Origin of the sequence: Halomicrobium urmianum (assembly GCF_020217425.1) — an archaeon.
GTDB lineage: Archaea > Halobacteriota > Halobacteria > Halobacteriales > Haloarculaceae > Halomicrobium > Halomicrobium urmianum.
Genome location: NZ_CP084090.1, coordinates 557,849 through 668,273 on the forward strand (window position 1 = coordinate 557,849; position 110,425 = coordinate 668,273).

Annotated in this window: 118 protein-coding genes and 3 tRNA genes (2 of these 121 cut by a window edge); 76 read left to right on the forward strand and 45 right to left on the reverse strand. The window is 67.8% G+C overall.

All coding sequences use genetic code 11. The features are described from left to right. Both LCY71_RS02735 and phoU read left to right on the forward strand, forming a co-directional pair. On the forward strand, positions 1 to 56 hold the 3' portion of the coding sequence (locus LCY71_RS02735) for an HAD family hydrolase (RefSeq protein WP_225334832.1). Its footprint begins 613 nt before the window's first position; only the last 56 of its 669 coding nucleotides appear in the window; its start codon lies off the left edge, out of view; the stop codon is at positions 54 to 56. Positions 57 to 187: 131 nt separating this feature from the next. Continuing rightward, complete coding sequence (gene phoU / locus LCY71_RS02740; RefSeq protein WP_225334833.1) at positions 188 to 868, forward strand: phosphate signaling complex protein PhoU; 681 nt, start codon at positions 188 to 190, stop codon at positions 866 to 868. A gap of 40 nt (positions 869 to 908) precedes the next feature. Here the strand turns inward: phoU and radB are convergent, their stop codons facing one another. Together radB and LCY71_RS02750 are read right to left on the reverse strand one after the other, a co-directional pair. Continuing rightward, positions 909 to 1,607: a DNA repair and recombination protein RadB gene (gene radB / locus LCY71_RS02745; protein ID WP_225334834.1), complete on the reverse strand. Its 699-nt coding sequence runs from the start codon at positions 1,605 to 1,607 to the stop codon at positions 909 to 911. A 24-nt stretch (positions 1,608 to 1,631) separates the two neighbouring features. Then, positions 1,632 to 2,486 carry a hypothetical protein gene (locus LCY71_RS02750; protein ID WP_225334835.1) on the reverse strand — a complete coding sequence of 285 codons (855 nt, stop codon included), beginning with the start codon at positions 2,484 to 2,486 and terminating at the stop codon, positions 1,632 to 1,634. 96 nt (positions 2,487 to 2,582) lie between these two features. Between LCY71_RS02750 and LCY71_RS02755 the strand changes: the two genes are divergently transcribed. Continuing rightward, complete coding sequence (locus LCY71_RS02755) at positions 2,583 to 3,317, forward strand: hypothetical protein (protein WP_225334836.1); 735 nt, start codon at positions 2,583 to 2,585, stop codon at positions 3,315 to 3,317. 54 nt (positions 3,318 to 3,371) lie between these two features. Here the strand turns inward: LCY71_RS02755 and LCY71_RS02760 are convergent, their stop codons facing one another. The 3 genes from LCY71_RS02760 to LCY71_RS02770 all read right to left on the reverse strand — a co-directional run bounded on the left by LCY71_RS02760 (position 3,372) and on the right by LCY71_RS02770 (position 5,716). Continuing rightward, on the reverse strand, positions 3,372 to 3,521 hold the full coding sequence (locus LCY71_RS02760; protein ID WP_225334837.1) for a hypothetical protein: 150 nt from the start codon (positions 3,519 to 3,521) through the stop codon (positions 3,372 to 3,374). Between the two features lie 69 nt (positions 3,522 to 3,590). Then, positions 3,591 to 4,982 carry a nickel pincer cofactor biosynthesis protein LarC gene (gene larC / locus LCY71_RS02765; protein ID WP_225334838.1) on the reverse strand — a complete coding sequence of 464 codons (1,392 nt, stop codon included), beginning with the start codon at positions 4,980 to 4,982 and terminating at the stop codon, positions 3,591 to 3,593. Positions 4,983 to 5,302: 320 nt separating this feature from the next. Then, complete coding sequence (locus tag LCY71_RS02770; RefSeq protein WP_225334839.1) at positions 5,303 to 5,716, reverse strand: universal stress protein; 414 nt, start codon at positions 5,714 to 5,716, stop codon at positions 5,303 to 5,305. Between the two features lie 205 nt (positions 5,717 to 5,921). On the opposite strand from LCY71_RS02770, the gene LCY71_RS02775 reads away from it, so the two are divergent. Next, positions 5,922 to 8,147 carry a CDC48 family AAA ATPase gene (locus tag LCY71_RS02775; protein ID WP_225334840.1) on the forward strand — a complete coding sequence of 742 codons (2,226 nt, stop codon included), beginning with the start codon at positions 5,922 to 5,924 and terminating at the stop codon, positions 8,145 to 8,147. Positions 8,148 to 8,602: 455 nt separating this feature from the next. On the opposite strand, the gene LCY71_RS02780 is transcribed toward LCY71_RS02775, so the two are convergent. Continuing rightward, positions 8,603 to 9,745, reverse strand: a complete 1,143-nt coding sequence (locus LCY71_RS02780) for a CBS domain-containing protein (protein WP_225334841.1) — start codon at positions 9,743 to 9,745, stop codon at positions 8,603 to 8,605. A 135-nt stretch (positions 9,746 to 9,880) separates the two neighbouring features. Here LCY71_RS02780 and LCY71_RS02785 point away from each other — a divergent pair, with 135 nt between their 5' ends. Both LCY71_RS02785 and LCY71_RS02790 read left to right on the forward strand, forming a co-directional pair. After that, a complete protein-coding gene (locus tag LCY71_RS02785) occupies positions 9,881 to 10,210 on the forward strand; it encodes a lycopene cyclase domain-containing protein (RefSeq protein ID WP_225334842.1) in 330 nt (109 codons plus the stop codon). A gap of 304 nt (positions 10,211 to 10,514) precedes the next feature. Next, positions 10,515 to 11,003 (forward strand): HTH domain-containing protein, encoded by a 489-nt coding sequence (locus LCY71_RS02790; RefSeq protein WP_225334843.1) that lies wholly within the window; start codon positions 10,515 to 10,517, stop codon positions 11,001 to 11,003. A 1-nt stretch (position 11,004) separates the two neighbouring features. Here LCY71_RS02790 and LCY71_RS02795 read toward each other — a convergent pair whose 3' ends face one another. Further along, complete coding sequence (locus LCY71_RS02795) at positions 11,005 to 11,718, reverse strand: helix-turn-helix domain-containing protein (protein ID WP_225334844.1); 714 nt, start codon at positions 11,716 to 11,718, stop codon at positions 11,005 to 11,007. A 143-nt stretch (positions 11,719 to 11,861) separates the two neighbouring features. Between LCY71_RS02795 and dps the strand changes: the two genes are divergently transcribed. Then, a complete protein-coding gene (dps, locus tag LCY71_RS02800; protein ID WP_225334845.1) occupies positions 11,862 to 12,488 on the forward strand; it encodes a DNA protection during starvation protein in 627 nt (208 codons plus the stop codon). Between the two features lie 9 nt (positions 12,489 to 12,497). Next, positions 12,498 to 12,866: a 2Fe-2S iron-sulfur cluster-binding protein gene (locus LCY71_RS02805; protein ID WP_225334846.1), complete on the forward strand. Its 369-nt coding sequence runs from the start codon at positions 12,498 to 12,500 to the stop codon at positions 12,864 to 12,866. A 31-nt stretch (positions 12,867 to 12,897) separates the two neighbouring features. On the opposite strand, the gene LCY71_RS02810 is transcribed toward LCY71_RS02805, so the two are convergent. The 4 genes from LCY71_RS02810 to LCY71_RS02825 form a co-directional block, all read right to left on the reverse strand. After that, a complete protein-coding gene (locus tag LCY71_RS02810) occupies positions 12,898 to 13,251 on the reverse strand; it encodes a hypothetical protein (RefSeq protein ID WP_225334847.1) in 354 nt (117 codons plus the stop codon). Positions 13,252 to 13,579: 328 nt separating this feature from the next. Further along, on the reverse strand, positions 13,580 to 13,996 hold the full coding sequence (locus tag LCY71_RS02815; protein WP_225334848.1) for a VOC family protein: 417 nt from the start codon (positions 13,994 to 13,996) through the stop codon (positions 13,580 to 13,582). A 79-nt stretch (positions 13,997 to 14,075) separates the two neighbouring features. Next, on the reverse strand, positions 14,076 to 14,432 hold the full coding sequence (locus LCY71_RS02820) for a hypothetical protein (protein WP_225334849.1): 357 nt from the start codon (positions 14,430 to 14,432) through the stop codon (positions 14,076 to 14,078). Positions 14,433 to 14,534: 102 nt separating this feature from the next. After that, positions 14,535 to 14,747: a helix-turn-helix domain-containing protein gene (locus tag LCY71_RS02825; protein ID WP_225334850.1), complete on the reverse strand. Its 213-nt coding sequence runs from the start codon at positions 14,745 to 14,747 to the stop codon at positions 14,535 to 14,537. Between the two features lie 263 nt (positions 14,748 to 15,010). Between LCY71_RS02825 and LCY71_RS02830 the strand changes: the two genes are divergently transcribed. Beyond that, complete coding sequence (locus LCY71_RS02830; protein ID WP_225334851.1) at positions 15,011 to 15,415, forward strand: DUF1804 family protein; 405 nt, start codon at positions 15,011 to 15,013, stop codon at positions 15,413 to 15,415. A gap of 401 nt (positions 15,416 to 15,816) precedes the next feature. Here LCY71_RS02830 and LCY71_RS02835 read toward each other — a convergent pair. Continuing rightward, positions 15,817 to 15,891: transfer RNA gene (locus tag LCY71_RS02835), tRNA-Val, on the reverse strand. Positions 15,892 to 15,984: 93 nt separating this feature from the next. Continuing rightward, positions 15,985 to 16,836: a hypothetical protein gene (locus LCY71_RS02840; RefSeq protein WP_225334852.1), complete on the reverse strand. Its 852-nt coding sequence runs from the start codon at positions 16,834 to 16,836 to the stop codon at positions 15,985 to 15,987. Positions 16,837 to 16,978: 142 nt separating this feature from the next. On the opposite strand from LCY71_RS02840, the gene trpD reads away from it, so the two are divergent. Genes trpD through trpG form a run of 4 tightly spaced genes read left to right on the forward strand, consistent with a single transcriptional unit; the run spans position 16,979 to position 20,884 of the window. Next, the gene (gene trpD / locus LCY71_RS02845; protein ID WP_225334853.1) at positions 16,979 to 17,977 is read left to right on the forward strand and encodes an anthranilate phosphoribosyltransferase; all 999 of its coding nucleotides are present in this window, start codon (positions 16,979 to 16,981) and stop codon (positions 17,975 to 17,977) included. Then, positions 17,974 to 18,648, forward strand: coding sequence for a phosphoribosylanthranilate isomerase (locus tag LCY71_RS02850; RefSeq protein WP_225334854.1), 675 nt, complete (start codon positions 17,974 to 17,976; stop codon positions 18,646 to 18,648). The genes trpD and LCY71_RS02850 overlap by 4 nt, the downstream gene beginning before the upstream one ends. Further along, positions 18,645 to 20,276 (forward strand): anthranilate synthase component I, encoded by a 1,632-nt coding sequence (trpE, locus tag LCY71_RS02855; protein ID WP_225334855.1) that lies wholly within the window; start codon positions 18,645 to 18,647, stop codon positions 20,274 to 20,276. Before LCY71_RS02850 ends, trpE begins: the two co-directional genes overlap by 4 nt. After that, positions 20,273 to 20,884, forward strand: a complete 612-nt coding sequence (gene trpG, locus LCY71_RS02860; protein ID WP_225334856.1) for an anthranilate synthase component II — start codon at positions 20,273 to 20,275, stop codon at positions 20,882 to 20,884. The genes trpE and trpG overlap by 4 nt, the downstream gene beginning before the upstream one ends. A gap of 32 nt (positions 20,885 to 20,916) precedes the next feature. Here trpG and LCY71_RS02865 read toward each other — a convergent pair whose 3' ends face one another. Then, positions 20,917 to 21,096, reverse strand: a complete 180-nt coding sequence (locus LCY71_RS02865; RefSeq protein ID WP_225334857.1) for a DUF8029 family protein — start codon at positions 21,094 to 21,096, stop codon at positions 20,917 to 20,919. A 530-nt stretch (positions 21,097 to 21,626) separates the two neighbouring features. On the opposite strand from LCY71_RS02865, the gene LCY71_RS02870 reads away from it, so the two are divergent. After that, positions 21,627 to 24,812, forward strand: coding sequence for an adenosylcobalamin-dependent ribonucleoside-diphosphate reductase (locus LCY71_RS02870; RefSeq protein ID WP_225334858.1), 3,186 nt, complete (start codon positions 21,627 to 21,629; stop codon positions 24,810 to 24,812). Positions 24,813 to 24,936: 124 nt separating this feature from the next. On the opposite strand, the gene LCY71_RS02875 is transcribed toward LCY71_RS02870, so the two are convergent. Then, a complete protein-coding gene (locus tag LCY71_RS02875; RefSeq protein WP_225334859.1) occupies positions 24,937 to 26,424 on the reverse strand; it encodes an AI-2E family transporter in 1,488 nt (495 codons plus the stop codon). Positions 26,425 to 26,613: 189 nt separating this feature from the next. Between LCY71_RS02875 and LCY71_RS21570 the strand changes: the two genes are divergently transcribed. After that, a complete protein-coding gene (locus LCY71_RS21570; RefSeq protein WP_308444688.1) occupies positions 26,614 to 26,733 on the forward strand; it encodes an HVO_2523 family zinc finger protein in 120 nt (39 codons plus the stop codon). Positions 26,734 to 26,752: 19 nt separating this feature from the next. Here the strand turns inward: LCY71_RS21570 and LCY71_RS02880 are convergent, their stop codons facing one another. Beyond that, the gene (locus LCY71_RS02880) at positions 26,753 to 27,406 is read right to left on the reverse strand and encodes a TVP38/TMEM64 family protein (protein ID WP_225334860.1); all 654 of its coding nucleotides are present in this window, start codon (positions 27,404 to 27,406) and stop codon (positions 26,753 to 26,755) included. 322 nt (positions 27,407 to 27,728) lie between these two features. Between LCY71_RS02880 and LCY71_RS02885 the strand changes: the two genes are divergently transcribed. Beyond that, positions 27,729 to 28,088 (forward strand): DUF5830 family protein, encoded by a 360-nt coding sequence (locus LCY71_RS02885; protein WP_225334861.1) that lies wholly within the window; start codon positions 27,729 to 27,731, stop codon positions 28,086 to 28,088. 25 nt (positions 28,089 to 28,113) lie between these two features. Here LCY71_RS02885 and LCY71_RS02890 read toward each other — a convergent pair whose 3' ends face one another. Beyond that, on the reverse strand, positions 28,114 to 29,217 hold the full coding sequence (locus tag LCY71_RS02890) for a DUF7115 domain-containing protein (protein ID WP_225334862.1): 1,104 nt from the start codon (positions 29,215 to 29,217) through the stop codon (positions 28,114 to 28,116). A 112-nt stretch (positions 29,218 to 29,329) separates the two neighbouring features. On the opposite strand from LCY71_RS02890, the gene LCY71_RS02895 reads away from it, so the two are divergent. After that, a tRNA-Met gene (locus LCY71_RS02895) sits at positions 29,330 to 29,472 on the forward strand. 285 nt (positions 29,473 to 29,757) lie between these two features. Here LCY71_RS02895 and LCY71_RS02900 read toward each other — a convergent pair. Continuing rightward, positions 29,758 to 31,806 (reverse strand): PQQ-dependent sugar dehydrogenase, encoded by a 2,049-nt coding sequence (locus LCY71_RS02900; protein WP_225334863.1) that lies wholly within the window; start codon positions 31,804 to 31,806, stop codon positions 29,758 to 29,760. Positions 31,807 to 32,061: 255 nt separating this feature from the next. Here LCY71_RS02900 and LCY71_RS02905 point away from each other — a divergent pair, with 255 nt between their 5' ends. Beyond that, positions 32,062 to 32,532: a GDP-mannose mannosyl hydrolase gene (locus LCY71_RS02905; protein WP_225334864.1), complete on the forward strand. Its 471-nt coding sequence runs from the start codon at positions 32,062 to 32,064 to the stop codon at positions 32,530 to 32,532. Positions 32,533 to 32,660: 128 nt separating this feature from the next. After that, on the forward strand, positions 32,661 to 33,842 hold the full coding sequence (locus tag LCY71_RS02910; RefSeq protein ID WP_225334865.1) for an AI-2E family transporter: 1,182 nt from the start codon (positions 32,661 to 32,663) through the stop codon (positions 33,840 to 33,842). Positions 33,843 to 33,866: 24 nt separating this feature from the next. On the opposite strand, the gene LCY71_RS02915 is transcribed toward LCY71_RS02910, so the two are convergent. Genes LCY71_RS02915 through LCY71_RS02925 form a run of 3 tightly spaced genes read right to left on the reverse strand, consistent with a single transcriptional unit; the run spans position 33,867 to position 37,622 of the window. Continuing rightward, complete coding sequence (locus tag LCY71_RS02915; RefSeq protein WP_225334866.1) at positions 33,867 to 34,601, reverse strand: SDR family oxidoreductase; 735 nt, start codon at positions 34,599 to 34,601, stop codon at positions 33,867 to 33,869. A gap of 25 nt (positions 34,602 to 34,626) precedes the next feature. Beyond that, complete coding sequence (locus LCY71_RS02920; protein WP_225334867.1) at positions 34,627 to 36,303, reverse strand: CRTAC1 family protein; 1,677 nt, start codon at positions 36,301 to 36,303, stop codon at positions 34,627 to 34,629. Then, complete coding sequence (locus LCY71_RS02925; protein WP_225334868.1) at positions 36,300 to 37,622, reverse strand: DUF7405 family protein; 1,323 nt, start codon at positions 37,620 to 37,622, stop codon at positions 36,300 to 36,302. Before LCY71_RS02925 ends, LCY71_RS02920 begins: the two co-directional genes overlap by 4 nt. 154 nt (positions 37,623 to 37,776) lie before the next feature. On the opposite strand from LCY71_RS02925, the gene LCY71_RS02930 reads away from it, so the two are divergent. Next, a complete protein-coding gene (locus LCY71_RS02930; protein ID WP_225334869.1) occupies positions 37,777 to 38,685 on the forward strand; it encodes a HEAT repeat domain-containing protein in 909 nt (302 codons plus the stop codon). A 97-nt stretch (positions 38,686 to 38,782) separates the two neighbouring features. On the opposite strand, the gene LCY71_RS02935 is transcribed toward LCY71_RS02930, so the two are convergent. Continuing rightward, positions 38,783 to 39,019 carry a hypothetical protein gene (locus tag LCY71_RS02935; RefSeq protein ID WP_225334870.1) on the reverse strand — a complete coding sequence of 79 codons (237 nt, stop codon included), beginning with the start codon at positions 39,017 to 39,019 and terminating at the stop codon, positions 38,783 to 38,785. 104 nt (positions 39,020 to 39,123) lie between these two features. Here LCY71_RS02935 and LCY71_RS02940 point away from each other — a divergent pair, with 104 nt between their 5' ends. Both LCY71_RS02940 and LCY71_RS02945 read left to right on the forward strand, forming a co-directional pair. Continuing rightward, on the forward strand, positions 39,124 to 41,655 hold the full coding sequence (locus LCY71_RS02940; RefSeq protein WP_225334871.1) for a beta-mannosidase: 2,532 nt from the start codon (positions 39,124 to 39,126) through the stop codon (positions 41,653 to 41,655). Positions 41,656 to 41,842: 187 nt separating this feature from the next. Then, complete coding sequence (locus LCY71_RS02945) at positions 41,843 to 43,174, forward strand: ABC transporter substrate-binding protein (RefSeq protein ID WP_225334872.1); 1,332 nt, start codon at positions 41,843 to 41,845, stop codon at positions 43,172 to 43,174. A gap of 87 nt (positions 43,175 to 43,261) precedes the next feature. On the opposite strand, the gene LCY71_RS02950 is transcribed toward LCY71_RS02945, so the two are convergent. The 5 genes from LCY71_RS02950 to LCY71_RS02970 are packed head-to-tail and all read right to left on the reverse strand — an operon-like array spanning position 43,262 to position 49,340. Next, entirely contained in the window at positions 43,262 to 44,317 is a 1,056-nt protein-coding gene (locus LCY71_RS02950) for an oligopeptide/dipeptide ABC transporter ATP-binding protein (protein ID WP_225334873.1), read from the reverse strand. Then, on the reverse strand, positions 44,317 to 45,408 hold the full coding sequence (locus tag LCY71_RS02955; protein WP_225334874.1) for an ABC transporter ATP-binding protein: 1,092 nt from the start codon (positions 45,406 to 45,408) through the stop codon (positions 44,317 to 44,319). Before LCY71_RS02955 ends, LCY71_RS02950 begins: the two co-directional genes overlap by 1 nt. A gap of 1 nt (position 45,409) precedes the next feature. Then, positions 45,410 to 46,444 (reverse strand): ABC transporter permease, encoded by a 1,035-nt coding sequence (locus tag LCY71_RS02960; RefSeq protein WP_225334875.1) that lies wholly within the window; start codon positions 46,442 to 46,444, stop codon positions 45,410 to 45,412. Then, positions 46,431 to 47,435, reverse strand: coding sequence for an ABC transporter permease (locus LCY71_RS02965; RefSeq protein WP_225334876.1), 1,005 nt, complete (start codon positions 47,433 to 47,435; stop codon positions 46,431 to 46,433). Before LCY71_RS02965 ends, LCY71_RS02960 begins: the two co-directional genes overlap by 14 nt. A 57-nt stretch (positions 47,436 to 47,492) precedes the next feature. Beyond that, a complete protein-coding gene (locus tag LCY71_RS02970) occupies positions 47,493 to 49,340 on the reverse strand; it encodes an ABC transporter substrate-binding protein (RefSeq protein WP_225334877.1) in 1,848 nt (615 codons plus the stop codon). 566 nt (positions 49,341 to 49,906) lie between these two features. On the opposite strand from LCY71_RS02970, the gene LCY71_RS02975 reads away from it, so the two are divergent. The 3 genes from LCY71_RS02975 to LCY71_RS02985 all read left to right on the forward strand — a co-directional run bounded on the left by LCY71_RS02975 (position 49,907) and on the right by LCY71_RS02985 (position 51,558). Beyond that, positions 49,907 to 50,335 (forward strand): DUF8009 family protein, encoded by a 429-nt coding sequence (locus LCY71_RS02975; RefSeq protein WP_225334878.1) that lies wholly within the window; start codon positions 49,907 to 49,909, stop codon positions 50,333 to 50,335. A gap of 275 nt (positions 50,336 to 50,610) precedes the next feature. Next, complete coding sequence (locus tag LCY71_RS02980; RefSeq protein WP_225334879.1) at positions 50,611 to 50,859, forward strand: DUF8028 family protein; 249 nt, start codon at positions 50,611 to 50,613, stop codon at positions 50,857 to 50,859. 81 nt (positions 50,860 to 50,940) lie between these two features. Beyond that, positions 50,941 to 51,558, forward strand: coding sequence for a ribonuclease H family protein (locus LCY71_RS02985; protein ID WP_225334880.1), 618 nt, complete (start codon positions 50,941 to 50,943; stop codon positions 51,556 to 51,558). A gap of 267 nt (positions 51,559 to 51,825) precedes the next feature. On the opposite strand, the gene LCY71_RS02990 is transcribed toward LCY71_RS02985, so the two are convergent. After that, positions 51,826 to 54,078 (reverse strand): NADP-dependent malic enzyme, encoded by a 2,253-nt coding sequence (locus LCY71_RS02990; protein ID WP_225334881.1) that lies wholly within the window; start codon positions 54,076 to 54,078, stop codon positions 51,826 to 51,828. 165 nt (positions 54,079 to 54,243) lie between these two features. On the opposite strand from LCY71_RS02990, the gene LCY71_RS02995 reads away from it, so the two are divergent. Both LCY71_RS02995 and LCY71_RS03000 read left to right on the forward strand, forming a co-directional pair. Further along, positions 54,244 to 54,729 (forward strand): COX15/CtaA family protein, encoded by a 486-nt coding sequence (locus tag LCY71_RS02995; protein WP_225334882.1) that lies wholly within the window; start codon positions 54,244 to 54,246, stop codon positions 54,727 to 54,729. A gap of 292 nt (positions 54,730 to 55,021) precedes the next feature. Continuing rightward, complete coding sequence (locus LCY71_RS03000; RefSeq protein WP_225334883.1) at positions 55,022 to 60,433, forward strand: DUF7282 domain-containing protein; 5,412 nt, start codon at positions 55,022 to 55,024, stop codon at positions 60,431 to 60,433. Between the two features lie 79 nt (positions 60,434 to 60,512). On the opposite strand, the gene LCY71_RS03005 is transcribed toward LCY71_RS03000, so the two are convergent. Beyond that, the gene (locus LCY71_RS03005; protein WP_225334884.1) at positions 60,513 to 62,033 is read right to left on the reverse strand and encodes a replication factor C large subunit; all 1,521 of its coding nucleotides are present in this window, start codon (positions 62,031 to 62,033) and stop codon (positions 60,513 to 60,515) included. A 147-nt stretch (positions 62,034 to 62,180) separates the two neighbouring features. Here LCY71_RS03005 and LCY71_RS03010 point away from each other — a divergent pair, with 147 nt between their 5' ends. The 4 genes from LCY71_RS03010 to LCY71_RS03025 all read left to right on the forward strand — a co-directional run bounded on the left by LCY71_RS03010 (position 62,181) and on the right by LCY71_RS03025 (position 65,238). Next, a complete protein-coding gene (locus LCY71_RS03010) occupies positions 62,181 to 62,771 on the forward strand; it encodes a DUF7978 family protein (protein ID WP_225334885.1) in 591 nt (196 codons plus the stop codon). Between the two features lie 78 nt (positions 62,772 to 62,849). Continuing rightward, entirely contained in the window at positions 62,850 to 63,989 is a 1,140-nt protein-coding gene (locus LCY71_RS03015; RefSeq protein ID WP_225334886.1) for a YihY/virulence factor BrkB family protein, read from the forward strand. Positions 63,990 to 64,082: 93 nt separating this feature from the next. Beyond that, entirely contained in the window at positions 64,083 to 64,790 is a 708-nt protein-coding gene (locus LCY71_RS03020; RefSeq protein WP_225334887.1) for a helix-turn-helix domain-containing protein, read from the forward strand. A gap of 106 nt (positions 64,791 to 64,896) precedes the next feature. Further along, complete coding sequence (locus tag LCY71_RS03025; protein ID WP_225334888.1) at positions 64,897 to 65,238, forward strand: hypothetical protein; 342 nt, start codon at positions 64,897 to 64,899, stop codon at positions 65,236 to 65,238. Between the two features lie 273 nt (positions 65,239 to 65,511). Here the strand turns inward: LCY71_RS03025 and hmgB are convergent, their stop codons facing one another. From hmgB to LCY71_RS03045, 4 genes are all read right to left on the reverse strand, one after another. Further along, positions 65,512 to 66,849: a hydroxymethylglutaryl-CoA synthase gene (gene hmgB / locus LCY71_RS03030; protein ID WP_225334889.1), complete on the reverse strand. Its 1,338-nt coding sequence runs from the start codon at positions 66,847 to 66,849 to the stop codon at positions 65,512 to 65,514. A 102-nt stretch (positions 66,850 to 66,951) separates the two neighbouring features. Next, complete coding sequence (locus LCY71_RS03035; RefSeq protein ID WP_225334890.1) at positions 66,952 to 68,979, reverse strand: Ig-like domain-containing protein; 2,028 nt, start codon at positions 68,977 to 68,979, stop codon at positions 66,952 to 66,954. 183 nt (positions 68,980 to 69,162) lie between these two features. Then, positions 69,163 to 69,753, reverse strand: a complete 591-nt coding sequence (locus LCY71_RS03040) for a DUF2150 family protein (protein ID WP_225334891.1) — start codon at positions 69,751 to 69,753, stop codon at positions 69,163 to 69,165. Between the two features lie 112 nt (positions 69,754 to 69,865). Next, complete coding sequence (locus LCY71_RS03045) at positions 69,866 to 70,111, reverse strand: DUF8151 family protein (RefSeq protein WP_225334892.1); 246 nt, start codon at positions 70,109 to 70,111, stop codon at positions 69,866 to 69,868. A gap of 82 nt (positions 70,112 to 70,193) precedes the next feature. On the opposite strand from LCY71_RS03045, the gene LCY71_RS03050 reads away from it, so the two are divergent. The 30 genes from LCY71_RS03050 (at position 70,194) to LCY71_RS03195 (ending at position 88,274) form a co-directional block, all read left to right on the forward strand. After that, positions 70,194 to 70,421 (forward strand): DUF7860 family protein, encoded by a 228-nt coding sequence (locus LCY71_RS03050; protein WP_225334893.1) that lies wholly within the window; start codon positions 70,194 to 70,196, stop codon positions 70,419 to 70,421. Between the two features lie 109 nt (positions 70,422 to 70,530). Then, positions 70,531 to 71,181 (forward strand): adenylate kinase, encoded by a 651-nt coding sequence (locus LCY71_RS03055; protein WP_225334894.1) that lies wholly within the window; start codon positions 70,531 to 70,533, stop codon positions 71,179 to 71,181. 89 nt (positions 71,182 to 71,270) lie between these two features. Next, positions 71,271 to 72,179, forward strand: a complete 909-nt coding sequence (locus tag LCY71_RS03060) for a DUF106 domain-containing protein (RefSeq protein ID WP_225334895.1) — start codon at positions 71,271 to 71,273, stop codon at positions 72,177 to 72,179. Between the two features lie 106 nt (positions 72,180 to 72,285). Then, the gene (gene cmk / locus LCY71_RS03065; protein ID WP_225334896.1) at positions 72,286 to 72,864 is read left to right on the forward strand and encodes a (d)CMP kinase; all 579 of its coding nucleotides are present in this window, start codon (positions 72,286 to 72,288) and stop codon (positions 72,862 to 72,864) included. A gap of 1 nt (position 72,865) precedes the next feature. Beyond that, a complete protein-coding gene (locus LCY71_RS03070; protein WP_225334897.1) occupies positions 72,866 to 73,765 on the forward strand; it encodes an RNA-guided pseudouridylation complex pseudouridine synthase subunit Cbf5 in 900 nt (299 codons plus the stop codon). Between the two features lie 79 nt (positions 73,766 to 73,844). Next, positions 73,845 to 73,915: transfer RNA gene (locus LCY71_RS03075), tRNA-Pro, on the forward strand. Positions 73,916 to 74,085: 170 nt separating this feature from the next. Further along, positions 74,086 to 74,646, forward strand: a complete 561-nt coding sequence (locus tag LCY71_RS03080; RefSeq protein ID WP_225334898.1) for an RNA polymerase sigma factor sigma-70 region 4 domain-containing protein — start codon at positions 74,086 to 74,088, stop codon at positions 74,644 to 74,646. 169 nt (positions 74,647 to 74,815) lie between these two features. Next, a complete protein-coding gene (locus LCY71_RS03085) occupies positions 74,816 to 75,262 on the forward strand; it encodes a hypothetical protein (RefSeq protein WP_225334899.1) in 447 nt (148 codons plus the stop codon). Continuing rightward, positions 75,255 to 75,407 carry a hypothetical protein gene (locus LCY71_RS03090; RefSeq protein ID WP_225334900.1) on the forward strand — a complete coding sequence of 51 codons (153 nt, stop codon included), beginning with the start codon at positions 75,255 to 75,257 and terminating at the stop codon, positions 75,405 to 75,407. Before LCY71_RS03085 ends, LCY71_RS03090 begins: the two co-directional genes overlap by 8 nt. 377 nt (positions 75,408 to 75,784) lie before the next feature. After that, a complete protein-coding gene (locus LCY71_RS03095; RefSeq protein ID WP_225334901.1) occupies positions 75,785 to 77,008 on the forward strand; it encodes a hypothetical protein in 1,224 nt (407 codons plus the stop codon). Next, positions 77,005 to 77,598, forward strand: coding sequence for a hypothetical protein (locus tag LCY71_RS03100; protein ID WP_225334902.1), 594 nt, complete (start codon positions 77,005 to 77,007; stop codon positions 77,596 to 77,598). Before LCY71_RS03095 ends, LCY71_RS03100 begins: the two co-directional genes overlap by 4 nt. A 5-nt stretch (positions 77,599 to 77,603) precedes the next feature. After that, positions 77,604 to 78,146, forward strand: a complete 543-nt coding sequence (locus tag LCY71_RS03105; RefSeq protein ID WP_225334903.1) for a hypothetical protein — start codon at positions 77,604 to 77,606, stop codon at positions 78,144 to 78,146. A 2-nt stretch (positions 78,147 to 78,148) separates the two neighbouring features. After that, positions 78,149 to 78,733 (forward strand): hypothetical protein, encoded by a 585-nt coding sequence (locus LCY71_RS03110; RefSeq protein WP_225334904.1) that lies wholly within the window; start codon positions 78,149 to 78,151, stop codon positions 78,731 to 78,733. Then, positions 78,730 to 79,023, forward strand: coding sequence for a hypothetical protein (locus LCY71_RS03115; RefSeq protein ID WP_225334905.1), 294 nt, complete (start codon positions 78,730 to 78,732; stop codon positions 79,021 to 79,023). Before LCY71_RS03110 ends, LCY71_RS03115 begins: the two co-directional genes overlap by 4 nt. Continuing rightward, positions 79,020 to 79,808 (forward strand): type IV secretory system conjugative DNA transfer family protein, encoded by a 789-nt coding sequence (locus tag LCY71_RS03120; RefSeq protein ID WP_225334906.1) that lies wholly within the window; start codon positions 79,020 to 79,022, stop codon positions 79,806 to 79,808. Before LCY71_RS03115 ends, LCY71_RS03120 begins: the two co-directional genes overlap by 4 nt. A gap of 1 nt (position 79,809) precedes the next feature. Further along, the gene (locus LCY71_RS03125) at positions 79,810 to 79,953 is read left to right on the forward strand and encodes a hypothetical protein (RefSeq protein ID WP_225334907.1); all 144 of its coding nucleotides are present in this window, start codon (positions 79,810 to 79,812) and stop codon (positions 79,951 to 79,953) included. A gap of 83 nt (positions 79,954 to 80,036) precedes the next feature. Beyond that, on the forward strand, positions 80,037 to 80,306 hold the full coding sequence (locus LCY71_RS03130) for a hypothetical protein (protein WP_225334908.1): 270 nt from the start codon (positions 80,037 to 80,039) through the stop codon (positions 80,304 to 80,306). A 2-nt stretch (positions 80,307 to 80,308) separates the two neighbouring features. Beyond that, the gene (locus LCY71_RS03135) at positions 80,309 to 80,839 is read left to right on the forward strand and encodes a hypothetical protein (protein ID WP_225334909.1); all 531 of its coding nucleotides are present in this window, start codon (positions 80,309 to 80,311) and stop codon (positions 80,837 to 80,839) included. A 5-nt stretch (positions 80,840 to 80,844) separates the two neighbouring features. Continuing rightward, the gene (locus LCY71_RS03140) at positions 80,845 to 81,582 is read left to right on the forward strand and encodes a hypothetical protein (RefSeq protein ID WP_225334910.1); all 738 of its coding nucleotides are present in this window, start codon (positions 80,845 to 80,847) and stop codon (positions 81,580 to 81,582) included. A gap of 13 nt (positions 81,583 to 81,595) precedes the next feature. Next, entirely contained in the window at positions 81,596 to 81,871 is a 276-nt protein-coding gene (locus LCY71_RS03145; protein WP_225334911.1) for a hypothetical protein, read from the forward strand. After that, on the forward strand, positions 81,868 to 82,473 hold the full coding sequence (locus tag LCY71_RS03150; protein WP_225334912.1) for a hypothetical protein: 606 nt from the start codon (positions 81,868 to 81,870) through the stop codon (positions 82,471 to 82,473). The genes LCY71_RS03145 and LCY71_RS03150 overlap by 4 nt, the downstream gene beginning before the upstream one ends. After that, entirely contained in the window at positions 82,470 to 82,664 is a 195-nt protein-coding gene (locus LCY71_RS03155; RefSeq protein ID WP_225334913.1) for a hypothetical protein, read from the forward strand. Before LCY71_RS03150 ends, LCY71_RS03155 begins: the two co-directional genes overlap by 4 nt. 75 nt (positions 82,665 to 82,739) lie before the next feature. Further along, on the forward strand, positions 82,740 to 83,102 hold the full coding sequence (locus LCY71_RS03160) for a hypothetical protein (RefSeq protein WP_225334914.1): 363 nt from the start codon (positions 82,740 to 82,742) through the stop codon (positions 83,100 to 83,102). Next, complete coding sequence (locus LCY71_RS03165) at positions 83,103 to 83,498, forward strand: hypothetical protein (protein ID WP_225334915.1); 396 nt, start codon at positions 83,103 to 83,105, stop codon at positions 83,496 to 83,498. It abuts the gene before it with no gap. Next, a complete protein-coding gene (locus tag LCY71_RS03170) occupies positions 83,498 to 84,631 on the forward strand; it encodes a hypothetical protein (RefSeq protein ID WP_225334916.1) in 1,134 nt (377 codons plus the stop codon). The genes LCY71_RS03165 and LCY71_RS03170 overlap by 1 nt, the downstream gene beginning before the upstream one ends. Positions 84,632 to 84,683: 52 nt before the next feature. After that, a complete protein-coding gene (locus LCY71_RS03175; RefSeq protein ID WP_225334917.1) occupies positions 84,684 to 85,484 on the forward strand; it encodes a hypothetical protein in 801 nt (266 codons plus the stop codon). Beyond that, the gene (locus LCY71_RS03180; protein WP_225334918.1) at positions 85,481 to 85,735 is read left to right on the forward strand and encodes a hypothetical protein; all 255 of its coding nucleotides are present in this window, start codon (positions 85,481 to 85,483) and stop codon (positions 85,733 to 85,735) included. The genes LCY71_RS03175 and LCY71_RS03180 overlap by 4 nt, the downstream gene beginning before the upstream one ends. Further along, positions 85,732 to 86,145, forward strand: a complete 414-nt coding sequence (locus LCY71_RS03185; protein WP_225334919.1) for a hypothetical protein — start codon at positions 85,732 to 85,734, stop codon at positions 86,143 to 86,145. Before LCY71_RS03180 ends, LCY71_RS03185 begins: the two co-directional genes overlap by 4 nt. Positions 86,146 to 86,322: 177 nt before the next feature. Beyond that, positions 86,323 to 86,676, forward strand: coding sequence for a HalOD1 output domain-containing protein (locus LCY71_RS03190; RefSeq protein WP_225334920.1), 354 nt, complete (start codon positions 86,323 to 86,325; stop codon positions 86,674 to 86,676). A gap of 1,010 nt (positions 86,677 to 87,686) precedes the next feature. Then, entirely contained in the window at positions 87,687 to 88,274 is a 588-nt protein-coding gene (locus LCY71_RS03195) for a tyrosine-type recombinase/integrase (RefSeq protein WP_225334921.1), read from the forward strand. On the opposite strand, the gene LCY71_RS03200 is transcribed toward LCY71_RS03195, so the two are convergent. Genes LCY71_RS03200 through LCY71_RS03210 form a run of 3 tightly spaced genes read right to left on the reverse strand, consistent with a single transcriptional unit; the run spans position 88,271 to position 89,502 of the window. After that, positions 88,271 to 88,894, reverse strand: coding sequence for a hypothetical protein (locus LCY71_RS03200; protein ID WP_225334922.1), 624 nt, complete (start codon positions 88,892 to 88,894; stop codon positions 88,271 to 88,273). The genes LCY71_RS03195 and LCY71_RS03200 overlap by 4 nt on opposite strands. Then, on the reverse strand, positions 88,891 to 89,181 hold the full coding sequence (locus tag LCY71_RS03205) for a hypothetical protein (RefSeq protein WP_225334923.1): 291 nt from the start codon (positions 89,179 to 89,181) through the stop codon (positions 88,891 to 88,893). The genes LCY71_RS03200 and LCY71_RS03205 overlap by 4 nt, the downstream gene beginning before the upstream one ends. A 3-nt stretch (positions 89,182 to 89,184) precedes the next feature. Continuing rightward, positions 89,185 to 89,502 carry a winged helix-turn-helix domain-containing protein gene (locus LCY71_RS03210; RefSeq protein ID WP_505706963.1) on the reverse strand — a complete coding sequence of 106 codons (318 nt, stop codon included), beginning with the start codon at positions 89,500 to 89,502 and terminating at the stop codon, positions 89,185 to 89,187. Positions 89,503 to 89,668: 166 nt separating this feature from the next. On the opposite strand from LCY71_RS03210, the gene LCY71_RS03215 reads away from it, so the two are divergent. The 6 genes from LCY71_RS03215 (at position 89,669) to LCY71_RS03240 (ending at position 94,690) form a co-directional block, all read left to right on the forward strand. Then, entirely contained in the window at positions 89,669 to 89,833 is a 165-nt protein-coding gene (locus LCY71_RS03215) for a CopG family transcriptional regulator (protein ID WP_225334925.1), read from the forward strand. A 78-nt stretch (positions 89,834 to 89,911) separates the two neighbouring features. Further along, positions 89,912 to 90,235, forward strand: a complete 324-nt coding sequence (locus LCY71_RS03220) for a hypothetical protein (protein ID WP_225334926.1) — start codon at positions 89,912 to 89,914, stop codon at positions 90,233 to 90,235. Continuing rightward, positions 90,228 to 90,446, forward strand: coding sequence for a DUF7389 domain-containing protein (locus LCY71_RS03225; protein WP_225334927.1), 219 nt, complete (start codon positions 90,228 to 90,230; stop codon positions 90,444 to 90,446). The genes LCY71_RS03220 and LCY71_RS03225 overlap by 8 nt, the downstream gene beginning before the upstream one ends. Beyond that, positions 90,443 to 91,489 (forward strand): tyrosine-type recombinase/integrase, encoded by a 1,047-nt coding sequence (locus LCY71_RS03230; protein ID WP_225334928.1) that lies wholly within the window; start codon positions 90,443 to 90,445, stop codon positions 91,487 to 91,489. Before LCY71_RS03225 ends, LCY71_RS03230 begins: the two co-directional genes overlap by 4 nt. A gap of 661 nt (positions 91,490 to 92,150) precedes the next feature. Continuing rightward, positions 92,151 to 92,786, forward strand: a complete 636-nt coding sequence (locus LCY71_RS03235) for an IS6 family transposase (RefSeq protein WP_225334929.1) — start codon at positions 92,151 to 92,153, stop codon at positions 92,784 to 92,786. A 47-nt stretch (positions 92,787 to 92,833) separates the two neighbouring features. Further along, positions 92,834 to 94,690, forward strand: a complete 1,857-nt coding sequence (locus LCY71_RS03240; RefSeq protein ID WP_373325148.1) for a sensor histidine kinase — start codon at positions 92,834 to 92,836, stop codon at positions 94,688 to 94,690. Between the two features lie 254 nt (positions 94,691 to 94,944). Here LCY71_RS03240 and LCY71_RS03245 read toward each other — a convergent pair whose 3' ends face one another. Then, complete coding sequence (locus tag LCY71_RS03245; RefSeq protein ID WP_225334931.1) at positions 94,945 to 95,181, reverse strand: hypothetical protein; 237 nt, start codon at positions 95,179 to 95,181, stop codon at positions 94,945 to 94,947. A gap of 231 nt (positions 95,182 to 95,412) precedes the next feature. Here LCY71_RS03245 and LCY71_RS03250 point away from each other — a divergent pair, with 231 nt between their 5' ends. Then, positions 95,413 to 95,583: a hypothetical protein gene (locus LCY71_RS03250; RefSeq protein WP_225334932.1), complete on the forward strand. Its 171-nt coding sequence runs from the start codon at positions 95,413 to 95,415 to the stop codon at positions 95,581 to 95,583. Positions 95,584 to 95,643: 60 nt separating this feature from the next. Here LCY71_RS03250 and LCY71_RS03255 read toward each other — a convergent pair whose 3' ends face one another. Both LCY71_RS03255 and ilvD read right to left on the reverse strand, forming a co-directional pair. Further along, the gene (locus tag LCY71_RS03255) at positions 95,644 to 96,432 is read right to left on the reverse strand and encodes an SDR family NAD(P)-dependent oxidoreductase (protein WP_225334933.1); all 789 of its coding nucleotides are present in this window, start codon (positions 96,430 to 96,432) and stop codon (positions 95,644 to 95,646) included. A 191-nt stretch (positions 96,433 to 96,623) separates the two neighbouring features. Continuing rightward, positions 96,624 to 98,351 carry a dihydroxy-acid dehydratase gene (gene ilvD / locus LCY71_RS03260; RefSeq protein WP_225334934.1) on the reverse strand — a complete coding sequence of 576 codons (1,728 nt, stop codon included), beginning with the start codon at positions 98,349 to 98,351 and terminating at the stop codon, positions 96,624 to 96,626. 123 nt (positions 98,352 to 98,474) lie between these two features. Between ilvD and LCY71_RS03265 the strand changes: the two genes are divergently transcribed. From LCY71_RS03265 to LCY71_RS03280, 4 genes are all read left to right on the forward strand, one after another. Beyond that, entirely contained in the window at positions 98,475 to 99,455 is a 981-nt protein-coding gene (locus LCY71_RS03265) for a beta-ribofuranosylaminobenzene 5'-phosphate synthase family protein (RefSeq protein WP_225334935.1), read from the forward strand. 114 nt (positions 99,456 to 99,569) lie between these two features. Continuing rightward, entirely contained in the window at positions 99,570 to 100,406 is an 837-nt protein-coding gene (locus LCY71_RS03270) for an RAD55 family ATPase (RefSeq protein WP_225334936.1), read from the forward strand. A 141-nt stretch (positions 100,407 to 100,547) separates the two neighbouring features. Beyond that, complete coding sequence (locus LCY71_RS03275) at positions 100,548 to 101,360, forward strand: hypothetical protein (protein WP_225334937.1); 813 nt, start codon at positions 100,548 to 100,550, stop codon at positions 101,358 to 101,360. Beyond that, a complete protein-coding gene (locus LCY71_RS03280; RefSeq protein ID WP_225334938.1) occupies positions 101,357 to 102,022 on the forward strand; it encodes a DUF8135 domain-containing protein in 666 nt (221 codons plus the stop codon). Before LCY71_RS03275 ends, LCY71_RS03280 begins: the two co-directional genes overlap by 4 nt. A gap of 41 nt (positions 102,023 to 102,063) precedes the next feature. Here the strand turns inward: LCY71_RS03280 and LCY71_RS03285 are convergent, their stop codons facing one another. Next, positions 102,064 to 103,170 (reverse strand): NADH:flavin oxidoreductase/NADH oxidase, encoded by a 1,107-nt coding sequence (locus tag LCY71_RS03285; RefSeq protein ID WP_225334939.1) that lies wholly within the window; start codon positions 103,168 to 103,170, stop codon positions 102,064 to 102,066. 155 nt (positions 103,171 to 103,325) lie between these two features. On the opposite strand from LCY71_RS03285, the gene LCY71_RS03290 reads away from it, so the two are divergent. Then, positions 103,326 to 104,306 carry a hypothetical protein gene (locus tag LCY71_RS03290; RefSeq protein WP_225334940.1) on the forward strand — a complete coding sequence of 327 codons (981 nt, stop codon included), beginning with the start codon at positions 103,326 to 103,328 and terminating at the stop codon, positions 104,304 to 104,306. 15 nt (positions 104,307 to 104,321) lie between these two features. Here LCY71_RS03290 and cruF read toward each other — a convergent pair whose 3' ends face one another. The 3 genes from cruF to crtID are packed head-to-tail and all read right to left on the reverse strand — an operon-like array spanning position 104,322 to position 107,617. Next, on the reverse strand, positions 104,322 to 105,179 hold the full coding sequence (gene cruF / locus LCY71_RS03295) for a bisanhydrobacterioruberin hydratase (protein WP_225334941.1): 858 nt from the start codon (positions 105,177 to 105,179) through the stop codon (positions 104,322 to 104,324). Beyond that, on the reverse strand, positions 105,172 to 106,059 hold the full coding sequence (locus LCY71_RS03300; RefSeq protein WP_225334942.1) for a prenyltransferase: 888 nt from the start codon (positions 106,057 to 106,059) through the stop codon (positions 105,172 to 105,174). Before LCY71_RS03300 ends, cruF begins: the two co-directional genes overlap by 8 nt. Positions 106,060 to 106,081: 22 nt before the next feature. Continuing rightward, a complete protein-coding gene (crtID, locus tag LCY71_RS03305) occupies positions 106,082 to 107,617 on the reverse strand; it encodes a bifunctional phytoene desaturase/3,4-desaturase (protein WP_225334943.1) in 1,536 nt (511 codons plus the stop codon). Positions 107,618 to 107,754: 137 nt separating this feature from the next. On the opposite strand from crtID, the gene LCY71_RS03310 reads away from it, so the two are divergent. Next, entirely contained in the window at positions 107,755 to 108,624 is an 870-nt protein-coding gene (locus LCY71_RS03310; RefSeq protein WP_225334944.1) for a ZIP family metal transporter, read from the forward strand. Between the two features lie 210 nt (positions 108,625 to 108,834). Here the strand turns inward: LCY71_RS03310 and LCY71_RS03315 are convergent, their stop codons facing one another. Then, positions 108,835 to 109,362 carry a YkgJ family cysteine cluster protein gene (locus LCY71_RS03315; protein ID WP_225334945.1) on the reverse strand — a complete coding sequence of 176 codons (528 nt, stop codon included), beginning with the start codon at positions 109,360 to 109,362 and terminating at the stop codon, positions 108,835 to 108,837. Positions 109,363 to 109,452: 90 nt separating this feature from the next. On the opposite strand from LCY71_RS03315, the gene LCY71_RS03320 reads away from it, so the two are divergent. Next, positions 109,453 to 109,923: a hypothetical protein gene (locus LCY71_RS03320; protein ID WP_225334946.1), complete on the forward strand. Its 471-nt coding sequence runs from the start codon at positions 109,453 to 109,455 to the stop codon at positions 109,921 to 109,923. Between the two features lie 3 nt (positions 109,924 to 109,926). On the opposite strand, the gene LCY71_RS03325 is transcribed toward LCY71_RS03320, so the two are convergent. Then, positions 109,927 to 110,250: a transcription factor S gene (locus tag LCY71_RS03325; RefSeq protein WP_225334947.1), complete on the reverse strand. Its 324-nt coding sequence runs from the start codon at positions 110,248 to 110,250 to the stop codon at positions 109,927 to 109,929. 95 nt (positions 110,251 to 110,345) lie between these two features. Here LCY71_RS03325 and LCY71_RS03330 point away from each other — a divergent pair, with 95 nt between their 5' ends. Further along, positions 110,346 to 110,425: the 5' portion of a DUF7553 family protein gene (locus tag LCY71_RS03330; RefSeq protein WP_225334948.1), read on the forward strand. The gene runs 190 nt beyond the window's last position; the window shows 80 of its 270 coding nt (coding positions 1–80); its start codon is at positions 110,346 to 110,348; the stop codon falls past the right edge of the window.

Below are 110,425 nucleotides of genomic sequence, written 5' to 3' on the forward strand. Positions count from 1 at the left end.
ACGAGTACGAGGGACTGCGGGAGCTCGTCGACGACCTGATCGACGCACTCGCCTGACGCACCGACGTGACCGCCCGACGAATCGACGGGATCACAGATGATCACCGCAGCACAGCCCACGAAACCGCCTGCGGGCGATTCCTGCCAGCAGGGAAAGCCTATTACGACAGACACACGCAGCCACGACTATGCCACGAGAATCGTACCAGGAAGGCCTGGACCAGCTCCGGGAAGACGTCCTCTACATGTCGGAGGTCGTTCTGGAGCGGCTCCGGCTGGGACTCGACGCGCTCGAACAGAAAGATCCCGAGACCGCCCAGGAGGTCATCGAGGGCGACCACGAGATCAACCAGCTGTACCTCGACCTGGAGCAGGACTGCATCGACCTGCTGGCGCTCCAGCAGCCCGTCGCCTCGGACCTGCGGTTCATCGCCGCCTCGTTCAAGATCATCACGGACCTCGAGCGGATCGCGGACCTGGCGACGAACCTCGCGGAGTACTCGGAGGGCGCCGAGCGCGACGTGTTCCCCGAGGTCGACATCCAGGGCGTCGCGGACGTCGTCACGGAGATGATCGAGACGGCGATGGACGCCTACGCCGACGAGGACGCCGACCTCTGTTACGCCATCGCCCAGCGCGACGACGAGGTCGACGTCCTCTGCGAGGAGGCCAGCGAGGCCGTCGTCCGCGAACTGATCGAGCACGAGGTCGAGGACGAGGCCAGCGAGTCGGAAGTCGAGCAGTTGATGAACGACGTCTCCCGGCTCCTGCTGACGATCCGGGACCTCGAGCGGGTCGGCGACCACGCCGTCAACATCGCGGCCCGGACGCTGTACATGGTCGAGAACGACGACGACCTGATCTACTGAGCGTTCTGAACGCGCGTCTCGCTCTCTCCCCCGCCCGCGTTCACGGCTCCTCGCCGCCCTCGAGTCCGCTCTCGGTGATCCGTAGCTGGACCGTCTCGCCGGCGGCCTTCGACCGGTGCTTCTCCAGCGTCGCCCGGCGGTTGCCGCCGCGGAACCGATCGATGCGGACGACGGCGCCCGACCAGTGGTTCAGCGTGTGTCCGCCCAGCGCACGCGTGCCGTCGCTCTCGGGGTCGCTGTACACCTGGTTGGTGAAGCAGACGGCGAGGTCGTGCTTGCGCGCCAGCGACAGCAGGTGCGTGATCTGCCGGGCGACGGCCCGCAGCGCCTCGCCCTCGTCGCCGCCGTCCCGCTCCAGCCGGTAGAAGCCGGTCGCGCTGTCGAGGACGATCAGGTCCACCTGCGAGGCCAGGTCGGCCGCGTCCTGGACGGCCTCGCGCTGCTGCTCGAAGTCCAGCGCCTCGGAGACGATAATCCGGCCGGCGACGTCCTCGACCGTCTCGTCGGTCCCGGCGACGCGGGCCTCGGCGATCTGTTCCATCCGGTCCGCCGACAGGCCCTCGGTGTCGACGTACAGCGCGGACTCGCCGCGCGCGGCGGTCTCGACGGCGGCGCTCAGCGCGACCGTGGTCTTGCCCGCGGCCGGCGGGCCGTACACCTGGGTGGCCGCGCCGCGTTCGAGTCCCCCGCCCAGCAGGTCATCGAGGGGGTCACAGCCGGTCGAGACGAAGTCGCTCACGACCGACTGTTGTGGGAGGTCGGATTAAACGGTGGTGGGTTTCGATCGAACGCGCCGCTCCAGCGCGTCGAGGACGACGCCGGGGTCCACGTCGTCGTCCGTCAGGTCGTCGACGGCGAACCGGAGATCCGGTCGCCGCCGCCGGTGACAGACGACGGCGTCGTCCGTCTGGGACACGCCGCTGATCGACGCCCACGGGATCAGCCGGCAGTACAGGGGTGACGCGACAACCAGGCCCGCGTCGGCCGCGCGGTAGGTCCGTTCCTGCCCGATGTGGACGCCGATTACGCCCGCGTAGAAGACCAGGAGGCCGCCGAACTCGACCGCAGTGACGCCGACGACAGCGCCGCCAAACCACCCCGTTCCGCCAAGGACCGTCGCGGTCCCTGCGGCGGCGAGGACGCGACTGCGGGCGGCGGTCGGCCAGCCGGCCGTCCACTCCGCGGTTACGGTCCCGTCCCCTACAATCGCCTCCACGTACCGCGACCTGGCGAGCGCCGCGACCGCGAGGCCGGCGAGGCAGCTGAACAGACCGAAGAACAACCCCAGTATCACGAACAGGTCGGGTGCGGCGACGAGTAGTGCGCCCGCGAGGCCGACGGCGGTCAGAGCGGGCAACCAGCGGAGGCGGCTCCCGCCGAACCGCGCGATCAGGCTCGGCCGGCGGCCGACCGTCCACCAGGCCCCCGCGACGGCGAGGACGACGATCCCGAGGAAAGCGACGTACCCGACGCCGCCGTCCAGTCGGGCGACCGCGTCCAGAGCGAGCAGCGCGGGGACCGTCAGCACCAGGCCCAGGTACAGCCCCGCGGCGACGCCGAAGACGGGGTCGGCACCGGCGTTCGCGCCGGTTCCAGTCCGGGCGGCCGTGGTGCTCATGGCCGAATCGTCTCATCGGGGAAACAAGTGTCTGTCCGTCACCGGGACGCCCGAGCGACCACACGCGTAAGTGCCGCCCGGCCCAAGACCACGCCAGTGATCGTCGTCGCGACGGAGGACTTCGAGGTGTACCACGGCGTGGTCCAGGAGTTGCGCGAGCGGGGGGTGACGTTCACGACCGTCGAGCCCGACGAGGACCTGCCGGACGAGGCCACTGTGGTCGTGACGGCCAGCGACGAGGAGTGGTCGCCGACGGGCGTCGAGGTGGTGCGCGCGGACCCGGGCGAGCCCCGCCCCGCCGTCGACGAGGTAGTCGCCGTCCTCCGCGGAGGCGGCGGCCGCACCGTCGTCGGCATCGACCCGGGCGAGCGGCCGGGCATCGCCGTGCTCTCCGGCGACGCCGTCGTCGCCGCGTTTCAGGTGCCCGAGGAGGAGGCCGCCGTCACGGTCCGTCGGGAGGTCGAGGACGCCGTCGACCCGCTGGTCCGGATCGGCGACGGCGCCCGCCTCGTCGGCGCCCGCATCGTCGACGAGATCGACGTTCCCGTGGAACTGGTCGACGAGACCGGGACGACGCCGTACCTGGGCTCGGGTGCCCGCGGCATGGGCGACGTGCTCGCCGCGGTCAACATCGCACGCATCGAGGGCGAGGAGATCGAGTCACGAGACGTCGAACCCACCCCCGGAGAGCTCACCCGGATCAAGGACCGCTCCCGGGAGGCGAGCGAGGGTAACCGCGCCATCGACGAGGAACTGGCCCGCCGTGTCGCGCTGGGCGAGCTGACGCTGGAGGAGGCGCTGGAGCGCCATCGCGGCGGCGACGACGACTGACCGTCAGATCGCCCGGCGAAGGAGGTCCAGAGCCGCCACGACGACGGCGGCAACTTACAGCATGATCAGTGGCCAACCGAGCGCGGCGGCCGCCTGCGACTCGGCGTAGACGGCGAACAGCAGGTCCATGCAGAGCGCGGCCACGACGGCGAGGGCGACGGCGACGGTCGGCGGGAGGGACCGGAGGGAGGCGGGAACGGTCATATCGGCGGCTACTCGCGGTCCCGATAAATCGTCACGGATACGCTCACCGTTCGACTGCCGCGTAGGGCTTCACTCCCGGTCGCGGGCGGTCGCCTCCGCGCGGCGCATCACCTCGCGGACGGGGAGGTCGGTCGCCGCTGCAACTGCCGCCGCGTCGTCGTACTCGGCGCTGACGTCGTAGACGTCGCCGTCCGCGTCGCTGGCCACCTTCACGGCCACGTCGTGGGGCTCGCCGTCGGCGGCGACGGTCACGGTCACGAGTTCTCGCTGCGCGATCCAGCGGTGACCGGCGCCGTGCTCGCGGACGCCGAGCGTCCCCGTCTCCTCGGCCAGCCGGCGGGCGACTCGCTCGACGTCGGCGGGCTTGCAGATGACCTTCACGAGGTGGCCGGGCCGGGACTTCTTCATCGTCGCCGGCAGGATCGAGACGTCCCGTGCGCCCGCGTCCGCCAGCGAGCGCTGGAGGTCGCCCAGCAGCTCCGGCGACGCGTCGTCGAGGTTCGTCTCCAGCACGGTGATCTCGTCGCGGACGAGCCCACCGCTGCCGTCCCCGACCATCGCTCGCAGTACGTTCGGACGCTCGGGGAAGTCGTAGCCGCCGGCACCGTAGCCCGAGGCCGCGACGTCCAGTTCGGGCAGCGCGTCGACGCCGTCGGCGACGTGGGCGAGGATGGCCGCGCCGGTCGGCGTCAGCAGCTCCGACTCGACGGGGCCACCCCGGAGCGACCAGTCGGCGCGCTCCGCGATCTCGACGACCGCCGGCGCCGGCACGGGGTAGGTCCCGTGGCTCATTTCGGCGGCGCCCTCGCCAGCGGCCAGCGGCGTGGTCACGACGCGTTCGACGTCGAGGTCGTCCAGCAGGAGGCAGGCCCCGACAACGTCGGCGATGGCGTCGTCGGCCCCCACCTCGTGGAAGTGCGTCTCCGCGAGGTCGGTGCCGTGGACCGCGGCCTCGGCCTCGCCGAGGATCTCGAAGACCGCCAGCGCGTCCGACTCGACGCCGTCCGAGAGGTCCATCCCGGCCACGATCTCTCTGACCTCCTCGTAGCTCCTGTGCGGGCCGTGGCCCTCCGCGTGCACGTGGCCGGAGTCGTCGTCAGCGTGGTCGTGGTCAGAGTGGTCGTGACCGTGGCCACTGTCCTCGTGATCATGGTCGTTGCCGTCGCCCTCGTGGTGATGGCCGTCGTGATCGTGACCGTGGCCGTCGCCCTCGTGATCGTGGTCGTGATCGTGACCGTCCGACTCGTCTCCGTCGCCCGGTTCTGACCCCTCGTCTGCCAGCAGCACGTCCACCGTCGTCGCGGCGATCCCGTTCTTCGTCGTCTCGCCGACCTCGTAGCGGACGGGCAGAGCCGCTTCGACGGGGGCCAGCGCGTTCCGGTCGGCGCCGACGGCGAGCAGGGCGGCCAGTAGCATGTCACCGCTGGCGCCCATACTGCCGTCGAGAGCGAGCGTTCGCATACTTCAACTGAGGCCGGCCGCCGACAAAAGCCCCACTCATGCGCGACGAGAGAGGATTGGCATCGACGAGTACGGGAGCCAGAAAGCCCCCGAGCGCTCGGCCCCTTTCATACTGCCGGCTGTAACATTTCGAAAGTACTCGCCACCACGGGGGTGGCGAGTATCTTTACGAACTTACAGCCGGCAGTATCAGTCCCACCCGATGCCGGCTGGTCAATCCAGGCTGGGTGGGACTTTCTGGCTGGTCTCTCCCACAGTCGCGTGAGTAAACATGATGACCCGAGAGCCCTCCTTGACGGCTCTCCGGGCTCGCACAGGAACTAGCGCCCGCGGACGACGTGGACGTCGAAGTCAGCGCCCTCGCCGTCGACGGGGACGACCACGCGGCCGTCGCCGGCGCCGCCGAGGAACACCACGTCGGCGTCGACCTCGCGGGCGACGCGGCGGACCGCCTCCGAGAGACCGCCGTCCGGCGCGTGGGCGCCGGAGTCCTCGAACCGGAGCTCGGCGTCGGCGGTGGCCTCCTCGATCTTCCGCTGAAGGTCGTCGGCGGCCGTCTCGACCGCGAAGTCCTCCGACGGATCGATCCACTGGCGGCGCTCGGCGTAGCTCTCGCCAGTCGGTACCAGCGTCGTCGCCACGACGTCGTGGTCCAGCGCCGCACCGTACGACACGGCGCGTTCCAGAGCGGCGGTCGTCTGCGGCGTTCCGTCGTACGGGACGAGGAATACCATACGAGTGGCTAACGAGTGGCGAGGATAAGAAACCTCCTCACGGCGGCGCGGGTCTTTCCCCGCCGAGGCGGCCGCCGACCTGTCACACGAATCGGTCAGTGTGGGTTGGTAGCTAGTCACATAAGTAACTGCCGGCCAGCGGTCCGACCGCCGGTAGCATAAAACATATCTCCGGCCATCACGGAACTGATTGTATCCCCGTACTATGAACGAGGTTCAACTCGAGGTGGCGAAGGCCTACCCCAACGACTCGGGGCGCGGCATCGCCCGTCTCGACCCGGACACGCTGTTGCATCTCAAGCTCTCGCCCGGCGACATCATCGAGATCGAGGGGAGCGACACGACCGCGGCCAAGGTGTGGCGCGCCGACCGCCAGGACTGGAACACCGACACCGTCCGCATCGACGGGTTCACCCGGCAGAACGCCGACGTGGGCATCGGCGAGCGCGTCGAGATCCGCAAGGCCGAGGCCGAGAAGGCCGACAAGCTCGTGCTGGCCCCGCCCGAGGAGGCGTCGGTCCAGTTCGGCTCCGACGCGGCCGGCATGGTCAAGCGCCAGATCCTCAAGCGCCCGGTCGTCGAGCGCGACATCGTGCCCGTGATGTCGAGCACCAACCACCCCTTCATGCGCTCGCCCGGCCAGGCGATCCCGCTGATCGCCGTCGAGACCGAGCCCGACGGGGTCTGCCTGATCACCGAAGACACCGAGGTGGAGCTCCGCGAGGAGCCGATCTCCGGCTTCGAGAAGACCGGCGGCGGCATCACCTACGAGGACATCGGCGGCCTCCAGAACGAGATCCAGCGGGTGCGCGAGATGGTCGAGCTGCCGATGAAGCACCCCCAGATCTTCAAGAAGCTCGGCATCGAGCCGCCCCAGGGGGTGCTCCTGCACGGGCCGCCCGGCACCGGCAAGACCCTGCTCGCGAAGGCCGTCGCCAACGAGACCTCTGCTAGCTTCTTCTCGATCGCGGGCCCGGAGATCATCTCGAAGTACTACGGTGAGTCCGAACAGCAGCTCCGGGAGATCTTCGAGGACGCCAGCGAGGAGGCGCCCTCGATCATCTTCATCGACGAACTCGACTCCATCGCACCGAAGCGGGAGGACGTCACGGGCGAGGTCGAGCGCCGCGTCGTCGCGCAGTTGCTGACGATGATGGACGGCCTCGAATCGCGGGGCCAGGTCATCGTCATCGCCGCGACCAACCGCGTCGACTCCGTCGACCCCGCGCTGCGCCGCCCCGGCCGCTTCGACCGCGAGATCGAGATCGGCGTCCCGGACGAGACCGGCCGCGAGGAAATCCTGCAGATCCACACCCGCGGCATGCCCCTCTCGGACGACGTCGCGCTCCCCGACCTCGCCGAGGACACCCACGGCTTCGTCGGCGCCGACATCGAGAGCCTCACCAAGGAGGCCGCGATGAAGGCCCTGCGGCGCTACCTCCCGGAGATCGACCTCGACGAGGAGGACATCCCGCCGAGCCTCATCGACCGGATGATCATCAAGCGCGAGGACTTCCGCGGCGCCCTCAACGAGGTGAGTCCGAGCGCCATGCGGGAGGTGCTGGTCGAGCTCCCGAAGATATCGTGGGACGACGTCGGCGGCCTCCAGGACGCCCAGAGCCAGATTCAGGAGTCCATCGAGTGGCCGATGAACCAGCCCGAGAAGTTCGAGCGCATGGGCATCAAACCTCCGTCGGGCGTCCTCCTGTACGGCCCGCCGGGCACGGGCAAGACGCTGATGGCCAAGGCCGTCGCCAACGAGACCGACGCCAACTTCATCTCGGTGCGCGGGCCCCAGCTCCTCTCGAAGTGGGTCGGCGAGTCCGAGAAAGCCATCCGCCAGACGTTCCGCAAGGCGAAGCAGGTCGCCCCCACGGTGATCTTCTTCGACGAGCTGGACTCGCTGGCGCCCGGCCGCGGCGGCGACGTCGGTAGCAACGTCTCCGAGCGCGTGGTCAACCAGCTGCTGACCGAACTCGACGGCCTCGAATCGATGGAGGACGTCATGGTCATCGGTGCGACCAACCGCCCGGACATCATCGACCCCGCGCTGATCCGTTCGGGCCGGTTCGACCGGATGGTCATGGTCGGCGAGCCCGACGTCGAGGGCCGCGAGCAGATCCTCAAGATCCACACCGGCGACACGCCGCTGTCGCCCGACGTCAGCCTCCGGGAACTCGCGGAGATGACCGGCGGCTACGTCGGCTCCGACCTCGAATCGATCGCCCGCGAGGCCGCCATCGAGGCGCTCCGCGAGGACGACGACGCCGAGGAAGTCGGCATGAAGCACTTCCGGCAGGCGCTGGACAGCGTCCGCCCGACCATCGACGAGGACATCCGCGACTACTACGAGCAGATGGCAGAGGAGTTCAAGGGCGGCGGCCCCGAACCCTCCAAGCAGGCCGGCGGCGGCCGCATCGGTTTCCAATAGGCTACCACCTTTTTGCTGTCGTTCGAGAGAGCGAAGCTCTCTCGTGATGACGAAAGACGCCTGCGGCGTCTTTCGAACCACGTCGGGTGTCCTCGCTCGCTTCGCTCGCTGCGGGCACCACGCCTTGGAAAAACGTGGGCGAAAAACATCTCGCGAGTTCCGGAGGCGCTCGCGAGTGAACCGCGCCTCGCTTCGCTCGGCGCGGATGCTTGACTTACTGAAATCGCTCGTCTAGCCGCGACAACACTTCCCACCACGGTCGGGAATCAGTGGTTGGGATGCCACGTCGTCACCGACACAGCAGATCCTAAACATTTAGCCACCACTTCCATCCGGTGTCGTGCCGAAGAAAAGCTCGCCGGGACGCGAGGCCCGGTATGACACCTGCACCCATCGACGTCCGCGACACTGTGAGGGGGTTTTTAACGAACCCCGAATTCGGGATGGCAGTCAGGCTAGAGCTCGCCGAGCTTCCGGAGGAGCTGTCCCCTGTACTCCTCGTCGGCCTGGACGCCCTTGATCTCGAGGACGTTGCGCTGGAGCTTGTCGAGCGCGACGCCGAAGGCGGACTCGGCGCCGTAGCCCTCGCCGGTGCCAGCGGCCTGACCCTTGGTCGTTCGCATCCGGATCTGGCACTGGATCAGCGGGGTGCCGCGGAGCTTCTCCCGGTGCTCGTGGAAGCGGACGTGGGCGTGCCGGACCTGCATGTCCTGGTACTTCTCGGCGACGCCGGCGATGCGCTCGCGGATGTCCTGGCGGGAGATGGTGTCCAGCAGGCTGATGTTGGTGATTTGAACGTCCATGGCCTCCTCCTGCGTAAAGGTGAGCGCGCGGAGGACGTCCGTCTTGGTCACGATGCCGGCCACTCGCGTGTCGTCGCTCTCGGGGGTCACCACCAGCCCGGCGAAGTCGTTCTCGAACATGCGCTCGACGGCGTTGCGCACCGACTCGTCGAGGGACGTGGTCTGGACGGGGCTGTTCATCACGTCGTAGATGGGGAGGTCCAGAATCCGGTCCTGCTCGCCGGCGCGGTCGCCGGTCGTGTTGCGCTGCATGTCCCTGACGGCCACGTCGACGATGTCGTGGGTGGTGACCATGCCGCTCAGGTCGCCCTCGTCGTCGAGGACGGGCAGTCGGGAGATGCCGTGCTCGCGCAGCAGGTTGATCGCCTGTCCCAGATCGGTGTCCTCGGTGATCGTGACGACGTCTTCGGTGTAGATGTCGGCGATCGTGATGGCGTCGAGGTTCTCGAGGACGGCGCGGAGGATGGCGTCGCCGCTGACGATCCCCCACAGGGAGTCGCCCTCGAAGACGGGGGCGACCTTCACGCCGCCCTCGACGAGGACGCGGGCGACCTCGCGGACGTCGTCGTGGCGCTCGACCTGCGGCGCCGACCGCATCATCGCCCCCGCCTTCGCGTCGTCAGCGACGTGTGACTGGACCAGCTGCTTCTCCGTGACGACGCCCGCGTACTCGCCGTCTTCGGTGATGACGATCCCCTTCGGGTTCTCGCGCTCGAAGACGGATCGGACCTTTCCCAGGCGGACGTCGGCATCGAGTTCGACGAAATCGGTGGTGGCGATGTCGGCTATATCCATCGTAATCCTCTATCGAGGAGTTCGACGCCTGTGATAATCAATGTTGGTTCCAGTTTTCACACGGCTGGAACGGAAACCGCGGCCGTCGTCAGCGACCGAGGAAGGCCTTTCATCGTCGGCGCCGAACGATCGGGCGTGGTCCCCGACATCACCGTCCTCGGCCCGTACACGTACCTCGCCACGGAGGTCGTCTGGGGCGCGGTGGCGCTGGCCCTGCTGGTCCGGGCCGACGCCCTCCGGAACGCCGCCCGGACGATCGTCGCTCTCTATCCGGTCGCGTACGTCTGGGACTGGTACACCCTCGAGGTCGGCGTGTTCGCCATCCCGATGCGGACCGGCGTCGAGTTTCTCGGCATCCCGATCGAGGAGCACATCTTCATGGTCGTGGTCCCGGCGCTCGTGATCGGGTTCCACGAGATGCTTCGGGCGGACGACGGGGTCGAGGGCGACGGCGACGTGGCGTGACTGTCCGGCGCAGCGCCCGGAGTGCGGCTGCATCGCGCGCAGTCGTCCCGTTGACATCTTCCTCCGGCTAAAGCCGGAGGAATACCAGGCATTGGGATAATAATAGATTGGTTTGATAACACTTACCGCTATCACCGACGAGAACGAACACGCAGTGATCCCGTGTGCCGAATCCGCGTTCGAGAGGGACCCACTTGCCTTCTGGCGGTTAATAGGAATATATATCTCTACTTCGAATGGGTACTCCCTCCGCCGGAAGCTATTAGTGGACCGACTGATTTGTGACAATTGAGTGAATAAAACCATGTCCGAAACCCCCACCCCTCACATCGAGCTCTACGTTCGATCTCTGCTCCCCGACGGCGCCCACGAGCGCCAGGAGGCCGTCGTCGAACGCCTGGAGCGCCTCGAGCGCGAGGACGCCGTCGCCGACTTCTCGGTGATCGTCTGGGGCAAGCAGATCGCCCGTGACTCCGCGGCCGCCCACACCGAGGAAGGCAGGTACATCCTCAACCGCGTCGCGGAGTTCAAGCAGTGGGCGCTTTCGAACAACGTCTCGCTGAAGTCGTTCTACCAGACCAAGGACGTCGAGTCCGAGGTGACGGGCGAGAGCTACACGACGATGGTCCTGCCGGTCATGGGCCTGGCCGAGTATCAGGACGGTGAACTCCAGCACGTCGCGCCCTGCTCGGACGGCGACGTCGTCCACACGATCATGGACCGCCTGGAGCGACTCGAAGCCGGCGAGCCCTCCGCCATCGAGGAGGAGTCCCGGGGCGCCACGGTCGTCTAGTTCACTCGGCGACGAACTCCTCGATCACTTTCTCCTCGGCGCGCTGCAGTCGGTACTGGACGGTCGAACGCGGTTCGCCGAGCAGATCGGCCAGTTCGGCCACCGTCGCCTCCCGGGGCGTCCGGTAGTAGCCCGCCTCGACCGCCGCCGACAGCGTCTCCCGCTCGGTGACCGAGAGCGTCGCGTCGGCGCTGGCGTCGGCGTTCCAGTCGGTCATCTCGGAGACGCGTTCGAGTTCCAGGGACAGCCCCGGCTGGAGGTTCCGCTCGATCCTGTCGAACAGCTCCCCGACCGGCGTCTCCTCGGGCATCAAGACCCGCCAGACGTACTCCGGCCCCGACCGCTCCGCCTCCAGCAGGACGCCGTCGCCGACGTGATCGACCGCCAGGTACGGCAGCGAGTGACACCGATCGATCTCCGCCCGCCGGGTGTAGTAGAGGCGGTGCTGGTCGCCCCCGGCGAGGACCCGGTGCTCGCGGTCGGAGCTGCAGCCGCCGACGTCGAGGCACTCGTTGCAGGTGCTCTCGTCGAGGTAGAGCCCGTCCAGACGGTCGAGGACGTCGGCAGGGCCCGTGACGTGATCGACCCGCCACATCGCCGCCTCGGTGGCGAAGCACGAGCGCGTTCGGGCCCGCAGCCGCGGCTCCTCTATGAACAGGTCCATCAGGTCGTCGACGCCCGCCTCATAGCGGACGGTAAAGGCGAACTCGCGCACGACTGACCTGTGATTGGTGATGACCAAACCTATTTCGGCTTCCGTTCACTCATCTCACCGCTTGTGGCTAATCTACAGTCTCTTCTACTGTCTATGACCAACCCAAGGTATAGGCACGAGACGACAGTAGTTGGAAATGCAACATGAGCGACGACAGACCGCACATGAGCGGGCAGGTCGACCCGGGCGACACGAGCAAGCGAGTCGGCATGGAGGTCGTTCGCGAACGCGGCTGCGATCCGGAGGAGTTGCGCGAGAAGCTGATCGACGCCATCGCCGCCGAGTTCACGACGTACTACTACTACACGAACCTCCGGATGCACCTCGCCGGCGAGGAGGACTACAAGGAGATCACCGAGGACGCTCGGCTGGAGGACCGCGCGCACTTCGAACTGGTCGTCCCCCGCGTCTACGAGCTGGAGGGGTCGCTCCCGGACGACCTCGCGGAGTTCGCTAACCGGGCCTCCTGTGCCCCGCCGAAGCTTCCGGACGACCCCAGCGCCGCGAACGTCCTCGAGGTCCTGCTGGAGGCCGAGCGCTGCGCCATCCGGACCTGGTCGGAGGTCTGTGACATGACCCGCGGTGCCGATCCGCGGACCTACGACATGGCCCAGCGCATCCTCAACGAGGAGATGGACCACGAGGCGTGGTTCATCGAGCTGCTCTCGAAGGAGCGCGACGGCGAGGTCAACCCGGCCGGCCACTTCGTCCGCGGCGAGCCCGGCGAGGCCCCCTACTCGACCAACAACCGCTTCAACGACAGCGCGTAACGCCGCTCGATGAGCCAGACGTGGACGGTAGCGCTGGAAATTCCCGCCGACTCCGACCTGGAGGACGCCGGAGAGACCGTCGAGATAGACGTCGGCGAGGAGCAGTACGTCCTCTCGGCCGCGCGCGCGGCGGGCGTCTGGCTCCCCGCGGACTGCCAGCAGGGCTGGTGTACTACCTGCGCGGCCGAACTGCTCGCGGGCGAGATCGACCAGTCGACCGCTCGCCGGACGTACGAGGAGGACGGCGACTACGTGCTCCTATGCCGGGCCAAACCGCGGTCGGACCTGCGGCTCCGCGTGGATCAGATGCAGGCGCTGCTAGAGCGGCGGGCCGAGCACGAGCTGCCCCCGGGGCGCTCGAAAGTGGGCGACGACTGAGCGCGGTCGGGGACGCGAGAAGGGCCCCCACTCACCGACGCGCTCGCGACGGAACCGCCCTGTCCCGGGCCGTACCTTCTCCCCGCAGGTCGCCGAGATGGGACTCACAGAGGTGCGGCGTCCTCGGCGAGACGGACGCGTCGACGCCCGTTACGACGACGCAGTCCTCGTCCTCGACCGAGGTACACCGCCACTCGGGGAGCGCGACGTCGCCGAGTCGATCACAGCGGACGCAGGTCGACCCGCCGCCCACGTAGGCCGCCAGCGCGCGCCCGAAGTAGTCGTCGATGCAGTGCGTACACAGGCAACCGAGGACGTCGCCCGTCGACGGATCGACGACCGCCCGGTTGTACGTGAAAGGAATTTGACATGACGTGCATTTCATATCGTATCACGTGGTTGGTGCGCAGCCGCGTTCGTGGGTCTGCATATCGTAGTAGATGACTCCTTAAGTGTGATTGTGTGACGCCCAACAGGTCGACGGAGTGAAACCGATCGAATATAGCCTCTGTACGGATCGAAACGACGGATGTGCGCAGCTTCGACCGCGCGTCGATTTAACGAGGTACTGCGATGAACTATACACGAGGTTATCACGGAGAAAAACGAGGCGAGGGACGACTGTCGATGTGTCGCTCCGCCCCGCGTCGCGTCACCGCTCCGCGTCGACCGCGTCTCCGAGCGGTCGCCCGTCCGAAACCCGCCGCGGACGGCTACGGATCGATGACCTCCACGAGGTTGTCTTCCGGATCGCGGAGGAACAGGATTCGCGCGCCGGTGGCCGTCGTCTGCGGCTCGCTGACGGGGTCGGCCGCCTCGGGGAGGTCCTCGTACACCGCGTCGACGTCGTCCGTGCCCACGCCGACGTGCGTCGACCCGGACTGGTTCACCGCGTCCGGCGTCGCGTCCGAACCCGCGGGGTCGTACTCGACCAGCTCCAGCCGGACGCCGTCGCCGTCCAGGTGCGCGAAGGACCCGGTCGCGTCGGGCACGCCCACGCCCCTCGAGAACGACTCGCCTGAGACCTCGAACCGGTCGAGCACCTCGAACCCGAACGCCTCCTGGTAGAACGACACCATCTGCTCGAGGTCCTCGACCGTGATACCGACGTGATGCACGTGTTTGCTCATCGGTGGAGCGTGCGCGCGTGTCCGGAAAAGAGGCTTCGGTCCGCCGACTCCACACTCCACCGACCGAAACTCGCCGCCGCTACACGCGCTCGCGCAACTGCTCGGCGTAGGGCCCCACGCCCGTCTCGTCGTCGACGGCGTCGACCACCCGGTCGGAACTGACGTCGAGGGCGTAGGCCGGTCGCCCCTTCCCCGTCGCCGACGTCGTCCGCTCCTTGCGCAACAGGCCGTCCTCGGCCAGCGACCCCAGCGCCCTCGTGACCTCGCGGCGCTCGACCCCGCCGAACGGGTCCCGGTCGACGTCGTCCAGGTGGGCCTTGCACCGCTTGGCCACCTCGAAGGAGTGCACGGGCGTCTCGTCGTCGACGGACAGCTCCGTCACTGCCAGCAGCACGAACTGCTCGAACGGTCCTCGCGACTCGATGGTCTCCGCCATGCGAAAGGTGTCGGCTGGACAGACGATCAACGTGTGGGACGTTTCCGGGGGCAATCGGAGTCACGATGGGCAGACGAACTCGGGCGGGACTGCTTCGATTGCTTACCCGTCGCTCTGTGGATCACTCCGAAGCTCGTACAGACCCGTCGCGTCGTGGACCTTCCTGACGTACTCAGCGGCCAGGAGGACGTTCAGCCTGTTGTGCACGTGCTGTCGGGAGTAGTCCGTCTCGTCAGCGAGGTACCCGACGGTGCACCGTCCGCGGGAGAGCATGTCGAGAATCGCCTCGTCTGCATCGGTGAGCTTGACGGGCACGGTTCGTTCTACAGGACGACTACGGCGGTGATTACCCTTTCCCATCTATAGACGACTACCCGACGTTACTACTTTAGTTTACTAATCGTGAACTGTATTGCGAGAGTTTACGTACGCGGACGAGAGGATCGCGGTCACGTGACCACGGAAAAGTGGTCGCCTGCTGGCACAGGCGACCGCGCTTCCCGAGAGCGAGAAGCAATGCGACTGGGCACTACTGACGCAAAGAAACTGTCGACCAGTGGAATAGATGCGGGACCGAAATGAACCGGCGGTATCGCGACGCCGAGTTCCTGCGAGAGCAGTACGTCGACCGGCGCAAGTCCGCCTCCGAGATCGCTGACTTGCGCGACGTCGCGTCGAGCACTGTCCAGCGATGGCTCGACAGACACAGCATCGAACGGAATCCGCGCTACCCGGATCGGGCGTGGCTCCGTGAGCAATACGTCGACCGCCGCCGCGATCAGCAGGACATCGCCGAGGAGTGCGGCGTCGCCGAATCGACGATCTGTCACTGGCTCGCCCGCCACGGCATCACGGACGGCGAGTCTCTGCAGTCGGCCAAGTGCGTGACCTGCGGTGAATCGTTCCGGTACTATCCCTCCGTCCGCGACGGCCAGTACTGTTCGAACGAGTGTGCTAATAAACGTCGGAAGCGACAGGTGTAGATCACCTGCCCCAACTGCGAAGAGACCTTCCAGCGCCGCCAGTCGCTGGACATCGAATACTGCTCGATGGCGTGTTGGTCGGAACAGTACGACGTCAAGACAGACTGTCCCTACAGGTCGGGGTGGAAAAAACAACGGGAGAAGGCCCTCGAACGCGATAGATACCGCTGTACCGTCTGTGGCATCAGCTACGAGGAACACAGGAGACGCTTCGGATTCGGACTGGACGTGCATCATATTATCCCGGACTGTTCGCCCAGTGGGACAAACCGCTTAGAGACGCCCATTCGCTTTGGAACCTACGGACGCTCTGTCGGACACATCACCCGGATTGCGGAGGAATAACAGTCGAACCGGACTAGAGTAGGGACTCCACAGCAAACCTGCCAGAAAATTTTCAGTGGGTTCGGGCGGATTTGAACCGCCGGCCTCCTCCATGTCAAGGAGGTGTCATAACCAACCTAGACCACGAACCCTGGCTGGCTTCCCTCTGTCTGCATTCAACCGTTGTCCGGGGGTATAATTGAAGGTTTCGGAACCGCCGTGCGGTGATGGGATGGGAACAACGCTCACACGAGGCCGAGCATCCAGAGCGTTCCCAGGGTGCCGAGGACCAGCGCGACGGCGCCGCCGGCGAAGCGGAGCTGCGACCCGGCACGGTACTCGGACTCGATGCTGCCCTCGCCCTGATCGGAGACGATCATGAGCCCGTCGTCGGGTTCGGTCACGTGGGCGTCCTCGGATCGGAGCCGCTCGCGGTCGGGATCGCTGGCGTCCTCTGCGCGTCCGAGGACGTACGCGTCGTCGCCGGGGGCGACGATCGCCTCCTTGTAGCGTCGCCGACCGTGCTTCCGGCCGACGTCCACTGCGTTCGTGATCGACCCGGTGTCCTCGTAGAGGCCGTGCTCGGCGTGGAGGTCGGCGATGCGGTCGGGGACCGCCTCGTCGGGGGCGAGTTCGACCTGCACGTCGAAGGTCTCGAACTCCAGCAGGACGTCGTCCATCCGGACGCCGTCGGAGGCGGTGACGCCCGTCGTCTGGGTCCACTTGCCGGCGGCGTCCGACTTCGAGACCGGGTCGACGTCGATCGCGCCGGTCTCGTCCTCGACGGCGAGCGGCGCGATCTCGACGCCGCGGGCGACCTCCCGCCAGTGGGAGGTGTCGCCGCGCTCGTCCCACTCCTCGACCGTCCAGGCGGCGGCGACCGCCTCGCGACCGGTCACGGGCGCCTCGACGGGCCCGTCGCCCGGGCGTGCGGTGCCCTCGATCTCGATCGTCCCCGGGGACGCCGTCTCGCGAATCGGCGTCGGATCCAGATCAGCCATCGCGGCGTACACCCGCCGGCGTTTCCAGCCGGTGTAGAGTCCGACGGCGCCCAGCGTGGCGATCACCGCCGGGATCGCGACTGCCTCCGAAACCATACCGGTCGGATTCCGCATACCCGCACGTAAGCCTGATGGGCGGGTGAGGGGCACCGGCCGACACCGACAGTCGCGACGATAGGCTTAAGTCGATGTACGGATTTGTGCATTACAACACGAAGTAGTCCATTGGTGACCCACAATGCAGGAATACATCGAGCGCGTGACGGAGGGGGAGGACCTGAGCCAGAGCGAGGCCCACGAGGCGGCGGCCGCGGTCTTCGAGGAGGCGACGGAGTCACAGATCGGCGCCCTGCTGGCGGCGCTGCGGGCCAAAGGAGAGACGGAGTCGGAGATCGCCGGCTTCGCCGAGGGGATGCGCGACGCGGCGAAGACGATCCAGCCCGACCGGTCGCCGCTGGTCGACACCTGCGGCACGGGCGGGGACGACTACGACACGATCAACGTCTCGACGACCAGCGCCATCGTGGCCTCGGGGGCGGGCGTGCCGATCGCCAAGCACGGCAACTCCTCCGTCTCCTCGTCGTCGGGTAGCTCCGACGTGCTGGAGGAGGTCGGCGTGACGCTGGAGAGCGACCCCGCAGCCGTCGAGGACACCATCGAATCCCACGGTATCGGGTACATGCACGCGCCGGATTTCCACCCCGCGATGAAGGCCGTCATCGGCCCGCGGAAGGAACTGGGGATGCGGACCGTCTTCAACGTCCTCGGGCCGCTCACGAATCCGGCGGGCGCAGACGCGCAGGTGATGGGCGTCTACGACGACGACCTCGTTCCGCTGATCGCGGAGGCGCTGGCCAACATGGACGTCGAGCGCGCGATGGTCGTCCACGGCGCCGGCATGGACGAGATTACCGTCCACGACGAGACGACGGTCGCCGAGGTCGACGGGAACGACGTCGAGGAGTACGCGCTGGCGCCCGAGGACGTCGGTCTGGAGCAGCACGACATCGAGGCCGTCGCCGGCGGGACGCCCGCCGAGAACGCCGCCGACCTGCGCGGCATCGTCAAGGGCGAGGTCGACGGCGCGAAGCGGGACATCATCCTCGCGAACGCGGGCGCGGCCGCCTACGTCGCCGGCGTGGCCGACTCCCACCGCGACGGCGTCGAACTCGCCGCGCGGGCCATCGACGACGGCGACGCGGCCGAGAAGCTCGACGACCTCCGCGGGGCGGCATGACGCGCGCGAAGGTCTGCGGGATAACCCGGGCGGCGGACCGCGACGCCGCGGTCGCCGCCGGCGCCGACGCGGTCGGCGTCATCAGCGAGGTCCCGGTGGACACGCCCCGCGAGGTCGGTCCGGAGACGGCGGCGGACCTCCTCGCCGGCGTCCCGCCGCTGGTGACGGGCGTCCTCGTGACGATGCCCGAGTCGGTGCAGGACGCTGTGACGCTCGCCGAGCGCGTCCGGCCCGACGCCGTTCAGATCCACGGCGGCCTCGACCCGGCCGAGGTGGGCGCGCTCCGCCGACGCGTCGACGCGCAGGTGCTCGCCGTGGCCGACGCCGAGGGCGACGCGGCGGCCGACTACGCGGCCGTCGCGGACGCCCTGCTGATCGACTCCGTCGACGAGGATGGCGGCGGCGGCACCGGCGAGACTCACGACTGGGAGCGGACCCGCGCCCTCGTCACGGGTCTCGACGCGCCGGTGCTGCTGGCCGGCGGACTCACGCCCGACAACGTCGCCGAGGCCGTCGAGACGGTCGAGCCGTTCGGCGTGGACGTCGCCTCGGGCGTCGAGAGCGAAGGCGGCGCGAAGGACCACGCCGCCGTCGAGCGGTTCGTCGCGGCGGCGACGGCGGCGGGCGAAAACACCGGGAAGGGGCCCGCGGCAGAGGAGGTGTCACCGTGAGCCCCGAACTCGACTGCAGTCGCGAGGCGTTCGCCGACCTGGCTGCGGGGGACGACCCCGTGGTCGTCCGGACGGTCGCCGAGCTGGACGTCGACGTTGAGCCGCTGGCGGCCTACGCGGCGCTGACCGGGCACACGACCGACCGCGAGCACAGCGAGTACGCCTTCCTCCTGGAGAGCGCCGAGAAGGTCGCCTCCAGCGATCCGGACGGCGCGTTCGCGCCGCGGACCGACGACCGCCACGCGCGCTACTCCTTCGTGGGCTACGACCCCGACGCGGTCGTCACCGTCGACGAGGAGACGCGCGTCCGGGCGTTCGACGACCGGATCGCCGACCTGGTGACCGCCGACGGCGGCGACGTGCTGGACGACCTCCGGGCGGCGATGCCGGACGCCGACCTGCGAGGCTTCCCCGACCGCCACCGACAGCACCTCGACGGCGGCCTCGTGGGCTTCCTGGCCTACGACGCCGTCTACGACCTCTGGCTCGACGAGGTCGGCCTGGAGCGGCCCGACTCCCGGTTCCCCGACGCCCAGTTCGTCCTCACCACGGCGACGCTGCGGTTCGACCACGTCGAGGACACCGTCTCGCTGGTGTTCACGCCCGTCGTCCGGGCCGACGAGGACGCGGGCCAGCGCTACGACGAACTCCTCGCGGAGGCCGAGGCCGTCGAGAGCGCCCTTCAGGCGGCCGACGACCTGGAGACCTGCGGGTTCGTCCGCGAGCGCGAGGAGGCGGGCCCGAAAGACGAGTACGAGGACGCCGTCGAGCGCGCCAAGGAGTACGTCCTCAGCGGCGACATCTACCAGGGCGTCATCTCTCGCAAGCGCGATCTGTACGGCGAGATGGACCCGCTCGGGCTCTACGAGTCGCTGCGCGCGGTCAACCCGTCGCCGTACATGTACCTGCTGGACTACGACGGCCTGACCGTGGTCGGCGCCAGCCCAGAGACGCTGGTCTCCGTGGCCGACGACCACGTCGTCTCCAACCCCATCGCCGGTACGTGCCCGCGCGGTACGAGCCCCGTCGAGGACCGCCGGCTGGCCGGCGAGATGCTCGCCGACGGCAAGGAGCGGGCCGAGCACACCATGCTCGTCGACCTGGCGCGCAACGACGTGCGCCGCGTCGCCGAGCCCGGGTCGGTCCGCGTCGAGGAGTTCATGAACGTGCTGAAGTACAGCCACGTCCAGCACATCGAGTCGACGGTGACGGGGACGCTCGCGGACGGTGCCGACGCGTTCGACGCGGCCCGCGCCACCTTCCCCGCCGGGACGCTCTCGGGCGCGCCGAAGATCCGCGCCATGGAGATCATCGACGAACTGGAGCGGTCGCCCCGCGGCCTCTACGGCGGCGGCGTCGGCTACTTCTCCTGGACCGGCGACGTCGACATGGCCATCGTGATCCGCTCCGCGACGATAGAGGAAACCAGCGAGGGATCGCAGCGCACTACGGTCCAGGCCGGCGCGGGCATCGTCGCGGACTCCGTCCCCGAGAGCGAATACGAGGAGACGGAGAACAAGATGGGCGGCGTGCTGGACGCCGTCGAGCGCATCGAGCAGTCGGCGGGGAACGTAGCGAGTGCGACCGATCCCGACGCGGCCGAGGCCGCCGAGGAGGCGTCCCGATGAGCGTGGCAACCGCCGACGAGGCGCGCGTCCTCTTCGTAGACAACTTCGACTCGTTCACCTACAACCTCGTGGAGTACGTCTCCGAGCACGCCGAGGCGGAGGTCGTCCGGAACACGGCGTCGCTGTCCGACGTCGAGGCCGTCGACCCGGACGCGATCGTCGTCTCGCCCGGGCCGGGCCACCCCGAGAACGACCGCGACGTGGGCGTCACGCCGGACGTCCTCCGCGAGGTCAGCCCAGAGGTGCCCACGCTGGGGGTCTGCCTGGGCCTGGAGACCGCCGTCTACGCCTACGGCGGCGAGGTCGGCCGGGCTCCCGAGCCGATCCACGGTAAGGCCTTCCCCGTCGAGCACGACGGCGCGGGCGTCTTCGCCGGCCTCGAACAGGGCTTTCAGGGCGGGCGCTACCACTCGCTGGTCGCCACCGAGGTGCCGGACTGCTTCGACGTCACCGCGACCACCGAGGTCGAGGGCGAGGACGGCCCCGAGGAGCTGGTCATGGGGGTCCGCCACCGCGAGCACCCGATCGAGGCCGTCCAGTTCCACCCGGAGTCGGTGCTGACCGCGGTGGGCCACGACGTCATCCGGAACTTCCTCGACGGGGTCTGAGTCCTCCGCGGACGCCGGACCGTCCGCTCCCGCTACAGCACTGAGATCCCGACCGCACCCAGCACCCACAGCACCGCGACCGCCAGCGTCGCCAGGAGCACGAGCTTCCAGGCGACGCGCAGCACGAGCCGACCGACGAGGATCACGAGCGCGAGGGCGATCAGGCCGACGAGGAGCGTGGGGGGCGAGCCAAGCGCACCGAACTGGAACATACCTGAACCTACGTGCCCTGCGGCATATGTCTTGTCGCCCGGCGGTCACTCGCCCACGATCAGCGTGCACTCCGTGCCGGCGCGCTCGACGCCATACCTATCAGAAATCAAAACAGATCGAGGGCGGTAGGGCGTGTTCCGTCAGGTGCGGGCGAACACGCATTCAGAACCCAACCACTCGAGTCCGTTGCGGATGACAGTTTCGACTGAAGAGGCGACGCCCTCTCGCGATTCTCGATCGAAAGGTTCACTTTCACTGTGGTCCGATACGATTAATAAGCTGTCGGCAACTGCTAGATACCGCACGCGAACACGGTCCCGCCGACGCTGGATCGCGGCTGATATTACCCACCAGTGATATGTTCGAACAGGCACTCGACTGACCGGTACTCCCACCACCCAGCAGGGGAATCATCGGTTACTATTTAGCCATCCAAGTAAACACCAATGTCGTTACGAATGAGCCCGGTTCTGCCAGTCACTGAACGCGGTATCGTCCGACGAAGCGCCGTCGTCGGGAGGCGCGAGGCATGAGCGACGTAGATCTCTCGATCGACGAGGTTGACCTGCCGATAAAGCGCACCACGGGCGACACGCTCGCGGAGCGCCTGACCGACAACGCCTACCACAACATCCTGCCCGCCCGCTACCTCCGCAAGGACGCGGACGGCGAACTCATCGAGGAGCAGGAGGACCTCTTCGAACGCGTCGCGAAGAACATCGCCCTCGCCGAGGCCGTCTTCGAGGCCGAGAAGCAGGGCGTCGACGTCACGGTTTCGCCCGACCAGCTCAAGCCCGACCACCCGCGCCGGGACGAACTGGCCGAGGAGGTCTTCGGCAAGGGCACTTCCGCCGCCGACGACGTCGAGACTGAGCTCTCCATCTACAACGTCAACAAGTTCGCTTACGAGACGCTGGTCCCCGAGCTCCCCGACGCGGTCCGCGAGCACGTCGAGGAGAAGGCCGCGGAGTTCCAGGGCCTGATGGAGGACCTCTCCTTCATGCCCAACTCCCCGACCCTGATGAACGCCGGGGACGAGCTCCAGCAGCTCTCGGCCTGCTTCGTCGACTCGCCGGAGGACGACATCGACGACATCCACCAGACGGCCAAGGAGGCCGCGCAGGTGTTCCAGTCCGGCGGCGGCATGGGCTACGCCTTCTGGCGGCTGCGCCCCTACGGCGACCCCGTCGGCTCCACCGGCGGCATCGCGTCCGGTCCGATCACGTTCATGCGGACCTACGACCAGATGTGCGAGACCATCGCGCAGGGCGGCGCCCGCCGCGGCGCACAGATGGGCGTCATGCGCGTCTCCCACCCCGACGTCATCCAGTTCATCCACGCCAAGAACAAGGACGTCTCCCTGGCGGAGACGCTGCGCCTGAACGACCCCGACGACTTCACGCACAACTCCTTCGCCGACGCTCTGGAGGAGGCCCGCGAGCTGATCGACGACGACGGGAAGGTCCCCAAGCACCTCCGCAACGCCGTCGAGGGCCACCTCTCTAACTTCAACATCTCCGTCGGCATCACCGACGACTTCATGGAGGCCCTGCAGGCGGGCGAGGAGTTCACCTTCACCAACCCGCGCACGGGCGAGGCCCACGTCGCGACCGAGCAGACCGAGGAGCTGTACGAGATGTTCGACCTCGGCGAGTACGTCGAGGTCGGCGAGGAGCTGTCCATCCCCGCGGAGAAGCTCTGGGAGCGCATCGTCGAGGGCGCCCACGAGAACGGCGAGCCCGGCGTGATCTATCTTGAAAGAGTAAACAAGGAACACAGCTTCGATGTTGACAAACATCCAGATCACCGCATCTTAGCCACAAATCCTTGCGGGGAACAGCCGCTCGAAGAGTACGAAGCGTGTAATCTTGGCCACATCAACCTCTCGACGCTGGCCGACCAGGGCGCGCCCGACTGGCGCGTCTGGTCCGAGCGCCACGCCGACGAGTACGACTCCCTGGAGGACGCCGTCGACGCCTTCCTCGAGGAGGCGCTGGACGTCGAGGCGTTCCAGCGCCGCATCGAGCTGGGCACGCGCTTCCTCGAGAACGTCGTCACGATGTCGGACTTCCCGGTCCCGCAGATCGAGGAGAAGGTCCGCGAGATGCGCAAGATCGGCCTGGGCATCATGGGTCTGGCCCAGCTGTACATCCAGCTCGGCGTGAAGTACGGCAGCGACGAGGCCAACGAGATCGCCCGTCAGGTCATGCGGGACATCAACCACGGCTCGAAGCGGGCCAGCCACGAGCTCGCGCAGGACCGCGGGAGCTTCGACGAGTGGGACAAGTCCAAGTACGCGAACCCCACCGAGTACCCCGAGTGGTTCGAGAAGCAGACCGGCCTCGACCCCGAGGAGTGGGAGGACGGCTTCCCGATCCGGAACCACAACACGACGACCATCGCCCCGACCGGGACGACGTCGATGGTGGGCAACACCTCCGGCGGCTGTGAGCCCATCTACAACGTCGCCTACTACAAGAACGTCTCCGACGACGTCCAGGGCGACGAGATGCTCGTCGAGTTCGACGACTACTTCCTGCGCACGCTGGAGGCCAACGACATCGACGTCGAGGAGGTCAAACGGGAGGCCCAGGAACAGATGTCGAACAACGAGTTCGACGGCGTCGAGGGCCTCTCGACGGTGCCGGACGCCATCGGCGAGCTGTTCGTCACGACCGGCGACCTGACGCCCAAGCAGCACGCCTCGATCCAGTGCGCCTGCCAGCAGGGCGTCGACTCCGCCATCTCCAAGACCGTCAACGCGCCCAACGACTCCTCCGTCGAGGACGCCGCGGAGGTCTTCGAGTACATCTACGAGCACGGCGGCAAGGGCGTCACTTACTACCGCGACGGCACCCGCAGCAAGCAGGTGCTCACCACGCGCGCCCAGAACACCGAGTTCGCCGAGATGGACGAGGCCGAGGTGGTCGCCCAGATCGAGGAGATCTTCGGCGGCATCGAGGGCTTCCTCGAGCACGAGGCCGTCCAGGAGGCGCTCGACCGGTCCGTCGAGGACCTGCTCGACGTGGCCGACGGCGACGAGAGCGCCTACGCCCGCAAGCAGCCCCGGCCTGACGTCCTCCACGGCGTCACCCAGCGCATCGACACGGGCTACGGCAAGCTCTACGTCAACATCAACGAGGATCCCGAGACGGAGCGGCCGTTCGAGCTGTTCGCCAACATCGGCAACTCCGGCGGCTTCACCGCCTCCTTCACCGAGGCGCTGGCCAAGACCATCTCGACGGCGCTGCGCAGCGGCGTCGACCCGCAGGAGATCGCCGACGAGCTACAGGGCATCCGCAGTCCGAAGGTCGCCTGGGACAAGGGCGAGCAGATCCAGTCCATCCCTGACGCTATCGGCACCGCGATGCGCCGCTACCTCGACGGCGAGGTCGACAAGGCCTACCCGCAGCAGCAGACCCTCGAGGAGACCGCCGAGGACGAAGCGACGGACGACCAGAACCGCCAGTCTCCCCCGCCTGAGACGGACGGCGGTCCGGAATCGCTCGCCGATTCCGGAGCACGGGAGACTGCGTCGCAGTCCGCCGGCGGCGTCGCCGCACAGAACGGCGACGACTCGGCCGGCGACGAGGCCGACCAGCAGGCGCTCATCGACGCGGGCGAGAGCCCCGAGTGCCCCGAATGCGGCGCGATGTCGCTGTACTACTCCGAGGGCTGCAAGACCTGCGAGTCCTGCGGCTGGTCCGAGTGCTGACGATTCGGTGACTGGCGCCTGAACCGCGGTACCTCTCTTCTCGCTCTCCCGGTCTCTCTCCGTCGTTCTCTCGTTCTCGCTTCCGCCAGCGACGCCCGTGCGACCACGCCAGCAGCCCGACCGATCAGTCGACCACGTCCTTCACTCTGGCGTCGGTCATCAGCTCGGGGAGGATCGTCCGCGCGAACTCGAGGAAGACGACGAGGACGATGGGCCCGAGGAAGACGCCGTACCAGCCGAAGGCGACGGCGCCGAAGACGTAGGCCATGAGGACGAGGCCCATGTTCAGCTCGCCGGCGGAGATCCACGGCCGGACGATCGTGTCCGGGAACACGTCGACGACGACGAATGTCACCAGGAAGAAGGCGATCGGGAACCACAGCGGCGTCCCCCCGGTCACGGCGCGGTAGGCCAGAAAGCCCGCCATCGGGAAGTAGACCAGCTTGATGCCGATAGCCGGGACGAGCGTCATGATCCCCGTCACCATCGCCAGCAGGAAGACGTAGGGGATCGTGACGCCCTCCGGCGCCACGAACTGCAGCGCGTAGTAGTTCACGCCGGCGATCAGGGCCGTGAGCGCCACCAGAACTAGGTTACCCCAGTAGATGTGCTCCAGCTCCGCGTCGACGGTCGCCATGACCGAGATGACACTGGGCTGGTCGTCGAAGGTGCCGCGTGCCCACTCGGCGATGTCGTCGTCGTACTGGAGCAGGTAGTAGGCCACTACCACCATGACGAAGACGTCGGTAACGATGCCCAGAACCACCGGGCCGTACTGGAGCAGCGGGTCGAGTGCCGAGCCGAGGCCCCCTCCAGAGAGCGCGCCGCCACCGCCGTTCGCCGTCCCGTCCGGTAGCGTCCCCTCCTCCAGCGATCGGGCGATACCGGCGTAGGGCTGTAAGATCGACCCGTACTCGGAGAGCTGGTGCGTATCCAGGAAGGCCTCGACGTCGTGGGCCACACGATAGAGCGCGAGCGCGACGACGGCGATCATCGGGAGACCGACGAGCAGCAGCGTCGCCGTCGCGGCGATTCGCGAGTCTTCGACCTCCAGTCCGCCGGTGTCGTCGATGAACTCGGCGATGCGGACGTACGCCGGGCGGACGGCGTAGTAGAGGAAGAGCCCGAAGACGAGCCCGCCCAGCACCGTCCACAGCGTGTATCCGACGACTGCGACGAGCAGGCCGCCGGCGATCCACCAGAGGACCCGCGTGCTCCGCTCGTCCAGGTCCATCCCCTCAGACTTGGGCGTCGCGACCGGTAAAGAGCGCCCCTGCAACGTCCGGTCGCCGACGGGAGCCGCCGGGAACGATGGGATCCCGCCGCAGATACCCTCAGAACTCTCGCCGAGCCCGTCCCGCGACACCGCGGGGACGGGGCGACCGCCGCTCGCTGGGTTGGACCCGTTCCCGTCGATCACGCGGGCGACGACGGTATGGCTCCCCTCGGGCGGGTCGTACGTGAAGTTCCACTGTCGCCAGGCGTCGTCCGCCCGGACGCCGTCGCGGACGTCCGAGAGCGGGCCTGAGAGCCTCGCCTCCCGCCAGGGCGTCGCCCCCGTCGGGACGGAGCCGCGAGAGCACCGACGTGTTCGGAGGGTCGGAGACCGCACTTAGTCGTTCTGCGGACTCCGTCCCGAATTCCGCCCGAGAGCCTTCCACAGTCGCGGCTCGACGGCTCGCACTCGAACGGAGTGTCAGCGTCCGCGCGAACGGAGTGGGCGCGGGCTCGCGGGACGAACGCAGTGAGTCCTGCGGCGACCTCCGCCAGTCTCAAGCCGTCGGCGACCGCAGGATCGCTCATGAGCGACGGCGGCGGCCGGCCGTGCCCGATGTGCGACCGTCCGATGTACCACCGGCACTGCAAGTACGTCTGTCCGGAGCACGGCGTCGTGTTCGACTGCGCGGACACCTTCTACTGAATCGAGCCGGTACGGACGCTTACCCCGGCTGGCTCGCCCGGACGTGGCGGTAGGCCGGCCCGGCGACCACGAGCACGGCCAGGGCGAACGACGCCAGCAGGACGTGGACGCCGGCGTCTATCCCCGACAGCGTGAGCCGCCGCATCGACGCTCCCGCGAGCACCTCGACGAACACCCATGGAATCTCGCCGACGAGCGTCCCCGCGAGGTAGGCCCGCAGCGACACGCCCGACAGCCCCGCGCCGTAGGAGACGGGGTCGGCCGGCAGCGGCGAGAGCCGGGCCGCCAGCACGCCCCGCGTCGCCCCGGTCACCTCGACGACTCGGCGCCCGGCGTCGTTGAGCCGGCCGAACAGCCCCCCGGCCGTCCCGACGTGGCGGGCGAACAGGAAGGGCGGCACGCAGGTCAGCACGGCGCCGACCAGCGCCACCGGGACCCCGTAGGACATCCCGAGCACGTACCCGACCAGCGCCGAGATCGGGCTGATCGGCCACGCGAACAGCGGCCGGACCAGATAGAGGACGGCGAGCGCTGCGCCGAACAGCAACGGCCGCTCGGAGAGCCCGGCGACCGCCTCAAGAATGCCCCGCGGCGAGAGCAGCAGCGTCGCGACGACGGCGAGGGCCACGACCACGCCGGTCGCGACCAGCTGGCGTCGCGTGAGCCGATCCATCACGCCAAGAGGGACGCTACGCCGACAAACCTCTTGTGGTCGCTCGGAACCGGAGCCGTAGACGACGGAAACGCCTGGGACTGGAGCGTCCTCCGGCTATAGTAGAAATTGACACTATTCACACATCGAGGGGCGCTCCGGGTGCCCTTCGCGTGGGTCACAGCGTTCAATTTCTACTATAGTAGACGACTGACCAGCCGCCGTGGTGGGGTTGAAAGGGGCTCGGGCTTTCGGGCTGTTCTGAACTACGTCGATCACGTTCCTGTTTCCCGGATTACCTAGCCCCGGAACGCTTAATTCGACCGACGACGACGCTTCGCGCGTGACGGACGAGCGCGTCGAGCTGGGGATCGAGCTGCTGGCTCACCTCGAACACGCCGAGCTGTCGGTCGCGGAGGCCATCGACCGGATCGAGGCGGTGACGACCAACCCCCAGCTCCAGCGGGAGATTCTCGAGGCCGCCGAAGAGCGGGGAATCATCGAGCGCTCCGGCGGGACCGTCGAGCCGACGGCGTCGGGGACCTACGTGAGCTTCGAGAGCGACGTGGTCGTCAAGGAGGGCGAGTTCGACTGCGAGCGCTGCGGCGCCGGCATCTCGGAGGGCCACTTCGTCAGCTTCGACGACGACGAGGTGGGTCCCTACGGGTCGACGTGCATCAGGAAGGTCCTCGGGAGAGAATAGGAGTCGGTCCAGTGTACGGAGCGGCCTAGCGGCCCTGACGGAGTTCCTTGATGAGTTGCTTGACGGTCTGCTGCTGGCGCTCCAGGAGTTCGTTCTGGCGCTGGACGGCCTCGGTCAGTTCGGCCAGTTGCTCCTCGACGGCTTCGAGGTCGTCGTCGCGGTCGGTCGGCTGTTGCGTCGTCTCGGCGGTGCCGGTCGCCCCCCCGGCGGAGCGACTTCGGTCGGCCGACGCCGCCGTCGGTCGGGACTCACGGTCGTTCGAGCGCGACCCGGCGTCCGCGGGTCCGCCCGCGTTCGCACTCGACCACTCGCTGTCTGCCGTCGCCCGTCCGCCGCCCTCGCCGGCGGGGCGCTCCCGGGCGTTCTGTTCCGGGGACTGTTCCGTCTCGCTGCCGTCGCCGCCGACGAGGGGATCGATGTCGGCGTCGAGGCCGAGGCCGCGCGAGGACTCGGACGGGCTCGCCGGGGACTCGCCGTCGTCGCCCTCGTCCTCCGTTTCGAGGGCGCGGTTGAGTTCGTCGAGCGAGCCGACGCCGTGGTACTCGAAGAGGGCCTCCTCCAGCGTCTTCCGCAGCAGCGCGGCCTGGTCGTTGGGCGCCTTGATCCGCTCGGGGCGGCCGCCGACCTCCAGCACGACGGCGGTGGCGACGCTGCCGTCCTCGAAGTGCAGGCCGGTCACGTCGTCGTAGGCGAGGGTCTCGTAGTCGCCGTCCCAGGTGTACTCGCCGACGTGTTTGAGCATGCGCTGGTCGGCGACCGCCAGCGTCAGTTCGCTGAAGCGGAACACGCCCGCGAGCCCCTCGCCGGGTTCGATGACGCCGTTGACCCGCAGCGCGCTCTCGAGCAGCCGCTCGAGGACGGGATCGGTCCGGTTGCCCGGGACGGAGAACTCCCGCTTGCCGTCGACGTAGGTCAGCGAGAACGTCGTCTTGCGCCGGCCCTCCGAGATGCCTAGCCGCTCGAAGTCGTGCGGGTACTCGGAGACGTCTTCGTCGCTGAGCAGTCCCTCACCCCTGTAGATGAGCGTCCGCGTCGGGGTAAAACAGAGCGTGTCCTCGTCCCCGAGGCTCACCCCTGCCTGCACCTCCTCGTCCCCGAGCGCGTCCTGGACGAGGTCTGGTATCTCCATGGTGGGCACGTACTCGTGATGTGGCTTAAATCCGCGGGTGCCAGACGGTGCCAGCCCCGGCGGAGATGAGAACCTTCAAGGCCACCTCCGGGCAACGATAGGATGCACACGCGCCCGGGTGGCTTAGCTGGACATAGCGCCGCACTCATAGGGTCGTCAGACCTGCGCGGCACCATCCGGCATGACCGGTGGGCGCTCGTCACGCCTGCGACCTGGGTCATGCGGAGATCGAGGGTTCGGAGCCCTCCCCGGGCACTTCTCAACGACCACGAGTCGCGAGCGACAGCGAGCGTCGAGTGATCTCTCCGAGAATGGCCGGAGAGGGCGGAGAACCCGGTAGGTCCAGCGCGAGCGCCAGCGAGCCGAGATGAGGACGATCGCGGCGCGATTGTCCGTCGTTCGGGGGCTGCTATAGTAGAAATTGAACGCACTGACACACTCGAGGGGGACCCGGGGTCCCCCTCGATGTGTAAGTAGTTTCAATTTCTACTATAGCCCTCTCCCGGCCGCTCCACCGTGATTCCAGAACGAGGGCGGGATTCAGTTCCCGTTCGACCCGTCGGTCTCGTTGTCGGCCTCTGTCGGCTCCGCGCCGGGTAGCGGGTCCGGAACCTGTGGCAGGTCCTCGCCCTCCTCCGGCGGAACAAGCTTGAAGAGGTATCCGGTCTCGCTGTCGGGGGCCCGGAGCAGCCGCCCCAGCTGGTTCGCGAGGACGAAGATCTCGCCCTCCTCGTTCTGACCGAACATCCGGACGAACTGGCTGAGCGTCCCCTCCTGTCCGTCCTGGACGATCAGCTCCTCCATCTCCCACAGCTCGTCCCGCGGCACGACGTCCTCGGTGGCGGTCGCGGTGTCGGTCGTGGCGTCCTCGCCACTAGGAGTAGCGGTGGCGTCCTCGTCGCTGCCCTCGGTAGCGGTCGGCGTTCCCCCGTCCGCGCCGTCGAACCCGTCCGGTGGCGTAGCGGCGAGGATCCGACCGAGCGGCTCGTTCCGGCTGGGGTCTTTCGTCCACTCGCCGAAGACGTACTTGCCCTCAAGCCCGTCGATCACGTCGTTCTCGTAGCGGTGGCCGCCGATGATCACGATGCCGACGTTCTGGCCCTGATAGGTATGGGGGTACTCGACGACGGGGTCGATCAGTTCGCTCCCGTCGTAGGGCGCTTCGTCGGGTTCGGCGTCCGGGCAGTCCGTGATGGCGTCCGGATCGGCCGCGTTCTCGGTGCTGAAGCAGTGAGTGCCCTCCTTGACGTTCCAGCCGTAGTTGCCGCCCCGCTCGACGACGTCGGCCTCCTCGAAGAGGTTCTGGCCGGCGTCGGCGACGAAGCAGTTCCCCCGGCTGTCGAAGGAGATCCCGAACGGGTTGCGGAAGCCGTATGCGTAGATCTCGTCCAGCCCCTCGCTGTCGTCGCCGGCGAAGGGGTTGTCCTCCGGGATGCCGTAGGGCCGGTCCCCATCGCCGCCGTCGACGTCGATCCGGTGGACGTCGCCGAGCAGGTTCTCCGTGACGTCCTGACCGTTGCCGCCGGCGTTCTGGTCGTACCAGTCGTCGACGTGGCCGTACAGCTCGTCGTTCGCGCCGCCGCCGTCGCCCATGGGCACGTACAGGTAGCCGTCGGGTCCGAACGCCATCGGGCCGCTGTCGTGGTTGTACTGCGGTTTCTGGAACGAGAGCAGCACCTGCTCCGAGCCGGCGTCGACGTCGGTTCCGTCCTCGCCGACCTCGAACGAGGAGACGACCTCGACGTGGGACCAGTCGTCGGGCGTGTCCTCGTTCGGGGGCCTGCTGTAGTGGAGGAAGAGGCGCTGGTCGTCGGGGAACTCCGGGTGTAACTCGACGCCGAGCAGGCCGCGCTCGTCGTACTCGCTCTCGGGGTCACCGTACTGGCCGTTGTACGTTCCGAGTTCGACCATCCGGTCGGAGACGTTCAGCACCGGCTCGTCCGACAGGCCCTCGTCCGGGTCGACGGTCCACAGTTCGCCGGTCTGATCGGTGACGTAGTAGAAGTCGAGCTCGGGGTGGTCCTCGAAGTCGGTCGGGGCGGTCATCCCTTCCGCGACCACCTGGACGCCGACCTCCGTGCCCCGCTGGAAGAACCGGGCTGCCTGGGCGTCCCCGGCGGGCGTCGCGGTGCCGTCGCCGGTCCCGACCTCGACGTCGCCGCGCATGCTCACCGGGTGGACCTCGCAGAGGTACTCCGCCATCTCCTCGGTCGCGGTGAACGACACCGTCTGCGTCGCGCCCTGCTCCTCGATGATTTCGCTGCTGAGGAGCGTCTCCTCGTCCCCGTCGAGGACGGCGAAGTTGTGCGGCTGGCCGTCAACGTTCTCCCAGGTGACCTCGTAGTCCCGGCCGGCCTGCAGGGTGAGCGTCGGATTGGGCCCCTCGCCGACGGGGTCGCCGGCGTCGTCGGGAACCGTCCAGCCGGAGGTGACGCCGCCGAGTCTGATCGCGATCGGCTCGTCCTGCTGGGCGAGCCCGACGCCGGCGAGGCCGACGCCGCCCGCGGCTGCGACGCCTTTCAGAACGCTTCGTCTCCGTACGCTGGCCGGATACGACTCCGAACCAGTCGAGTTGTCGTCTCCTGTCATTGGTCTGTCTCGCTGTCGTCGTCTTCGGGGCAGTGGACTAAACCTCGCGCGACGGTTCAGGCGGTAAGGCCAGCGGAATCCCGGCGCTGGATCGAATCGCGAGATTTGACGCGGGGAGTCCGACGTTACGACCCGCGTTCGCGACCCGCCGGGACCGCTGGACGGTGGCGGGAAACGTGCGGTTACAGCGGCCGTCCGGGGAGGACGACGGCACCACATCGAAACGGGTCTGTGTCGCCGACGGCAAGCGCCACCGTGAGCGAGGAGCATCCGATCCCGCAGGACGACTGGGCGACGATCGTCGATTCGGTCCCGCTCGTGTCGGTCGACCTCGTCGTCCGGCACGGCGACGGCGTGGTACTGGGAAAGCGGACCAACGAGCCCGCGAAGGGCGAGTGGTTCGTCCCCGGCGGCGTCGTCAGGAAGGGCGAGCGGCTCGACGAGGCCGTCAACAGGGTCGCAGAGGCCGAACTCGGCGTCCCGGTCTCTGTCCAGCGCCGGCTCGGCGTCTACGAGCACTTCTGGGACGAGGCCGACGTCGAGAGCGCGGACGGCAAGCACTACGTACCGATCGGATACGTCGTGACGACGGACGCGGACGAGCTGGCGCCCGACGACCAGCACGCCGACCTCCGGACGGTGTCGCCGCCCGTCGACGACGCCGACCTCCACCCCTACGTCAGGGACTACCTCGTCGACGCTGGCGTCCTCTCGGACGGGGGGTGACGGGGCGGGGCCGACGTCCGGAAGTACGGACGGCGACAGTCGCGGCCCGTACCGACCGGCAGTGGCCTTTAGCGACCATGCACACGCCGCCCGGTTCGCTTCAAGTCCGGAACGTCTATCAGCGATAGATGCCCGAACCGGAGTCGCCGTTCGAGCGAGCACGACTCGGCTGGTGGCTCTACGTCGCCGCGCTGGCGGTCGTTGCGGGGTACATCGCCTACTCCTTCGTCGGAATCCTGGTCCTGGGCGTCTTCGGCTACTACGCGACGCGACCGATCTACCGCGAGCTCCGGGGCGTGATCGACTCCGACGGACTCGTCGCGACCGCGACGATAGTACTCGTCCTGGGGCCGATCCTCCTGCTGCTAGCGTACACCGGCTTTCGGGTGTTCTCGGAGATCGGCCAGTTGGTCGGCGAGTCCGGACAGCAGCAGTTGCTCGGCGGTGCCCTCGAGGCGCTGACTGACCAGCAGCGGCAGGCGGTGCTCTCAGCCGTCGAGAATCCCCAGCAGCTAGCGCAACAGCCCCAGCAGACGTTCGAGACGCTGCTCCAGACGGGGGGACAGGCCTTCTCGGCCGTCGCCGGTGGGCTGTTGCTGGTGTCGCTCGCGGTGACGCTGACGTACTTCCTGCTGGAGAACGGCGACGAACTCGCCGAGGGGTTCCGAGAACTGGTCGGCGGGCGCGAGACGACCGCGTACAGCTACGCCACGACGGTCGACGAGGACCTCGAGTCGGTGTTCTTCGGCAACTTCCTGTTCGTCGTCGCGATGTCCATCGTCGCGGCGGCCGCGTACTGGGCGACGAACCTCCTGGCGCCGGCCCCGCTCGCGGTTCCGATGGTGCCCGTGCTCGCCGTGTTGACGGGCGTCGCCAGCCTGATCCCGATCGTCGTCGGCAAGGTGATCTACCTCCCCGTGGTCGGCTACCTCGCCGTGCAGGCCCTCCAGGGGAACCGGGCTCACCTGGCGTTCGTCGGTGGCGTGCTGGTGGCGTACTTCTTCGTGCTCGACATCCTCCCACAGACCTTCGTCCAGCCCCTCCTCACGGGACGTACGGTGAACCCGCTGCTACTGCTGTTCGCGTACCTGCTCGGACCGATCCTGTTCGGCTGGTACGGCTTTTTCCTCATGCCGATCCTGTTCGTCCTGCTGCTGGAGGCGGTCCGGATCGCCCTCCCGGAACTGCTGCACGGCGAGCCGCTGACCCGGCGCCTGTCGATGGGCGAGGACGTCGGGGCCGATCCGGGCGACGTACAGGAGTCGGTACCGGAGGGGGATTCGACCGGCGACACGCCGGGCGATCAGTGACGTGCCGGTCGCCCGCGACGGGAGCTACCAGCCCTCGAACTTGTCCCGGCGGTAGAAGTCCAGTTCCTGGACGACGTTCGGCGGCTCCTGTTCGGCCGCGAAGGCGATGCCCTCGGCGACGTCCCCGGGGTCGGCCGCCTCGTCCGGGTTGAGGCGCTCGCCGAGCGACTCGCCGTCCTCGGAACCGAACTCCGTGCGGACCTCGGTCGGGTTGACGACGGTGACGCCGACGCCGTCGGGGCCGACGCTGCCGGCCAGGGACTTGCCGAACCCGCGGACGAACCACTTCGTCGCGGCGTAGACCGGGCTGGCCGGCCGGGGGTACTGGCCGGCCATGCTGCCGACGAGGACGAGCAGCCCCTCCGTCTCGCGGAGGTGGGGCAGCGACTCGCGGGCCGTGTAGAAGACGCCGGCGCAGTTGACGTCGAGCATCTGCCGGAACCGGTCGGTGTCCAGTTCCTCGACGGCGCCCTCGCGGGCGAGGCCGGCGTTGGCGACGACGGTGTCGAGACGACCGAACTCGTCGACGGTTGCTTCGACGAGCGCGGCGACTTGGGCGTCGTCGGTCACGTCGGCCGTCTGGACGAGCACGTCGGCGTCGTGGTCCTCCCTGAGGTCGTCGGCGAGCGATTCCAGGCGGTCCTCGCGGCGGGCGCTGACGGCGACGGCGGCGCCCCGCTCGGCGAGCGCTTCGGCGGTCGCTCGACCGATGCCGGAGCTGGCGCCGGTGATCAGCGCGACGCTGTCTTCGAGGCTCATGCGCCGGGAGTTGTCGCGGAGTGGCTTAACCTTGATCCCCGTTCGCGATGTCCGCTCCCTCGGTGAACTCGCCGACCTGCTCGACCCCGTCCGGCGCGAGCAGCACGCGCTGGTCCGCGGACACGCCTTCGACGGTGCGCTCGGTGCCGTCGGGCCAGGTGACGGTCACGTCGGCGGCGTCGGCGTCGCCGAGGCCGAAGTGGATCACGCGGCTCTCCTGTGAGAGGTAGTCCGTGCGGGGCCGCTGCGTGCGGACCTGGGTGTCGTCCGCCTCGACCCGGACCTCGGCGCCGTAGGCGGTGGCACCGTCGTCGTCGACGACGCGAACCTGCAGGCTGCTCGTCTCACTGGTGTTCACCGTGTTCTCGTAGAGGGTGTAGTTTCCGTCGTAGTTGGCCGAGATCACGTCCTGGTCGCCGTCGCGGTCGTAGTCGAGCGTGACCATCCCGCGGCCGTTGTCCTGTGCGAGGCCGCGTTCGCTGGCGTCCAGCGTGGTGAAGTTGCCGCCCTCGCGCTCCCAGAGCATGGGGTAGGTGTAGTGGGGATCCTCGCGGTCGATCGCGACGACGTTCTGCGTGGTGTGCATGAGGTCGCGGTCGCCGTCGTTGTCGAAGTCGGTGGCGGTGGCGGCCCACCCCCACCCGCCCGACCGGAGGTTCCACCGCTCGGCCCCGTCGGAGAACTCGCCGCCGCCCTCGTTGATCAGCAGCGTGTTGCCCCTGGTCCGGTTGGAGTGGATGACCCACCGCAGGAAGTCCTCGACGCGCTCGTAGCGCTCCGGCGACATCGTCTCCCGGCTGATCGGGAGGTGGATGTTGGTGACGAGGACGTCGGGCCGACCGTCGCGGTTCACGTCGACGACCTCCGAGGACATGCCGTTGCGGGCGGTGTTGCCCCGGAGGAGTCGCTGCTCGAAGGTGCCGTCGCCCTGGTTGACGTAGATCACGTCGGAGTTGTAGTCGTTGGCGACGTGGACGTCGGGACGGCCGTCGCCGGTCAGATCGACGAAGCTCGCCGAGAGGCTCCAGCGGTCGCCCTCGATGCCGGCGTCCCCGACGCGCTCGAATCCGTCGCCGGTGTTCTCGTAGAGGATGTTGGGGTGGCCGTTGTCCTCATCGAGGGTGCCGTTGAGGGCGGAGTAGCCCTCGGGCTTCTCGTCGGCCCAGTCGCCCGACTGGTAGAGCAGGAGGTCCTGGTCGCCGTCGCCGTCGTAGTCGGCCGGGGCTGCCCCGAGCGGGTACGTGACGTTCCCGAGTCCGACGTCGTCGCGCTCGAACGCCCCGCCGTCGTTGTGCAGGGCGACGACCTCGCCGCCGGCGGGCAACAGGAGGAGGTCCTCGCTGCCGTCGCCGTCGTAGTCGACGAACGCGGCCGACTTGAACGAGCGGTTCAGGTCGGGCAGGGCGTCCGAGCGGGTGAACTCGCCGCCGCGGTTCTCGAAGAGGACGGGCCGCTCGCCGCCGACGGCGAGGACGTCCTCCCACCCGTCGCCGTCCACGTCGGCGACGTAGACCCCGGCGTTGCCGTTTCCGATACCGGTCCCGACGGCGTCGGTGTAGTTCAGTCCGGCCGATGCGGTCGCGTCCTCGAAGCCGATCTCGCCGCCGGCGTCCGCGTCGCTGGCGCCGCCCATCGGCGCGGAACAGCCGGCGGTGACGGCCAGCAGCGCGACGGCGACCACGAGGAGCCCGCGCCGTCTCATGGCTCCGGGAGCGCGACCCGTTCGCGCGGCGGAACGATCAGGGCGGTCCGGGCTTTCGTCTCGAGGTAGTCGACGATGCCGTGGTCGTCGGCGTCGAGGTCGACGTCGTACTCCTCCGTGTGCATCGCCTTGCGGACCTCGACGAAGTCCTGAACGTCGGCCTGTATCGACGTGAAGTTGAAGCCGGCGCCTTCTGCCACGTCCGTCGCGACGCCCTCGGAGCGGCGGATGATCTTCGGGACAAAGTCGTCGTCCCGGGCCCGGGCGACCTTCTGGGAGTGGCCGATCCGACCGTACTCCTCGGCGTGTTCTTCGACGCTCTCGGCGTCCTCCGGCGTGATCCGGCTGGAGGTGCCCAGCTGCTCGGCCGTCTCGCCCACCTCGTCGAGGTCGTGGGCCGGGCAGAACATCTCCGCGGCCCGCTCCTCGGTGTCCTGGTCGTACCAGCGGTCGAGGTCGATGTGGAGCCGCGACACCGCGAGCGTCGACCCGCCCGCGAAGGGGCCGTCGTCGATGGTCGCCCTGTCCTCCGGGGCCTGGTTGTCGGCGAACCCCGACCGGTAGCCCATCGAGAGCGGCGCCTCCTCGGGGACGTCTTCGTTGTCGAGTTCGCGGGCGACGACGCCCTTGCCGGTGATCCCCGTGCGACGGGTCTCCCGGGAGAAGACGCCCTCGAGCGTCGCCTCGACCTCGACGCCGTTGAGCTGGTCTGTCTCGCCCCACAGCGCGTGCTCCGGGGCCATAGCCACCGATCCGTAGTCGGCGTTCAGCACGAGGACGGCGTCGAAGGGGTCGGCCAGCGACGCGTCCTCGCCGACGGCGTCCAGCACCTCCTCCGGCGAGAGGAGCGGGTCGGGGTCGGCGTCCAGGCGGTCGAAGTACCGCTGGGAGTAGCCGAGCATCCAGAGGAGGCCGTTGCTCAGCGAGGCACCCTGATTCCCGGACGTCCCCCACTGGTACGCGCGGTCGAGCGTTCTCAGGGCCGCCTCGACCTGCTCGCGCTCCTCGTCGGTCGGTGGGACCGACCCCTCGTAGGAGAGGCCCAGCACGACCTGGTGGCGCGGGAGCACCGTGTTGCCGTGCGCGTTGCGCACGAGGTAGTCGTTCCATCGATGCAGCCCGTTCGGCCGGTCTGACGGGTCCTCTGGCCGGGGGAGGTCGAGTGCGTCGTCGTCCTCCCCGCCGTCGCCGTCGGCCCCCGTCTCCGTCGCGGCCCGCTCGCGGTCCTGACAGGCCGCGAGAGCGCTCGTCCCCCCGATGGCCACGGCCGACGTCACGAAGTCGCGTCGGGACACGGCCCGGAAGCGCTCGAAATCCATCGTCTCCGATTACGAACGACCGTGTATAAACGTTTCCCGAACCCTGGAGTCGAACCCGCTGTGAGACGGTCGTTTCGCCCGCGATCCGACGCCGAACGCGAACCGGCGCCTGTCGAAAGGGATAACTGGATCGGGTACCCGGTGTGGCAGTAGGATGACAACGGGTGACGCAGACGAGATCAGGGACGTCGATCCGACGGAGACGCCGCCGGAGGAGATCGACCTCGACCTCGTCCGGGCGGGGCTGAAGAGCGAGAACAACATCGACCGGACGCGAGCGGCCCAGATCGTCTCGACGATGGCCGCCGAGGACCTCGAACTGGTCGAGCCGCTCGTGCCGACGCTGGTGGAGATGTTCGACGACGAGCGGACGGTCGTCCTCAAGGAGGTGCTCTTCACCCTCTCGCTGCTGGCCGAGGAGGACCCGGGCCACGTCGCCGACGACGTCGGCGGCCTGATCGGCCTGCTGGACCACGACATCCCGCTCGTCCGGACTGTCGCGGCCCGGGCGCTCCGGCCCGTCGCCGTCGACCGGCCGGAGGTCTTCACGGCGCACGCCGACGACCTGCTGACCGTGGTCGAACAGCCCGTCGAGGACCCGACCGAGGGGTACGAACCGGACCCCAACGCCCACAGCGCCCAGGTCCAGACGATCAACGACGTCCGGGAGAAGGCCGAGCGGCGGCAGCTGGCCGCACGCGCGGTCGCGGCGCACGTCGTGGTGGCGGTCGCCGACCGCGACGCGGAGGCGGTGATGGACCACGTGGGCCGGCTGGCCGACCTGCTGGACGACGACAGCCCGGCCGTCACGGCCGCCGCGGCCGACGCCCTGGCCAACGTGGCCGAACAGCAGCCAGACGCCGTGGGCGGCGTCACGGACGCGCTGATCGGCACCTTCGACGGGCCGGACGACCCGACGCGGGCCAGCGCCGTCGCGGCGCTGGGCTTCGTCGGCGACGAGGCGGCCGTCGAGCCGCTGCGCGAACTGGCCGACGACGACGAGGCCGACGACGACCTGTGCGAACTGGCCACGGAGACGGCCGCGTTCATCGAGAACGGGTAGCGGCGGTCGCCGCACTCGGCGGACGTGGTCGGCCGCCGCCGCCCGGCGGGCGCAGATACGGTCGGCCGGGGCGACTCGCACCCGGAACGACGCCGCGTCAGGACTGTTCCTTCTTCCGCTTCGTCGCGTACCAGTACAGGACGGCCGCAAGCCCTCCCGTGACGCCGATGAGCCCCAGGTTGACGAACGCGATCACGCGCGATCCCTCCTCCTCGTGGCCCAGCGCGAACGACATCGCAGTGAGGATGAACAGGAAGAGCATGAACATCTCCAGCAGCCACAGGTGCTGGCGGTAGTCGTAGACCGCCCCCCAGAACTCGTCGCGCCAGTCCATGGCAGCGCGTTCGCCGGGCCGGGCCAAGAACTTTCCCAAACGGCCAGCGCGGCCGAGACGGCGGTGGCGGTAGTATTATGGCCGCCTGCGCGCCAGGCGAAAGTATGCAAAAGCAATCACTCGACGGCACGTGGCGCTTTCGAGAGCGGGACGGCGACGGGGAGTGGCTGTCCGGGTCGGTCCCGGGCGGGGTGTACACCGACCTGCTGAACGCCGGCGAGATTCCCGATCCCTTCTACGAGGACAACGAACTGGACGTCCAGTGGGTGGGGAAGACAGACTGGGAGTACCGGCGGACCGTCGCGGTCGACGAGTCGCTGCTGGACCACGACCGCGTCCTGTTGCAGTGCGACGGCCTCGACACGGTCGCGACCGTCCTCGTCAACGGCGAGGAGGTCGGCCGGTCGATCAACATGCACGTCGGCCATGAGTTCGACGTCGCCGACGCGCTCGAACCCGGGGAGAACGAGATCGCGGTGCGGTTCCGGTCGCCCGTCGAGTACGGGCAGGAGCGGGCCGAGGAGCACCCCTACGAGGTGCCCGCCATCCGCTACCCCGTCGACCAGCCCGCGCGGTCGTTCGTCCGCAAGGCCCAGTGCCACTACGGCTGGGACTGGGGCCCCTGCCTCCCGACGGTCGGTATCTACCGCGACGTCTCGCTGGTGGCCTACTCCAGCCCCCGGATCAGGTACACGAAGACCGAACAGGACCACGCCGGCGACGGCGTCGACCTGACCGTCCGGGCCGGGATCGACGCGCCCGAAGCGGGCGAGTACGACCTCGGCGTCGACGTGGCCGGCGCCAACGTCACCGAGACGGTGGCCCTCGAAGCGGGCGAGCAGGAGGTCGAACTGACCGTCGACGTCGGCGACGTGGACCGCTGGTGGCCCAACGGCTACGGCGACCAGCCGCTGTACGACCTCGCGGTGACGGTCGAGGACGACGAGCGCGGCGAGGCGCACGCCGTCGCCGACCGCGTGGGCTTCCGCGAGATCGACCTCGTCGTCGAACCCGACGAGGAGGGCACCTCCTTCTACTTCGAGGTCAACGGCGAACCGGTGTTCGCCAAGGGGGCCAACACCATCCCCGCGGCCCCGATGTACGGCGAGGTGACCCGGGACCGCTACGAGCACCTGATCCGCAGCGCCGCCGACGCGAACATGAACATGCTCCGCGTGTGGGGCGGCGGCTACTACGAGTACGACGACTTCTACGACCTCTGCGACGAGTACGGCCTGCTCGTCTGGCAGGACTTTATGTTCTCCTGCGCGCTGTACCCCGCCGACGAGAGGTTCCTCGACAGCGTCGAGGCGGAGGTCCGCTACCAGGTCCGCCGGCTGGCCAACCACCCCTCCATCGCGCTGTGGTGCGCCAACAACGAGAACGAGGAGGCCCTGCACAACTGGTACGGCGACCACGAGGCCCACGAACAGCACGTCGAGGACTACCGGAAGCTCTACGAGGAGACCGTCGGCCCGGCCTGCGAGGCGGAGGACCCCTCGCGGACCTACTGGCCGGGCTCGCCCTCCAGCGGCCCCGACGAGGACGACCCCTACATCTTCGAGAAGGGCGACGTCCACTACTGGGACGTCTGGCACGCCGGCCAGCCCTTCGAGGACTACTACGCGACCGAACCGCGGTTCGTCTCCGAGTTCGGCTACCAGTCGTTCCCCTCGCTGGACTCGCTTTCGACCGTCCTCGACGAGGACGACTTCAACCCCACCGCGCCGATAATGGAGCACCACCAGCGCAACCCCGGCGGGAACACCACCATCCTCAAGCGGACGGCCAGCTACTTCCGGATCCCCTTCGACTTCTCCGACTTCGTCTACGTCTCCCAGCTGCTCCAGGCCGAGGCCATGACGACGGCCATCGAGCACTGGCGCCGTCGCAAGCCCACCACGATGGGCACGCTGTACTGGCAGCTCAACGACCTCTGGCCGGTCGCGTCGTGGGCCTCGATCGAGTACGACGGCAAGTGGAAGGCCCAGCAGTACGCGGCCCGCCGCCAGTACGCGCCCGTGCTCGTCTCCTTCCACCCGGAGTTCGAGGGCGCTGGCGGCGCCGAGAACGCCCAGGCCGACGACGGGGACGACGCCGACCGGGGCGACGTCGTCGCCCAGACCCTGTGGATCACCAGCGACCTGACCGAACCGATCGAGGGCGAGATCGCCCTGCGAGTCGTCACCCTCGACGGCGACGTGGTCCGCGAGGAGACCGTCGATGCCGACCTCGACGCCCACGAGAGCACGGCCCTGCTGACCGTCGAGCGCGGGGACCTCCCCGAGGACGTCGCGCCCTCGGAGGTCATGATCCGCGCCGAGTACGACGGCCCCGGCGAGTCCTACCCCACGGCGGCCTTTTTCGAGGACTACAAGGCGCTGTCCCTGCCCGAGGCCGACCTCGACGTGACGGTGGACGGCGCCGCGGTGACCGTCGCCAGCGAGGACGCCGCCCTGTTCGTCGAACTCGACGCGGGCACGTTCCGCGGGTCGTTCTCGGACAACTACTTCCACCTCGCGCCCGGCGAGGAGCGCACCGTCGCCTTCGACTCCTACGACGGCCGCCGCGACGCCGTCGTGGCGGCCCGCCTGGCCGAGGACCTGTCGGTCCGCCACCTCCGCGACACCTACTGACTCCCGGGTCGTCTCCACTCCGCCCACCCGATCGTCTCTGATACTTGACCGATAACGGTCCTGATACCTTTCCGCCCGTCCCGGTCGCGCGTCGCCGGACGATACCGCAGTCGGCCGACCTCGAGGGCCGATCACATTCCGCGTAACTGCCCAAAGTGATATGTGCGATAACTCGCAACCGACTGGTATGGACTGGGGTAGGAACGAACCAGCCGGTAGTCGACCGACTCGCCGCCGCGTCCTCGCGACACTGGGGGGGAGCGTGGCGGCGAGCGGACTCGCCGGCTGTCTCGATTCGAGCGACGACGGCGCAGGCGCGGGCACGCCCGCGGAGAGCGTCGACGAGATCACCATCGGCCTGGCCACGGCGACCTCCGGTACCTACATCGACGTCGGGGAGGAGGAGCGCCGCGGGTTCGAGATGGCGGTCCAGCACCTCAACGAGGGCGGCGGGTACCAGGAGGCCGGGACCTTCGGCGTCTTGAAGAGCCGGACCGGCGTCGAGGGGGTCGACGTCGAGACCGTCGAGGTCGACACGGCCGGCACCGCCGACACGGCGGCGTCGAACGCCGCTCCGCTTCTGGAGAACGGCGAGGTCGACGCGCTGTTCGGCGGGGTCGCGGGGGACGTCGCAGCGACGCTGCGGGACCTCTCGGCGGAACACGAGGTCCCGTACTTCCCGGGGGTCGCGACGCTCTCCTCGATGGCCGACGAGGGCTGCTCGCCCCACACGTACCGGGAGATGTACCCCGCCACGGCGCTCGTCCGCGCGCTCGTGCCCGCGGTCGTCGACCACGTCGGCGACGACAGCGGCACGTACTACAGGCTCAACACCGAGGCGCCCGAGGGCGAGGACCTCTCCGAGGTCATCACGGACTACTTCAATCAGGACGACGCGCCGAACTGGCAGGGCTTCGGCACGGCGAGCGAGCGCCGCGGTACGACCGACTACAGCCACCGCCTCAACCGCGTCGGGACGACCAACCCGTCGGCGGTGTTCTGCAACCTCTTCGGCCTCGACGCCGTCAACGTCCTGCACCAGGCCGGCGAGTACATCGACGAGGACACCGCCCTCGTCGTCCCGCTGCTGACGCCGTCGGTGGTCGAGGCGGCGACCGAGTGGAACGGCGACGTCCTCGGGACCGTCCCCTGGCACGGCGCCATCGACGGGGAACTGTCCGACGTGTTCGACTCCACCTATCAGGACGCGTACGGCGATCAGGCGCCCGGTCCCCGCGCGGGCACCGGCGCCGCCCACCTCGTCTACGGCGAGGTCTTCACGTACGCGGCCGCCGTCGAGCGCGCCAATTCGACCGGCGCGGGGGCCGTCAGGAGCGAACTCGAGGACAGTGCCCACGACCTCGGTCTGGGCCGGGAATACCTGCAGGCCTGCAACCACCAGGCGACCCGCCCCGTGCCCGTCGTCCGCGTCGCGGACGGCCAGCTAGAGCCAGTCGACCTCGTCGAGGACGCCGTCGCCGGCTGCGACGAGTCGCCGGCCAGCGATTGCTCGCTGTGACGCCGCGGCAGTAGCCGCTCGATCGATCCGACTTCTGCGAAACCGTCCGTTCGTCGCGTCACCTCGAAAAAAGCCGTCGGGACCGGATCAGTCCGTCAGCTCGGGACTGTTCCAGTACTCGTGGTCCTCGTCCTCGCGGAAGCAACTGACACGCTGGCCGTTGCTCCGGTAGGCCGGCGGGTTCTCCGTCTGACAGGCCTCGCGGGCCTCGGGACACCGCGTGTGGAACCGACAGCCCGACGGCGGGTTGACCGGGTCGGGGATGTCGATCTTCCGCATCGGCGGCTCGCCGGCCTCCCGCAGCGAGAGGTCCGGCGTCGCCCACCGTAGCACGTTCGTGTAGGGGTGGTGCGGATCCGTTATCATGTCCTCGGCCGGGCCGATCTCGGCCATCTGGCCCAGGTACATGACCCCGATCCGACCGTCCCCGTGGGCCGTGAAGTAGCGGGCGTTCGAGAGGTCGTGCGAGATGAAGATGAAGGAGGTGTTGAACTCGTCCTGCAGTTCCAGCATCAGGTCCATCATCTCGACGCGCAGGGAGACGTCCAGCGCCGAGATGGCCTCGTCCGCGAGGATGGCGTCCGGGTTCATCAGCAGCGCGCGACACAGCGCGACGCGCTGCTTCTCGCCGCCGGAGAGCTGGTGGGGATACCGGTCCGCGAAGTCGGCGGCCGGCGTCATCCCGACGCGCTCCAGCAGCGCGTAGATCCGCTCCTGGCGCTCGCCCCGGCTGAGGTCCGGGTGGACCTGCTTGAGCGGCACCGACAGGATCGAGACGATCCGCCGGTTCGGATTGAGCGAGCTCCCGGGGTCCTGGTGGATGATCTGCAGCGAGGTACGGATCTCGTCCCAGGTGATGTCCGCGTCGACCTTGCCGTCGCGGACGTCCCAGATGTCGTGGCCCCGGTACTTGACGCTGCCACCGGTCGGCCGCTGGAGGCCGATGGCGGTCTTGCCCAGCGTCGTCTTCCCGCAGCCGGACTCGCCCACGAGAGAGACGACGTCGTTCTCGTGGATGTCAATCGAGACGCCGTCGACGGCGCGGACCGTCTGGGGCTCCTCGTCGAACTCGAGCAGCCCCGGCTGGTTCTCGAAGTGCACCTCGACGTTCTCCAGCGAGATGAGGGGTTCGTCGCTGCTCATCAGTACTCACCTCCGCCGCTGCTGGCGGCGTCACCGAGGTCCTCGTCGTAGACGAGCGGGATCTCCTCGACGGCCGCCTCCCAGTGGAAGCAGGCCGCGCCGTGGTCGTCGCCGACCACGTGGTACTCCGGCACCGTCGAGCGACACTGCTCGTCGGCGAGCGGACAGCGCGGGTGGTAGGCGCAGCCGCCGGGCATGTTGATCGGCGCCGGTGCGGAGCCCTCGATGGGCTCCATGTCCTCCAGCGGCGCGTCGAGGTTCGGCGTCGAGTTCAGCAGCGCCCGCGTGTACGGATGGGCCGCGTCGTAGACCACGTCCCGCGTGTCACCGATCTCCACCAGGTTGAACGCGTACATGATGGCCATCCTGTCGGCCAGGGCGGCCACCAGCGGCAGGTCGTGCGTGATGAAGATCATGGTGAGATCGTACTTCTGCTGGAGGTCGTCGAGCAGCTGGAGGATCGACCGCTGCATCAGCAGGTCCAGGGCCGCGGTCGGCTCGTCCATGACGAGCAGCTCCGGGTCCAGGACCAGCGACAGCGCGATCAACGCTCGCTGCTGCATGCCGCCGGACAGCTCGTGGGGGTACGACTCCAGAACCCGTTCCGGTTCGAGGTAGAGGTCCTCGAGCAACTCGTGGGCGCGGGCCATGCCCTCCTCCATGTCCTTGCCGTGGGCCTCGATCGTCTCCCGGAAGTGAGCGCCCACGCTCATGGTGGGGTTGAACGAGCTCATCGCGCCCTGGAAGACCATCGAGATCTCCTCCCAGCGCAGCTGGCGGAGCTCTTCCTTCTCCAGTTCGAGGACGTCGATCTCATCGCCGTCCCGGGGTCGGTAGTTGATCTGGCCCGTGAGCAGTCCCGGGTCCGGGACGGCGTCCAGCAGCGAGGAGGCCAGCATCGACTTCCCGGACCCGCTCTCACCGACGACGCCCAGGACCTCGCCACGTGCGATGTCCAGAGAGGCGTGGTCGAGGACGTACGACTCGCCCTCGTCGTACGTTACGGCGGCGTCCCGGACCTGGACGAGTGGGTCGTCGACCTCTACCGCGTTCGTGTCGCTGTCGTCAGGTTGTGCGTGATCGACCGCCATGTTATGTTATCATCTCCGCAGCGGAGGTTTCTTCGGTGTCTTCGCCACCGGCGGACTCGGATTCGCCGGCCAGTCGGGTCCGGACGCGCGGGTTGAACACCCGGTCCATTCCCTGCGCCAGCAGGATCAGCGCGAGCGCGATGAACATGATGGCGAGCATCGGTACGACCAGCTGGTACATCGTCCCGGCGCCGGTCAGCGCCCCGGCCTGTCGGTAGGCCTGGTCGAGCTGGAGGCCCCAGTTGTCGACCGACGTGGGCAGGATGCCCAGGTAGTACAGGCCGACCGACGCGAACACGACGTAGCGGGCCGCGTTCGCGAAGTTGACCAGCACGTACGGCATGATGTTCGGGATGACGTCCTTGACCAGGATCCGGGGCGTCGAGACGCCCATGGTGCGGGAGGCCTCGACGTAGGACTCCTCGCGCAGCGTCAGCACTTGCGACCGGATCGACCGGCCCAGGCCGGCCCAGTAGTTGACGGTGATGAGGATCCCGATCAGCGCCGGGTTCGTCGGGTTGAACACGATGGCCAGGACCATGATCAGCGGCAGCCCCGGGATCGACATCGCGATGTCCGAGAACGTCGTCAGCAGGCGGTCGGTCGTCCCGCCCTTGTACCCGGCCAAGGTGCCGATCGCGACGGCGACCCCGGTCGCGAACAGGCCGCCGGCCAGCAGCATCAGCAGCATCTCCGGGGTCGCGTGGATCACCATCGCGAGGACGTCCACGCCCGAGCGGGTACTGCCCAGCGGCGCCGCCATCGTCTGGAACGGCTGGATGCTCCGCTCGACCTGATTGGAGTTCGGCGCCTTGTAGAACACGACGCCCACGGTCCCCATCAGGACGTAGATAGCCATGATCAGCGACCCGACGCGGGTCCGCCGGTCGCTCCAGGCGACCAGGCCGGGCTTGTAGATGAACTCCTCGTAGAACTCCCGCAGCCGTTCGCTCCGGCTGACTTCGACGGTCGATCCGCTCGTCTCGAAGGAGAATTCCGTGTCCGTGGCGACGGAGTCTGATTCAGTACGCTTCACTGGAATCACCTGTTTCGACGCGGGGGTCGATCTTGCCGTACGTGAGGTCCGCGATGAACACCGCCACGACCAGCGCCGTCGTGATGATGAGGAACACGCCCATCATCAGCGGGTAGTCGCGGGCCTCGAGGGCAGCGAACATGTAGTATCCGATCCCGGGATAGGTGAACACCTCCTCCAGGATGACCGAGCCACCGAGGTTGAACCCGATGAGGGTCAGGAACCCGGTGTACATCGGGAGGATGGCGTTGCGCGCGACGTAGCGCACGGAGATCCGGCTGTCGGAGAGACCCCGGAGCCGGGCGACCCGGACGTAGTCCTCGCCGAGCACCTGGATGGAGTTGCCGCGCATCGCCAGCGCCTGGAGGCCGGCCTGCGTCACTACGATCGACGTGATCGGCAGTATCGCGTGGTGTAACGCGTCGATGACGAACTTGATCGAGTACGGATCCAGCATGCCCGGACTCGTGCGGTTGCTCGTCGGGAACAGGCCGAGCCTGTACCCGAAGACGACGACCAGCATGATGGCGAACACGTAGAAGGGGACCGTCGAGAAGAGGATCGACAGCGCGCTCGAGACGGTGTCGAGCGTCGACCCCTCCTTGTACGCCATGACGGCGCCCCAGACGATCGCGATGGCGAACAGGATCAGCGTCGCTGTCACCATCACGAAGACCGTCCACGGGAGCGCGTCGCCGATGATCGCCGACACCGGCTTGCTGTACCGGAACGACTGTCCCATGTCGCCGACCACGAGCGACGAGACGTAGTCGATGTACTGGATGTAGATCGGCTCGTTCGGCCGCAAGTTCTGATACGTTTCGATGATGCCCTCGATCTCGCTCGGGTCGACACCCTGCCGGATCAGCTGCGCGCGCAGCTGGACCAGAGGACCGCCCGGAAGCAACCGGATGATCCCGAAGGTCAGGGTGACGACGAGCCAGAGCGTGAGCACCGCCCGTCCAGTCCGTTCGATATAGTAGCTGTTCATGATTGCGTATCTGGCTCTCAAGTCAAATGAATTTTGGTGAGAGATCTGTTCCTCAGTTTACTCGCCGGAGTAGGTCATCTCGCCCTGCCGCGGGAGCCAGGTGTTGGGCCAGCGGACCTGGAAGGCGCCGTCGCCTTCCTCGGGGATGTCCCACACGTCGGTGGTGAGGAACGACTCCTCGAGCTTCTCCATGACGGGGATCATCGGGAGGTCGACATTGGTGACCCAGGCCTGCTCGCGGATGATCTCTTGCGTGAGGTCCTCGTCGGTAGTGCCGGACAGCTCACCGAGGCGGTCGCTGGGGTTGACCGTCATCTCGTTGCCGTCCATGTCGGGGACGGTGACGTCCGAGCGACTGCCGCCGCGGGTCTCGGCCGCGGGCTCGTAGTTGTAGGTGAATCCGCGGAAGTTCTCGACGAGCTGGTGGTGCAGGCTGAAGTAGGCGAACGCCGCGCGGCCACCGCCGGGCAGCCAGCCACCGGCCGCGAGCTTGTAGTCGCCGTTGGGCCAGGCCGTGCTTTGCAGCGAGTCGAAGCTCCGGGAGTCGACGGTCGCGTCGAAACCGAAGGCGTTGAGCTGGTCGACGACGGTCTCGGTCGCCGTGACCCAGTCGGACCAACCCGTCGGGACCGTGACCGGCAGGCTGACGGCGTTGCCGTCGGGGTCCTGCCAGGTACCGTTGTTCTTCGAGTAGCCGGCCTCCTCGAGGACGGCCGCGGCCTCGTCGGTCATCGCCTCGTCGACGCCGTAGGTGTTGAAGTCGCTCATGGCGTCGCCGAGCCACCGCTCCTGGTCGTCCGTCGGGATGCCGACGGGCACCTCGGGAGCCGTCTTCAGCGTGCTACCGACGTTCTGGACGACGGTCTGGCGATCGATGACGTACTGGATGGCCTGTCGCACCGCGCGGTCGCCGACGTGGTCCGCGCTGTGGTTCGGCACGAGACCGTACCCCCACTTCGAGGGGATGGTCTCGAGCCGAACCGAGTCGGGCATCTGGTCGACGACCTCGGGCGGTGCGAAGACGCTGAACACGGAGTCGAGCTCGTTGTTGATCAGCGCCTGGTGGGTCTGCTGGTTGCCGTCGATGTACTGGAACGCGTACTCGCTGAAGTTGATGTTCTCCGCGTCGGGGTGGTCCTCACGACGGCTGGTCAGCATCTGCTGCTGACCGGCCTGCTCCTTCGAGAAGGGTCCCGAAGCGACGACGTCCTGGTAGGCGAAGTTCTGGAGCTGGCGAGCGGCCTCGTCCTCGTCGCCGTCCTGATACGTCTGCCAGTACTCCTCGAAGAGTTCGGGCTTCTGGTGGACGTATCGGTCGTCGATGACGTCGAACTCGACGATGGTCGGGTTGATGTCGTCCGAGATGTTCAGGACGACGGTCCGCTCGTCCGAGGTCTCGACGCTGTCCGCGTAGTCCCACAGGGAACCGCCCGTCAGCTGGTCGAGGCGGAGGTTCAACGCGACCTCGTCAGAGGTGACCGGGTCGCCGTCGTCCCAGGTCAGCCCCTCGCGGAGCGTCATCTCGAACGTGTCGCCCGTGAACTCCCAGTCCTCGATCGCGCCGGACTGGAAGTCGCCCTCGGCGAAGTTGAACCGGGCGTACACGTCGAAGAGGGCCTGATGTGAGATCTGGGCCCGGCTGTTCGGGTTCTGCATGTTGAACTGGATGTTAGCCGGGACCTGATTGGTCATGCTGAGGTGGGTGACGTCGTTCACCTGCGACGAGTCGCCGCCGTCAGAGCCGTCCGTCCCCCCTTCGTCGGTACCTGTCGAACCGTCTTCCGCGTCCGATCCACCGCCATCTCCGCCACAGCCGGCGAGCGCAGCGGCGCCCGACACGCCCGTGAGCTCCACGAACCGGCGGCGGCTAATGACGTCACGATAGCTTTCGGATTCGTCTGCCATGGTCCACCTTGACTCGGTGTATTGATCGATAATAAAGGTTGTGTTGGGCGGATCCCCGGTTCTCGAACCACCCGCGAAAACGCCTTCGTCACGGCCGTTTCGGGCGCATTCTCCGAGCCACGGAACGCCCCACAGAGTCATGTTACACAGATTCTTTATATATAACCCAGCCACAACTGGCTTTTTTCTATTTCGAGACCGCATACATGCGGTCAGTATCGGTCGCAAATTTGCATGGGGACACGAACCGCTGGAGCAGTCAGAGCAGCGCCCGAACTGATCAGTGCCTTCGATCCGGGGGACTCGCGAGTCCACCGTCGTCGCCTCCGGTCGACGTTCGCCGTTCCGAGGCCGTGTAGCGGTGAAATCGGGATCCGCTACCGGACGCCAGTCATGGGCTTCACCGGTGCCGTCGGTCGAATACCGCCTCGCACGCGTCGTCTAGTGGGAGACGCGACCGCGCACGAGGTTATCAGGACTGATCCCGGACCGTTTCCCGTCGCGTATAGGTCATCAATATTATAGTAGCACTATTCCCGTCGGGCTCCGTAGCTGCACCGGAGCCGATGCCGGACGTCTCGAGGATCGATACGGTGGTGGTGACCGCCGAGGAGCTCGTCGCAGCGCTCGAAGCGCGCGAGCGGGACCGGGAACGAACCGCGCTCCGGGTGACGGCCCCGTTCAGCGGGCGGATGCGCGCGAGACTCCACGTGGAACAGGGCGACGAGGCGGGCGACGACTCGCAGGCGCTCCTCCGGCCGGACCGGCTCGTCGACGACGACTGCCCGTCACCGCCCCACCCGGACGACACGGCCGACGCCATCAGGGCGGATCCGGACGACGACTACTCCGTCGAGCGCCACCGGACTCGTCACCGCCAGGCGATGCACGAATGGCGCGAGCGGGTCGTCGACCACGCCGTCGACCGCGTCCCCGTCGGCGACGACCACACGGCCAGTCTGGCACTCTTCGATGCCGACGGTCCGGATCTATAGTAGGAATTGAACGCAATGACACACTCGAGGGGCACTCCGAGTGCCCCCTCGATGTGTGAATAGTTTCAATTACTACTATAGCCGACCGATAACTGACCGATCGTTCAGTTCCAATTCCCATCCCCTCACAGCGCTCGATAAAACGTATAACGTCTTCTGATGTCGTCGTAAAACGTCGTTACGTGCGCTGTGATCCGATGAAAGGTGGTGAAACGACTCGAACCCTCTGTCGGTTATATGGGGTAACCGGACGTTGTACTCGTCAGGTGGCCCCGATGTCGAGTCCCCCCACGAACCAACTACGCACCGCCCTGAACGAAGCGACGCCCATCGAACACGTCAGCCAGAGCATCGTCCGCCGAACGAGAAGCGTGGCCTTCTGGACCGCGGTAACCCTCCCGTTCCTCTACCTCCCGCTGCTGGCGACGGGCCTCGAGAAGTCGAGCCACGTGACGGCCTTCCTCGCCCTCCTTGCGGCCAACGCCGTCGCCCTCCTGGTCGGCCACTCCCACCTCCGGGAGTGATCGGCCGCCGCCGCTCCTCGACATATTTAACGACCCGCTGACCGGCAATATATTTAACATCCCCGCCGCCCAAGGGGTGGTATGGCCGCTTACGGCCGGCCGTCACTTCGAGACCTGTTCGACGAGTCACCGACGCCGCACATCGCGCATCCGCCGCGCACACATCACCGGGACTTCTACCTCGCGACCGACGGCTCCTACACGGAGTCGGCCGGCGGTCTCGGCGTCGTCATCGAAACCCGCGACGGGGAGCGCGTCGCCCGCAGCTCCGTGGTCGACGAAGCCCCCGACAACAACGTGGCCGAGTATCGAGCGCTGCACCTCGGCCTCGACGTGCTCGCGGCGCGAGCGCCCGACGACGCCAGCGTGGGCCTCCTCATCGATCACGACGAGCTCGCGGCCAACGTCAACGCCGCCACGCTCGCCGCGGCGGGCGCGGGCGACTCGCCGCACTCGACGTCGGTTCCGGAGTCGACCGGCCTCCACTGGCGGGGCATCCGCGCCCGGCTGCGGGGCTTCGACGAGGTCCGCGCCGCGCGCATCCCCAGCGACCGCAACCCCGCCCACCCGCTCGCCAACGCGCCCGACCAGTACGCGCACGTCAACGCCGAACCGGACCGCTGCGTCCTGCCGGAGACGCCGACGGTCGACGAGCGCGTGCCGCCGCCCTCCCGTGCGGACCGCGGCGTCAGCGACTAGGTCGGCGCTTCTCCCGCCTGGACACACCGTTTCGTTCACGGGTCTGCGTCGCCAGCGCCGCCCGTACGCCGCCGGTCGAACGCTCCGAGTCCTCGGTCGAGCGGCTCGACGACCGCCGGGTCGTGAACGAGTCGTCCGACGAGATCGTCACCGACCTGACCAGATCTACCGGACCGAGGAGCTAACGCTCTCGTCGTTGTAGCTGTCTCCCGGTACGACCGCCCGACCGTGGGCGGTCGTACCGGTACTGACCGACAACAGTCCGTATTACTCCTGCTGGGCGTCCACCACGGCGACGCCCGCCAGGTTCACGATGTCCTTGACTTCGTCGCCGCGCTGGATGACGTGGACGGGTTTGTCCATGCCGACCAGCATCGGGCCGATGGCCTCTGCGCCGCCCAGCCGCTGGAGGAGCTTGTACCCGATGTTACCCGCTTCGAGGTTGGGGAACACGAGGACGTTCGCCGGGTCCTCCAGGTCCGAGAACTCGTACGTACCGGTGAGGATATCCTCGACGACGGCGGTGTCGGCCTGCATCTCGCCGTCGACCGGGAAGTCGGCCTCGGGGTCGGCGCGCAGCATGCTTGCGGCCTTCCGGGGCGTCCGCGCGCCCTCGGTGTCGACGCTGCCGAAGTTGGAGTACGACAGCAGCGCCGCCCGCGGCTCGACGTTGAACCGGCGTGCCAGATCCGCGGTGTGCTTGGTCACCTCGGTCAGCACCTCCTCGGAGGGGTCGGTGTTGACCGTGGTGTCGGCGCAGAAGACGACGCGGTTCTTGAACGTCAGCAGGTAGACCCCGGCGGCGTAGTCGGCGTCGGGCGCGGTGCCGATCACCTGCAGCGGCGGCCGCAGCGCCGAGGGGTAGTGGTGCGTGAGGCCGGTCAGCATCGCGTCGGCGTCGCCCGTCTCGACCATCACGCTGCCGAGGTAGTTGCCGTCCTCGACGAGTTCGCTGGCCTCGCGACGGGTGATGCCCTTCCGCTTGCGGATCTCGTAGAGTCGCTCGGCGTACTTCTCGAGGTCGCTCTCGTCGGGGTCGACGACCTCGGGGTCGAAGGAGAGCCCGAGCGTCTCGCTGATGGCCTCGATGCGGTCGCGGTCGCCCAGCAGGACCGGTTCGGCGATGCCCTGATCGTCCATCTGGTAGGCGGCGCGGATCATCTTCTCGTCGTCGCCCTCGGCGAGGACGACCCGCTTGGGGTCGCTCTTGGCCTTGTTGAGGACGACGCGCATCATCTCTCGGGACTTGCCCAGCCGAGCCTCCAGGGTCTCGACGTAGGTGTCCAGGTCCAGCGAGGTCCGGGCGGCACCGCTCTCCATGGCGGCCTCGGCGACGGCGGGCGTCACCTCGAACAGCACGCGGGGATCCAGCGGCTTGGGGATGATGTACTCGGGGCCGAACTGCAGCGGCTGGTCGCCGTAGGCCTTGACCACGGCGTCGGGCACGTCCTGGCGCGCGAGTTCGGCCAGCGCCTCCGCCGCCGCGACCTTCATCTCCTCGTTGATGTCCGTCGCGCGCACGTCGAGCGCGCCGCGGAAGATGAACGGGAACCCGAGGACGTTGTTGACCTGATTGGGGTAGTCGGACCGCCCAGTGGCCATGATGACCGTGTCGTCGCGGGCGCTCTTGGCCTCCTCGTAGCCGATTTCGGGGTCGGGGTTAGCCATCGCGAAGATGATCGGATCGTCGGCCATCGACCGGACCATCGCCTGGTCGACGATGCCGCCCACCGAGAGGCCCACGAACACGTCCGCCCCGTCCATCGCGTCGGCGAGGTCGCCGCCGGGGACGTCGCGGGCGAACTCACGCTTGAACTCGTTCAGGTCCTCGTGTTCGACGCGGTCCTCGGTGATGATCCCGCCGGAGTCGCACATCACGATGTTCTCCTTGCGGACGCCCAGCGAGACGTAGAACCGCGCGGAGGCGATGGCGCTGGCGCCCGCGCCTGAGAAGACGACCGTGAGGTCGGAGAGGTCCTTGCCCACGATGTCGACGGCGTTCAGCAGCGCGGCACCCGAGATGATGGCCGTCCCGTGCTGGTCGTCGTGGAACACGGGGATGTCCATCGACTCGCTGAGGCGCTCCTCGATCTCGAAGCACTCCGGCGCGGCGATGTCCTCGAGGTTGATCCCGCCGAAGGTCGGCTCCATCGCGTCGATGGACTGGATCATCGCGTCGGTGTCGTCGGGATCTAGCTCGACGTCGAAGACGTCGATGTCGGCGAAGCGCTTGAACAGCACGCCCTTCCCCTCCATGACCGGCTTCGAGGCCTCCGGCCCGATGTCGCCCAGCCCCAGAACCGCCGAGCCGTCGGAGACGACGCCCACGAGGTTCCCCTTGGCCGTGTATCGGAACGCGTCCCCGACGTTCTCCTCGATCGCTCGGCAGGGCGCTGCAACGCCCGGAGAGTACGCCAGCGAGAGGTCCCGCTGGGTGTTCGTCGGCTTGGTCGTCGAGATCTCGATCTTACCGGGCGGATCGGAACTGTGGTAGTCCAGCGCGTCTTCGTCAAGTCCCATGTGCGGGCGTCAACTCCGCCGGTGAAAAAAGCAAGTTATCCGTCAAACGTCGCGTGTATATTCGTCAATCGTCGAATCGAGTGAGCCCACTGCGACGGCAGTCCGAGCGGACGCGCGTCATCGAGAAAGACCGGAGATATATACGATCGAACCCGAGTGGCGGACATGGACCTCCGGTTTCGCCACCTGGCCGCCGTCACGACGGGGCTGACAACGGTGCTGATCCTGCTGGGCGTGTACACCGGCGCGATCGGCGCGGGCCTCACCTGCGCCGGCCGGTGGCCGCTCTGTGACGGCTGGTTAGGCCTGTTCCCGGCCGACTGGGCCAGCTTCGTCGAGTGGTTCCACCGACTCGTCGCGATGGTGACCGGCTTCGGCATCCTGGGGACGACCTACGCCGCCTGGCGGGGCGACCACGGGCGGCGCGTCCGGCGGGCGACCGCCGTCGCGACCGTCGCGCTTCCCCTCCAGATCCTGCTGGGCGCCAACACCATCGCCAACTTCGGCGCCCTCGCGCAGGTCCTCCACCACGCCGCCGCGCTGGTCATCCTGATCGCGCTCGTCGCCGCGACGGCGTGGGCCTACGACGAGCCCCGGGACGGCGGCGACGTCGCCGAGTCCGGCACCCCGGCCGGGACGAAAGCCGACTAGTCTCTGATTGCGTGCGCGCAATCGCTCGCGCGCGACGGGCAGCGGCGCCCGTCCAGCGAGCGGCGCTCCCTGCGTGTGCAAGGTGCCTTGACACCCGGGCACCGCGGACGGTCCCGCCCGGCTCGTTTGTCCTCTCTTACCCCTCAGAATCGCCGTCGATCGGCGCGGACCGAGTGAACGCCCGTCCCGACGGCTGTCCACCGGCTTTTGTGGCGGCCTACCACGACCGCCGGCGTCCGACTGCGGGAAACGATCTCTCCGGTTTAAGCGAGGATTGCCGGAAGGAGGTCCCATGTCACCGAACGGCGGCGGGCAGCGGGAGCGTAGAGTATCGACGAGCGTCAAGCGTTTCGCGGTCGTCTTCGTCGCGGCGGCGATGGTGCTCTCCGCGGGCGCACCGTTCGCCGCCGCCCAGACGCAGACTGGCGGGTCGGACGCGCAGATGGAGGGCGGCGCCGACGAGGAGTGGACGTCGGCCCCGGAACTGCTCGAGCTGAACGGCAGCGGCGGGGACGCCCTGAACAGCGGCGACGGGGATGCGTCGAACGGCGCTAACGCATCTAACGACACGCGGACGGCCGTCGAATCGGCGGTCGACGAGACCGTCGTCCGACTCCAGAGGCAGGGCGTCAGCGTGAACCAGAGCCAGCGGGACGCAGCGGTCGACGGGGCCGTCGCGGCGGCCGAACAGCACCAGAACGCGACCGTCGAGCAGCTCCAGAACGCGAGCGCCGGCGCGGTTGCGGGAACGCTGTTCCAGAGCCAGAACGTCAGCGCCGAGCAGGTCCAGTACGCGACCGCTGGCGCGGCCCACGGCGCGCTCTCCCAGCGTCAGTCCGTCGCGGCCACGCAGCTCCAGCACGCCGCCTACGGTGCGGCGCACGGTGCCGTCGCCCAGCGGCAGAACGCGACGGTCAGGCAGGTCCAGGTCGTCGCGCAGGGCGCCGCCGCGGGAGCGGCCCACGAGGCCGGCAAGAACGAATCGACCCAGCCCGGCGCGGTGCGTGAGGCCGCGCAGGGCGGCGCGTTCGGCGCGCTCGTCGGACAGAACGCCACGATCGAGCAGCGGCAGAACGTCACGATCGAACAGCGCCAGACTGCGGCGGTCGGCGCGGCCGAGGGCGCGCTGTCCCAGCACCAGAACGCCTCGGTCAAGCAGATTCAGATCGCCGCCATCGGCGCTGCGCAGGGCGCGCTGACGATCGAACAGCGTCAGGAAGTGACGGTCGAACAGACGCAGGCCGCCGCCAGGGGTGCCTCCAGCGGCGCGCTGCGGCAGGTTCAGCGGGTGACGGTCACGCAGATCCAGCAGGCGGCGACTGGCGCCGCGAAGGGGGCTATCTCGCAGTCCCAGACGGCAAGCGTCACCCAGATACAGGCCGCCGCGACTGGCGGGGCATCCGGCGTCGTCCGGCAGGTCCAGTCCGTCACCGTCGTCCAGATTCAGGAGGCGGCGGCCGGCGCCGCGTCGGGCGCCGCGCGGTCCGCGGCCCAGAACCAGGTCGTGAACGTCCAGCAGATCCAGGCCGCCGCCGCGGGCGCCGGCCAGGGGACCATCGTCCAGGTCCAGCAGATCAACGTCGTCCAGATCCAGATCATCGCCGCGAGCGCCGCCGACGGCGCGCTCTCCCAGCACCAGACGGCCAGCGTTACCCAGATCCAGTCGGCCGCCCAGGGCGCGTCTCAGGGCGCGGTCTCGGTGACCCAGCGACAGGAGATCACGATCGAGCAGCTCCAGATCGTCACCCAGCGCGCCGCGTCGGACACCGCGGCCACCGCGGCGCAGATCAACATCGACAACGACGTGACGATCATCAACTACGCGCGCGGCGCCGCCGAGGACCCCGAGGACGACGCCGACGAGCCCGACGAGCTGCGGAGCCTGTTCGCCTCGGCCGAGGGCGACGCGGTGTTCCTAGCGAACCCGAACGACGTCGCGGTGACAGTCACGCTCACCGAGCAGGCGGGCAGCGTGGAGACGATCACTCTCGCCGCTGGTGAGTCCGTCACCCGCGAGCTCGACGCGGGCACGTACACGATGACCGCCGAGACCGGCGAGGGCGAGGACGTTGAGGTCGCCGGCCGCGACGAGCTCACCGTCTCCGTCGGCGGCGTCTTCCAGAGCCTGGAGACGACCGTCGACGACCGGATCCTCGCGGTCGACAACCCGAACGACGAGCGCGTCGTCGTCGACGTCCAGCGGGACGGCGAGGCGGTGGAGACCATCGTCGTGCCCGCCGACTACGAGGTGCTCAGGGTCCTCGAACCCGGGAACTACACGCTGACCGCCGAGACGGTCGACGGCGAGTCCGTCCCGGTCGACGGCGGCGAGGCGGCGCAGATCACGGTCGAGGACGGTGAGGCCGACGACGGCGAACCGATCGACCTCGACGCGGCGGTCGAGAACGGCACCCTCACCGTCGAGAATCCGTCGGAGACCGCGGTTGAAGCGACCGTGACCGCCGATGACGGCGACGAGCAGACCTTCGATGTGCCCGCCGGCGAGGCGGCGACCGAGTCGCTCGAGCCCGGCAACTACACTCTGACCGCGGCGGCCGAGGACAACCGCACGGTGCAGATCGGCGGCCAGTCCGAGGTCACGTTCGAGGTCGAGGGTGGCGTGGTGCCGATGCCCAGAGTGAACGCCGCACTGACCGTCGAGAACCAGACGGGCAACGGCTCCGCCCTGAACGTGTCGAGCGCGACGGCGACCGAGCCGTTCGTGATCGAGGCCGAGGCCAACGGCACGACCGGCACGAGCGCGGAGTACGAGGCTAACGAGTCGGCGGAGAACGTCTCCATCCCGCTCGAGCCGCCGCTGGCGAACGACTCCGACGCGACCGTGAGCGTCGTCGACGCCGAGACCGACGAGGAGTTCGTCAACGAGACGATCGAGTACGACGTGACTGCGCCGGAACCGGTCCCGTCCGACGCGACGCTGAACGTCACTGACCAGATGGGCAACGGCTCCGTCCTGAACGTCACGAGCGCGAACGCCAGCGTCGACTACTACGTCGCGGCCGAGTACGACGGCGAGACGGTCCGCACCGACAATCTGTCCGCGGGCGAGTCCGTCGAGAACCTGACCCTGCCGCTCGACCCGCCCGTCGAGAACGACACGGCGGTCAATGTCTCGGTCCGAGCGGCCGCTGACGACGGCGAACTCGCGAACGAGACCGTCGAGTACGAGGTCGACGACGGGGCGGAAGACGGAGCGCAGCCCAACGCTTCGGTCACGTTCGAGGACCAGAACGCGACCGACGGTGACGTCCTGGTCGCGTCCGCCACCCTGCCGGAGGGCGGATTCGTCGCGGTCCACGCGAACTCGACGAACGGCACCGACGACGTGATCGGCGCGTCGGAGTACCTCCAAGCGGGCGAGCAACTGAACGTGACCGTACCGCTTGACGCGCCGCTGGACGAGACGACCGCGCTGAGCGCGACGGTTCACCGGGATACCGACGGCGATCAGGCCCTCAACTACTCGGCGTCCGGCGGCGAGGTCGACGTGCCCTACGAGAACGCGACCGGCGCGACCGCCGCCGACGAGGCGACCGTGAGCGTCGCGCCGGTCCGCGAACCGACCGCACTGAACGTCGAAAACCAGGACGGCAACGGGTCCGTCCTGAACGTCACGAGCGCGAACGCCGGCGTCGACTACGTGGTCGAGGCCGAGGCCGACGGGTCGACGGCGGCCAGCGACGAGTTCGTGGCCGGCGAGGGTGCCGAGAATCTCACGCTCGACCTCGAACCGCCGCTGGAGAACGACACCACGGTGAACGTGAGCGTAGTCGACGCGGCGAACGACACCGAGCTCGCGAACGAATCCGTCGAGTACGACGTTACCAAGGACGGAGTCGCGCCCGGGCCCGCCGGGAACCTGACGGTCGAGGACCAGGCGGGCAACGGCTCCGAGCTGGTCGTCGCGAACGCGAGCGCGTCGGTCGACTACGTCGTCGAGGCCGAGGCCGACGGTGCGACTGCGACCAGCGACCAGTTCGACGCCGACGAGTCCGTACAGAATCTCACGCTCGACCTCGAACCGCCGCTGGAGAACGACTCTACGGTGAACGTGAGCGTAGTCGACGCGGCGAACGACACCGAACTCGCGAACGAATCCGTCGAGTACGACGTGACGGCGGCGGCGCCGACCGCACCGACGGCCAACCTGACCGTCGAGGACCAGCGTGGTCACGGGTCGGTGCTGAACGTCACGAGCGCGAACGCCAGCGTCGACTACTACGTCGCGGCGGAGTACGACGGCGAGTCGGTCCGGAGCGAGAACCTGTCCGCGGGCGAGGCGGTCGAGAACCTGACTCTGCCGCTCGACCCGCCGATCGAGAACGACACGACCGTCGACGTCGCCGTCCGCGCCGCCGTTGACGACACCGAACTTGCGAACGAGTCGGTCGAGTACCAGGTCACCGAGGAAGCCGAACCCACCGCGAACGTGACCGTCGAGAACCAGACGGCCAACTACACGCACGTCGACCTGGCGTCGGCGGACCTCTCCGAGGGCGGGTTCGTCGCGCTGCACGCGAACTCGACGAACGGGACCGACGACGTCCTCGGGGTCTCGGCGTACCTCGAACCCGGCGAGTACGAGGCCCTCTCGATCGAACTCGACGAGCCGATCTACCGGAACGGAACGCTGAACGCCACCGTCTACCGCGACGCCGACGACGACGGGTCGTTCAGCCCGGCGGCCGATGCCGAGACCGGCGACGTCCCCTACGTGAACGCGACCAGTGCGCCCGTCAGCGACGAGGCGTCCGTGACCGTCCCGAACGCGACGGTCGCGTTCGCGGACCAGACCTCGAACGGCTCCGCCGCGGTGGTCCGCTCCGCGAACCTCTCCGAGGGCGGTTTCCTGACGCTGTGGAACGCGCCGCCCGGGGCAGCCGACGCGACCGAATCGGTCATCGGGACATCGGCGTACCTCCAGCCGGGCGAGTACGAGAACGTCACCGTCCCGCTGTCGGAGAATCTGACGGAGAACGCCACCCTCTACGCGGTGGCACACCGCGACACTGACGACGACGAGCAGGCGGACTTCGTCGCGACCGCCGGCGAGGTCGATCAGCCGTACCTGAACTGGAGCGGCGAGGTCGTCAACGACAGCGCTACCGTGAGCGTCGAGCAGCGGCCCGAGGCCCCGACGCTGAGCGTCGAATCGATCGCCGTCGTCGACAACGAGACGGCGCTGGTCACCTTCGCGACGTCCAACCCCAACGCGGGGGCGCTGAACCCGGCCGAGAGCGAGTTCACCGCCGGCACCACCGCCGACCAGCCGCCCGACGCCATCGTCCCCGGTGACGGAGCGATCACCGTCGAGTGGACGCCCGAGTCGACCGACGAGCAGCTGGTCTGGACCGCGAACCTCTCGAACCTCGGGCTGGACAACGCGACGGCGGAGACCCAGCCCGCCGACGAGATCGAGGGGCTGCTTGAACCGCCTGAGGAGCCGGAGACGGACGCTGAGGGCGACGCAGCGGAAGGTGACGGAGCGGAGGACGACGCGGCGGAAGGTGACGAAGCGGAGGACGACGCGGCGGAAGGTGACGAAGCGGAGGACGACGCGGCGGAGGGAGAAGAGGGCGAACCGATCGGACCGGACGAGGAGACGCCGACGAACGGATCAACCGAGGCCCCGGCCGGTGACTCTGAGACGAACGAGAGTGGAGCAGCGAACGGAGCGGCCTAGATCGAGTCCCGGCGATGCATGCCGGGGCTCGATCCGCCAGTCGACGACCGGAGCGACGCGGTGGTGAACTGGCAACTGGCTACGCGAAGTCGCCGAGGCCGGTCTGTTGCTCGTCCTCCCCGGCATCCTCGGCGTCGACGGAGTCGTCTTCGGCCGCTTCTTCATCGCCTCCCTCGTCGCCGGCGCTGCCGTCGAGCGTGGACTGGCCGTCGGACGACCCGCTTTCGCCGGTGTCGCCGTCGTCATCGCCGTCCTCCGGCTCCTCGCCGTCGTTCCCGGCGTCGACGCTCGCGCCTTCGAATGCGCCCTCCGAGGACTCGACGGCGGCCTCCTCCTTCAGGCGCTCGGCGTCCTCGACGATGGACTGGACCTTGTTGGTGTCCTTGCCCGACCCCGTCACGAAGGAGACGTGCTCCGCGTCCATGTCGTACTGGGCGGCCATGGCGACGGTGAGCTCGCGGTTCTTGCAGTGGTGGGTCATCGTCGCCAGGAACGGCATGATCTCCCGGCGGGCGGTCCGCATCGAGACGCCGTTGACGGCGGCGATCTGCCGGGCGACGTGGTCGCGGGTGTTCCGGGTGCTCTTCGAGCGGCCGAGCTTCGACCAGTAGGAGGGCGGGCCGTAGCGGGTCCAGCCGCCCTTCTCGCCGTCGCGGGCGGCGGCGACGCCGGCGGTCATGTTGTCGCCGGCGTAGCGCCAGAACGAGTAGTTCTGCGTCGCGCGGACGCGGCCGAGCCAGCGGTCGGCGTTGGCGAGGTAGTGGTAGGCCCGGGCGAGTTCAGCGCCCTCGTAGTCCTTGGGCATGTTGTCCTCGATCCAGTTGATGAGGTCGTCCGGGGTCTCGTCGACGTCGTAGCTCGCTTCCAGCGCCTCCTGAGCGCCCGCTTTCTTGATGACGGTGTCGAGGAAGTCGAACACGCCCTCGGTGGTGTCGCGCTCGCCGGTGACGACGTCGTCGGCCTCCAGTCGGTCCCGTCCGTCGGCGATGGCCTGGAGGTCCTTGATCGCGCCCCGGAGGTCGCCGCTGTTCTGCTCGGCGATCGTCGTCAGCGCGTCGTCCTCGAACTCGATGCCCTCCTGCCGGAGGACGTCCCTCAGGACCGGCACGATGGAGCGCTTGGAGACGTCGCGGAACTCGATGTCCTCGCAGTTGTTCCGGAGGCCGTTGCTCATCTCGTAGTACTCGTTGGCGATGAGGATCATCGGCTGGCCGGCCTCCTTGACCAGCGAGGTGACCGCCCGGGAGCCGCCGCGGTCGGCGTTGCCGTGGATGTTGTCGGCCTCGTCGAGGATCACCAGCCGGCGGCCCGATCCGCCGGCCGAGAGCGTTCCGGACTTGGCGGCCTCGCCGGCGACCCGCTCGATGACGTCCTTCGTGCGCGAGTCGCTGGCGTTGAGTTCGATGGTCGGCCAGTCCATGTCCGCGGCCAGCGCGTGCGCGGCGGAGGTCTTGCCCACCCCGGGCGAGCCGTGGACGATGACGGCCTCGCGGTGCTCGTCCCAGGTCTCGGCCCACTCCTGCAGGGCGTCGCGGGCCTTGTCGTTGCCCCGCACCTCGGCCAGGGTGGAGGGGCGGTACGTCTCCGTCCAGTCAGCCATTACGTCGAGTCAGGTGGCTGGCGCGCTTAGTGGTTGCGGACCCCGCGCCCGGTCGGGCTGGAGCGCTCCGTGCTGGCGGCCTGCTAGCCTCCACCGATCGAAGCCCGAGCCCGAAAACATATACCGACCGGCGGGGTCGACTTCGGCATGACCAATCGCCGCAGCTACGCCGTCGGTGCGGTCGCCGGCGCGCTCGCGTTCGTGCTCGCGTACGTGCTGGTGTACGCGCTGACCATCTCCGCGGTGCGGGACTCCCTGTTCACCGGCGTCGCGGAGGCGTTCGGCGACGAGGACGCCGCCTGGAAGGTGGTGGGGTGGCTGTTCTTCAACGCCCAGTTCGTCACGACGACCATCACCGTCGACCTGCCGCTGGTCGGCGGCACCGACGCGGTGAACTTCATCGCGGAGAGCGACTCGCTGTCGCCGGTCCTGTACCTGCTCCCGCCCGGCCTGCTGACGGTCGCGGGCCTGGCGACGGCGCGACTGGAGGGGGCCGCAGACGTCGGACGTGCACTCCGGATCGGCCCGTCGGTGGCGCTGGGCTACCTCCCGCTGGCCGTCCTCGGCGCGCTCCTGTTTGCGGTCACCGTCGGCGAAAACAGCGGCGGCTCGCCGACGCTGGTGACGGCCGTCGGCCTCGCTGGCGTCGTCTACCCCCTCGTCTTCGGGACGCTCGGGGCCGCAATCGGAGCCGCGTCGAGCGGCGAGGAATCGCGGGCGACGCCCCGGTCGTCGTAGCCGACACACCGGCCCGGACGGCCCGTGCGTGGCATCCGCAGGCGAGCCAGTTTTGCTTCTGACAGTCCAACGTCAGGTATGGTCTCGACCTCGAACGTCCTCGGCGTCGGGAAGCGCGTGTTCAGCGACTTCTCGGAGAAGAACGTCACGTTCATGGCCGCGGGGCTGGCGTACTACGCCTTCGTCTCGCTCGCGCCGGCGTTGCTACTGCTCGTTCTCGTGCTGACGACGCTCGGTGTGGGGCTCAAACAGCGGATCGTCCAGACGGTCCAGAACTACGTGCCCGGCCCGGTGTCGAGCGTCGTCGCGCAGATCCTCCAGAGCGAGGCCTCGATCGCCGGCACGGGGATCATCGGGCTCGTCGTCATCCTCTGGGGCGCGCTCAAGATCTTCCGCGGGCTCGACACCGCGTTCTCGGAGATCTACGAGACCGAGTCGGACAACTCCTTTACCGACACGCTCCGGGACGGGCTCGTCGTGCTCCTGGCGATCCTCCTCGCGGTGGTGACCGTGGTCGGCGCCACGCTGATCTTCGGCATCTTCGCCGACACGATCCCCCTGCTCGGCCTGCTGACGCCCCTGATCCTCGTGGCCGGGCTCGCGCTCGCTTTCTACCCGATGTTCTACGTCTTCCCCGACGTCGACATGGAGCTGAAAGACCCTGTTCCCGGGGTGCTGTTCGCGGCCGTCGGCTGGGCGATCTTCCAGGGACTGTTCCAGGTGTACCTGTCGTTCAGCGATCCGGGATCGGGCGGCTTCGCGGGCGGCATCATCGTCGTCATCACCTACCTCTACTTCTCCAGCCTCGTCTTCCTGCTCGGGGCCGTCCTCAACGCCGTGCTCGGCGGCCACTCCTCGGGCAAGCCCGGCGGAGTCGGCAGGGGTTCGGCCACTCACAGGACGGTCCGGAAGGAGTCGCTGGACCGGCGCGAGCTGGGCAACTACCTCGACGGGCTCCGGACAGATCTGCTGGGCTACGACGGCGTCACGCCCTCGCCGACCCAGGGCGAGGAGGAACACGGTCCGCCCGAGGGCGACGTCCGGCTGGTCGAGCACGCCTCCGCCGACGGAGACGAGCGGTCGGTCACCCTCCAGTGGGAGGTCGCGGAGGACCGTCCCGAGGGGCCGGCAGCGGACGCTCGGAGCCCCGAGGACGCCGGCGCAACCCGACGCTCGGGCGACTCCGGCAGGCCGCGGGGGGCGGGCGGCGACGACTGATCCCGGCCGAGCGACGGCGACTGCGTCCCGGAACACCGCGATCGGACCGACGGCTCCGACACGCTTTTGCCGCCGTCCCGCCACCCACCGGTGATGACGCGCGGGCCGCGGGAGCAACTGGCAGAGAAGATGGCCGGCGAGATCGCGCTCAGCGACGACCCCGGCGAGACGCTCCGAAAGTGGCGGACGGACTTCGAGGTCGCCCAGACGGAACTGGCCGCGGAGCTGGACGTCTCGCCGTCGGTCGTCTCCGACTACGAGAGCGGGCGCCGGGACAACCCGGGGACGGACGTCGTCCGCCGCATCGTCGGGGCGCTGCTGGACGTCGACGAGCGCCGCGGCGGCGAGCACATCCGCCAGTACGCCCGGGTACTCTCTTCGGGGTTCGATTCCGACGTCGTCCAGGACCTCCGGGAGTACCCCGCGAGGATCCCGCTCGAGCGGTACTATGACGCCATCGGGGGAACCGAGCTCGTGCGGGGCGAACACGACACCGTCGCCGGCCACACCGTGATCAACTCCATCGCCGTGATCACGCGCCTCTCCTCCGACGAGTTCTACCAACTGTACGGGCAGTCGACCAACCGCGCGCTCGTGTTCACCGGGGTCACCCGCGGCGAGTCGCCGCTGGTCGCGCTCCGCGTGGTGACGCCGACGCCCAACGCCGTCGTCCTCCACGGCATCGACGAGGCCGACCTCTGGGACCACGCGCCCGACCTGGCCCGCATCGAGGGGTTCTCGCTGGCCACGACGGACCTGAGCCTCGACGAGATGCTCGCCGGCCTGCGGAACCTGCCGTAGCGCCCCCAGGGCGGATCCAGCGCGCGATCCGACCGATATCAGCGCTTGAAACGCACACAACGCATAAATACGTCCGGACCGCCTACCACTCAACGAGGTGACCACCATGTCAACGCACACACGCGTGCCGTCGCTGGCGCGGTGTTACCGGGTCGTCGCGCTCGTCGCGACGCTCGTCTGCGCCGGCGTCGGGCACGTGCTGGTCGGTCGCTGGAAGCGCGGCCTCGCGTGGTTCGCGCTGTACGTGGGCTCGCTAATGCTACTGAGCAGCTACGCGCTCGTCGACGCCACCGTCGGCGAGCCCTTCCTCCTCGAGGCCCTGGAGCGGTCGCTGGCCCCGTCTGACGTGCTCTTCCCGCTGTCCGTCATCGTCCTCTGTCTGTTCGACCTCTACGCCGTCGGCCCGCTGCCACAGGCCGACCCGCGGACCAGCGAGACCGGCCAGTGACGGCCGCCGGAGCTGCCGCCTTACGTCTTCGACTTCTACTCGGACCGAGTCGCGCGATAGTGGCGAAACTCGTCTGAAAAAACGTCGGTGAAGAGACGTTCGCTACGCTCGTGTGCGGCAGATCACCGCACGTAGCGGCACTTTCGCTCGCCCATCCGGCCCGCTACCCACCTTTTTGCGCGAGTGGTTCGGTCACTCCGCTCCCGAACCACTCGCGCAAAAACGTGGGCGAAAAAGCCGAGCGGTCACTTCGTTCCCGCTCGGTACAGTAGCTTACCGCACGTAGCGGTACTTCCGCTCGCCCATCCGGCCCCAGCCGTCGAAGACGAACTCGCCCTCGGGCGCGGTGAACTCCTCGACGTCGGTCTCGGTGTCGTGGTTGTGGACGTCGTGGACCTGCTCGTACTCCTCGAAGGAGATTTCGTAGCGGTCCTCGATCTGCTCGTCGACGTTCAGCGCCTCGATCTCTTCCTGCCAGCCGTCGGCGACGGTCTCGCTGTGGACCTCGGCCTGGGCGCCGGAACCGTAGGAGGCGACGAGTAGCTGCTCGCCGGCCATCTCGCGGCCGTCTTCGAGGGCCCGCTTGAGGCCGGCGACGCGGGCGACGTGGACGGAGCCGGTGTACCAGTTGCCGACCTCGCGGGCGATAGAGAGCGTGGGCTCGATCGAGTCGGCGTACCAGGCCTCGTAGCGCTCCGTCTCGGTGAGCTCGTCGGTGTACTCCTCCATCGCGTCGAAGTACTGTTCGCGGGTCTTGAACTCCTCCGGGCGGGGCTGGCGGCCGATCTCTTCGGCCAGCGCGAGCTCGACGTCGGTGTCGCGGACGATGTGGCGATAGCCCAGCGCGGCGGCCTTCCGGACCATCCCCGGGAAGGGGGTGTGGAACGGCACCATCGCGTAGTCGTCGGGGTGGAGGTCGCCCGCCGCGGCGGCGAAGTCGTCCAGCGCCTCGCGCATGCGGGCGAGGTAGACGTTGACCGATCGCTTGCCGTCGACGGAGGGGAACTGCTGGTTGGGCTTGAGGAAGTCGGTCTCGTCGGCGCTGCCGAAGCCCTGCTCGGCCGAGAACTCCACGAGGTCGGGGTCCTCGTCGACGAGCATGGCGACGGCGCCGGCGCCCTGCGTGGCCTCGCCGGGGTCGTCCCGGGCGTACAGCGCGGTGTCGGTGGCGATGACGAGCGCCGCGCGGCCGCGGTTACGGCCGGCGCGGATCCAGTTGAAGGCGTCGTCGAGGCTCTGGGTGCCGGCGATGCAGGCGAACTTCCGCTCGCCCTTGTTCGCGTGGTGGAAGTCCTCGTCGTAGACCTCCTCCAGACAGCCCGCGACGTACGTCGAGACCGGCTTTGAGTTGTCGAAGGCGCTCTCGGTCGCGACGTCGATCCGGCCGACGTCGTCGGGGGTCAGCCCCTTGCGCTCCATCAGCCGGTGGGCCGCGTTGGCGGCCATCGTCACGATGTCCTCGTAGACGTCGGGGAACGAGGAGGCGTGCAGGCCGAGGCCCTTCGTGTACTTCCCGGGGTCCTCGCCCTGGGCGGGCGCGAACGTCTCCGCCAGGTCGAGCTTGAGCTTCCCGGTCCGTATCTCGATCGCGTCGATGCCGACTCCTGTCATGGGGGGGAAGACATGGTCGCGATATAAGTTCCTGTCGACTAAAGGATCGACGATCGTCGAAATCACAGGTCGCGTCCGACCGCGGCGGTCGCGGCTACCGCGTCACTGCTCCCTGAAGTAGTAGGTCACGTCTCCGCGATTCTGGAACTCGAGCGTCACGGAGACGTCCCAGCTGTCGGTCGAAGCGACGCGCTCCAGGTCGGCGAAGTCGTACTGACTGAAGGTGTTGCCGGACGCGGTGCCAATTTGACCGACGAACACGGTCGCGCTAGCCCCGCCACCGGAGTCGGAGAGGACTCCGTTCTGGTCGAGAGCGATACTGCTTCCGTCCGCAGCGAGCGCACTGGCCGACGGATTGCCGCTTTCGTCCCTGTAGCCGTTCGAATCGCCGCCGGAGATCTCGATCTCGCGCGCGTCGCCGTTGTAGATCTCTCCGCCGACGCCGTTTCGGGTCGTCACGGCGACGCTCTCGACGCGTGCGAACTGGGAGTCGACGTTCGTGATATCGAACTGTATTGCGCTGTCGCTCTCAGTAGTCGCGAGTCCATCCTCGTATCGGATTCCGTTCTGGTCGGTCGGCAGTGACGACGAACTGGTGGAGACGTTCGTCACCTCGATAGTAATCACGTCGCCATCTTCGTTCGCGGACGCGAGCACGTCGACGGTCCCGTTCTCGCGGGCCGCGAGCGTCGTCCCGGCCGCGCCGTCGCTTCCGGTCGTGTTCGAGGCCGGCGCGACAGTCCCGACTGTGGCGTTGTCGACCGCGTACTCGACGCCGACGCCCTCGAACCTCGGATCGAGCGCGGCCACGAGCGCGAGGTCGTCGCTGTCGCTGGCGCCCACGTCCCAGACGCAGGACTCGGCCGAGCAGTCCGACAGGGCGACGCCGCCGTTCCCGTCGGTTCCGCCGGGGTCGCGCCAGCCGAGCGCGTAGGAGCCGCTGTCGCCCGTCCCGGACGACTCCGTCACCGTCACCTCGACGGTCGCGTTCTCGCCGGTCCCGCCGTCGAACCCGCTCCCGACGCGGCCGAGGCTGACGTTGACCCGGTAGGTGCCCGGGTCGACCCCGCCGGCGTCGTACTCGAAGATGACCCGACCGTCCCCACCGGTCGTCGCCGTCGACGGCGAGAGCGAACCGGTGCCCACGCTTCCGTTCACCGTCGTTCCCTGCACGGGGTTGCCGTAGTCGTCGCGGACCGCGACGGCGACGTCGACCGTCTCGTCCTTCCGGACGGTCGCCCCGCGGGTCCGGTCGACGAGGTACGTCGCGTTCTCGCCCGTCGCGCTCGCCCCGACGCCCACCTTGGTCAACTGGAGCCGGTACGTGACGCCCCGCTCCAGCACGACCTCGACGAGTCGGTAGGGGTCAGGCGCCGCGTCGGGGCGCTCGCGCACGTCCGCGACGCGTGCCTGCCCGGCCAGTCGCTGCTCCCACGCGGCCGCGGGCAGTCGGGTGGCGAACGCGACCGTGATCGGGTCGCCGTCGTCGGTGACGGTGACGGTCCGCTGCGAGGCGCTGATCGGGCGCACGTCGACCGACGCCGTCCCCGACGACGTTCGCGAGAGCGAGCCGTCGAGTGCGACCAGCGAGACGGTCTCTCCCTCGACTATCGTCTGGTTGGCCAGGCCGATCCGCGCGTCGTCGTAGTCGTTGTACAGCACCGTCTGCTCGTAGACGGTCAGCGGGGCGTCCCGGTAGACGTTGTAGCCGGGGTCGTAGACGATGCCGCCCGTCGGGTAGACGCGCGCCGTACCGTTCCAGACGTCGCCCGCCTCGCCGTCGGCGACCGCGTTCCTGACCGAGACGGTGACCCGGTCGTCGCCAGTCCCCGCGGTCCGGAGCGTGCCGGCGGACGGCGGCGGGTTCACGGCGACGGCGCGGCTCGGGTAGCGCGTCCCGAGGTCGACGGCGGTCGATCTGTGGCTCCCGCCGCCGACCGCCGACACCACGGCGTTGCGGAGTTCCTGCAGCTGCCCCTGCACGCGCTCGCTGTGGGTAACCTCGACCGCCCGGTTCTGGTCCGGGACGACGACGGCCTGGTAGGAGGAGAACGACAGCACCAGAACGGCGAACAGGAGGACGGCACCGATCTGGACCGACTGGGCGCGCTCGTCGTCCCGCAATTGCATCGGTCGCGGTTGCCGCTACGCCCTCAAAAAGCTACCCGTCGTACTGATCGTTTCGATAATCGGGAGTCGCGTCGGTGGATCCAGCTGTCAGAGCGGGACCGCGACGGTCAGCACCGCCGTCGATGCGACACCGCGTCGCGCGACGGCCGGTCCCGCCGACGCGGGGCTGGACCCCGGCCGGGGCTACTCGGACTCCTCGTCCTCTTCCTCGACGACCTCGGGGTCGCTCATCGCGGTCTGGAGGCTGTCGAGCCCGTTGACCCACTCCGAGACGAGGCCGTACTCCAGCTCCGCCGCGGCGTCGACGTCGAGCTCCTCGCCGTCGATGATCAGCGTCCCGGCCTGGACGCAGTAGCCCAGCGCGGCGTCGAGGTCCTCCTCGGCCTCGGCGTCGGCCGCGGCCTCGACGTAGTCGGTGACGGTGCCCTCCGCCGCGGGACCCTCGGCGACGAACTCCTCGGCAGCGTAGAAGACGCACACGAGGGAGGTCTGAACGCCGTCGATGAGCATCAGCTTCTCCTCGTCGTCTATCTCGACCTCCTCGAGGACGATCTGCCGGATGTCGTCGATCTCCTCGAGCGCGGTCTCCTCGTCCAGAGGACCCTCCTCGTAGTCGGTGATGATCTTCGCGATCGCGATGGCCGCGTCGTCCTGGAGATTCAGCAGGAGACGCGCCGAGTCCTCGTTCTCGGGGTCTACCTCCTCCTCTTCGATCCGTTCGAGCCAGTTCTGCCACCGTTCCTCGGTGTAGTATTCCCCCGGCGGAGTGCTCATATCTCCTCGTAAGCATCACCGGGGTTATTACTTTCGACCAGTCTCCCCCGGGAAGGACGCCAGTCCGCTCGCGCCGCGGCCAGTGCCCGGCTCGCGCGGACGTCAGGGTGGCTCACTCGCCGACGATCCGGCGGGCGCGCGGCAGGACGGTCCGGAGACCGAGCTGGTAGACGCCGGCGTACAGCGCCACCGCTCCGACGAACAGGAACCAGACGGTCAGCGCGTCGACGCCGGACGCGAGGTGTACCAGCCCGGCCCGCTCCGCCAGGATCCCGACGGCGGTCAGGACGGTCATCGCGGCGATCTCTCCGAGGAGGACGACGCCCTCGCCCAGGGCGTCGGCAATCGTATCACGCATGTACCTCTCTCTCCTGCCGGGGTGCAAGGGCCTTTCGGGCGGACGGCCAGGCTTTTGTCTCCCGCGACCGCCTGTCCGCTCGATGAGCCACACCAGGAACATCGACTATTCGACGACTGCCAAGCGTCTCGTCGCACTCGGAATCGGCCTGTTCCTGTTCGGCGCCCTCGGGAGCGCGGTCGGGCACGCCGCCTTCGGTTCCCTTCCGGCGTGGGAGGAGACGCTGCTGTTCGACGCCGAGGTGCTCGGCATCGTCGTCGGACTGGTCGGCGCGTTCGGCTTCGGGGTCATCCTGCCGCTGACGGAGTGACGCCGGGGTCGTCTCGCCCGCTCTCGCCGCTGTTCGCGTCGCCCGCCGAAGCCGGCGGAGCCGTCCACGTTTGGACAATTCTTTAACGGGCCCCGGAGTAGCCACGCTCATGGCAGCACCGCGCATCCTGATTCTCGGTCCGCCGGGCGCAGGCAAAGGCACCCAGTCCAGCAACATCGCCGAGGAGTACGGCGTCGAACACGTCACGACGGGCGACGCGCTCCGGGCGAACAAGGACATGGACATCTCCGACATGGACACGGAGTACGACACGCCCCGAGAGTACATGGAGGCGGGCGACCTCGTCCCCGATCAGGTCGTCAACGCCATCGTCGAGGAGGCCCTCTCGACGGCCGACGGGTTCGTCCTCGACGGCTATCCGCGGAACCGCGAACAGGCCGAGGAACTGGCGGACATGACCGACCTCGACGTCATCCTCTCGCTTTCGGTCGACCGCGAGGAGCTGGTCGACCGCCTGACCGGCCGCCGCGTCTGTGAGGACTGCGGCGCCAACTACCACGTCGAGTTCAACCCGCCCGAGGAGGAGGGCGTCTGCGACGAGTGTGGCGGCCAGCTGATCCAGCGCGACGACGACAACGAGGAGTCCGTCCGCAACCGGCTGGACGTCTTCGACGAGAACACCCAGCCCGTGATCGACCACTACGCCGACCGCGATGCGTTCGTCGAGATCGACGGCGAGGGCACGCCGGCCGAGGTCTGGTCGGAGATCCAGAACGCCGTCGACGAGCGGACCGAGTAGCGATCCGCTGGGACGCTACGTCGACGTCGGTGGCGACGAGCGCGGACTAAAACGTTCATAACGCCGGGCCGCAGAACACAATACAATACATGGCACGCACCGCGCAGAAGGTGGACTCCCTGGCCCGCGAGGGCGAGGACATGACCGAGGCGCTGGCAGCGGTCCTCGAGGTGGCCGAGGAGGAAGGCACCGTCTCGTGGAGCGACGTCAGCGACGACCTCACCAGCGGCCAGTGGGGCCGGCTCATCGAGAAGGGCCTACTGGTCGACGCCGACGGCGAGGGCTTCGTCCTCGACGACCCCGAGGGGATCCACGAGGCGCTGGAGGAGACCGACCCGGCCGCCGTCGCGGACGACGCCGACGAGGCCGAGGTCGAGTGGACGAAGTGGGACAAGCTCGCCGGCCTCGGCGCCGTCTCGATGATCGCGGGCTACTCCATCCAGAGCGTTCGCGCAGTCGTGGGCAGCACCATCGACCTCGTCCTCGGTCCGCTAGAGGCCGTCCTGCCCTTCTACGTCGTCGTCCTCGTGCTGGCCGTGCTGACCGGCCTCTGGTCGACCATCCTTCAGGACAACCTGATGGACTCCGAGGTGATGGCCAAGTACCAGGAGCGCATGCAGGATCTCAAGGAGCGCCGCGAGGCCGCCAAGGAGCGGGGCGACGACGCCGAACTGGAGCGCATTCAGGAGGAGCAGATGGAGGCCATGGGTGACCAGCTGGGCATGTTCAAGGCCCAGTTCCGCCCGATGGTCTGGATCATGCTACTGACCATCCCCGCGTTCCTGTGGATGTACTGGCTGATCCTCGACGTCGGCATCGGCGGCGGCAGCAGTCAGGCCGTCCTCGTGATGCCCCTCGTCGGCGAGGTGACGCAGTGGCAGCAAGGCGTCGTCGGCCCCGTCCAGGCGTGGATCGTCTGGTACTTCCTGTGCTCGCTCTCCTTCACCCAGCTGCTGCGGAAGGCGCTGAACGTCCAGACCACGCCGACGACGTCCTGACCGGGCCGTCGCCCCGTTCTGTTTCCCGTCGGCCGTTTCGGACCGTCGGCCGGGACCGCCGCCCGGAACAGACAACCTCTTAATCCACGCACCCCCGAGTCCCGATATGTTGATCACCGTCTCCGGACCGGCTGGCAGCGGCAAGAGCACTCTCGCCGCCAACCTCGCCGACCGGCTCGGATACGATCACGTCAGCGGCGGCGACATCTTCCGCTCGCTGGCGGACGAGCGCGGGGTGTCGCTGGTGGAGCTCAACCGACTGGCCGAGGAGGACGACCAGATCGACCGCGACCTCGACCGCCGGCTGCGCGAGACCGCGCAGGACCGCAACGACCTCGTCCTCGAGTCCCGGCTGGCCGGCTGGATGGCCGGCGAGTACGCCGACCTGAAGCTGTGGCTGGACGCCCCGCTGGACGTCCGCGCGGAGCGCATCGCCGACCGCGAGGCCAAGCCCGTCGCGGAGGCCCGCGACGAGACCCAGGCCCGCGCCGATAGCGAGGCGCTGCGCTACGAGGAGTACTACAACATCGAGATCGACGACCTGTCTATCTACGACCTGACGGTCAACACCGCCCGCTGGGACGAGGCGGGCATGCTGGAACTGGCCGCCACCGCCGCCGAGTCCTACCGCCCCGAGGGCGACGAGGGACAGACCCCGATCACCGGCGTCGACTACGACTTCTGAGATGGTCCGTGGCCCGCCCGACGACCGATCGCCGGCCGACCTGCTCACCTTCGGCGTCGTCAACCTCGACAAGCCGCCCGGCCCCTCCGCACACCAGGTCGCCGCCTGGGTCCGAGACATGATCGACGACGCCCTCGACGAGGTCGGCGCGGACGCCGAGGTCGGCCGCGTCGCCCACGGCGGCACGCTCGACCCCAAGGTGACCGGTTGCCTGCCGATCCTGCTGGGCGACGCCGCCCGCGCCGCACAGGTGTTCGACGACGCCGACAAGGAGTACGTCACTATCCTCGAACTCCACGACCGTGCGCCCGCCGACTTCGACGAGGTCGTCGGCGAGTTCGAGGACGCCGTCTACCAGAAGCCGCCCCGCAAGAGCGCCGTCAAGCGTCGTCTCCGTCAGCGCGAGATCCACGAACTGGACGTGCTGGAGCAGTACGACCGCCGCGCGCTCGTGCGCGTGCGCTGCGAGTCCGGGACCTACGTCCGGAAGCTCTGCCACGACGTCGGCCTGGCGCTGGGGACGGGCGCTCACATGGGCGAACTCCGGCGGACGGCCACCGGGGACTTCGACGACGCCGGCCTCGTGACCCTCCACGAACTCCGGGACGCCCTGGCCGACTGGACCGAACTGGGCGACGAGAGGCCGCTCCGCGAGGCCGTGTCCCCCGCCGAACGCGCGCTGGGGAAGTACCCGCAGGTGACCATCGCGCCCAGCGCGGCGGCGGAGGTGGCTCAGGGCGCGCCCGTCTACGCGCCCGGCGTGATCGACGCCGAAGGCGAGCGGGACGAGGACGTCCTCTGCGTGACGCCCGACGGCGCCGCCGTGTGTCTCGGCGTGCTGGTCGGCGACCCCGACGCCGATTCCGGGACCGTAGTCGAACTAGAGCGCGTGCTAGTGTGACTGTCTCTCTCGTGATCCCCCGCCAGCGACGGGACTGGATCGTAGCCCTTAATTAGTACACCCCCCTGCACCTAAACGCGGGACCGTGGGGTAGCGGTATCCTCGGCGCATGGGGTGCGTCGGACCTGAGTTCGAATCTCGGCGGTCCCACTCCAACATAAAGGTTAGCGGCCCTCTATGCCGCTTTTTCGCTGTGAGGTGGTCCCTGTGAGCCGCCCGTCTCGCCAGTCCGAGCAGCGGGCGATCTGCAAGTTCTGCGGCTTCGTCATCGACCGGGTGCCGAAGCGGTGCCCGGCGCTCGACAACGGGAGGTGTCAGCCGTGAGCCGCGCGAGTCGGCCCACGTGGTCGCCCTCCGACGCCCTCGACCAGCAACTCGGCGAGCCCGATCGGCTGCGGTTCCCCGACGGCTGGCAGATGAGCGAGTCGTGGCGACGCGCCCAGCGAGAGAGCGACAGAGGCAGCGCTGTCAACGACGCTGAGCGGATGGTGTGGCTGGAAGGCAGCGAGCAGCCCCACCGCGTCACGTGGGCGCTGGCCGGCCAGACGCTCCGTGCAGAGTGCGACTGCGCCAGTAGTCGCTACCGCGGCTGGTGCGCTCACCTGGCGAGCCTCTGGTGGCGCTGGATCCGCGGCGAGATCGTCGTGACCCATCTCGACACCGGCCGCGAGTACCGGACGCCCCCGACGTGGCTCCGCTTCGGCCGACCGCGTGATGCCGATCTGACGACGCTCACGCCGGCCCAGCAGGATGCGTACCTGCACGTCGACCTCGGCGGCGAAGGAGTCCGTGAGTACGCTCGTCGGACCGATCGGTCGCCCGGCACGGTCGGTAACCTGCTGGCCGACGCTCGCGAGAATGTCGGGGGTGAAGGACGGTGACCAGCCCGGCCCCCACCCTACCCTCACAGCGACGTGCGGGGGGGTGTCCGCCACCATACCGTCCAGTCGAAGCGAACCCAGGGTTAGCAGCCCCCCGGATGCGGGGTAGCCGAACCCCCGTTTCATCTGTGTCCGCAGCGACCGCTGGATCTGCGGACAGGAGGGCGGCATGAGTTCGTCCGGTAGCCGCCTGCCCGGTGACTCCGATGCGACCGACCGTCACCGGAGCGAGGAACGCGCCGAAGCGCGCCTCTCGGGCGAGTTAGCCGCTCGTTTCACCGACTACCTCGACGCTCACGGCGAAGCCAAGAGCGACGTGGTGCGCGAAGCCCTCGACGAGTTCCTCCCCGCTTCGGAGCGCTCGCGCTACGTCCTACCGCGTGACCCCGATCTGGCGGATGCCTACCTCGCGCTGGCCGGCGAGGAACGCCGGACGCTGTCGGTGGACGTCGCCGAAGACATCCTCTGCCGGGAGTCGCACCCGAACACACCGAAGGAACTGATTCGGGAGGAAGTGCTGGGGCCACTCACCGACACTGGACTCGTCTCGATCGAGTACGGAACCGTCGCCATCCACCCGCTGACGCCGCGAACCGAGGTGATGAACGGTGAGTGAGTCGACTCGTCGTGACGACCTGCTCGCCGAGATCGAGGATGACGACCGTCGCCGGACGGTCGGCGCACTGACCGACCTCCAGCAGACCCACCTCACCCGGCGAGACGCCCGCGACTGGGGTGGTTCCCGCGGCTGGCACGAATAGCCAAGTTCAACGATACTTCCGGTCTGTTTTTATTGACGCTCTTCTGTCATCTGCCCACCAATTAGGAACAGGCCTATAGATTCGTTTGTTTGAGGGATAGCTGGCGAAGACGGGGCTCCAATCACTATCCCAGGGACCACGCATCAAGCGCGATTCCTATTATCAGCAGTGCTCCGAGCAGGACCAGTAGGTCTACCAACCTGTCCATGCGCCGCCGGACTCCGGCCCCTGTTATAAAACTGTCTGCCGAAGGTATCTGTGGCTACTGACCAGTGTGGCCCCCGTTCGCTGTTGCTTGATTGATTAACAATCAATTTCCTAACAGGTTTTATCCTAGGGTAGTCCGGTACTGCTGGTATGGTGGTGACAGCAGCACCGTGACCACACGAATCGAGTTTGGTAGCAAGGCGGCAGCCGACGCCGCCCGCGACGAGTATGAGGAGTACCTGTGCAGCGACGACGACCGGCGTCTGAAGCCGGTCGCCTTCGCTGACCAGGGCACGCCGGAGCACGTCATCGAGGACGCTCGCCGGCAGGCCGCGGACTCGAAGACCGACAGCGGCGAGTCGGCCGGGTCAGCGGCCCTGACTGACGCGGAGCGCGAGGAAATCGACTTTACCGAAACCGACGTGATGACCGCGAGAGCAGCCAAGGCTGCGTATCTCGATGAAGGGGTCTCGGACTGGCTCACCTACTGGTCCGAGGACCTGACGACGACCGGCGAGGCCCGTGAAGCGGCGAAGCGGGCGAAGAAGGATGAGCAGGACACCCGCATGGACGCCGGCCCGACCGGCGAGGAGCGCGGCCAGCAGTACCAGCAGCAGGCGATAGCTCAGGAGTGCGACCACATCCGCGGCCACTGTGAGAACGGCGACACGGGAGCCTGCGAGTTCCTTCAGGAGCGCTGCGGATACGACCAAGAGGAGATCGAGCAGCTGCTAGACGAGCGCCCAGCCGAAACCGAGCAAGAGGAGTTGGTGACGATCGGGGGCGACGAGTACCCCGAGATGGAGGTAACGCCGGAGGTAGCGGGTGCTCTACGGCAGGCCTGGCAGGGCTACAAGGGCGGTACCGCCGACCTCGAAGCGGCGCTGGGGGAGGTGCGAGAGTCGGTCATCAACACCCGGCAGGCGTGGCGAGCCATCAACCGGATTCGGGAGGCCAACGACCAGGCCCCGCTCCACCCCGACCGGCTGCACACCCTCCTCGATGCGCTCGCTGGGATGCCGGCGAGCATCCCCGAGGTGAGGACGCTCACCCACTTCACCACCGACGGGGCTGACGACCAGGGCGAAGCGGCGGACGAGGGCGCTGAAGCGGCGGAAAGCAGCGCTTCCGAGCGGGTGCTGGAGGTGGCTGAAAGCGCCCAGGCCGACCTCACCGGGGAGCGACAGCGCCCTGACCAGCAGTCCGAGTTGGCGATTGAAGCGGACCCCCGCACCGCTCAGGGGCGGGAAAGCACCGCTGAAGCGGCGGTCAACCAGGGCGGTCTCCTCGCCGACGAGCGCGACGACCCCAGCATGGGGGCCGAGAGCGGCCAGGAGAGCACCGACCAGCAGCAGTTTCGAGACCCCGAGCAGGGGACACTCAGTGATTCATGACAGGACCAGATTGCCCCGCTGAGGGGTGCGACTACAACGAAGACGGCGAAAAGAGCGCTGGCAGTGTCCGCCGGCACATCAATGCGAAGGCCGACGACGCTCACGAGGACGTCGAAGCGCTCCGAGCGGCACTGATGGAGCCCGACGAGGGCGGTGACCAGGGCGGCGAGGGCACCGCTCAGGGCGCTCCCGACGACGCCGGGGACGACGACCAGGGCGAAGCGGCGGACGAGGGCACTGAAGCGGCGGAAACCAGCGAGAACGATCACCCCGAGGAACCGGACGACATGGATCAGACCGACGAGTACGAGCAGCAGCTACAGGGTGGTAGCGGCACCGACGACCAGGGCGACAGCGGCGACGAGGGCACCGCTCAGGGCGCTCCCGACGACGGTGGCGACGGCGACCAGGGTGGTAGCAGCGGCGGTGGTGTCCCCGTCGCCGCCCTGATCGGTGGCATGGTCCTGGTGCTGGTCGCCTTGCTCCTGCTCGGCGGCTCCGACGACTCGGACGAACCGATCGAAGTGGAGAGCGAGCAGGCCGAACCCGTCGAGGAAGACGACGCCGAGCCGATCACGGAGGCGTGGTGACCGTGGTGGACGCTGACACCGAGGAGCCCGACCCCGGCGAGCAGGACGACGAGGACAAGCGGCCGCCGATCGAGGACGACGAGCGGGCCGACGTCGACCTTGATGACCTCGACGTGGACCCGGCGGACGTCGAAGCGGAGGCCGGTGCCGGCGCTGACGACAGCGAGGACGCCGCCGAGTCCGACGACGCGGACGAGAGTACCGACGGTAGCGACGGCGACGAGAGCGGCCAGCAGGACGCCATGCCGGCGCTCGATGGAGCCGCCGAGTCCTGGGGAGACCAGTACGTCGACATGCTGGCGTTCCTTCTGGGCGAGATCGCGGAGGACGGCGACGGCACGGCCGAGAAAGACGCCGAGACCATCGCGGACCTGGCCCGGTCGGAGCCGATGGCCCTGGACGACGCGGTCGACGAGTGGCTGGCCGAGTCCGGCATGGGCCAGGAGATGGACCCCGGCCAGGCCGTCCTCGCGGGGACGGCCATGCTGGTGGTCGTGGTTATCGTGACGGAAACCGACCTGGCGAGCGACCTTCTCAGCGACCTGTAACCATGATGGACAAGCTACAGCGGATGCGGCAGATTCGGGAAGAGATCAACAACCCCCACGACTCCGAGCGAATCCGCAACCTCGCGGAGATCCTGGCGGAGATTGAGGGCGGCATCAGGGACGCGGTGATCGACCAGCGCGACGAGCTCGAGATCGACGTGGATGACGACCTGGCCGGCCAGTCCCGAGAGGATCGGGTGGCCATGCTGTGCGACGTGATCGAGGCGTACACGCCTGGCGGGCCGTCTGTTGTCGAGACGTGGCTGGAGACGTGCCCACCCGAGGCCCTACAGGACAGCGATGCCGACCCGGCGGACCTGACGGCCTACGCCGGCCTGAGCAGCGAGGAGTGGCAGCAGCAGATCCAGAACTGGGCCGATGCCTACCGGCGTCAGGCCGGCGACGTAGCCGACGACTGGACGCTGGCGGATCACCACGTCCGGTCCCAGTTCGGTCTCTCGCTCGACGTCTTCGAGGAGTGCGTGGTCGATGTCTCCAAAGAGCGCGCCCTGGAGGACCTGCTTGCCGGCCCGAGCAAGGACGTGAAGGCCGGCATCGAGGCCAACACCAGCGAGGTAGAGGCATGACTTTCGACGTCGACGGTGAGGAGTTCGTTGAGGCGCTGGTCTACGCGGCCGCTATCTACGTCCTCGGGAGGGCGGCCGGTCGGCTGCTGCTCCCGAGCGGTCCCGATCGGGCCGACCGCCCGGACCGGCTGCTGCTCGACGCCTTCGACCTCGACGTGCTGGCAGACGGCCACGCTGTCCGGGTGGCGTCCGAGCAGGGCGAGGTGATGTGGCTCACGACGACCGACCCGGCCGAGGAGATCTCCGAGGTAGTCGACACCGACCAGAGCGACGACGGGGCCGAAACGTGAACCTGCTACTGGCAGCCGCGAGCGGCTGGGGCAAGTCGTGGATGTGCCAGGCGACGACCGAGGAGAATCTGGACGAGTACGACGCTGTGTGCCTGCTCGACTACAAGGACGAGTACCGGGGACTCGTCAAGGGCGGCATGGCGAAGCACTGGATCGCCGGGCCGGTCGAGCGCGACCAGTGGACCGGCGACCACTACCGGCAACTGCTGGAGCAGAACGGCAACGTGGTCCTGGCCCGCCACTCTCACATGAGCGAGGAGGACTGGCGTCAGGTGTGCGCTCAGGCGGTTCAGGCCGGCCGACGCTCGTCTCTAAACATCCTGTGGGTGATAGACGAGGCTCACTTTGTTGCGCCCCAGCGCGGCGGCCTGCTCGACCCGATCAAGGGGCTGGCGACGACCGGACGCGGTGAGGGACAGTCCGCCGCCTGGATCACGCAACGCCTGAGCGAGATCAACGAGACGATCCTGGCGCAGTGCACCGCCCGTCAACTCGGCGGCTTCGAGTCCGATCAGGACCTCTCGAAACTTGCGGGAGTGGTCGAGTACCCCGAGGAGGTGCACCGCTCCGGGGGTCACAAGGTGGTCAACCTGCCCGACGATCTAGCCGACGACGACGGCCCCATCTCCGTCCGGAAGTGGAAGGACGACAGCGGGGCCGTGACGGGCTCGGAGTGGATTTACTCGGATGACTCTGGAGCCCGTGAGCGGATCAACTCGGCGGACGTCGAGATGACGAGCGAGCACGTCGGAGCGCCCGGCAAAGAGATCCACATCCCCTCCTGACATGACACGCACCGAGATCACCCTGCGCGGCGACGATACGGAGCGATTCGAGGAGATCCGCCAGCGAATTGCCGCCGAGCGGCCGGGAAGTGAGCCGTGCAACGCCGAGGTGGTCCGCGTGATGATGGACGACACCAGGTATTGACGGCAGGGTGCGGCGGAGGGCCGCACCCCGAGGCGCTTTTTCGTCGGTTCTTGAAGGATAGAGGGTCTAAACAGTGGGCTCGCATGGACTTTGGTGATGCATTCGGCACCCTGGCCGACACGGAGTACACGCTCGACGTCGGGTACGTCGTGGCGGGCTTCCTGGGGCCGGCACTCGTCAAGTACGGAGTCGAAGACAAGGCCGGTCGGGATCTCCCCGACGAGGTCTACGGCGGAACCGTCGCCTTCGGCGGCGCTCTCTACGGTGGGGACGTCGGCCGGAAGGTCGCCCTCGGCGGTGGCGTCCACGTGATCGAGCAGCTGCGGACTCGCGTCAGCGAGGGAGGTAACTGAGCATGGGAGAAGACATCTACGCCGCCAACGGCAAGAGTGCGGATAACGTCGAGACATTCACGAACGCGCCGGCTTCGCCGGAGCCGACGCCCGTTCTCGGGATCGACCCGACTCGGGGCCAGTTCCTCCGGTTCATCAACTCGGTCGAGAAGGGAGAGCAGAGCCAGGGCATCCCGTTCTACGCGAAGTTCCGCGACGCCAACGGCGACCCGCTCCCGATCAACTCGAAAATCTACGTGGCGCTGTCGCTGTCGGGGTCCAACGACAAGCTCACGGTCAGCGAGGAGGTGTCTAACATCTCCGACTGGCAGACGCTGAGCCTCAAGGAGCAGCGCAACCGGGACAACATCGACGCGGTGAAGGTGGTCCTCCAGGCTCCCGAGTCGGCCCCGAACGGTGGCGAGGCTATCCCGCATCTCGACGTCCGCGACATCGACCAGGCGTACCTGATGATGGACTCGGACGCCGAGATCGACTGGACCAACTCCGAGTTCTACATCGAATCGTCCGCTGTCGAGCAGCACAGCCGGTGATACTGATGAATCAGGACCTACGCAATCGACTGGGGAAGGTGGACCGCCGGCCCGGTCACGTGACGCCGGAGGACATGGGGACCCAGAGCGTCAACACGCAGGGCCAGCGGTCGCGTATCCTGCGCGACTACATGGACACCCCGCACATGGTCCGCCAGGGCCGACGCAACCCGTTCCGGGTCGCTGTGCCGGCCTACGAGGGCTTCACGACCAACGCGACGGCCGACGACACCGAGACGTTCAGCCTCACGCACTCGGTGGTCGACGCGCCGATCACGCAGTCCGTGGTGGTCTGGATCGGCGGGACCTACTACGGGACGCCGGACTCGGTGGACTACGCGGCCAACGAGATCACCGTGACGGACTCCGGCACCGGCAACAACCTCCACGTCTACTACATCAGCGACGCTCCGGCGACGATGGAGGTTCGGAAGGCGGTGCCTGAGTCGTCGTCTGACGCGAGTCAGGGGCTCTGGAAGGACAACCTGGGGCTGGTCCACCCGTCGCCCCAGCAGGAGCAGCCGGAGTTCTTCGACCTGGGCGACTCGCCCGGCCAGCCGTGGCTCGCGTCGGACATGACGCTCGACGTCTACCTGAACGCGCCGTACACGGTGCGGTGGTCCGACCCCGACGGCGACGGTGCAACGCCGACGAACGCCCTGCTGAACGTGCCGGTCAAGATCGGGTCCCGCGAGGTGCCCGGTCTGACGGCGGCCATCAAGCAGGACATGGGCAACGCCTAACGGAGGTTTCAACGTGTCCACTTTTTCGAGTGACTACACGCCCGTCTGGGAGAGCGGCGGCACTGGCGGGGATTTCGAGCAGTCCGTGAGCTTCGAGACGACGGCCACGGATGCCGACGACCCGGCCAGTGTCGCTGACGACCAGAGCGGGACGACAGAGGGACCGATCACGTCGACGCTCGGCGGCGGCGAGTGGTCGACGGACGAGTTGATCCTGGCGGCCACGCTCGCCAACGCGGCCATGCTGGCGGTGTGGCTGTTCCTGGCCTATCAGGAGGGATCACTGTGACGCAGACCGCAAAGGGCGGGAATCTGAAGCTCACCGACGTCCGGGCACCCGACCACGTGCAGCCCGGCGAGGCCTTCGACGTCGAGGCCGACGTGGAGAACTGGGCGCTATTTGTCAACCCCTGGGAGGCCGACAACTGCGAAGCGACCGAGGGGGAAGACGCCGGGTACGAGATCGTCGTGGAGTTCGACGGCCCCGGTTCGCAGACCCAGGACGTGGGGCCGATGTGCCACCCGATCACCGAGATCGGCGCGAAGAATGAAACCTACACGGCGACGTTCACGGCCCCGGATTCGAGCGATTCGGTCACTGTCAGCGCGAACGTCCACCTGCCCGGTTCTGGCGACAACACAGGCGAGGAGACGGCGACCGTCACTGTTGAGTCGGGAGAGTCGGCAACTCCCGAAGATCCCGACGACGACGGCGGTGGCTGGCCGGGCCTGACGGGCGGCGATGACACCGACGGCGGCGGCCAGGGGCCGCTCGCGTACTTCCTGCCGGAGTGGGCGGGGCCGGTCGCCGGCCTGATCCTGCTGCTGGCGCTGCTGTGGGTGTCTCGCCCGTATGTCGACCTCGCAAGCAACCTGGGGGGATCGGCGTGATCGAGACGCTGATCCAGGGCGCGGCGGCGACGATCACCGGGACGGCCGCCGTCGCGTTCTACCGCGAGGGTCGGCGGCTTCAGGACCGCGTAGACCGCCACGACCGGACGCTCTACGGCACGGAGTACCGGCCTGGTGTGGTGAACCGAGTGGAGGAGATCGAGGAGGAGGTGAACCCGACTGATGCCTGATATACAGACAGAACGCGAGGAGATGGACGAGGACGAGATCGAGCGCGAGCGCCGACGGATCGAGGAGGGAGAGGCGTGACGCTCGTCACTCCCGAGCCGCCCGACGGGGCGGCCCCGTACAACGATCCGATCAGCCGACGACTCGACCCCGGAGAGAAGCTCACCGTGACGTTCAGCCCGAAGCAGCGGGTAACGGAGTTCACGCTGCCGATTCTCGCCATCAGCAAGTATCGCAACAGCAGTTACGAGGTGTGGATGGACGAGGAGCCCGTTTACGGGCCTGCGCCGATCCCGCCGACGGACGTCGACGACATGACGCCGACGTTCATCCCGGCGCGGACGTTCCAGAGCCGGATGAAGATTATCGTCCGGAATCTGGACGACTCGACCACGCGTCGCTACTCTATCCAGCCGATCGGTTGGGAGGTGACTGAGTAGATGGGACTCGAAACTCAGACGGACGTCGAGGAGATCCGCAACGTCCAGAACCAAGCGGGCGACGTCGACGCGCCGGCCAACGAAACGCAGCAGCGCCGGCAGACGGACGCGCTGGAAAACAACGACGGCCTGACTGCCCTGGAGTACCAGACCAGTAGCACCACCGTCGAGCAGCTCCCCTCGCACTCCGTTCCGGAGGGCGTGACGGTCCTCGTCACGTACCTGAGCGGCAACGGATCGGACGTGTGGGTCGGCAACGCCGACGCACAGCCTATCTGCATGACCGGCACCGGGGACGCGGTGGGCTTCGACGTCACCGATACGTCCGCGATTCACGTCCGGGCCAACACGTCCGGCGACGGCGTGGGCATCCTCTTTGAGGGAGGGGGTGCCTGATGGTCCGGTTCTACGGCGGTAGTGGCGGCGGCTGGGACTACGTGCAGGCCGCTGAACCGACTGATCCGGACGTCGGGGAGTCGTGGTATGTCACCGACGCCGACCCGGACGGCGACGGGACCAGCGAGGGCGAAGCGAAGGTCTACGGGTCCGACGGCACCTGGAAGGTGACGGGCTACATCAGCCACGACAACCTCAAGCACGTCGCGCCGGCCGATCACCACGACCCGGTGACTGTCTCGGCCCCGCTGACCCGCTCCCAGCAGGCGCTAGCGTTCGCGTTCGCTGACGGGCTGACGCTCGACGCGAACGACGATCTCGCCGTCGACCTGGGCAACGGCCTGACGATGGACGCCAACGGCCAGGTGCAGATCCCGGCCGGAGCGATCGGCCCGACCGAGGCAGCCTTGGGGAACGCCCTGGCGGGTGACGGGAGCGGCAACATCGCCGTCCAAGAGGGCAACATCGCGCTGTCGAACCTGTCGGGCTACCCGGTCGGCACCGGGGACCTGTCGTTTGACACCGCCACGCAAAACGAACTCGACAACCACGCCAGCAACAACAGCGCCCACCACTCCCGCTATTCAGACAGCGAGGCACGGACCGCCGTCGACGGCGCAAATGTCTCGATCAGCGGCGACGCGGATACCGTGGACGGCCAGCACGCCAGCGACCTCAGAGAGTGGGTGCTGTTAGACTCCGCCACCGATTCAGATTCGGGCTCGCAGATGGACGTCACCCTTTCCGGAGGGGGGTACGACGAGTATCGGGCCATCGTGGACATAGTTGGACATGGCGGTGGATCTAACCAGTATTGCCGGATGAGGATTAATGGTATAACGAGCAGCGATTACCAATATAAATATTACGACGACACAGATGGCCACGGAGAAGTCACGTCAGATTCCTTCTCCTTACACACTTTTTGGGAGGGCTACCCGGCTCACAGTGAAACTCGGATTGTCCCGTTCGACAATAATCCAGCACTCGCCCGAGCAACCGGCGTATCAAATGCAAGATATATGATTCAGGGGTATGGGCCACAGGTAACTGATGTGAACTCTGTCCGGCTGTACGACCCCAACGACCCGTCAACTGGGCAGGCATTCCTCTACGGGAGAAATAGACAATGAACAATAACGATCACACCGCCGAGAACGGCGGCACGGACGGAGGTATCGACGCATGACGACCGGCGACAGCGACGGGGACGGCCTGGTCGATGATCCCGGTTTCCTCGACGGCCACGATGACTACGACGGGGCGGACACGGACTGGGACGACGACAGCGACGACTCGGGCAGCAGCGACTCGGGCAGCACGTCGGACAGCGACGACAGCGACGACTCGACGTACACCCCGCCGACGACCGGCGGCAGCGGGGCGTACTACGAGGACGTGACGGCGGACACCTACGACGGTGAGGAGGACCTGGCCGACTCGTCGGACCAGAGCGACCCCTACGACTACGAGGACGACGAGAGCAACTGGACGGACACCGACGATCTCGATACCAGCGACTCGGACAGCAGCGACTCGGGGAGCGACTACACGAGCCCGACGCAGACGGCCGGCTCCCCGACGAGCAACGATTCCCTGGACTCGGGGACCAGCGAGGGCGGGACCGACTACGACAGCACGACGGACGGCACCGAGGAGGCCGACCCGCACGCTCCGGTCGACTACGAGGACGACGGGACGGGCTACCTTGATGATCCCTGGATGGAGGACGCCGAGGACGTCGCGCCGGACCCCGACGAGGTAAGCGACCGCTGGCAGGAGACGATCACGGACCTCGAAGAAGACCGCGCGGAACTCCGCGAGCAGCTACAGGCACAGCAGCAGGAACTCAACGCCCTGCTCGAAGACGTCCGGGTGACGGACACCGAGACGACGATCCTGGGGCTGGCCCCCGAAGCGTGGGCACTGGCGGCCCTGGTGATCGGTAGCGGCTACTACGTGCGAACGGAGGGGATGCCGGCGTGATCGGGCCGGCGCTCCAGGCCGGCATGCCGATCCCCTCGCTGCCCGACGCGCAGGCCGTCGCGTTCGGGCTGCTGTGGTTCCTGTCCGGCATGGCGGTCCCGACGCGCTACGGGATGGAGCGCATCGAGGGCTTCGGCCGTCTCGTCGCCGCGCAACTGCCCTATCAGGCTCCACCGGGGACCGACGAGGAGACGGCCATGCAGCAGGCCGTGAGCGGCGACGAGAGCGGCGGAGGTGACGGCGCAGCGTGAGCTTCCCGTACCACGCTGTGCCGGACGGCTCGACGGCGCTCCCGCATCACTACACACTCGCGGTGCTGCTATCACTGGTGCCGATCCTGACGGTCTGGGACTGGTATCCGCGGCGTGATCCCTGGCTGGCGCTGCTGGCCGCGCTCGTCGGGCTGTTCTCATTCGTGGCCGTGTGGCCCCGCTATCCGAGCGTCGGTGCTACGCTAGCGCTGGCGGCCTGTGCGCTGCTGCTGCTCGCTCCTCTACGACCAACGTGGTGGGAGCACTGGCCGCGCGGTCGGCAGACCATCGTGGTCGTGCTGGCCCTGGTCGCCGCCGACGACGTGCTCCAGCACGCCTTCGGGATCGTGACGCCGATCGACTGGGCCTGGAAGCACGGCGGACGGGCAGCGGTGACGGGCACGCTGTGACGATCGTCAGGGTGTCCGCTTCCCAAACCCCCGGAAACTAGCATTCTAATCAGGGACCGATCCAGTGAAACAGTCAGTAGATATACGAACTGATTTCCTAAGTCACAATTAATCATGTATTCACCGATTTAGTCGAAGTTATTATCAATATTCAAAATAGATCACTGATGCTGGGAGATGACAGTTGCTGACCTTCCCAAAATCATGGACAACGCACTCAATTGGGACCCCAAACTTGAGGCGTACTGCGTCAACCTCGACGTGGTTGAGGATGTATCAATAGGTGTGGCTGTCGTTCGGAGCGTTGCAGCGCTCGAAGATACACCAGCCACCTCACTCGAACCACTTCAAGAGAGCATCGATCCCGATGCGCTCAATGCTCTCTGCCAGACTGGTGAGAATACAACTAAGTGTCGAGTTCGTTTCCAGTACCAGGGATACTCCATTACAGTCGTTGAGAACGATGAAATCCGACTTTCTCCCAGCGACGACATAGATGTTTCCAGTATCTCCATACAAGAGGACCGCTGAGATTAGTTTCCCTATTTTGGGTAATTCAGATTCACGGTGGGTTCAGTTTACTTCGGTGGAAGATGCGCTTACTTGAGCCCGAAGGATTCGATCGCCTTAGCGAGCGCGGTGAATTCCTCTGTGCTGGATGGCTTTTGGAGATCGGCATTCGCGTTGAGTTTGTACGAGCGAGCAAGGTCTTCTGCCTCGTCGGATGACGTGAATACGAGGACAGGTGTCAGACGCAACTCGGATTGTTCGTTCAGCTCAGTGAGTATCTCCCTACAGGGTGTCCGCTTCTCGGGACACAGTCGGACTCAGTCGTATTATTCCATCCTCTAGTGGCTAAAGATAGCATATCCGTTTATATATCGCTACCTACCAAATCCGTTCTATGGAACGTGATTCCCCCTCAAGAACCGACCTTATTAAATTCGCTTCGTTAACAACTCTATCAGCACTAATAATAGCAATTACAGTGCTTCCAGTACTACCCTTCTGGGCGATCCCCATCCCTTGTATAATCATATTGCCATTCGGATTTTATATCAGAAGATATGATGCGGGGGATTCTTACATGAGTAAAGAAGCGAGATATATAGTCAGAGAGGGAGTATTTAGAATATATATCATACGAGGAATTATTATTGGACTTACTATCACATTGTTACATGGTCAAATTATGGACCCGACTATATTTGGAAAGAATCTATTCATCGAGTATATATTCGAATTCTTTAACCTTGGAATGATATATGGATCGGAGATTGCTACAGAGAATGTATCTGTCCGTCTATTATCATTTATTCTGATCCTATTGACTGGGAAAATAGTCGACCGCATTTTGGACCGTTTTCTATTGTTTGTCGATGGTATATATTGGATCCTATTTAATTGACATTTGTGCAATATGCCACTCCTGTCCGCTTCTGCACCAAGAGTCGGACATATCCTGCCCCGATCATCCCCGAGATCGGCCCGATCCACCCCAAGATTCTAGGATTTCTGGCCGCAAAGCGAACATACCGGACATGAATTTAGAAGACTACGATGATCAAGACGGCATGAAGGTGTGGCTCTCCGAGCGAGAGGTTGAGCAACTGCTGGATCAGTTTGAGGATACCGAGCGACGTATCGCTATCGCGCTGGCCGTCCGTTGCGGGCTGCGGTCCGCCGAGGTGCTGAACGTCGCACCTGAGCACGTCGTCGACACCGACGCGGGTACAATGCTCCGTGTGTGGTCAAGCGCGAAGACCGACAAGTACCGCGAGACGCCGATCCCGCCGAACCTCGCCACGACCATCCGCACGGTCGGGGACGTCCGAGAGGCACCGAAAGACGCGCCTGTAGTCGACGCCTCGACGCGAACGCTCCGGCGGTGGATAGCCGACGCAACCGAGACGCTACGCGAGGAGACCGGCGAGCCCGGCTGGCAGTACGTCGGGATGCATGATCTCCGACGGACCTGGGCGACCTCGCTACGGAGCGCCGACGTCGACGCGATGGTAGTCTGCGACTGGGGCGGTTGGGACGATCTCGATACTTTCCTTGATCACTACCGCGGGACCCACACGCCCGAGGCCCAGCTGCGAGAGCGTGAGAAAGTCGACTGGCTCTAAGGGTCAAATCGATTCTCGATTGCACTCTTTGAAAACTCAGATACCAGATTATATGCCTCTTCGCGGAGTGGCGGTCGGGATCTCATATCAGCCCGTTCATGACTTTGTTCCATCCGAATCTTCCGGATGATTTCATAAATACGCTCGTGGCTAGTATAGATAGGATCCTCATCTTCTCCTGCCGAGTATAGAATCCACGTGAATCCGTCTGTTGCGATGCCCACTATCGGGCGTTCAGTTGCCATATCGAGATATTCAACGGACTCTGTTCGGGCTTCCTTTATTCCTCCTGGTGTCTTCACCTCACCGAAGTTTTCTATTTCGAGGTCTAATGCGGTGAAATCCGGTATCCGACCTTCGAGCCCATCGAATCCTTTTGGCCGGAAGCGGATGTTTAAGTTCAGGGCAGAAGCAATCGGAGCAATCAGGTTGTCCTCGATGAATCTCTCTGGCTCTTGATCGATGTATCCGCCATACAGCTTCCGATTATCGAGAATTACGTCCGCAGCGTGATTCCCTGCTCGCTCTTCAAATATCTGAACGAATCTCTCGATTGCCCTCACTATGTCCTGTGCCTGTGGATCATTCCGCTTATCGGTCAAATCGGATTGTTCAGTCATCTACGTAGCACCCGATCAACAGTCGGTGTCGGCCGATGTTGCGCGTCGATCTCGCCCTGAAGGTAGAGCTTCCCGTCGTTGGTCAGCTCGTACATGTCGCGGCCGAACTGTGCGATGAATCCGACGTAGCGGAGCATCTGGCACCGCTCCCAGATGAACCCCTCAGAGACGGAGAAACAGCGGTCACGGGCCATCATTCGTGGTGTGGCCCAATCCTCCTGATCGAGGTAGTCTAAGATCCGTTCGTCGACCTGCATCATCCAGTACGCCGACTTCCGTCCGTCCATTCGTCAGGCCTCTTCTTCTCCCTCCCCGTTGTCCACCCCATCCCCAAACGGCGATTCAATCTCGTCGGGAGCGTCTTCGGACGTGTCGATCTCGCCGTCCAAGTAACGCTCTCCACGCTCTGTGATGGTATAGACTCCATTCCCGAGATCTTGGAGTAGTCCGTATTCGACGAGCTTCTTACAACGCTGTGAAATGTACGACCGGGTATATCGGACATACCCACTGTCTTCCATCTCTTTAGGCCGTCCAGACCCTTTCTCTCGTATATATTCAAGAATCCTATCGTCAGCAAGAACCATCCAATCTCCCGAATATCGCATCTTTGGTTAATTATCAAACCCACTGGGCATCATACTGCTGATTGGGTCCTATTAGACTCGTGCAGTGAGATTAGACTCGTCGTAAACTATATTACTCAGCGGTTAATTGATTGGTAATGCAATGGCACGTAGAAGTCTCTCAGTGTCCGTCTCTATGCCAACAGAGATGGACGAGAGAATCGCTGAAGAAGCCGAAGAACACGGAATGACCTATTCGCAGTACCTACGCCACATCATCCGGGAGCACGAGGCTACTCCTTTCGAGTGCAACGATCCGGTGCTGTGTGTGGACGAGAACGGCGAGAAGTCTCAGAACGAGGGGGCCGCCTAACATGTCCAGTGCTGGCCAGGCCCCCGATTTCGGTGAGGACGCCTTGGACGAAAAGGGTGACGACAGCGAGGAGGGCCCATGAGCTTCGACCCTATCGATCCTGAGACGGTGGGCGACCGACGCCCGTCCGTGGTCGAGATCGAGGATCAGGGCCCGGTTTACGTCGCTGACGCCCGCGTCCGAGACAACGGCTGGCTGTGGATGAAGGAGTGGAGCGGTCGCACTACGAAGGTCCCGCCCCGCCGCGTACTGGCCATCAAGCGCGTCGAGACGGAGCGCTACGACGGTGGGGAAGGCGACAGGTACCTGAAGTGCAAGCGTGTCGCCGACCCGGCGTGGCGCGAGAGAGCGAAGCAGATTCCGGAGAGTTCCGGTGGGGACGCCGTGGTCGCAGATGACTGACGACGCGTTCACCTACACGGTCAAGCTGAAGCGCGGCGACGACACCCAGAAGTGCAAGGTCACCGCGCCGGACGTCGAGACGCTGACTGACCGAGTCGACGCCGTCCGCGAGAAAATGGGCGACTGGGCCGGCGACTACCGGGAAATCCAGCCCGACGAGGGTCCCCGGCTCGCCGACGACCAGAGCGAACTGGGGGAGATCGACGCGTGACCGCAGAGCAAGCACCCGACCTCTCCCCGCGCGAGGCCCGAGATCGCTACCTGGACCACCGGAAGGTCGAGGCCGCCGATGCGTCGGTCAAGTCGTGGAAGTACCGGCTGAAGCACTTCGTCGAGTGGGCTGAAGAGCAGCAGATCGAGTCGATGGGCGACCTAACCGGCTGGTATCTCGACGAGTACGAGACCTTCCGGCGCGGCCACGATGTCTCGCCGTCCACGCTGAACGGCGAGATGCAGACGCTGAAGAACTGGCTGGAGTACCTGGCCCGGATCGACGTCGTACCGGAGAGTCTTCCCGAGAAGGTCCATGTTCCGTCGATCCCGGACGGCGAGGAGTCCAACGACGAGATGCTGGACCCAGAAGACGCTCGCGTGCTGCTCCAGACGCTCCGGAGCGACCCGGATCACTACGGGACGGTGAAGCACGCGCTCCTCGAGCTGCTATGGTTCACCGGTGCCCGTATCGGAGCCATCCGCGGGCTCGATCTCCGCGACTACCACAGTGATGAACGATTCGTAGTGTTCCACCACCGGCCGGAGTCCGACACGCCCCTGAAGAACGACAGCAACGGTGAGCGGGCCGTGGGGCTGCCGGAAGTGGTCTGCGAGGTGCTGGACTACTACATCAAGCACCACCGCGAGGGGAGCCACGACGATGCCGGTCGGAAGCCGTTGTTCACGACGACCCAGGGCCGGGCCAGTGAGAACACGCTTCGAGTGTGGACGTACCTCGCTACGCAGCCGTGCCTGCACAGCCCGTGTCCGCACGGGAAGGAGCGCGAGACGTGCGAGCACCTCCACATCCACGAGGCCAGCAAGTGCCCGTCGTCGCTGTCGCCCCACCGGGTTCGGACGGGGTCGATCACGTGGCAGCGGGACTGTAACTTGCCGGCGGAGATCGTCTCCGAACGGGTGAACGCCACGCTCGAAGTGATCGAATCGTACTACGACCAGGCGACCGAGCGCGAGCGGCTGGAGAAGCGCCGTCGCCCGTACATCGACTACCTCGACCTCGATCCAGAGGGTGAAGCATGAGCAATCCACCACTACCAGATCCACGTCCAGGCGACTCGTACCGGCAGAGTTTTCGAAAATTCCTACGAAGGCATCCTCGGCGGTCCCACTTCAACTTCTGACGCGATCACTCTGAGAGTGGCTGCTATAGACTCTCGGTGACGATCTCGGCAAGGTCGGTGTTCATCTCGTAGTTGCTGTTTCAGGTCTCGTCGACGTGGTTGGTCGCGTAGGCGGCAGCGAGGCGGCCAGCGACAGCAGGAACGCGAAGGTGCTGTCCGTAACGGGCCATGGCGGTTCGATACGGGCGGATCACGATCGGCTCCAGCGGCGTGGACGGAGCGGTCTGCACGGCGAACAGTAGTGGCCACGTGTTCGGGCTCTGGCAAGCACCGACAGAGCACTGCAGGACCACTGCCCACCGATTCAGAACCCATAACAGTCTGGCTCCGCTTCAAAACGTCGATGAGTCTTCTCACCCGGTTTCTCCGGGCTGCCGGCGGGCGACGGGCTATCCTGGCGCTCGGGGGCGTATACGTTCTCCTATCCGTGGCGTGGCCGTTCGTTGGGGCCGCCCGAAGCGGGTCACTTCAGGAGAGCGTGATCATCTCGATTCTGGTCGGTGGCTCGGTCGTGTTTAGTTAAGCGTGAAAAGTGAGGCGGGAGAATTTCTTGCTGGTTCATGGCAGAAATCGCCCGCCTCAACGGCAGTAGCGACTGGATAGATTTGAGTTTTGTGGAGCGCGAGCGGACACCCGAGCCGGCGATGATGCTGGGTATTCGATCGCACGTTGCGGGGCTATCGCTGTCGAATACCGTCGATTTGCTCGAGGACCTGGGTGTCGATCGGTCGCGGAAAGCGATCCACGATTGGGTGCAGAAAGCCGATTTACAGCCAGAACCAGGGAAATCGCCGAATCAGATCGCGATCGACGAAACGGTGATTCGGATCAACGATCAGCAATTCTGGCTGTACGCCGCCGGTGATCCTGCTAGAAACGAGCTGCTGCACATCCGGCTTTTTTCGACGACGACCACCGCTCTCACCGAAATATTTCTCCGCGAACTCCAGCAGAAACACGACATCGAAACAGCCGAATTTCTCGTTGATGGTGCCCAACACCTCCAAACTGCATTGCAACGAGCAGGCCTCCGATTTCAGATATCTCGCCACGGAAATCGGAATGCTATCGAACGGATTTTTCGAGAACTCAAGCGCCGAACCTCGTCGTTCTCGAATTGCTTCAGCCACGTCGAACCAGAAACAGCCGAAAACTGGCTCCAGAGTTTCGCTCGCTGGCACAATGCTTCTAACTAAACACGACCGGTGGCTCTGGGGGCGTTCTCGTCTACGGCGCCTATCGCCTGCCGGAGGCCGACGTCCGCCCGAAGTTCTACACGACCGTCGCTAGCTGGTGTTTCCGCGCCGTCGGGGTGATGGTCGGCATCCTCCTTTTCATCGCGCTCGTCGCCGAGCTCAACGACCCGGCGAACAACTTCCTCATCCTGCCGGCACTGGCCGCCGTGGCCGGCTTCGCCGCGGGCAGGCACGACGCCCGGGCGAAGACGCGTGCATACACGCTCGAACGGCGCAACGAGGCGCTACAGCAGACCCAGGCGGAGCTGGAGCAGACGGTCGACCGGCTCGAGGCGTCGGAGGAGCGATACCGAACCGTGACGGAGAACTTCCCGAACGGTGCGGTCATGCTCCTGGACGAGGAGCTGCGGCACACGCTCGTCGCGGGCCAGGGGTTCGAGAAGGTCGACATCAGCGCCGACGATCTGCGGGGCGAGCGAGCGGCGGACGTCTACTCGGAGGACGCCCTCGCGGTCTTCGAGCCGAACTACCGCGCGACGCTCGACGGCGAGCCGACGACGTTCGAGGTGGAGATGCAGGGGCGGACGTTCGAGACTCGGACGCATCCGCTGACCGACGAGGAGGGGGTCTACGCCATCCTGACGATGACTCAGGACGTCACCGAGCGCAAGCAGCGCGAGCGGGAGCTCGCGAAGCAGGCACGTCAGCAGCAGGTCGTGGCCGACCTCGGGCAGCTCGCGCTCGAAACCGACGACCTCGACGAGCTCATGCGGGAGGCGAGCCGGCAGGTGGCGGACGTCCTCGACACCGACTACTGCGAGGTGTTCGATCTCGACGACGACGGCGAGACGCTCCTGCTTCGACAGGGCGTCGGCTGGGACGCCGGCCTCGTCGGGGAGACGACGGTGTCCGCCGTCGAGGCGGACTCGCAGGCCGCGTACACCCTCGAGAACGATTCCCCGACCGTCGTGGAGGACGTCGAGACGGACGGGCGGTTCGGCGGTATCGGTCTGCAGACGGACCACGGCGTCCACAGCGGCATCAGCACCGTCGTCGGGCCGTTCGACGAGCCGTGGGGCATCCTGGGGACGCACGACGCCGACACCGGGACCTTCACCGACGAGGACGTCTCCTTCGTCCAGAGCGTCGCGAACATCCTCGCGGAGGCCATCGAGCGCCGGCAGTACCAGTCGGAGCTCGAAGGGCTGGTCGCCGACCTCGAGGAGTCAAACGAGCGACTGGAGCAGTTCGCGTACGCGGCCTCACACGACCTGCAGGAACCCCTTCGGATGGTCTCGACGTATCTCCAGCTCGTCGAGCGGCGCTACGAGGACGAACTCGACGACGAGGGACGGGAGTTCCTCGGGTTCGCCGTCGACGGCGCAGACAGGATGCGAGCGATGATCGACGGGCTGCTGGAGTACTCTCGCGTCGAGACGGCGGCCGATCCGCTGGAGCCGGTCGATCTGGAGGCCGTCCTCGAAGACGCTCGCGAGGACCTCCAGGTGGCGATCGAGGCCAGCGACGCGACGATCACCGTGGCCTCGCTGCCGCGCGTCGAGGGGGACGCACACCAGTTGCGACAGGTGTTCCAGAACCTGCTCGAGAACGCGATCGAGTACAGCGGCGACGATCCGCCGGCCGTGCACGTCTCCGCGGAGCGGGACGGCGGTCGCTGGACGGTGACGGTACGGGACGAAGGCATCGGGATCGATCCGGCCGATCAGGACAGGGTGTTCGACGTCTTCGAGCGGGCGCACGGCCGCGCCGAGGGCGCTGGCACCGGGATCGGACTCGCGCTCTGCGAGCGGATCGTCGAACGCCACGGCGGCGACGTCTGGCTCGACTCCGAGCCGGGCGGGGGAACGGCGGTCTCGTTCACGCTCCCGGCGGTCGACGAGTAGGGCGCTCGGGGCGACGTGCTGTGCTCGACGGAGCTCGCTCCGATCGATCGCTCGAGTTCCGGCGTCGGCGGTCGATTCCGACAGCGGGTGCGGTTCGGTGAGAAGACGGGTAGCGGGCCGCCACAGTCGGGCCCCGGCGTCCAGTCGAGCGAAGCGAGACTGGGCTCGGGAGTCGACCAGCGGGAGTCTGCCGGCGTCCAGTCGAACGGAGTGAGCGCGGGCTCGGAGTACGAACGGAGTGAGTCCTCCGGCGATCAGTCGTCCTGCAGTCGGTTCGACAGCCGGTCCAGCCCGAGCGTCGTCAGGAAGAAGAGCCCGCCCAGGTACAGCAGCGACGAGGGGTCGGTAACTAACCGGCTGATGACGCCGTTGCCGTAGCCGATCACGGACGAGAGGAAGCCGAGCAGCGACGTCGTCCACCCGATGCCGGTGATGCCGGCCAGTTGATCGAACGTCTCCCGATTCACCCAGGGGAGTGCCTCCAGGACCATACGGGAGGGACCCTCGTTATCGGGTAAACCCGTTCCCGTTTCGAGGGGTAAGCGGCGATTAGCGGTGCGGAAACGTCTCGTTACCGGCCAGCGAGTGGACCCAGGCAGGAAGTACGTGGGTTCGAATCGTATCGATCTGGTAAACGCTGCGCTCGGCGTCGACACCTCGCCCGCAACTGTGGCGTGTCTGGCAAGTACTGACAAGGGCGTCGGCCACGGCGTCCCAATCAGATGAGAACGTGTGAACGCTGCGGGACGCGGACGGAACCGCTGTACCGAGGGAAGCACCAGCCGGACCCGGACATGCCGGACCACAACTTCGACCGGGACGTTCACTTCGTCGAGGACTGGGCCTGGTGTCCCAGTTGCGAGCGGCCCGTCAAGACCGACCAGCAGGGATAGCGCCGGGACCGAACCGCGACCGCCGTTTTCTCGCTCCGGCGCGCGGCACGCACGGTCGCGTCAGCAGGTGTGCCAGCCGCCGTCGACGTGGAGGAGTTCGCCGGTGGTGTAGCCGGCGGCGTCGCTGGCCAGGTAGCAGATCGCCGGCGCCACGTCTTCGGGGTGACCGGCCCGCTCCATGGGGATGTCCTTGAGGAAGCCGTCGCCCCGGCTGGACTCCTGAGCCTCCTCGGTCCAGCCCTCGTTGAACTCGGTGGCGATCTGTCCGGGCGCGACGGCGTTGACGCGGATGCCGGTCTCGGCGAGTTCGAGGGCGGCCCCGCGGGTGAGCATGCGCACGGCGCCCTTGGTGGCGTCGTAGCCCACCTGGCCGTACTGGGCGAACGAGGAGCTGATGGAGGCGGTGTTGACGATCGCGCCCGGTTCGTCGCGGTCGAGCATGTCCCGCGCGGCGACCTTGGTGCCGGCGAACACGCCGCGGACGTTGACGCCGAGCATGGCGTCGAGGTCGTCGACGTCCAGTTCGGTGATCGACCCCTCCGCGAACAGGCCGGCGTTGTTGACCATGACGTCGACGCCGCCGAACTCGCGGGCGGCCTCGACGACGGCGGCGACCTGGTCGGGGTCGGAGACGTCGGTCTCGACGTACTCGGCGGTGCCGCTGCGCTGTTCGACCAGGGCGTCCGTGGGCTCCTCGGCGTCGACGTCCTTGGGCTCGCGGCGAACGTCGGCGACGATCACGGTCGCGCCGGCCTCGCCGAACCGCAGCGCCGTCGCCCGGCCGATGCCGGAGCTACCGCCTGTCACGATAACGGTGTCGTCGGCGAAGTCGAAGGCTGTGTCTCCCATGCGCACTGCGACGGCTGACTGGCACTAAACTGCTGTGCAGGCCCCGGTTCCGGGTCGCTCCGGCCGGGCAGCGCTGGACCCGGAACGACCGGCAGCGCCTCGACCACCTGGCACCATTTGCTACCGTTTCGTACCACTAGATGCCAGAAGATGGCAGCAAATGGTGGCGGCGGCTGCGAGGCGACCCGCGCTCAGTCCTGCTTGGCGCCCGGGTTCGTGACCGCGCCGTTCTCGGCGGAGCCGAAGTCGCTGCCGTACTTGGCCAGCACGCCGCTGGTGTACTGGGGTTCGGGCTCGTCGCGCTCCTCGATGCGCTGCTCGATTTCCTCCTCGGTGAGGTCGACGGACAGCTCCAGTTCGTCGATGTCGATGGTGAGGGTATCGCCGTCCCGTAGCGCCGCGATGGGGCCGCCGACGGCGGCCTCGGGGGCGACGTGACCGATGGAGAACCCGCGCGTGGCGCCGGAGAAGCGGCCGTCGGTCAACAGCGCGACGTCTTCGGCGTGTCCCTGGCCGGCGACGGCGGAGGTGACGCCGAGCATCTCGCGCATACCGGGGCCGCCCTGCGGTCCCTCGTTGCGGATGCAGATGGCGTCGCCGGACTCGACGTTGCCCTCCTGGACGTACGCCATGGCGTCCTCCTCGTTCTCGAAGACCCGGACGGGGCCCTCGTGGTGGAGGTGGTCCTCGCCGGTGATCTTGATGACGGCGCCGCCGGGCGCGAGGTTGCCGGTGAGGATGCGGATGGCGCCGCGCTCGTGGATCGGGTCGTCGACGGTGTTGAGGAAGTCGGCGTCGAGGTCCTCGACGGCCGGCGGGTCGACGCGCTCGACGGCTTCGGCCATGGTCTCGCCGGTGACCAGCTCGGCGTCGCCGTGCAGCATGTCGGCCTCGAGCAGTTCCCGGAGGACGACGGGGACGCCGCCGACCTCGTGGAGGTCGTTCATCACCTTCTCGCCGCCGGGCTGGAGGTCGGCGATCTTCGGCGTCCGCCGGCTGATCTCGTTGAAGTCCTCGATGTCCAGTTCGACGTCGGCCTCGGCGGCCATCGCGAGCAGGTGGAGGACGGCGTTGGTCGACCCGCCGACCGCGACCTGCAGGGCGATGGCGTTCTCGAAGGACTCCCGGGTGAGGAAGTCGGAGGGGCGGCGGCGCTCCTCGACGACCTCGACGGCGAGTTCGCCGGTCTCGCGGGCGACCTCGTAGCGGTCCTCGTCCTCCGCTGGCGGCGAGGCCGAACCCAGCGGGGCGAACCCGATGGTCTCCGAGATGGAGGCCATCGTGTTCGCGGTGAACATCCCGCCGCAGGAGCCCGCGCCGGGGCAGGCGTGGCGCTCCATCTCGTCGAGCTCCTCCTCGCTCATCTCGCCCTCGGCGACGGCGCCGACGCCCTCGAAGACGTTCTGGATAGTGACCTCCCGGCCGTCGTGCTCGCCGGGCATGATCGACCCGCCGTAGAGGAAGACGCTCGGCAGGTCCGTCCGGATGGCGGCCATCATCATGCCGGGCATGTTCTTGTCGCACCCTCCGATGACGACCAGGCCGTCCATGCGCTCGCCGAAGGAGACGAGCTCGACGGAGTCGGCGATGACCTCCCGGGAGATCAGCGAGGCCTTCATCCCCTCCGTGCCCATCGAGATGGCGTCGGAGATGGTGATCGTCCCGAACTCGATCGGCATCCCGCCGCTCTCGTCGACGCCGTCATAGGCGTCCTGGGCGACGTCGTCGAGGTGGACGTTACACGGCGTGATGTCGGCTGCCGGGTTGGCGACGCCTACCATCGGCGATGACAGGTCCTCGTCGTCGTAACCCATCGCCCGGAACATCGCCCGGTGCGGGGCCCGATCCGTTCCTTCCGTGACCTCGTTGCTCGGCAGGTCGGGGTCCTTCCGGCGCTCCCGACGCTCCTGCTTGCTCATACTGTGGTCCTTGCTGCCGGACGCCTTAAGCCCACGGACTACCGTGTTCGGCGACCGGCGCGCCGGACGGCAGACCTCGCCGGTGGACCGCACTTTCATTTCGGGCCGGACCCATCACGGTCCATGGTCACGGTCACGACGGCGGCGCGGCTGCACTTCGGCTTCCAGAACCTCGCGCTCGCCAACGAGCGCCTGTACGGCGGTGTGGGCGCGGCGCTGGACCGGCCGGCGCTGGAGCTGTCGGCCAGCCCCGCCGAGGCGGTCGTCTGCGACGACGCGGCCGCCGAGCCGTACGTCCGCCGGGCGGTCGCCGTCCTCGGCGTCGAGGGGGCCCGCGTCGCCGTCCGCCAGCGGATGCCGCGTCACGTCGGCTTCGGCAGCGGGACCCAGCTCGCGCTCGCGGCGCTGGTCGCCGTCGCGCGGGCCCACGACCGCGAGGTCGATCCCCGGGAACTGGCCCCTGACCTCGGCCGGGGCGGTCGCAGCGGCGTCGGCGTCGCGACCTTCGAGTCGGGGGGATTCGTCGTCGACGGCGGCCACCCCACCGAGCGGTTCACGGCCGAACCGCCGGCCGAGGGCGACTGGACGGTCCCGCCGGTCATCGCCCGCCACGACCTGCCCGAGGACTGGCGGTTCGTCCTGGTCGTCCCGGAGGTCGACCAGGGCGTCAGCGGCCGCGAGGAGGACCGCCGGATGCGCGAGACGGTCGAGCGGGCCGACCCCGGCATCGCCGACGACGTCGCCGCGGTACTCACCCGGCGGCTCCTGCCGGCCGCCGCGACCGGCGACGCCATGCGCTTCGGCGACGCCGCCGCGGCGATCGGCCGCCTCAACGGGGCCTGGTACGCCGACGAGCAGGGCGGCGTCTATCGCCCGCCCGCGGGCCGGATCGTCGAGCGACTGGCCCGCCGGCCGGAGATCGCCGGGGCCGGCCAGTCCTCCTGGGGACCCGCCGTGTGGGGGCTGACGACGCGGGCCGACGTCGACGCCGCCGAGACGGGCGTCGAGATGGCGCTTTCCGACCTGGCGGTCGACGCCGACGTGCTCGTGGCGGCGCCGCGCGACGAGGGCGCGACCGTCGCCGACGGCCCGACGCTGGGGTAGTCGCCGGCGCACGCACCGCCGCAGAGCGGCTGCGGAGCGCTGGGCAGCGGCGCTCCTATCAAACCTGATTCCGGCGGGGACAGGGTTAAGCCGGGCCGCGGGAGAGGCGAGTGCATGGAGCGGATTCCCTTCGGCGTCCGCCAGTTCGACACGACGATCGAGGGGGGCGCGCCGCGGGGCAGCGTCGTGTTGCTCTCCGGCGAGGCCGGCGCGGGCTCGCGGGAGTTCATGTACACGAGCGCGCTCATGAACGCGCTGGCGACGACCGGCGACGAGCTGTTCGACCTCTACTACGGCGATCCGGCGGCGGACGCCGCCCTGCCCGGCGCAGTCCACTACGTCTCCTTCACGGCCGACGAGAGCGAACTCGGCGCGGAAATGGCGCTGGCGATGGACGACGAGGTGGTCGACGCGGGGCTCTCCGGCGTCACCTTCCACGAGCTATCGGACCACTACTTCCACGTGAGTCCGGTGCCGCGGAACTGGTACGCCGACGAGGCGATGGACATCCGGGACCTGCGCGAGCGCCAGGAGCGCGAGGACCTGCTCACGGTGCTGGGCGAGACGATGAGCGCCGTCGCGCCGGGCAACCTCGTCGTCGTCGACTCCCTGTCGGACCTGGTCGGTGCCGTCGGCGACGCCGTCGACTGGTCGGACGTGGCCTACCTCGTCCAGGGCCTCCAGAAGGCCGCCCACCAGTGGAACGGGCTCGTCCTCCTGCACCTGAACCACGACACGGTGACCGACACGCAGTTCGGCCAGCTGACCGACGCCGTCAACGGGACCATCCGCTTCGAGTGGGAGTCCGGCGGCTCCACCCGGGCCCGAACCATGGTCGTCAGCCAGTTCCGGGGCGTCCTCTCGCGGATCGAGGACGAGAACATCGTCCGCTTCGAGACGGAGATCGGCGACGCCGGCTTCGACATCAGCGACGTCCGGAAGATCCGCTAGACGATACCACCCGTGGCGACCGCCGAAAGCCGACGTAGTCGGCTTTCGTGCTCTCACATTTTCGGAGGAAATGTGAGACCGCTATCGTCTGCTGAAATAGGCGAGGAACCCTTAACTGTCTGGTCGGGAAACGGTCCGCCGATGGCGAGCGAGTCGCGGGAGGACGCGGTGACCGTGGACCTGCCCGAGGACGTCGCGGACTGGCTCGACGCCCGGGCCGCGGAGCTGGGGGTCGACCGGGCGGAGGCGGTCAGGCAGGTTCTCGTCGCCCACCGAGCCGCCGCGTCCCTCGACGAGGGCGAGCCCGCGAGTCTCGTCGAACACGCGCCGGAGGAGGCGGTCGAGTCAGTCGCCGACGCCGCGGCCGAGCGGCTCGGGGACCGGTTCGCCGCGCGCGAGGATGTCGCCGCCCTCGACGAGGAGTACCAGGCGAAGATCGAGGACGTCCGCGAGCGCGTGATCCAGGTGAAGCGGGAGGCCGACGCGAAGGCCCCCGCCGACCACTCCCACGAGGGGCTCGACCGCGTCGAGTCGCTGGCGAGCGAGCTGGCGGCGCTGGAGGAGGAGTTCGAGTCGCTGCGCGAGTCGATCGAAGAGGAGCGCGACGACCGCTCGGCGGCCGACGACGGGGTCCGGGAGCGCCTCGACGACGTCGAGGACAAACTCGAGCGCGTGGCGTGGGCTGTCAGCGACCTCAAGCGGGACGACCGGAGCCGCGGCTCGCGAGAGCGGGCGCTCGACCGGATCAAGCGCGCCGCCGCCCAGGAGGGCGTCGAGTCGGCCACCTGCGAGAACTGCGGCGAGCGCGTCAGCGTGGCCCTGCTGACCGATCCGGAGTGTCCCCACTGCAAGGCGGCCGTGTCCGACGTCCGCCCCGAAGGCGGGATCATCCGCACGCGGGCGCGGCTGGTCACGGCCTCGCAGCTGGAAGCCGGCGACGAGGAGACGCCATGACCGAGGAGGACCGCGAGGACCGCGAAGAGCGGGACCCGGCCGACCCGCGCGGTGACCCCTTCGAGCGCCTGGACGGCGACCGCGACGGCAATCCCTTCGCGCACCTGGACGGTCCGGGAACTGCGGACGGCCCCGTCGGCCGAGCCGGCGAGGCGACCGATCCGGTCGACGACGCGGCCCATCCCGGCAGCGGCGCACTCGACCTGTTCGACGACGGGGCGGGCGCGATCGACGGTCGATCCGGTGCGGATGGCGACCGCGCCGAGTCGACGCGAGCGGATCCCGCGGGCGACCCGGCTGCGACGGACCCGTTCGGGGAGTTCGAGGCCCGCGACGGCGACCCCTTCGAGGCGGCCGGCGGCGCCTTCGAGCGGGTCGACGTCGGCGACGTGGATCCGGACGAGGTGTGGGACTCCATCGCAAGCGACGGCGACGCGACTGACGGCGTAGCGGCGACCGACGACGCGCACGTCGCCGAGTCGCGCTACGCCGACGTGTCCAAACACGAGTTCTGCGAGCGCTGCGAGTACTTCTCGTCGCCGCCCGATGTCGGCTGCGCCCACGGGAGCGCCGAGATCGTCGAGTTCCTCGACAGCGAGACGATCCGGCTGCTGAACTGTCCGGTCGTCGCGGAGCGGCGTCGGATCGAAGACGGAGAATAGCGGGTCGACGCCGAACCGGCGAGGCGACGGGCGCTACCCGACTAGTCGTCGAACCCGAACGCGCGGTGATACTGGACGGGCTCGCTGGTCTGGTCGGTCGCGCCCAGCGCCTGCGCGGCGTGCAGCGGGAAGTAGGGGTCGCGGAGGAACTCCCGGCCGACGATGGCCATGTCGGCCCGGCCGTTGGCGACGATCCCCTCGGCCTGCTCGGGCGTCGTGATGCCGCCGACGGTGCCGACCGCGACGTCGCTCTCCGTCTCCTCGCGGACCTGCTCGGCCAGCGCGAGCTGGTAGTTCGGACCGGCGTAGTCGGGGTAGGACTCGGGCACGATGCCGCCGCTGGAGACGTCGATCAGGTCCGCGCCGGTCTCCGCCAGCCGGTCGGCCAGCCGGACGGAGTCGTCGACGGTCCAGGACTCGCGGTCGTCGAGCCACTCCGTCCCCGAGATGCGGACGAAGACGGGCCTGTCGTCGGGCCAGACCTCGCGGACGGCGGCGGTGACCTCGCGGGCGAGGCGGGTGCGGCCCTCGAAGTCGCCGCCGTAGTCGTCCTCGCGGCGGTTGGTCACCGGCGAGAGGAACTCGTGGATCAGGTAGCCGTGGGCGGCGTGGACCTCGGCGACCTCGAAGCCCGCGTCCAGCGCGCGCTCGGCGCCCGCGCGGAACGCGTCGATCACGTCCTCGACGTCCTCCTGGTCCATCTCGCGCGTGGCCGGCGGCTCGTCCTCGTACGGCCAGGGATCGCCGTTCGGGCCGATCACCTCCCAGCCGCCGTCCTCGGGGTACTCGGGCACGCTGCCCTCCCAGGGCCGGGTCTTGGAGGCCTTCCGGCCGGCGTGGGCCAGCTGGATGCCGGGGACGCCGCCCTGCTGTCTGACGAACTCGGTCGTCCGCCGCAGGGCGTCGGCGTGCTCGTCGCTCCAGATGCCCAGGTCCTCCGGCGAGATGCGGCCGCGGGGCTCGACGGCCGTCGCCTCGCTCATCACGAGACCGGCGCCGCCGACGGCGCGCGAGCCGAGGTGGACGTGGTGCCACTCCGTCGCGAGGCCGTCGCGGTCCTCGCAGGAGTACTGGCACATCGGCGAGACCATCACGCGGTTCGGAATCGTCGTCTCCCGCAGCGTCAACTCCGAGAACAGCTCTGCCATGTGCGAAGCGAGGGACTCGACGGAAAAGCACCTGGCGGCGCGTGCGGGAATTTCCGATACCGAACTGTCACGTTCGCGGCGCCGCGGCGCGCGGAGAACCGGGAGACGGCGACGGGATCGTAACGTTCACCTCCGGGCTGAATCGACCAGCGTCCGTGTACTGGCTGGCTCGCGTCGCAGGGTACGTGCTCCTGCTGGCCGCCCCGGCCGCGCTGCTGGCCGCGACGGTGCTCTCGCCCGCCGACGTGCCCGTCCGCCGGATCGGCGTCGGGAGCGGGGTCGTCCTGGCGGGCGGCGTCGCGGCCGCGCTGGAGGGGAACCGCGCGTTCGATCGGTCTGCCAGCACGGGATCCGATCGGTCAGCGGTGCCGACGCTCGCCGTTCGCGACGCCCTCACGGTCCTGTCCGTCGCCGCCGGGGCGCTGGTCACCTACGGGCTGAGCGTCCACGCCGGCCTCGGTCCGGTGCTCGCCTCCGCGCTGGTCGGCCTGGTCGTCGGCGCGGCCGCGCCCGCGGTCGCGGTGCCGGTCTACTGCGGGTCGTTCGTCGGCATGGTCTCGCCGTCGCTGTTCCGGCCCGCGGCGCTGCCCGCGTCGGCCTACGTCGGCGTCGCGGGGACCGTCGCCGGCGTCGCGTTCGTCGCGTCGAGCGGCGTCTTCGACGGCTTCGGCGGCAAGCTCGGGACGCTCGCGTTCGCCGGCATCGCGACGACGCTGCTCCTGCCCGGCGGAGCCTACGCGACCGGGAGTGGCGTCGGCTGGGCGGCCGCTGTGACTATCGTGCCCGTAGCGACCGTCGCGGCGGTCGCGACCCTCGTCCTGCACGTCAGGCTCGACCTCGGCGCCGTGGTGGGGTCGGCGCTCGTCGGCGTCGCGGCCGGTGCCGGGTTGCCCGCTCTCGCCCCCGACCTCGGCGGGACGCTGGCGACCGTCGCCTTCTGCGCCTCCTTCGTCGGGATGTCGACGACGCGGCGACTGGCGAGCGCCCGGGAGTTCGCCGCCGCCGGCGCGGTGAGCGGCCTCGTCTTCGTCGCGGTCGCTCCCGCGTTCGCCGGCGCCGGCGGGAAACTCGGCACGGTCGCCTTCCTCTCCTGTCTCACCACGGCCGGCGCTCGAGCGCTGTCCGAGCGTCTCTAGACGGGGTGGCCGACGCTACCGCTCGCCGCGAGTCCGCACCCGTCGCGCCACGTCGAAGTCGAACCGGTCGATCCGGACCAACCCGCCGAGAAACAGGGCGGCGACGCCGACGGCGAGCCAGTTGCCGAACCAGGCGTTGACCGCGCCCCACAGGAGGACGAAGCTCACCAGGTCGTCCAGCGCGAACTCGCAGGTGGCGACCCGCTGCAGGAGCGCTCGCCGGTCGAACCCGAGGTCGAAGGCGACGACGGCGACGGCCGCCGAGAGCACCCAGCCGCGGTAGTTCGAGAGGGGCACGCCGTAGTACGCGCCGCCGCCCTCGTAGGACCAGAACCCGAGCGACACCGCCGCCGGGTCGAGCACGAGGTCGACCGCGAGGACCGTCCCGATCACGGCGGGGAGCCTGACGGCCCGGCTCGCCGCGCGCTCGCCCAGCAGGAGGACGACGAGCAGGTAGGCGTTGACCACGAGCGGGAGGAAGAATATCGGGAGGGCCAGCGGCACGCCGGAAAGCATCGGCCCGAGCGAGACACCGTAGGCGAACTCGCCGTAGGGCTGGCCCGTCGCGATTCCGACGGCCTCGATGCCGTAGCTGTACAGCGTGACGGCACCGAGCGCCAGGGCGGCCCGGCGGTCGACCAGCGGCGCGAGACCGGCGACCAGCGGCAGGCGCATCACGAGCGTCCCGAGCAGGATCAGCAGGGGGTGGAAGGCCAGCGGGTCCGGGACCAGCCCCTCCGCGCTGGCGGTCAGGAGGACGGCACCGGTCACCGGGAAGACGACGGCGATGGTGAAGCGGTTCTCGCGGACGAGGTCGTCGAGACCAGTGAGGACGCCCTCGCTCGTCCGGTCGACGGTCCGGCCGTCAGCCACGCAGCATCACCCACAGGCCGAGGAGGGTGAAGGCGGTTCCGACGGCGGTGTTGATCGCCGGGTACCACCAGTACGCGCGGTCGACGTCGACGCCGGCGGCGAGGAGGCCGAACACGAGGAGGGGGTAGAGGGCGAGCAGCGCGCCGAAGGCCCAGTGGACCGCGGCGAAGACGACGGCCGCGGCCAGCCAGCAGGCCGCGCAGTAGTAGTAGGCGCGCCGCTCGCCCAGGGCCGTCGCCGTCGTCCGGATGCCGGCCTCGCGGTCGGGCTCGACGTCGGGGATCGCGGAGAAGGTGTGCATCCCCATCGTCCAGAGCCACCCGCCGGCGACGGCCGCGAGCGGTGGGAGGCCGCCCGCGACGGCGGCGTACGCGACGACGCCCGGGAGGACGTACAGGCCGTTGGACAGCGAATCGAGGAGGGGCGTCGTCTTGAACCGCGCCGGCGGGGCGCTGTACTCGACGGAGAGGACGAGCCACGCGGCGAGGGCGAGGACGCCGGCGGCGGGCAGCGCCGGGGCGAAGGCGAGGGCGAGGACGCCCGACGAGATGACCGCGGCGAGAACCGCCCGATCGCCCCGGAAACTGACCTCCTTCCCGCTCTCGTCCTTCTTGGGGTTGTGCTCGTCGACCTCCGCGTCGAAGACGTCGTTGACGCCGTAGAGGAAGACGTTCGCCGGGACGAGGAAGTACGCGAACAGCGCGACGGCGACCGGCGAGAACAGGTCCGCCGGCCCGTCGGCGGCGTAGGTGACGCCGACGATGACGGGACCGGCGAGGTAGAGCCAGAACCGCGGCCGGGAGAGCCACAGGAGGTAGCCGACGCGGCTCTCCGCGGAGGGCAGGAGGGCCGCGAGTCGATCGGTGGGGACCTCGGGCATGGGTCAGATGGTGCTCGCGTCGTCAGGACTGGTCCTCTATGACCTTGTTCGCCGCGTGCTCGCCGCTGATCACGCACATCGGCACGCCGATGCCGGGCCGGGTGAACGACCCCGTGAAGTACAGACCGTCGACAGCCGACGAGCGGTTCGGCGGGCGCAGGAGCGCGGTCTGTCGGAGCGTGTGTGCCAGGCCAAGCGCCGTCCCCCGCGTCGCGTTGTACCGGTCGGCGAAGTCCGAGACGGCGAAGCTCTCCTCGACGACGATCCGATCGCGCAGGTCGACGCCGGTGTTCTCGGCGAGGTCGGCCAGTATCTTCTCGCGGTACTCCTCGCGGATCCCGTCGCCGTCGTGCAGTCCGGGCGCGATGGGGACGAGCAGGAACAGGTTGCTGTGGCCCTCGGGCGCGACGGTCTCGTCGGTCTCGGACGGGACGCAGCAGTAGTAGGCCGGGTTCTCCGGCCAGCGCGGGTCCTCGAAGACGGCGTCGAAGTGCGGGTCCCAGTCCTCGGGGAGCACGAGCGTGTGATGAGCCAGCGGGTCGACGTCGCCCTCGACGCCGAGGTAGAGCAGGAAGGCCGAGGGGGCGTAGGTGCGCTCGTCCCAGTAGTCGTCGTCGTACTGGCGCTCGTGGGCGGGTAGCAGGTCTCGCTCCACGTGGGCGTAGTCGGCGTTGACGACGACCTCGTCCGGGCGGTAGCTCTCGCCGCCGGTCGTCTCGACCTGGAACCCCTCACGCCGTCTGGCGATCTCGTCGACCTCGCGACCCGTCTCGTAGGTCGCCCCCAGTTCCTCGCCCAGCTCCACGAGGGCGTCGACGACGCTCCCCATACCGCCCTCGGGGTAGTACACGCCGAGGTTGAAGTCGACGTGGCTCATGATGTTGTACAGCGCCGGGGTGGTCCGGGGGGAGCCGCCGAGGAAGACCAGCGTGTACTGGACCACCTGCTGGAGCTTCGGGTGCTCGAAGTAGTCCTCGACGTGGCCCTGCATGGATCCCAGTAGCGAGAGGCCGACCGGCGCCGCCCGCAGGACGTCGAGGTCGACCCAGTCCCGCAGGCGCGAGCGGTCCTCGTAGACGAAGTTCTCCATCGACGTCTCGTAGTGGCGCTCGCTGGTCGCGACGTACTCCCGGAAGGCGTCGCCGGCCCCTGGCTCGTAGGACTCGAAGGTCTCGGCCATCTCCCCGACGTCACCGGTCACGTCCATCCGATCACCGGGGGACTCACTTCGCTCGTCCCCCGAGCCTCCGCTCGCGGAGACCCCGTCCTTGAAGAAGATCCGGTAGTGGGGGTCGAGGTGCTCCAGGTCGTAGTAGTCGCCGGGCTCCCGGTCGAAGTGCGCGAAGAAGCGCTCGAAGACGTCGGGCATCATGTACCACGACGGTCCCATGTCGAATCGGAACCCGTCGGTCTCGAGGCGGCTGGCCCGGCCGCCGAGCTGATCGTTCTTCTCGAGGACGTACACGTCCGCCCCTTCGTCGGCGAGGAAGCAGGCCGCCGAGAGCCCGCCGACCCCGCCGCCGACCACCGCCACCGACTCGTCTGCGAGTCGCTCCATCGACTGGACGACCGGCCGCGACGCCAATAAAGACGCACCCAAACGGGGTTCGCTTCGCCGGTCTATTCGACTCCCGACCTCGCCCACGACCGCCCTCGACCGGTGGGTTAATAACTACTTAGACGGAGTTAACAACTATGGGCATCACAGAACGCAGCGATATTAACGGCGGCCTCGGCCGGTGGTCGGCGATCGGGGTCGCGTCGGCGGTCGCTCTCGTCGCGCTGTCCGCGCTGGCCGTCGCGACGGGCGTCGAGAAGGTAGTGGTCATCTCGTGGGTCGCCTTCGCCGCGATGGCCGCGGGCGCGTGGCTCGGCGCGAACGCCGAGCAGACGGACCCCCACGGCCTCGTCTGGGGCTACGGGCTGGCCAGCGGCGCGATGATCGCCAGCGCGGCGATGTTCCTCCTGCCGCAGGCAATCGGCCTCGGCGGCGAGGCCGGCGCGCCGCAGCTCGGCGGCGTCGGCGTCGCCGCCGGCATCGTCGTCGGCTACAGCGCCCACACCGTCGGCCACCGGCTGACCCACGTCGACCTCGGATTCGACGTGGCCACCGCCGAGATCGCCGCCCACGCGCTCACCGCCGGGCTGATCATCGGCGTCGTCTACGGCGCGATGCCCACCCTCGGCCTCCTGCTCGGTCTGTCGATCGTCTCGCACAAGGGCCCCGCCGGCTACGCCGCCGCCCGCCGTCTCTCGCGGGAAAGCAAGCCCGCGACCACGCTGCTCCTGCCGGCCGCCGGGGTGGGCATCACCGCCCTTCCCGTCGCCATCGTCGGCCTCTCGCCGCCGCCTGCGCTCAACGCCGTCGTCTTCGGCTTCGCCGCCGGCATCTTCCTCCACGTCGCCATGGACTTCCTCCCCAACTGCGAGACCGGCAGCGAGATCGACGAGGTCTGCTCGCTCCACGAGCACTCCCACGACCTGCTCGACGAACTCCGCACTCACGCCGTCGGCTCTACTGTGATCGGCGGCCTCGTAGTCGTCGTGGCGTGGACACTGCTCTGAGGGGCGAAGTCTCTCCTTCTCACTACGAGAGTTCACCTCGCGACCACATCTATTCAGAACGGCCCGAAAGCCCCGGCAGGCTGCGGTCCCGCAGCCTGCCGCCCCTTTTTCCCACACTGTTTCGGCTGGCCGGTCGCCCACTCGCGGGCGGGAATGAAAGGGGTGGGGCTTTCAGGCCGTTCTTGATAATCCTCTCTCCGACGAAAACAGCTACAGCTCCCGATACGTCTCGGGGTCGTCAAGCTCCCACAGCAGTTCGGGGAGGAAGGCGTCGAGGTGGTCCACGACGCGCCGCTCGGAGACGTTCAGGCCCTCGCAGTGCTCTTCGGCCTCCTCGCGGATCGAGACGTGCAGCTCCCGGTCCTCACCGTCGGGGGCCTCCTCGACGGTGACGTGCAGGGGGAACACGGAACAGCGCGCGGGCTTCCAGTCGTGCTCGTCGTGGAGGGCGCAGAGGCCGTCCTCGCGCAGGAAGAAGCAGGCGCCGCCGTCCTCGGCGACGTGCTCGTCGCGCTCTTTCTCCTCCCGGCGGACGAAGTCCTGGCCGCGGAACTGCGTGGTCGACTCGGCGAGGCTCTCCCGGGCGGCCAGCTCCAGCAGGTCCTTCTCGTAGAGCAGGACGCCGTGCTGACAGCACCAGGTGCACTCCTCGACGCACTCGAAGGTCAGGTCGGGGTCGAAGTCGACCACGACCTCCCTGTCGGGGTAGACCTCCACGCGGCGGGCTTCGGTCGACACTGGCGACCCTTCGCGGCGGACGGGCAAAAGGCCGACGAGTCGGGGCCGGACCCGTATCGCTATGCCGCTGGCGCGCCAACCCGTTGACACATGAAGGACGAACTGAGTTACGCCCCGTCGCCGGAGGCCGTCGAAGGCGAAGCGGGCGAACCGCGAGCCGAGAGCGCCGATGGCGTCCTCTCGACGCTGGGACCGTACGTCCGGCGCGGAGCCGAGTCGGGAGCGCTCGCCGGGATCGCCGGCGTCGCCGGGCTCGCCCGGAGCCGCCGGGCCATGCGCCGAGGCGCGCGGTCGACGGCGGTCCGGCACGCGCTGGGAGCGGCGATCTGGTTCGCCGTGGCGGCGGTTCAGCGACGGTCCGCCGGAGAGCGTTCCGGGAGCGGCGGGCACGGCGACGCGGAGACCCCGGAGTCGGCGGCCGTCGACGCGGGTGCGGGCGGCGAACTCGTCGGCGGCGGCGAGGCGACGGGCACGGTCCGGAACACGGACGCGTTGCTCGAGGACGAGAGCGACGGAGACGAGACGGACAGCGGCGCAGACGGTGGTGGCGCCAGGGAGTGACCGTCAGTTGTAGTCCCGCCAGCGGTGGCCACACTCCTGGCACTTGAAGAAGCGCGTCGGCGGTTCGTCGGCGGAGCCGGTCTGCTTGATCGTGTACCAGGCCTCGGTGTGGCCGCACTCGTCGCAGTGGACGTCGTCGGCCGTGGGCTTGCCCTCGAAGTTCGCGCCCTCCTCGGTCTCGATGACGTCGTCGTCGCTCTGTTCGGCGGTGCTGACGAACTCGGCGGCCCGTTCCTCGTCCCTGGCGTCCTCGGCGCCGCAGGACGAGCAGACCATCACGTCGCCGTCCGAATGCATCATCGAACCGCAATCGTCGCAGAACTGCATGGTGTCCAGGCCGTAGTCGCCGCGCCCTCAAATACCTCCGGTATCGGCGCCCTGCCATCAGAATCGTTTAGGGCGAGTTGGGAGTAGCACCGAACATGACGAGAGAGCAACTCGAAGCGGCGAGCGACCTGCTGGCGTCGGTCGCCGACTCGGCCGAAGCGGCTGACAACGAGCG

Coding starts and splice junctions, on each gene's coding strand:
- LCY71_RS03225 (WP_225334927.1), top strand. CDS start 90,228: ATGACTGACGACGCGTTCACCTACACGGTCAAGCTGAAGCGCGGCGAC.
- LCY71_RS02955 (WP_225334874.1), bottom strand. CDS start 45,408: ATGGCGGTCGATCACGCACAACCTGACGACAGCGACACGAACGCGGTA.
- LCY71_RS03005 (WP_225334884.1), bottom strand. CDS start 62,033: ATGGCTGACTGGACGGAGACGTACCGCCCCTCCACCCTGGCCGAGGTG.
- LCY71_RS02900 (WP_225334863.1), bottom strand. CDS start 31,806: ATGACAGGAGACGACAACTCGACTGGTTCGGAGTCGTATCCGGCCAGC.
- LCY71_RS03250 (WP_225334932.1), top strand. CDS start 95,413: ATGAGAACGTGTGAACGCTGCGGGACGCGGACGGAACCGCTGTACCGA.
- LCY71_RS02965 (WP_225334876.1), bottom strand. CDS start 47,435: ATGAACAGCTACTATATCGAACGGACTGGACGGGCGGTGCTCACGCTC.
- LCY71_RS02985 (WP_225334880.1), top strand. CDS start 50,941: ATGGCCGCTTACGGCCGGCCGTCACTTCGAGACCTGTTCGACGAGTCA.
- LCY71_RS02775 (WP_225334840.1), top strand. CDS start 5,922: ATGAACGAGGTTCAACTCGAGGTGGCGAAGGCCTACCCCAACGACTCG.
- LCY71_RS03130 (WP_225334908.1), top strand. CDS start 80,037: ATGGACTTTGGTGATGCATTCGGCACCCTGGCCGACACGGAGTACACG.
- LCY71_RS03020 (WP_225334887.1), top strand. CDS start 64,083: ATGACGCGCGGGCCGCGGGAGCAACTGGCAGAGAAGATGGCCGGCGAG.
- LCY71_RS02830 (WP_225334851.1), top strand. CDS start 15,011: ATGAACCGGCGGTATCGCGACGCCGAGTTCCTGCGAGAGCAGTACGTC.
- LCY71_RS03285 (WP_225334939.1), bottom strand. CDS start 103,170: ATGGCAGAGCTGTTCTCGGAGTTGACGCTGCGGGAGACGACGATTCCG.
- LCY71_RS02850 (WP_225334854.1), top strand. CDS start 17,974: ATGACGCGCGCGAAGGTCTGCGGGATAACCCGGGCGGCGGACCGCGAC.
- LCY71_RS02930 (WP_225334869.1), top strand. CDS start 37,777: ATGACAACGGGTGACGCAGACGAGATCAGGGACGTCGATCCGACGGAG.
- LCY71_RS02790 (WP_225334843.1), top strand. CDS start 10,515: ATGTCCGAAACCCCCACCCCTCACATCGAGCTCTACGTTCGATCTCTG.
- hmgB (WP_225334889.1), bottom strand. CDS start 66,849: ATGACAGGAGTCGGCATCGACGCGATCGAGATACGGACCGGGAAGCTC.
- LCY71_RS02935 (WP_225334870.1), bottom strand. CDS start 39,019: ATGGACTGGCGCGACGAGTTCTGGGGGGCGGTCTACGACTACCGCCAG.
- LCY71_RS02990 (WP_225334881.1), bottom strand. CDS start 54,078: ATGGGACTTGACGAAGACGCGCTGGACTACCACAGTTCCGATCCGCCC.
- LCY71_RS03010 (WP_225334885.1), top strand. CDS start 62,181: ATGACCAATCGCCGCAGCTACGCCGTCGGTGCGGTCGCCGGCGCGCTC.
- ilvD (WP_225334934.1), bottom strand. CDS start 98,351: ATGAGCAAGCAGGAGCGTCGGGAGCGCCGGAAGGACCCCGACCTGCCG.
- LCY71_RS02975 (WP_225334878.1), top strand. CDS start 49,907: ATGCCGGACGTCTCGAGGATCGATACGGTGGTGGTGACCGCCGAGGAG.
- LCY71_RS03085 (WP_225334899.1), top strand. CDS start 74,816: ATGAGTTCGTCCGGTAGCCGCCTGCCCGGTGACTCCGATGCGACCGAC.
- LCY71_RS03040 (WP_225334891.1), bottom strand. CDS start 69,753: ATGAGCACTCCGCCGGGGGAATACTACACCGAGGAACGGTGGCAGAAC.
- LCY71_RS02820 (WP_225334849.1), bottom strand. CDS start 14,432: ATGGCGGAGACCATCGAGTCGCGAGGACCGTTCGAGCAGTTCGTGCTG.
- LCY71_RS02815 (WP_225334848.1), bottom strand. CDS start 13,996: ATGAGCAAACACGTGCATCACGTCGGTATCACGGTCGAGGACCTCGAG.
- LCY71_RS02840 (WP_225334852.1), bottom strand. CDS start 16,836: ATGGTTTCGGAGGCAGTCGCGATCCCGGCGGTGATCGCCACGCTGGGC.
- LCY71_RS02940 (WP_225334871.1), top strand. CDS start 39,124: ATGCAAAAGCAATCACTCGACGGCACGTGGCGCTTTCGAGAGCGGGAC.
- LCY71_RS03200 (WP_225334922.1), bottom strand. CDS start 88,894: ATGACTGAACAATCCGATTTGACCGATAAGCGGAATGATCCACAGGCA.
- LCY71_RS03245 (WP_225334931.1), bottom strand. CDS start 95,181: ATGGTCCTGGAGGCACTCCCCTGGGTGAATCGGGAGACGTTCGATCAA.
- LCY71_RS03135 (WP_225334909.1), top strand. CDS start 80,309: ATGGGAGAAGACATCTACGCCGCCAACGGCAAGAGTGCGGATAACGTC.
- trpG (WP_225334856.1), top strand. CDS start 20,273: ATGAGCGTGGCAACCGCCGACGAGGCGCGCGTCCTCTTCGTAGACAAC.
- LCY71_RS03060 (WP_225334895.1), top strand. CDS start 71,271: ATGGCACGCACCGCGCAGAAGGTGGACTCCCTGGCCCGCGAGGGCGAG.
- dps (WP_225334845.1), top strand. CDS start 11,862: ATGAGCGACGACAGACCGCACATGAGCGGGCAGGTCGACCCGGGCGAC.
- LCY71_RS02805 (WP_225334846.1), top strand. CDS start 12,498: ATGAGCCAGACGTGGACGGTAGCGCTGGAAATTCCCGCCGACTCCGAC.
- LCY71_RS21570 (WP_308444688.1), top strand. CDS start 26,614: ATGAGCGACGGCGGCGGCCGGCCGTGCCCGATGTGCGACCGTCCGATG.
- LCY71_RS02970 (WP_225334877.1), bottom strand. CDS start 49,340: ATGGCAGACGAATCCGAAAGCTATCGTGACGTCATTAGCCGCCGCCGG.
- LCY71_RS02950 (WP_225334873.1), bottom strand. CDS start 44,317: ATGAGCAGCGACGAACCCCTCATCTCGCTGGAGAACGTCGAGGTGCAC.
- LCY71_RS03275 (WP_225334937.1), top strand. CDS start 100,548: ATGGCGAGCGAGTCGCGGGAGGACGCGGTGACCGTGGACCTGCCCGAG.
- LCY71_RS02810 (WP_225334847.1), bottom strand. CDS start 13,251: ATGAAATGCACGTCATGTCAAATTCCTTTCACGTACAACCGGGCGGTC.
- LCY71_RS03035 (WP_225334890.1), bottom strand. CDS start 68,979: ATGCAATTGCGGGACGACGAGCGCGCCCAGTCGGTCCAGATCGGTGCC.
- LCY71_RS03015 (WP_225334886.1), top strand. CDS start 62,850: ATGGTCTCGACCTCGAACGTCCTCGGCGTCGGGAAGCGCGTGTTCAGC.
- LCY71_RS03110 (WP_225334904.1), top strand. CDS start 78,149: ATGATGGACAAGCTACAGCGGATGCGGCAGATTCGGGAAGAGATCAAC.
- LCY71_RS03325 (WP_225334947.1), bottom strand. CDS start 110,250: ATGCAGTTCTGCGACGATTGCGGTTCGATGATGCATTCGGACGGCGAC.
- LCY71_RS03310 (WP_225334944.1), top strand. CDS start 107,755: ATGGGCATCACAGAACGCAGCGATATTAACGGCGGCCTCGGCCGGTGG.
- LCY71_RS03070 (WP_225334897.1), top strand. CDS start 72,866: ATGGTCCGTGGCCCGCCCGACGACCGATCGCCGGCCGACCTGCTCACC.
- crtID (WP_225334943.1), bottom strand. CDS start 107,617: ATGGAGCGACTCGCAGACGAGTCGGTGGCGGTGGTCGGCGGCGGGGTC.
- LCY71_RS03220 (WP_225334926.1), top strand. CDS start 89,912: ATGAGCTTCGACCCTATCGATCCTGAGACGGTGGGCGACCGACGCCCG.
- LCY71_RS03215 (WP_225334925.1), top strand. CDS start 89,669: ATGGACGAGAGAATCGCTGAAGAAGCCGAAGAACACGGAATGACCTAT.
- larC (WP_225334838.1), bottom strand. CDS start 4,982: ATGCGAACGCTCGCTCTCGACGGCAGTATGGGCGCCAGCGGTGACATG.
- cmk (WP_225334896.1), top strand. CDS start 72,286: ATGTTGATCACCGTCTCCGGACCGGCTGGCAGCGGCAAGAGCACTCTC.
- LCY71_RS03270 (WP_225334936.1), top strand. CDS start 99,570: ATGGAGCGGATTCCCTTCGGCGTCCGCCAGTTCGACACGACGATCGAG.
- LCY71_RS03025 (WP_225334888.1), top strand. CDS start 64,897: ATGTCAACGCACACACGCGTGCCGTCGCTGGCGCGGTGTTACCGGGTC.
- LCY71_RS02780 (WP_225334841.1), bottom strand. CDS start 9,745: ATGGATATAGCCGACATCGCCACCACCGATTTCGTCGAACTCGATGCC.
- trpD (WP_225334853.1), top strand. CDS start 16,979: ATGCAGGAATACATCGAGCGCGTGACGGAGGGGGAGGACCTGAGCCAG.
- LCY71_RS02920 (WP_225334867.1), bottom strand. CDS start 36,303: ATGAGACGGCGCGGGCTCCTCGTGGTCGCCGTCGCGCTGCTGGCCGTC.
- LCY71_RS03100 (WP_225334902.1), top strand. CDS start 77,005: ATGACAGGACCAGATTGCCCCGCTGAGGGGTGCGACTACAACGAAGAC.
- LCY71_RS03170 (WP_225334916.1), top strand. CDS start 83,498: ATGGTCCGGTTCTACGGCGGTAGTGGCGGCGGCTGGGACTACGTGCAG.
- LCY71_RS02770 (WP_225334839.1), bottom strand. CDS start 5,716: ATGGTATTCCTCGTCCCGTACGACGGAACGCCGCAGACGACCGCCGCT.
- LCY71_RS02760 (WP_225334837.1), bottom strand. CDS start 3,521: ATGACCGTTCCCGCCTCCCTCCGGTCCCTCCCGCCGACCGTCGCCGTC.
- LCY71_RS02910 (WP_225334865.1), top strand. CDS start 32,661: ATGCCCGAACCGGAGTCGCCGTTCGAGCGAGCACGACTCGGCTGGTGG.
- LCY71_RS02995 (WP_225334882.1), top strand. CDS start 54,244: ATGGACCTCCGGTTTCGCCACCTGGCCGCCGTCACGACGGGGCTGACA.
- LCY71_RS02915 (WP_225334866.1), bottom strand. CDS start 34,601: ATGAGCCTCGAAGACAGCGTCGCGCTGATCACCGGCGCCAGCTCCGGC.
- LCY71_RS03125 (WP_225334907.1), top strand. CDS start 79,810: ATGACACGCACCGAGATCACCCTGCGCGGCGACGATACGGAGCGATTC.
- LCY71_RS03140 (WP_225334910.1), top strand. CDS start 80,845: ATGAATCAGGACCTACGCAATCGACTGGGGAAGGTGGACCGCCGGCCC.
- LCY71_RS03205 (WP_225334923.1), bottom strand. CDS start 89,181: ATGGACGGACGGAAGTCGGCGTACTGGATGATGCAGGTCGACGAACGG.
- LCY71_RS03050 (WP_225334893.1), top strand. CDS start 70,194: ATGAGCCACACCAGGAACATCGACTATTCGACGACTGCCAAGCGTCTC.
- LCY71_RS03055 (WP_225334894.1), top strand. CDS start 70,531: ATGGCAGCACCGCGCATCCTGATTCTCGGTCCGCCGGGCGCAGGCAAA.
- LCY71_RS02865 (WP_225334857.1), bottom strand. CDS start 21,096: ATGTTCCAGTTCGGTGCGCTTGGCTCGCCCCCCACGCTCCTCGTCGGC.
- LCY71_RS03190 (WP_225334920.1), top strand. CDS start 86,323: ATGACAGTTGCTGACCTTCCCAAAATCATGGACAACGCACTCAATTGG.
- LCY71_RS02890 (WP_225334862.1), bottom strand. CDS start 29,217: ATGGAGATACCAGACCTCGTCCAGGACGCGCTCGGGGACGAGGAGGTG.
- LCY71_RS03045 (WP_225334892.1), bottom strand. CDS start 70,111: ATGCGTGATACGATTGCCGACGCCCTGGGCGAGGGCGTCGTCCTCCTC.
- LCY71_RS02925 (WP_225334868.1), bottom strand. CDS start 37,622: ATGGATTTCGAGCGCTTCCGGGCCGTGTCCCGACGCGACTTCGTGACG.
- LCY71_RS03320 (WP_225334946.1), top strand. CDS start 109,453: ATGAAGGACGAACTGAGTTACGCCCCGTCGCCGGAGGCCGTCGAAGGC.
- LCY71_RS03175 (WP_225334917.1), top strand. CDS start 84,684: ATGACGACCGGCGACAGCGACGGGGACGGCCTGGTCGATGATCCCGGT.
- LCY71_RS02880 (WP_225334860.1), bottom strand. CDS start 27,406: ATGGATCGGCTCACGCGACGCCAGCTGGTCGCGACCGGCGTGGTCGTG.
- LCY71_RS03265 (WP_225334935.1), top strand. CDS start 98,475: ATGGTCACGGTCACGACGGCGGCGCGGCTGCACTTCGGCTTCCAGAAC.
- LCY71_RS03255 (WP_225334933.1), bottom strand. CDS start 96,432: ATGGGAGACACAGCCTTCGACTTCGCCGACGACACCGTTATCGTGACA.
- LCY71_RS03280 (WP_225334938.1), top strand. CDS start 101,357: ATGACCGAGGAGGACCGCGAGGACCGCGAAGAGCGGGACCCGGCCGAC.
- LCY71_RS02945 (WP_225334872.1), top strand. CDS start 41,843: ATGGACTGGGGTAGGAACGAACCAGCCGGTAGTCGACCGACTCGCCGC.
- LCY71_RS03165 (WP_225334915.1), top strand. CDS start 83,103: ATGGGACTCGAAACTCAGACGGACGTCGAGGAGATCCGCAACGTCCAG.
- LCY71_RS03235 (WP_225334929.1), top strand. CDS start 92,151: ATGGCAGAAATCGCCCGCCTCAACGGCAGTAGCGACTGGATAGATTTG.
- LCY71_RS02870 (WP_225334858.1), top strand. CDS start 21,627: ATGAGCGACGTAGATCTCTCGATCGACGAGGTTGACCTGCCGATAAAG.
- LCY71_RS02750 (WP_225334835.1), bottom strand. CDS start 2,486: ATGAGCACCACGGCCGCCCGGACTGGAACCGGCGCGAACGCCGGTGCC.
- LCY71_RS03115 (WP_225334905.1), top strand. CDS start 78,730: ATGACTTTCGACGTCGACGGTGAGGAGTTCGTTGAGGCGCTGGTCTAC.
- LCY71_RS03000 (WP_225334883.1), top strand. CDS start 55,022: ATGTCACCGAACGGCGGCGGGCAGCGGGAGCGTAGAGTATCGACGAGC.
- LCY71_RS03195 (WP_225334921.1), top strand. CDS start 87,687: ATGAATTTAGAAGACTACGATGATCAAGACGGCATGAAGGTGTGGCTC.
- phoU (WP_225334833.1), top strand. CDS start 188: ATGCCACGAGAATCGTACCAGGAAGGCCTGGACCAGCTCCGGGAAGAC.
- LCY71_RS02980 (WP_225334879.1), top strand. CDS start 50,611: ATGTCGAGTCCCCCCACGAACCAACTACGCACCGCCCTGAACGAAGCG.
- LCY71_RS03210 (WP_505706963.1), bottom strand. CDS start 89,502: ATGCGATATTCGGGAGATTGGATGGTTCTTGCTGACGATAGGATTCTT.
- LCY71_RS03300 (WP_225334942.1), bottom strand. CDS start 106,059: ATGCCCGAGGTCCCCACCGATCGACTCGCGGCCCTCCTGCCCTCCGCG.